Here is a 115,343-nt window from a genome sequence, read left to right on the forward strand (position 1 = left end):
TGCCTCGTCATCACGCCTCAGTGTTAAAGTGAACCGGATTTACCTGGAACACACACCTACACGCTTAAACCGGGACAACCGTCGCCCGGCCAACATAGCCTTCTCCGTCCCCCCTTCGCAGTAACACCAAGTACGGGAATATTAACCCGTTTCCCATCGACTACGCCTTTCGGCCTCGCCTTAGGGGTCGACTCACCCTGCCCCGATTAACGTTGGACAGGAACCCTTGGTCTTCCGGCGAGCGGGCTTTTCACCCGCTTTATCGTTACTTATGTCAGCATTCGCACTTCTGATACCTCCAGCAACCCTCACAGGCCACCTTCGCAGGCTTACAGAACGCTCCCCTACCCAACAACACCTGAGTGTCGCTGCCGCAGCTTCGGTGCATGGTTTAGCCCCGTTACATCTTCCGCGCAGGCCGACTCGACCAGTGAGCTATTACGCTTTCTTTAAATGATGGCTGCTTCTAAGCCAACATCCTGGCTGTCTGGGCCTTCCCACATCGTTTCCCACTTAACCATGACTTTGGGACCTTAGCTGGCGGTCTGGGTTGTTTCCCTCTTCACGACGGACGTTAGCACCCGCCGTGTGTCTCCCGTGATAACATTCTCCGGTATTCGCAGTTTGCATCGGGTTGGTAAGCCGGGATGGCCCCCTAGCCGAAACAGTGCTCTACCCCCGGAGATGAATTCACGAGGCGCTACCTAAATAGCTTTCGGGGAGAACCAGCTATCTCCCGGTTTGATTGGCCTTTCACCCCCAGCCACAGGTCATCCGCTAATTTTTCAACATTAGTCGGTTCGGTCCTCCAGTTAGTGTTACCCAACCTTCAACCTGCCCATGGCTAGATCACCGGGTTTCGGGTCTATACCCTGCAACTTAACGCCCGGTTAAGACTCGGTTTCCCTCCGGCTCCCCTATTCGGTTAACCTTGCTACAGAATATAAGTCGCTGACCCATTATACAAAAGGTACGCAGTCACACCCCAAAGGGTGCTCCCACTGCTTGTACGTACACGGTTTCAGGTTCTTTTTCACTCCCCTCGCCGGGGTTCTTTTCGCCTTTCCCTCACGGTACTGGTTCACTATCGGTCAGTCAGGAGTATTTAGCCTTGGAGGATGGTCCCCCCATATTCAGACAGGATACCACGTGTCCCGCCCTACTCATCGAGCTCACAGCACATGCGCTTTTGTGTACGGGGCTGTCACCCTGTATCGCGCGCCTTTCCAGACGCTTCCACTAACACACATGCTGATTCAGGCTCTGGGCTCCTCCCCGTTCGCTCGCCGCTACTGGGGGAATCTCGGTTGATTTCTTTTCCTCGGGGTACTTAGATGTTTCAGTTCCCCCGGTTCGCCTCATTAACCTATGGATTCAGTTAATGATAGTGTGACGAGTCACACTGGGTTTCCCCATTCGGGTATCGCCGGTTATAACGGTTCATATCACCTTACCGGCGCTTATCGCAGATTAGCACGCCCTTCATCGCCTCTGACTGCCAGGGCATCCACCGTGTACGCTTAGTCGCTTAACCTCACAACCCGAAGATGTTTCTTACGATTCATCATCGCGTTGCGAAAATTTGAGAGACTCACGAACAACTTTCGTTGTTCTGTGTTTCAATTTTCAGCTTGATCCAGATTTTTAAAGAGCAAATATCTCAAACGTGACTCGTAAGTCAGTTTTGAGATATTAAGGCAGGTGACTTTCACTCACAAACCAGCAAGTGGCGTCCCCTAGGGGATTCGAACCCCTGTTACCGCCGTGAAAGGGCGGTGTCCTGGGCCTCTAGACGAAGGGGACACTGAAGTCTCAATCGCAAGACGCCTTGCTATTCACTTTTCATCAGACAATCTGTGTGAGCACTGCAAAGTACGCTTCTTTAAGGTAAGGAGGTGATCCAACCGCAGGTTCCCCTACGGTTACCTTGTTACGACTTCACCCCAGTCATGAATCACAAAGTGGTAAGCGCCCTCCCGAAGGTTAAGCTACCTACTTCTTTTGCAACCCACTCCCATGGTGTGACGGGCGGTGTGTACAAGGCCCGGGAACGTATTCACCGTGGCATTCTGATCCACGATTACTAGCGATTCCGACTTCATGGAGTCGAGTTGCAGACTCCAATCCGGACTACGACGCACTTTATGAGGTCCGCTTGCTCTCGCGAGGTCGCTTCTCTTTGTATGCGCCATTGTAGCACGTGTGTAGCCCTGGTCGTAAGGGCCATGATGACTTGACGTCATCCCCACCTTCCTCCAGTTTATCACTGGCAGTCTCCTTTGAGTTCCCGACCTAATCGCTGGCAACAAAGGATAAGGGTTGCGCTCGTTGCGGGACTTAACCCAACATTTCACAACACGAGCTGACGACAGCCATGCAGCACCTGTCTCACAGTTCCCGAAGGCACAAATCCATCTCTGAATTCTTCCGTGGATGTCAAGACCAGGTAAGGTTCTTCGCGTTGCATCGAATTAAACCACATGCTCCACCGCTTGTGCGGGCCCCCGTCAATTCATTTGAGTTTTAACCTTGCGGCCGTACTCCCCAGGCGGTCTACTTAACGCGTTAGCTCCGGAAGCCACGCCTCAAGGGCACAACCTCCAAGTAGACATCGTTTACGGCGTGGACTACCAGGGTATCTAATCCTGTTTGCTCCCCACGCTTTCGCACCTGAGCGTCAGTCTTTGTCCAGGGGGCCGCCTTCGCCACCGGTATTCCTCCAGATCTCTACGCATTTCACCGCTACACCTGGAATTCTACCCCCCTCTACAAGACTCAAGCCTGCCAGTTTCGAATGCAGTTCCCAGGTTGAGCCCGGGGATTTCACATCCGACTTGACAGACCGCCTGCGTGCGCTTTACGCCCAGTAATTCCGATTAACGCTTGCACCCTCCGTATTACCGCGGCTGCTGGCACGGAGTTAGCCGGTGCTTCTTCTGCGGGTAACGTCAATTGCTGCGGTTATTAACCACAACACCTTCCTCCCCGCTGAAAGTACTTTACAACCCGAAGGCCTTCTTCATACACGCGGCATGGCTGCATCAGGCTTGCGCCCATTGTGCAATATTCCCCACTGCTGCCTCCCGTAGGAGTCTGGACCGTGTCTCAGTTCCAGTGTGGCTGGTCATCCTCTCAGACCAGCTAGGGATCGTCGCCTTGGTGAGCCGTTACCTCACCAACAAGCTAATCCCATCTGGGCACATCTGATGGCAAGAGGCCCGAAGGTCCCCCTCTTTGGTCTTGCGACGTTATGCGGTATTAGCCACCGTTTCCAGTAGTTATCCCCCTCCATCAGGCAGTTTCCCAGACATTACTCACCCGTCCGCCACTCGTCAGCGAAGCAGCAAGCTGCTTCCTGTTACCGTTCGACTTGCATGTGTTAGGCCTGCCGCCAGCGTTCAATCTGAGCCATGATCAAACTCTTCAATTTAAAAGTTTGATGCTCAATGAATTAAACTTCGTAATGAATTACGTGTTCACTCTTGAGACTTGGTATTCATTTTTCGTCCGAGGACGTCAAGAATCCGTATCTTCGAGTGCCCACACAGATTGTCTGATAAATTGTTAAAGAGCAGGTGCGACGCGGCTTTCAGCTCACCGTCGCGAGGTGGCGTATATTACGCTTTCCTCTTTCAGAGTCAACCCTGAATTTCAGGATTTTTCTCTTCAACCGACCGGCTGTTTGTGTGAAGTGATTCACATCCGCCGTCTCGATGGAGGCGCATTATAGGGAGTTCTCTGCTGACCGCAATAGAAAAATTGCAGAAAAATGACTGTTTGCTGCATTCCCCAGCAAAACCCCTGGTTATACCCATTTACGCACAGACTTATCCACAAAATGCGCGTTCATTTCCTGGATCTTCTCACTCTGCAAACGATCTTTCAGGGATAAAAGCCGGGCCAGAATTTAAAAAGAAAAATTCGCGAGCGTTGCGCAAACGTTTTCGTTACAATGTCGCCGCAAAATGAGAATGCCCCATAAGGGGCGTTAGCTGAGTTTTTACGCAAAAATTCAGCTAACGCTCTCTGTAATCGTCAAATCCAGGGGATTTACCATGCAACAACGTCGTCCAGTCCGCCGCGCTCTGCTCAGTGTTTCTGACAAGGCCGGTATCATCGAATTCGCCCAGGCTCTTTCCGCACGCGGTGTGGAACTGCTGTCTACGGGGGGCACCGCCCGCCTGTTAGCAGAAAAAGGCCTGCCGGTGACCGAAGTTTCCGATTACACCGGTTTCCCGGAAATGATGGATGGACGCGTAAAGACCCTGCATCCAAAAGTACACGGCGGCATCCTCGGCCGTCGCGGCCAGGACGATGCCATTATGGAACAGCACCACATCGCCCCTATCGATATGGTTGTCGTTAACCTGTATCCGTTCGCCGAAACCGTTGCACGCGTTGGTTGCTCGCTGGAAGATGCAGTAGAGAACATCGATATCGGCGGCCCGACCATGGTGCGCTCCGCCGCGAAGAACCATAAAGACGTGGCCATCGTGGTGAAGAGCAGCGACTACGACGCCATTATTAAAGAGATGGACGCTAACGAAGGTTCTTTGACCCTCGACACCCGTTTCGATCTCGCGATTAAAGCCTTCGAACACACCGCCGCCTACGACAGCATGATCGCTAACTACTTCGGCAGCATGGTTCCGGCCTACCACGGTGAAAGCAAAGAAGCCGCCGGTCGCTTCCCGCGTACGCTGAACCTGAACTTCATTAAGAAGCAGGATATGCGCTACGGCGAGAACAGCCACCAGCAAGCTGCCTTCTATATAGAAGAGAATGTGAAAGAAGCGTCCGTTGCCACCGCACAACAGGTGCAGGGCAAAGCGCTCTCTTATAACAACATCGCTGATACCGACGCGGCGCTGGAGTGTGTGAAAGAGTTCAACGAGCCAGCCTGCGTAATCGTCAAGCACGCTAACCCGTGCGGCGTGGCGGTAAGTACCTCTATTCTCGACGCTTACGATCGCGCCTATAAAACCGACCCGACCTCCGCGTTCGGCGGCATTATCGCCTTTAACCGTGAGCTGGATGCGGAAACCGCACAGGCCATCATTTCTCGTCAGTTTGTCGAAGTGATCATCGCCCCATCCGCAAGCGAAGAAGCGCTGAAAATCACCGCTGCCAAGCAGAACGTCCGTGTTCTGACCTGCGGCCAATGGGCAAGCCGCGTTCCGGGCCTGGATTTCAAACGCGTTAACGGTGGCCTGCTGGTTCAGGACAGGGATCTGGGTATGGTGAGTGAAGCTGAACTGCGCGTGGTGTCCAAACGCCAGCCGACCGAGCAGGAGCTGCGTGACGCGCTGTTCTGCTGGAAGGTAGCCAAGTTCGTGAAATCCAACGCTATTGTGTATGCCAAAGAGAACATGACCATCGGTATAGGCGCAGGCCAGATGAGCCGCGTGTACTCCGCCAAAATCGCCGGGATTAAAGCCGCTGATGAAGGTCTGGAAGTGAAAGGCTCAGCCATGGCTTCCGACGCGTTCTTCCCGTTCCGCGATGGTATTGATGCCGCTGCCGCTGTCGGCGTGAGCTGCGTTATCCAGCCAGGCGGTTCTATCCGTGATGATGAAGTCATTGCCGCTGCCGATGAACACGGTATTGCGATGATCTTCACCGACATGCGCCACTTCCGCCATTAATTCAGGGAGCAGACGATGAAAGTTTTAGTCATTGGTCACGGCGGTCGCGAACACGCGCTGGCCTGGAAAGCCGCACAGTCGCCGCTGGTTGATACCGTTTTTGTCGCACCGGGTAACGCCGGTACCGCGCTGGAGCCCGCGTTGCAGAACGTGGCTATCGGCGTCACAGATATTCCGGCGCTGTTGAGCTTTGCCCAGAACGAGAAGATTGATCTGACCATCGTCGGCCCGGAAGCGCCGCTGGTGATCGGCGTGGTCGATGCGTTCCGCGCGGCGGGTCTGAAGATCTTTGGCCCAACCGAAGGGGCCGCCCAACTGGAAGGCTCCAAAGCGTTCACCAAAGATTTCCTCGCCCGTCACCAGATCCCGACGGCGGAATACCAGAATTTCACCGAAATTGAGCCTGCCCTGGCGTATCTGCGCGAGAAAGGCGCGCCGATCGTCATCAAGGCCGATGGTCTGGCTGCGGGTAAAGGCGTTATCGTGGCGATGACGCTCGAAGAAGCCGAAGCCGCCGTGCAGGACATGCTGGCAGGTAACGCCTTTGGCGATGCAGGCCACCGCATCGTGATTGAAGAGTTCCTCGACGGCGAAGAAGCGAGCTTTATCGTGATGGTCGACGGCGAACACGTGCTGCCGATGGCTACCAGTCAGGACCACAAACGCGTAGGCAACGGCGATACCGGCCCGAACACCGGCGGTATGGGGGCCTACTCACCGGCGCCGGTGGTAACTGATGAAGTGCATCAGCGCACCATGGAACGCATCATCTGGCCAACCGTGAAAGGCATGGCGGCGGAAGGTAACACGTACACCGGCTTCCTGTATGCGGGTCTGATGATCGACAAGCAGGGCAACCCGAAAGTTATCGAGTTCAACTGCCGCTTCGGCGATCCGGAAACCCAGCCGATCATGCTGCGCATGAAGTCGGATCTGGTGGATCTTTGCCTCGCCGCCTGTGACGGCAAGCTGGATGAGAAAACTTCCGAGTGGGACGAGCGCGCTTCATTAGGCGTGGTGATCGCTGCGGGCGGTTATCCGGGCAGCTACAACACCGGCGACGAGATCCACGGTCTGCCGCTGGAAGAAGTGGCTGACGGTAAGGTTTTCCACGCGGGCACCAAACTCGCCGATGACGACCGCGTGTTGACCAGCGGCGGACGCGTCCTGTGCGCCACCGCGCTGGGTCACACCGTGGCTGAGGCGCAGAAACGCGCTTACGCCCTGATGACCGACATCCGCTGGGACGGCAGCTTCAGCCGTAACGACATCGGCTGGCGCGCCATCGAGCGTGAGCAAAACTAACGGCTGAGTTTAGCCAGCAGCGTTTTGCGCGTAATGCCCAATTGGCGGGCGGCTTCCGTTTTGTTGCCGCCCGTTTTTTCCAGCGCCGCCAGAATGATCTCTTTTTCCACATCGACCAACGGTTGGATCTCACCACTGTATTCCGTTTTTATCGGCGTCGCGGCAATAGCGAGAGGCAATTCGCGTTCAGAAATGTATTCTCCCGTTAGCAACACCACCGCCCGCTCGATAGCGTTTTCCAGCTCACGGATATTGCCCGGCCAGTCGTAGTGGATCAGCAGATCCATCGCCTGCGGCGTAAACCCCTTCACCGCTTTGCGGTTACGTTCGGCAAAACGCCGCAGAAAATGGTCTGCCAGTAGCGGAATATCTTCCCGACGCTGGCGCAAAGAAGGCATTTCAATCGCCACCACATTCAGGCGGTAATAGAGATCCTGGCGAAAGCGACCGGCACTCACCTCTTCCGCCAGATCGCGGTGGGTAGCGGCAATTAACCGAACATCCACAGATATCGTCTGGTTACTTCCCACGCGTTGCACTTCGCGCTCCTGAATCGCCCGCAGCAAACGTACCTGCATTAACGGCGAGATATCGCCGATTTCATCAAGAAACAATGTCCCGCCGTCAGCTTCGACAAAGCGTCCCTCCCGACGTTTATCCGCGCCGGTAAACGCGCCTTTTTCGTGTCCGAACAGCTCAGACTCCAGCAGCGATTCATTAAGCGCGGCGCAGTTGAGCGTGACCAGCGGTCTATCGCTCCTGGCGCTACAGGCGTGTAGCGCCCGCGCCACCAGCTCTTTACCCGTGCCGGAGTCTCCGTGAATCAATACCGTGGCGTCTGATGGTGCGACCATCGCGATTTCATTCAGTAAATGTTGCATCGCCGGACTGCTGCCAATCATGCCAAACTGCGCAGCCGACGCCGATGGCAATTCAGCGCCCGTTTCCCGCGTATGCGCCAACGCCTTTTCCAGCGTCTCCTGCAGACGGTCAAAATCCAGCGGTTTAATTAAATAGTCGAGCGCGCCGGCTTTCAACGCCTCTACCGCCGTTTCCACGCTGGAGAATGCCGTCATAATCAAAATCGGAATGGCGGGGTTGAGCGCTTTAATCTCCTTCAGCGTGGCGATACCGTCCATCTCCGCCATACGCACATCGCACAGTACCAGATCAAAGACTTTCTCACGCACCTGAGCCAACGCATCATGCCCACTGTAGGCCAGAGCGACGTTATAGCCCCAACCCCGAAGCAGAGCCTGTAAAATCGTGCAGTGGCTTACATCATCATCCACAACCAGAATATCGATTTTTCCGCGTATCACCCTTGTTAATCCTGTTGTCTCGCTATCACTGGCAACCAGATAGTAAAGACCGCGCCTTTACCCTCAATACTTTTCACCTTAATCGCGCCGCCATGCTGTTCGATGATATTTTGCACCACCGCCAGCCCCAGGCCTGTCCCGTCAGCTTTGGTCGTAAAATAAGGTGTAAAAATCGCCTCCAACTGATCCGGGGCGATCCCTTTCCCGCTATCGGTAACAGTGATGATAACGCGGTCGGTCCCACTGTCTTTTGCCTCTACGGTAATCGTTCCCTGGCGGCCAATCGCATGAATAGCGTTCAGGTACAAATTCAACAGCACCTGAGTCAGCCTGTCCGGGTCAGCCTGAATACGCTTAAGCGTCTCATTCGCCGTGAATCTCAACTGAATCTCTCTGCTTTGGGCATCCTGGCTGACCAGATTCAGGGAGTGAGTAATAATATCATTGAGGTTAACCGTCTGGAGCGTCAGATGCGCGGGCTTTACCAGTTCGAGCAATTCGCTTACCACCCGGTTCAAACGGTCGGCCTCTTTGGCCATCACCTGCGCCAGTTCATGCGACTCGCCGCCGGCTGGCGTGCGCTCGGCAAAGTATTTCGCCAGCCCTTTGATGGACGAGAGCGGGTTACGAATTTCGTGCGCGACGCCCGCCGCCAGATGCCCCATCGCCACCAGCTTTTCTTTACGCTTCATTGCATCAAGCAGTTCTCTGTGCGAGCGCTGATAACGCTGATGCCAAAAAAACGCCAGTAACGTTGCCAACAGCACCGCCGCTAACGCAGACAAAACAATCAGCGTATTACGCCACTCCCTTGCCTGTGTCGCGGCCAGCTCGCTGGCGTCAAAGGCAATAAAAATAGTTTGTTTCGCTGGTTCGTCATCATTGGCGCTACGCGCCATGCCGTGCCCCCTCATACCGTGACCTCTCATACCGAAAAGCGGCTGGAACTGACGGTAAATTTCCAGCGCAGGCACCGTCTCGCCGTTAGCAGCAACGTCGACACGCCGCCAACGCTCCTGCGGCCCGGGGTTTAGTTGATGCATTTCAGATGGGGAATAGAGCGATTTGCCCACCATGCCAGGGTTGCTATGAGTGATGATTACCCCCTGCGCATCCGTTACGGCGAACCACAACACGCCTGGCTGACCCGCCATCTCTTCCAGCAATGTCTGCTGCTGCGCGTGATGCATCCGCATTCCCATACCTACTCGCGTGCCGGACTCCAGAGCGCGAATGAGTACATTTCCCTTTTCCAGCAGCGTCTGCCTGGCGGCAGCGCTCTCACGGCCATAGTCGCGAATGACCATAATGGAAAATAGCCCCACCAGAATGAAGATCGCCGCAGGTAACAGCCGACTCAACCACGTTGCAGCGGCATCTTTATGTAATCGTATAAAACTCACAGGCTTCCCCGGCTCGTTTTTATTTTCCTTACTTAAGCAGAGATCATGCCATTCTGCGCTCCGCATAACCGCGCGTTGTCGCACACCCTTTCGGATACGGGTGGGTAAAAATGACTCGCCAGGCGGGTCATGCGAGTCATTTTTACTCGCTTTTTGCCGCCTGAAGCGGGTTAACTCGCTGCCCGACAAGGAATAGTTACCTGGCACGGAAGATGCAAGAGAGAGGATAAGATGAGCAACAGGAGAACGCAAAATGAAACGGAACAATAAATCAGCTATCGCGCTAATCGCCCTCTCTCTTTTGGCCCTGAGCTCCGGCGCCGCCTTCGCCGGACATCACTGGGGCAACAATGACGGTATGTGGCAACAGGGAGGTAGCCCGTTGACCACGGAACAGCAGGCGACGGCGCAGAAGATTTATGATGATTACTATACGCAGACCAGCGCGCTGCGCCAGCAACTGATATCCAAACGTTATGAATATAACGCGCTACTGACCGCCAGTTCGCCGGATACTGCGAAAATTAATGCGGTTGCCAAAGAGATGGAGTCATTAGGCCAGAAGTTAGATGAGCAACGCGTGAAACGGGATGTCGCGATGGCGCAGGCTGGCATACCACGCGGCGCAGGAATGGGCTATGGCGGTTGCGGCGGCTATGGCGGCGGTTATCATCGCGGCGGCGGTCATATGGGTATGGGAAACTGGTAAAGCATGTTTGCCGAATGGCGGCTTCGCCATTCGGTATTCCATCAAAAGGTTTTCGCTTGCGGCTGCCAGTGACAGAAATCTGAATTCGCCACCAGCAAAAGTTGCGATCCTTCCGGCGCCTCCAGCCATGCTACGCTCACCTCTACCGATGAGCGGTTCTGGCGGCGCTCAATGTGGCTTATTGCCCAGGAATCCAGATCCGGTTTCAGCGTTTCACCTTCACAGGTGGTTACCGTATGGTCGGCGTGCCAGCGTCCCTGGCGTAGTATGACCCGCCCCAGGCGCAAGGCGTCGCTGGTCTGACGGATTTGTTCGGCGCGATAGCGATACAAGGCAATCTGATCGTTGGAAAGCTGCTGCTTCTGCCCCCCAACTTCACGCTGCATAAAACTGAGTTCGCCATGAGCGTCGAAACGCGCGCGAATATGTTCTGGCGGTTTGCTGTAAATATTGAGTTCAATAAGCGAAAGCGTATCACCCTGCCAACGATATTCGCTGGTCGTCGTGCTGCCGCTATGCCACGGGCTAAAAACAGAAAGCAGATGGACTTCATCGTTCGTATCTTTACGCCAGATACGCACCGCGCCGTGATCGCCGGCAAAGCCGCTGGCAGTAAACGGAGGCGGTGAAGCGTTATGACTGCAGGCAGTCAGCAACAGCGCGCCAGAAAACAGAAACGCGCGACGCCAGATAGACAAAAGGGGCTGACGAGCCCCTTCGATAAAACTGTTCACAGCTACGCGTCTTACTTAACTGCGTCTTTCAGCGCTTTACCAGAAACAAACGCCGGTACGTTAGCGGCGGCGATTTTGATTTCTTTACCGGTCTGTGGGTTACGGCCAGTGCGCTCAGCACGGTGGTTCACTTTGAAGGTACCGAAACCAACCAGTTGTACAGCATCGCCTTCTTTCAGAGACTCAGTAATAGCAGCCAGAGTGGATTCCAGAGCAGCTTTAGCCTGGGTTTTGGACAGTTCTGCTTTGTCTGCAATTACATCAATCAGTTGAGTCTTGTTCATAAGTTATCCTTACAATGTGTTTATCGCTTGCTAAGCATCGAGTGCGACGGAAATGCCAGAAAAGCACTCTCCTGCATACACGCACCGATAGCCACTTTTTTTCGCCTCCCAAATGTAGACCAGACGGGGGGCATAAGGGAAGCCTTATGGCACGACAAATCAGACGTTAAATCACGTTTTCTGGTGTCATTGCTGAAAATTTATACCGATATTGCTCTCACCAGCCTCGCGCAGGTCTGCCCTGAGCCCTTTTATCAGTTCAATATCGCGTTCTTCGCAGTCGGCTAAAAGTCGGAATATTTCCCACTGAATATCCCATTCCTGTTCAACGGCAGGGTTCGTTTTGAGCTCCTCATCGGTCATTTCCCGACCAGCCTGAGTCATTTCCAACATCGCCACCGTAGTAATAGAAGTCTTACTAACCTCAATAGCGTGTTCCAGCGTTTCGCCGCTAAGACGAGAATGCATTAATTCGCTTAATGCGACGCAGGCGTCAATCGCCGGGTAAACGCCGTACAGATCATAGTCGTCAGCTGCCGGAATTGCCTCTTCAAACTTCTCCAGTTGGCTATCGAAATTGACCTTTGCATCTTTCACCGTCAGGGTTTCCCAGATCAGATCCAGAATGCGACGGTAGATCTGTCCGTCGCCGAATTCCGTCTGCTTGCAAAACATGGCGTAGTTCGGGTACATGCGCTCGCACAAGCAGGCCATAAAGGTAACGTGCTGCCAGCTTTCCAGCCGCTCCAGACGCAAATGAATCGGGTTTTGTAACATGATAGAATCTCGAATCGGAAATTAGCGGCAGTTTACCTGAATCAGCGCTGAATTTCTTGCCAACGAACAAACGCCGGACGCCCGGAAGCGACGGCATCCGCCCAGCGTGTCGGCTCCGGCAGGCGATACCCTTTCATACAGCGCTGTACCCACGCCAGCGCGCTGTCAGTACTGACCCGGTGCCCTGTCGCGATAAACAGCGGATTACAGCGCGCCTTGCTGCGCCATACCCACGCCAGTTGCTCGCCTTTATCCATTAAGGGGCTAAGTGCGCCAGGTTCGGCGGAAAGTGGTTCAAATTTACCGCATAGCCGTTTTTTCGCTACGCCGATGGTCGGCACGTCCACCAACAGTCCAAAATGACTGGCGACGCCAAGCCGACGCGGATGCGAAATACCGTGACCGTCCACAAACAGCAAATTGGGCTTTTGCGAGAGCTGTTCCCACGCCGCCAGCAGCGCAGGATATTCACGAAAAGAGAGAAAGCCGGGGATATACGGCATAGTGGTGGCAATACGCGCCACCTTGTACTCTACCAGTTCAAGCGACGGATATTTCAGCAATACCATCGCCGCCCGCGTCACCTCGCCCCCCTGCTCAAAACCGACGTCCGCCCCGCCGATAAACGCTGGCGGATCTTTGTCCAACCGATCTTCGCGGCAAACCGATGAAGCAAGTTCTATCTGTTGAGCGCGTAACGACGCGAGATCCATACTAACTCCTTAGCTGTGATACTGCGCAGAAAGTCGGTGCACTGCCTCCACAAATGCGCCAGCATGTTCTGGCGGCACATCCTGATGGATGCCATGTCCAAGGTTAAAGACGTGCCCTTCTCCCTGACCGAAACCAGCAAGTATAGTCGCTACCTCGTCTTCGATCCGTGCCGGCGGCGCATACAGCATCGAGGGGTCCATATTGCCCTGCAGCGCCACTTTATGGCCAACGCGACGGCGCGCATCGGCGATATCTGTCGTCCAGTCGAGACCCAGCGCGTCGCAGCCGGTTTCCGCCATCGCCTCCAGCCACTGACCGCCACCTTTAGTGAACAGCGTTACCGGCACGCGGCGACCGTCGTTTTCACGCAGCAGGCCATCGACGATTTTATGCATGTAGTAGAGGGAGAACTGCTGGTAATCGCGGCCAGTCAGCACGCCGCCCCAAGTGTCGAAAATCATCACCGACTGCGCGCCCGCTTTGATTTGCGCGTTGAGGTACAGCGTGACGCTTTTCGCCAACTTATCCAGCAGCAGATGCAACGCCTGCGGGTCGGCGTACATCATCTTTTTAATCACCGTGAAGGCTTTGCTACTGCCGCCTTCCACCATGTAAGTCGCCAGCGTCCACGGGCTGCCGGAGAAGCCGATCAGAGGAACCTCGCCTTTTAGTTCGCGGCGAATCGTACGCACTGCATTCATCACATAACCCAGTTCATCTTCCGGATCGGGAATGGGCAGCTTATCGACATCGGCTTTGCAGGTGACAGGAGCCGTAAAGCGCGGGCCTTCCCCGGCTTCAAAATAGAGCCCCAGGCCCATCGCGTCCGGAATCGTCAGGATATCCGAGAAAAGGATCGCCGCATCAAGCGGATAACGGCGCAGCGGCTGTAAAGTGACCTCGCAGGCCAGTTCGGCATTTTTGCACAGCGACATAAAATCGCCCGCCTGAGCGCGAGTGGCTTTGTACTCCGGTAGATAACGGCCCGCCTGGCGCATCATCCACACTGGCGTAACATCAACGGGCTGGCGCAGCAGCGCACGTAGATAACGATCGTTTTTGAGTTCGGTCATTTTTACATTCCTTTAGCGTTGATGCGCCCAGTGTAACATGTCAATCATATTCAGCCCGACACATTGCCACCGTATCTTCGATCAAACGGCGCGCGACGGTGCCCGGCGGCGGCAGTAGCGGCAGATCGTCATAGCGATACCAGTTAGCGTTAAGCAGCTCTTTCGGGTCGATGACAATCTCGCCGCTGTCATACTCCGCCATAAAAGCGGTCATCAACGACTGCGGGAAAGGCCACGGCTGGGAAGTCACATAGCGCAGATTTTTCACCTTAATGCCGCTCTCCTCCATTACCTCTCGCGCGACCGCCTGTTCTAAGGTTTCGCCGACTTCAACAAACCCGGCCAGTACCGTATGCACGCCGTTGCGGTGGCGAACGTGCCGGGCAAGTAGAATAGAATCCTCACGGCGGATCGCAACAATAATGCAGGGGGCGATTTGCGGGTAGTAACGCTCGCGGCAATGGCTGCACAGCATCGCCCATTCGGTTTTACTCGGGTGCATAGGGTGCCCGCAATAGCCGCAAAATTTATGCGACCGATAAAACTCCGCCAACTGTACGCCACGTCCCGCCAGTTGGAACAACCCGGCATCCTGATCGATAACCTGGCGAACCGATCCCATATCATGGCGTCGATGCTGTAACACCAGCCAGACGGGCTCGCCTTGCCATTCACCTATCCGGAGTGCGCGCTGCCCCACAAGATCGAAATTTGCCGCCAGCCCGTGTGGTAATTCCCCATACGGCAACCATAATTTTTGTTCATGGCTGACGATCCACCAGCCACTCTCTAATTTTTCAATTATACGATCCATAGCTCTTGCACTACCTTTGCTTCACTGGCATGTTGTTAACATTATTTTTACATTCATGGCGAGCAGCCTTTATCTAACTTGCGGAGACAATCATGCTAAACCAGCTGGAAAACCTGACGGAGCGCGTTGGCGGAAGCAACAAACTGGTCGATCGCTGGCTGGATGTACGTAAGCACCTGCTCGTGGCTTACTACAATCTGGTTGGCATTAAGCCTGGCAAAGAATCGTACATGCGGCTGAATGAAAAAGCGCTGGATGATTTTTGTCAGAGCCTGGTCGATTACCTTTCCGCCGGGCACTTCAGTATTTATGAACGTATTCTCCATAAATTGGAAGGAAACGGTCAGCTTTTACATGCGGCAAAAATCTGGCCGCTGCTGGAAGATAATACGCAGCGCATTATGGATTATTACGACACCAGCCTGGAAACTGCCATCGATCACGATAATTGTCTCGAATTTCAACAAGCTCTGTCAGATATCGGCGAAGCGCTGGAAGCCCGCTTTGTGCTGGAAGACAAGCTGATTATGCTGGTGTTTGACGCGATGCACGACGGCGCCAGAGTCAAACGTCCCGCTTGAGTTCTGCGCGAGTAACGGGTAGTTTACTTCAGCCCCCTCTTCGGAGGGGCGGTTATCTTGTCGGAGTGCTAATTTTCCACAAAAGCGTTCGTGATGCGTCAAGGCGGCAAGTCGGTGAATCTCCAGGAGCTTACATAAGTAAGTGACTGGAGTGAGCGGACGAAGCCAACGAAGAGGCAGCGCGAAGGATGAAGTGGAAAAGGCTGAGACCGTTAATTCGGGATCCGCGGAACCTGATCAGGTTAATACCTGCGAAGGGAACAAGAGTAATTCTGCTTTATGCTGCTGCCTTTACGGGCGGCGCACATCCATTACTCCATCCGTCGTCTGACAAGCCACGTCCTTAATTTTTTGGAATGAGCTATGTCTACAACAACGTTAACCCGCCGCGAGCAGCGCGCTAAAGCCCAGCATTTTATCGATACGCTGGAAGGGACTGCCTTTCCCAACTCGAAACGCATCTACGTGACCGGTTCGCAGCATAATATTCGCGTACCGATGCGCGAAATTCAACTTAGCCCAACGCTCATCGGCGGCAGCAAAGACAACCCGCAGTTTGAAGAGAACGAAGCCGTGCCGGTGTACGACACCTCCGGCCCCTATGGCGATCCTGAGGTGGCGATTAACGTCCAGCAGGGTCTGGCGAAACTGCGCCAGCCATGGATTGACGCACGTAACGATAGCGAAGAATTAGACGACCGTAGCTCGGCTTATACCAGAGAACGTCTGGCCGACGATGGCCTGGACGATCTGCGTTTTACCGGCCTGCTGACGCCAAAACGCGCTAAAGCGGGCAAGCGCGTCACCCAGTTACACTACGCCCGCAACGGGATCGTCACTCCCGAAATGGAGTTCATCGCCATCCGTGAAAATATGGGCCGCGAGCGCATTCGCAGTGAAGTACTGCGCCACCAGCATCCGGGGATGAGCTTTGGCGCACGCCTGCCGGAAAACATCACCCCGGAATTCGTGCGTGATGAAGTCGCCGCCGGACGCGCCATCATCCCCGCCAACATCAACCACCCGGAATCGGAGCCGATGATTATTGGCCGCAACTTCCTGGTGAAGGTCAACGCCAATATCGGCAACTCGGCGGTGACCTCCTCTATCGAAGAAGAGGTGGAAAAACTGGTGTGGGCGACGCGCTGGGGGGCGGATACGGTAATGGACCTTTCCACCGGGCGCTATATTCACGAAACCCGTGAGTGGATCCTGCGTAATAGCCCAGTACCAATCGGCACGGTGCCGATCTACCAGGCGCTGGAAAAGGTCAACGGGATCGCCGAGGATCTTACCTGGGAAGCCTTCCGCGACACGCTGCTGGAGCAGGCCGAACAGGGCGTCGACTACTTCACCATTCACGCGGGCGTGCTGCTGCGTTACGTGCCGATGACCGCCAAGCGCCTGACCGGCATTGTCTCGCGCGGCGGTTCGATCATGGCGAAGTGGTGTCTCTCCCATCACAAAGAGAACTTCCTGTTCGAACATTTCCGCGAGATTTGCGAAATCTGCGCCGCCTACGACGTTTCCCTGTCGCTGGGCGACGGCCTGCGACCGGGATCGATTCAGGACGCGAACGACGAAGCGCAGTTCTCCGAGCTGCATACGCTGGGCGAGCTGACCAAAATCGCCTGGGAATACGACGTGCAGGTGATGATTGAAGGCCCGGGCCACGTGCCGATGCATATGATTCAGCGCAACATGACCGAAGAGCTGGAGCACTGCCATGAAGCGCCGTTCTACACCTTAGGGCCGCTGACTACCGATATCGCGCCGGGCTATGACCACTTCACCTCCGGCATTGGCGCGGCGATGATCGGCTGGTTCGGCTGTGCGATGCTGTGTTACGTGACGCCGAAAGAGCATCTCGGCCTGCCGAACAAAGAAGATGTGAAGCAGGGGCTGATCACCTACAAGATCGCCGCCCACGCCGCTGACTTAGCCAAAGGGCATCCGGGCGCGCAGATTCGCGATAACGCGATGTCGAAAGCGCGCTTTGAATTCCGCTGGGAAGACCAGTTTAACCTCGCGCTCGACCCGTTCACCGCCCGCGCCTGGCACGATGAAACCCTGCCGCAAGAGTCCGGCAAAGTGGCGCACTTTTGCTCGATGTGCGGGCCGAAATTCTGCTCAATGAAAATCAGCCAGGAAGTTCGTGATTACGCCGCCGCACAAGCCATTGAAGTCGGCATGGCGGATATGTCGGAAAACTTCCGCGCCAAAGGCGGCGAAATTTATCTCAAGCGGGAGGAGGCCTGATGTACCAGCCTGATTTCCCGACCGTGCCGTTCCGTCTCGGACTTTACCCGGTGGTGGACAGCGTGGCATGGATTGAGCGTCTACTGGAGGCGGGCGTGCGCACGATCCAGTTGCGTATCAAAGATAAACGCGATGAAGAGGTGGAAGCGGACATTATCGCCGCCATCGCACTGGGGCGTCGTTATGACGCCCGGCTGTTCATCAACGATTACTGGCGTCTGGCAATTAAGCACCGCGCTTACGGCGTGCATCTGGGCCAGGAAGACCTTGAAACCACCGACCTGGAGGCGATTCAGGCGGCGGGGCTACGCCTGGGCGTATCCACTCACGATGATATGGAGATAGACATCGCGCTCGCCGCTAAGCCTTCTTATATCGCACTCGGCCACGTCTTCCCGACGCAAACCAAGCAGATGCCTTCCGCCCCGCAGGGGCTGGCGCAGTTGGCGCGGCATATTGAACGTCTGGCGGATTACCCCACCGTGGCGATTGGCGGCATCAGCCTTGAACGCGCTCCGGCGGTGCTGGCGACCGGCGTCGGCAGTATTGCCGTGGTCAGCGCCATCACCCAGGCCGCCGACTGGCGCGCCGCTACGCAACAGTTACTTGCAATCGCAGGAGTCGGCGATGAATGACCGTGACTTTATGCGCTACAGCCGGCAAATCCTGCTCGGCGATATCGCCATTGAAGGCCAGCAAAAGTTGCTCGCGAGTCATGTCCTGATCGTGGGTTTAGGCGGGTTGGGTTCACCCGCCGCGCTGTATCTGACGGGAGCAGGCATCGGCAAACTGACGCTGGTAGACGATGACGACATTCATCTGAGCAATTTGCAGCGCCAGATTCTATTTACCACCGATGATATCGCAGGTTCAAAATCTCAGGTTGCCCGGCAGCGCCTGACACGGCTCAACCCGGATATCGAACTGGTGTCGCTCCAACAGCGGCTGCAAGGCGAGGCGCTCCGACATGCGGTCGCGCGTGCCGACGTAGTGCTCGACTGTACCGACAACATGGCCACGCGCCAGGAAATTAACGCCGCCTGCGTGGCGCTCAACACTCCGTTAATTTCCGCCAGCGCCGTCGGCTTTGGCGGCCAGCTAATGGTCCTCACACCACCGTGGGAACAAGGCTGTTACCGCTGCCTGTGGCCGGACGATGTCGAGCCTGAACGCAACTGCCGTACCGCCGGTATCGTCGGACCGGTTGTTGGCGTGATGGGCACTTTGCAGGCGCTGGAGGCAATCAAATTACTCAGCGGGATGGAAACGCCGAGTGGCGAGCTACGCCTGTTTGACGGTAAAACCAGCCAGTGGCGCAGCCTGGCGCTGCGTCGTGCCAGCGGCTGTCCGGTCTGCGGAGGGCAACATGCAGATTCAGTTCAATGATGAACCGATGCAGTGCGCCGAAGGGCAAACCGTCAGTGAGCTGCTTGCTGCGCTTAATCAGCTTAAACCGGGCGTGGCGCTGGCGCTCAATCAGCAGATCCTGCCACGCGAGCAATGGCGGCAACATATCGTGCAGGAAGGCGACCAGATCCTGCTTTTTCACGTTATAGCAGGAGGTTGAGATGTTACGTATTGCCGACAAAACGTTTAATTCACATCTGTTCACCGGCACCGGAAAATTTGCTTCGTCGCAGCTGATGGTCGAGGCGATTCGCGCCTCCGGCAGCCAGTTGGTGACGCTGGCGATGAAGCGCGTGGATTTACGTCAGCACAACGACGCTATCCTCATGCCGCTCATTGAAGCGGGCGTCACGCTGCTGCCCAATACTTCAGGGGCGAAAACTGCCGAAGAGGCGATTTTCGCCGCCCAACTGGCGCGTGAAGCGCTGGGTACCCACTGGCTGAAATTAGAAATCCACCCGGACGCCCGCTGGCTATTGCCGGACCCGATTGAAACGCTAAAAGCCGCCGAGGCGCTGGTGAAGCAGGGTTTTGTGGTGCTGCCCTACTGCGGCGCGGATCCGGTGTTGTGCAAGCGGCTGGAAGAGGTCGGCTGCGCGGCGGTGATGCCGCTTGGCGCGCCCATCGGTTCGAATCAGGGGCTGGAAACCAAAGCGATGCTGGAGATTATTATCCAGCAGGCCACCGTGCCGGTGGTGGTCGACGCCGGGATCGGCGTCCCCAGCCACGCGACGCAAGCGCTGGAAATGGGCGCTGATGCGGTGCTGGTTAACACCGCGATTGCCGTGGCGGATGACCCGGTGATGATGGCAACCGCTTTCCGCCTGGCTGTAGAAGCGGGAGTACTGGCGCGCCAGGCTGTGCCAGGAAGCAAAAGTTCGCAGGCCAGCGCCACCAGCCCGCTCACCGGGTTTCTGGAGGCGTTAGCATGAAAACCTTCACCGACCGATGGCGGCAACTGGAGTGGGACGATATTCGCCTGCGTATCAACGGTAAAACCGCCGCCGACGTGGAGCGCGCGCTGAACGCAGCGCATCTTAGCCGGGACGATTTGATGGCGCTGCTCTCCCCCGCCGCCGCCGATTATCTGGAACCGATGGCGCAGCGCGCGCAAAAACTTACCCGCCAGCGCTTTGGCAACACCGTCAGTTTCTATGTGCCGCTTTATCTCTCGAACCTGTGCGCCAACGACTGTACCTACTGCGGTTTCTCGATGAGCAACCGCATTAAGCGTAAAACGCTGGATGAGGTGGATATTCAAAGGGAGTGCGATGCTATCCGTAAACTGGGCTTTGAGCATCTGTTGCTGGTGACTGGCGAACATCAGGCCAAAGTAGGAATGGACTATTTTCGCCGTCATTTACCGGCTATCCGCCGTCAATTTTCATCATTACAGATGGAAGTCCAGCCCTTGTCGCAAGAAAACTATGCGGAGCTCAAAACGCTGGGGATCGATGGCGTGATGGTTTATCAGGAAACTTACCATGAGGCAATCTATGCACAGCATCACCTGAAGGGAAAGAAACAGGACTTTTTCTGGCGGCTGGAAACGCCGGATCGGTTAGGCCGGGCAGGTATCGACAAAATCGGTCTTGGCGCGCTGATTGGGCTTTCTGACAGTTGGCGGGTGGACTGCTATATGGTGGCGGAACATCTGTTGTGGATGCAGAAACACTACTGGCAGAGTCGCTATTCTGTTTCCTTCCCGCGTCTGCGTCCGTGTACTGGCGGTGTGGAACCCGCATCTGTGATGGATGAAAAGCAACTGGTGCAAACGATTTGCGCTTTCCGGTTATTGGCGCCGGAAATTGAATTATCACTCTCCACCCGCGAATCGCCGTGGTTTCGCGATAACGTGATCCCGCTGGCGATCAACAACGTTAGCGCCTTCTCGAAAACCCAGCCCGGTGGCTACGCTGACGATCATCCGGAACTGGAGCAGTTTTCTCCCCACGATGCCCGTCGGCCTGAAGCCGTAGCAAGCGCGTTAAGCGCGCAAGGGTTACAGCCCGTCTGGAAAGACTGGGACAGTTGGCTGGGGCGCACTTCGCAAATGCGGTGAACCCGTATGTAAACGCATTAGTATTTCACAAGCGAGTACGTAATGTGAAAACGGGAGATTGTTATCGACCTCCCGTTTTTTTATTTTGTCATCGTCAGCAACAGAAGCTGACCAGGGCAAAGTATCCCTTCCTCATTTTTGCCCAGCCTTCTCCCCTTCATCAGTAATTGACGACCGAGGGCTGGCCACTGGATTATCGAAATAGCGGTGAACTTGAAGTTTTTGGGCAGCGTTCCTGACTGTAATTTCGCTGGCGCCCCCCTCTTCCAACCGTGTCTGCTGATCGTTTTTGTCCATAAAATGATGCCCCAGAACAACGGGAATCAGGGGCGAACCCATCAGGGAAAAATGTGTTGCGGCCGGACGCCGATGGGAACGTTACTTGATGGAAAACGCATCTGGGCTGAGGAAAATTTAAGCCAGATGTAATCTGACAGATATCTGTATAAATAAAATTGTTATTTAATAACCAATTAAATTATTTAAGCTCTTCTTACTCCCATATTTCACAAGGAATGCCGTATATCTCCGTTCTGAACAGCACTGCGATTTTAAAGTGGCGTTGTAGTAGAGAAAACTGAGCATCAAATATTTTTTCGCCGAAACTTGATAGTTTATGTCAATATTTTATGTATTCAATAGCATGATTATTGCCATTTCCGCTACTGCACATGCCTCGCCCATGAACTTTGCGTAAACTGACTGGTATTCATTATAATGTTATCATGCTTAAACTCAATAAAATCGCAAAAAGAATTATAATCTTCATTTAAAGAATAATTAAAATGTTTTCTAATTCCATTACATACACCATCAGAATAGGGATCAGCATCAAATTTAGTATGCATTATTTCCAATCCAGCAAGTAAAGCCGGGTGGTTATTGCGATCAACAGCTATTATCCCGTTCTCCATAGAAGCACGGCCATCTATCCTTTCTACATGAACAGCGATTCCATCCGGAATATATATCCCCCCCAATTTTTCCGTGATAATCATATCAGCATCGAGATATATACACCCATTATTTGTTGATAAATCATAACACCCAACCTTATCCGCCTCTAAAAATAACTGACCAGCCTTTAACATAGCCATATTCCTGTAAAAATCAAACCATCCATGGCCTTTATCCAGCAAGTAAGATTTAATTAATGAATCATTACCCTCTTGAATATCACTCAATTCTTTTTTCAATAGCTGCAGTAAATGACAATCCCTTTTTTCTTCTGGCATGGATTCTTGCTTAGAAATATTTTCCATATAAATTTCTGATAATTTTTTATCGTATATGCTAAAGTCAATATCATTTCTATATATGACTTTTATGTTTTCATAGTCATACTCAAGTTTTGAAAAAGCATCCTTTTGTCCCGGGAAAAAATCACCATCTACAAAAATACCTATAAGACGTTCTTTTTCAATTGTTGCTGCTTTAATGATATTGTTAAGGTAGGGGTTTTTCTCTGTGTTAATTATAGGTATATCATTTTTCCCAAAGCGAGCAGGATTCCGCTCAAACCACTGGAAAAGAAGAGGGGTTTTCTCATCTAAAAAGCACAAGGGATAATCTTTTCCATTAAAACTTGTAAACTGAATGTCCCTGGCGGTAACAGTTTTAACCAATTCATTTTTTGAAAGCGCGGGAACATATCTATTTAATGGTGGGATCATAACAATTAAATGCTCCATACTTACTTCATTACATATTTTACATGATGATTATTAGCACATGTTTTTTAGCGTTGCAATCGCTGTCAGCTAAAAGATGTTAAACTAAGCATTAACCGATGGATACATAAATATCCTACTAGTGAGCAATTAAATAAATAATTTATTAACTTTATTTTTATTCCACAAATGGCATCATATTTATAATTCCTGTAATAAGAGCAAACAAAGACCTTAATGGAATTAAATACTCCATTTAATGATTTAAAATTTCCCGCGTAAACAACCAATAAAACAGGTTTATCATTTAATGTATGAACAGCAGGCATTTTATAATGGCGGGCTAATAGACTTTAATAAGTTAGATTTATGGGATAAATTTAAAGTCACATTTGGATTCAATGTTACAGAAAAAACCAAACCCAATGGTAAAAAATTTCAATTTTGAGTATTGTGGATTCTCTACTTTTATTACGCCGGTTGATGGCGTTGACGGGATTTTAGCAAAGTGGTTCTCAAACAAACATAATGTGATTGTCCCAACGCCTTATACATTCGGTCAAGACCCCATTCCTGGCGTCAATCTTTATCGTAATACAAAAGCAAAATTTGTTATGGCTAACGGCGGTAATAGTCTTCCCTGTGCGATGGCAAAATATAATGCAAAAACTGGACAATTTATTCATATAACCAGTGACAATGAGTTTTCACAAATAATGCGAGAAACAAGAGTCATGAAAAAATAATTCATTTATTCATTAAATTTATAATTACAGATAAAATCAAGAGCCAGCATGGCATTGAAAAATAAAATACGGCTTTTTTATCCGCGCTGATTTTGACTCGAAGAAGAATAACGGTGGCGACAATAATAATAAGACAATAAATAAATATAAGTAATGATTTATGGTGAAGTATATATAACGATAGAAACAATAAAAAAGCGGACAGAACGTTTGAAATGGTTATCTTTTTTGTAAATACCAAAAGACTAAACATTAAATAGGTTAATGAAATAATCGCTGGCATTTTCTTTCCTTGTAGGCAAGCGACCCGGAATTCGGCATCCAGCATGAAGCTGGTGGAGGGACAAATACCCCTCCACCATTTAACGATTACTCGTTATCAGAACCGCCCAGACCTGCGTTCAGCAGTTCTGCCAGGCTGGCAGATGCATCTTCCGCAGTGACCTGCGGTGCTGCTGGCTGCTCGCCTGCGGCGCGACGGCGCATACGATCCTGGTGGTACGCATAACCGGTACCGGCCGGAATCAGACGACCCACGATAACGTTCTCTTTCAGGCCGCGCAGTTCGTCGCGTTTGCCCGCAACGGCTGCTTCGGTCAGGACACGCGTGGTCTCCTGGAACGATGCGGCAGAGATGAACGATTCGGTTGCCAGAGACGCTTTGGTGATACCCAACAGATCGCGGGAGAAGGTAGCCCCCACTTTGCCGTTCGCTTCCAGCTCGCGATTAGCGATCTTGACGCGAGAGTATTCAACCTGTTCGCCTTCCAGGAAGTCGGAACTACCGGCGCTTTCGATGGTCGCTTTACGCAGCATCTGACGAACGATAACTTCGATGTGTTTATCGTTAATCTTAACGCCCTGCAGACGGTATACATCCTGGACTTCGTTAACGATGTAACGCGTCACAGCATGAACGCCACGCAGACGCAGAATGTCGTGCGGCGCTTCCGGACCATCGGAAATCACATCACCACGTTCTACACGTTCCCCTTCGAACACGTTGAGCTGACGCCATTTCGGAATCATCTCTTCGTACGGGTCACTACCATCAACCGGCGTAATCACCAGACGACGTTTGCCTTTGGTTTCTTTACCGAAGGAAACGATACCTGCGATTTCAGCAAGGATTGCCGGCTCTTTCGGACGACGCGCTTCGAACAGGTCCGCAACGCGCGGCAGACCACCGGTGATATCCTTGGTACCGCCGGATTCCTGCGGAATACGCGCCAGGGTGTCACCAGAACTGATCTGTACGCCATCTTCCAGCTGTACAATCGCTTTACCCGGCAGGAAGTACTGCGCAGGCATATCGGTACCCGGGATCAGAACGTCATTACCCTGAGCATCAACGATTTTCAGCGCCGGACGCAGATCCTTACCACCAGTAGTACGTTCAGCCGAATCCAGAACCACCAGCGAAGACAAACCGGTCAGCTCGTCGGTCTGACGCGTAATGGTCTGACCGTCGATCATGTCAGTGAAGCGGATGAAACCACTCACTTCGGTGATAACCGGCATGGTGTGCGGGTCCCAGTTTGCCACGGTTTCGCCGCCGGCAACCTGCTCGCCATCACCTTTCGCCATGACAGCGCCATAAGGCACTTTATAGCTCTCTTTGGTACGACCGAATTCGTCGATCAGCTTCAGTTCGGTGTTACGGGAAGTGATAACCAGTTTACCGCTGGAGTTCACAACCGACTTCACGTTGCTGAGCTTGATGCTACCTTTGTTTTTCACCTGAATGCTGGATTCAGCAGCCGCACGCGATGCCGCACCACCGATGTGGAACGTACGCATCGTCAGCTGTGTACCCGGTTCACCGATGGACTGTGCCGCGATAACGCCGATAGCTTCACCTTTGTTGATGATGTGGCCACGCGCCAGGTCACGACCATAGCAGTGCGCACATACACCAAAGTCGGTGTCGCAGGATACAACGGAACGCACTTTAACGGCGTCAACGGAGTTTGCTTCCAGCAGGTCACACCACTGTTCGTGCAGCAACGTGTTGCGTGGAACCAGAATGTCCGCGGTACCCGGTTTCAGCACATCTTCCGCCGTCACACGACCCAGAACGCGGTCACGCAGCGGCTCTTTCACGTCGCCACCCTCGATAACCGGGGTCATCAGGATACCTTCGTGCGTACCACAGTCATCTTCGGTCACCACCAGATCCTGCGCGACGTCAACCAGACGACGGGTCAGATAACCGGAGTTCGCTGTTTTCAGTGCGGTATCCGCCAGACCTTTACGCGCACCGTGCGTGGAGATGAAGTACTGGAGTACGTTCAGACCTTCACGGAAGTTCGCGGTGATTGGCGTTTCGATGATGGAGCCATCTGGCTTCGCCATCAGACCACGCATACCGGCCAGCTGACGAATCTGTGCCGCAGAACCACGCGCACCGGAGTCGGCCATCATGTAGATGCTGTTGAAGGAAACCTGCTGCTCTTCCTGGCCGTCACGGTTAATCACGGTTTCGGTTTGCAGGTTATCCATCATCGCTTTGGATACACGATCGTTCGCCGCAGCCCAGATATCGATAACTTTGTTATAGCGTTCGCCAGCGGTTACCAGACCGGACTGGAACTGCTCCTGGATCTCAGCAACTTCAGCTTCCGCCTCAGAGATGATCTCGTGTTTTTTCTCCGGGATGACCATGTCATCAATACCAACGGACGCACCTGAACGCGCTGCATAAGCAAAGCCGGTGTACATCGTCTGGTCCGCAAAAATAACGGTCGGTTTCAGACCCAGAATACGGTAGCAAGTGTTCAGCATTTTGGAGATCGCTTTCTTGCCCAGCGCCTGGTTGACGATGGAGAAAGGCAGACCTTTCGGTACGATCATCCACAGAATGGCGCGACCAACGGTCGTGTCTTTCAGGCTGGTGTGCGCAACGAATTCGCCGTTTTCATCTTTTTCATATTCAGTGATACGCACTTTAACGCGCGCATGCAGAGAGGCCAGACCTGCGCGATAGATACGCTCAGCTTCTTTCGGGCCAGTCAGCACCATGCCTTCGCCTTTGGCGTTAACACAGTCACGGGTCATGTAGTACAGACCCAGTACCACGTCCTGAGACGGAACGATGATAGGTTCGCCGTTCGCCGGAGACAGGATGTTGTTGGTGGACATCATCAGCGCACGCGCTTCCAGCTGGGCTTCCAGCGTCAGCGGTACGTGAACAGCCATCTGGTCACCATCGAAGTCGGCGTTATAGGCCGCACAGACCAGCGGGTGCAGCTGGATAGCTTTACCTTCGATCAGTACCGGTTCGAATGCCTGGATACCCAAACGGTGCAGAGTCGGCGCACGGTTCAGCAGTACCGGGTGTTCGCGGATCACTTCGTCCAGGATATCCCAAACGACAGCTTCTTCGCGCTCAACCATTTTCTTCGCGGCTTTGATGGTGGTGGCAAGGCCACGCAATTCCAGTTTGCCGTAGATGAACGGTTTGAACAGCTCCAGCGCCATTTTCTTCGGCAGACCGCACTGGTGCAGACGCAGGTATGGACCTACGGTGATAACAGAACGACCGGAGTAGTCAACACGCTTACCGAGCAGGTTCTGACGGAAACGACCCTGTTTACCTTTGATCATGTCGGCCAAAGATTTCAGAGGACGCTTGTTAGAACCGGTGATCGCACGACCGCGACGACCGTTATCCAGCAGGGCGTCAACCGCTTCCTGCAGCATACGTTTTTCGTTGCGTACGATGATGTCCGGCGCAGCCAGATCCAGCAGACGCTTCAGACGGTTGTTACGGTTAATGACGCGACGATACAGATCGTTCAGATCTGACGTGGCGAAACGACCACCATCCAGCGGAACCAGCGGACGCAGATCTGGCGGCAGAACCGGCAGAACGGTCAGGATCATCCACTCTGGCTTGTTGCCAGACTGTACGAAGGCTTCCAGCAGTTTGATACGCTTGGTCAGCTTCTTACGCTTGGTTTCGGAGTTGGTTTCGTTCAGCTCTTCGCGCAGAGTTTCACACTCTTGCTCCAGATCCATGCTCTTCAGCAGGGCCTGGATAGCTTCCGCACCCATCTTCGCGTCGAATTCGTCACCGAACTCTTCCAGCGCGTCCAGATACTGCTCTTCAGTCAGGATCTGTTGACGTTCCAGGTTGGTCATACCGCCTTCGATAACCACATAAGATTCGAAGTACAGTACGCGTTCGATATCGCGCAGCGGCATATCGAGCAGCAGACCGATACGGGACGGCAGCGATTTCAGGAACCAGATGTGAGCAGTCGGAGACGCCAGCTCAATGTGGCCCATACGCTCACGGCGTACTTTGGTCTGGGTCACTTCAACGCCGCACTTCTCACAAATAACACCACGGTGTTTCAGGCGCTTGTACTTACCGCACAGGCACTCGTAGTCTTTTACCGGCCCAAAGATACGGGCGCAGAAAAGGCCGTCACGCTCAGGTTTGAACGTACGGTAGTTGATGGTTTCCGGCTTTTTAACTTCACCGAAAGACCATGAACGGATCATGTCTGGCGAAGCCAGAGCAATTTTGATCGCATCAAACTCTTCGGTTTTAGTCTGCGCTTTCAGAAACTTTAATAAATCTTTCACGGATTTGCTCCCGTCGGAGTTAGCACAATCTGGTGTCGGGTTTTACCCCGACACCAGTGACCTGTTTGAGCGAGAATTACTCGTCTTCCAGTTCGATGTTGATGCCCAGCGAGCGGATCTCTTTCAACAGAACGTTGAAGGATTCCGGCATACCCGGTTCCATCTGATGGTTGCCGTCCACGATGTTCTTATACATCTTGGTACGGCCGTTCACGTCATCAGACTTAACGGTGAGCATTTCCTGTAGGGTGTAGGCGGCGCCGTAAGCTTCCAGCGCCCACACTTCCATCTCCCCGAAGCGCTGACCACCGAACTGCGCCTTACCACCCAGCGGCTGCTGAGTAACCAGGCTGTAAGAACCGGTAGAACGCGCATGCATCTTGTCATCAACCAGGTGGTTCAGTTTCAGCATGTACATGTAACCGACGGTTACCGGACGTTCGAACTGTTCACCCGTACGACCATCGAACAGGGTGATCTGACCGGAGGTCGGCAGGTCGCCCAGTTTCAGCAGCTCTTTGATTTCCGCTTCTTTCGCACCGTCGAACACTGGTGTGGCAATCGGCATACCTTTACGCAGGTTTTCTGCCAGACGCAGCACTTCATCATCGCTGAAGGTGCTCAGGTCGACTTTCTGACGAACGTCGGCGCCCAGATCGTAGGCACGCTGGATGAATTCGCGCAGTTTCGCGACTTCCTGCTGCTGTTTCAGCATGGCGTTGATCTTATCGCCGATACCTTTCGCAGCCATACCCAGGTGGGTTTCCAGAATCTGACCGATGTTCATACGAGACGGTACGCCCAGCGGGTTCAGTACGATGTCTACCGGCGTGCCGTTTTCATCGTAAGGCATGTCTTCGATCGGGTTGATCTTAGAGATAACACCCTTGTTACCGTGACGACCTGCCATCTTATCACCCGGCTGGATACGGCGTTTAACGGCCAGATAGACCTTCACGATCTTCAGCACGCCCGGCGCCAGATCGTCGCCCTGGGTGATTTTACGGCGCTTCGCTTCAAGTTTTTTCTCGAACTCGTGTTTCAGTTCGTCATACTGCTCAGCCAGTTGTTCCAGCTGATTTTGTTTCTCTTCGTCGGTCAGACCGAGTTCCAGCCAGCGGTCGCGCGGCAGTTTGTCGAGCTTCTCAGCTTCAACGCCGCCGGACACCAGCACCGCACGGATACGGCTAAACAGGCCCGCTTCGAGGATTTGCAGTTCTTCAGACAGGTCTTTTTTCGCCTGCTTGAGCTGCATCTCTTCGATTTCCAGAGCACGTTTGTCTTTTTCTACGCCATCGCGAGTAAAGACCTGAACGTCGATAACCGTACCGGAGACACCGTTAGGTACGCGCAGAGAAGAGTCTTTAACGTCAGACGCTTTCTCACCGAAGATCGCACGCAGCAGTTTCTCTTCCGGCGTCAGCTGGGTTTCACCTTTCGGCGTCACCTTACCGACCAGAATGTCACCGCCGGTCACTTCCGCGCCGATGTAAACGATACCGGATTCATCCAGTTTGGAGAGCGCAGCTTCACCCACGTTCGGGATATCAGCGGTGATCTCTTCCGGCCCCAGCTTGGTGTCACGGGACACGCACGCCAGTTCCTGAATGTGGATGGTGGTGAAACGGTCTTCCTGGACAACACGCTCGGATACGAGGATGGAGTCTTCGAAGTTGTAGCCGTTCCACGGCATGAACGCCACGCGCATGTTCTGACCGAGCGCCAGTTCACCGAGGTCGGTGGACGGACCGTCTGCCAGCACGTCGCCGCGTTCAACCGGCTCGCCCAGAGACACACATGGCATCTGGTTGATACAGGTGTTCTGGTTAGAGCGGGTGTATTTGGTCAGGTTATAGATGTCGATACCCGCTTCGCCCGGGTACATCTCGTCTTCGTTAACTTTGATAACGATACGGGATGCATCCACGTACTGAACAGTACCGCCACGTTTAGCTACTGCAGTAACACCGGAGTCGACGGCGACAGCACGTTCCATACCGGTACCCACCAGCGGCTTATCAGCACGCAGAGTCGGAACCGCCTGACGTTGCATGTTCGCACCCATCAATGCACGGTTGGCGTCATCGTGTTCCAGGAACGGGATCAGGGACGCACCGACGGAGACCACCTGCTGGGTGGATACGTCCATGTAGTCAACCTGGTCACGGCTGAACAAGCTGGATTCGCCTTTGCTACGGCAGGTAACCAGATCTTCTACAAAGTGGCCTTCGTCATCCAGGTTGGAGTTCGCCTGAGCGATAACGTAGTTGCCTTCTTCGATAGCAGACAGGTAATGAATTTCGTCAGTGACCACGCCATCAACCACACGACGGTACGGCGTCTCAAGGAAGCCATATTCGTTAGTCTGTGCGTACACGGACAGGGAGTTGATCAGACCGATGTTCGGACCTTCCGGCGTTTCGATTGGACATACGCGACCGTAGTGCGTCGGGTGTACGTCTCGAACTTCGAAGCCTGCGCGTTCGCGGGTCAGACCGCCTGGGCCGAGTGCGGAGATACGACGTTTGTGCGTAATCTCAGACAGCGGGTTGTTCTGGTCCATAAACTGAGACAGCTGGCTGGAACCAAAGAACTCTTTCACTGCCGCGGAAATCGGCTTGGCGTTGATCATATCCTGAGGCATCAGGGTATCCAGATCGCCCAGAGACAGACGCTCTTTCACCGCACGCTCTACACGCACCAGGCCAACGCGGAACTGGTTTTCCGCCATTTCGCCGACGGAACGGATACGACGGTTGCCGAGGTGGTCGATATCATCCACTTCGCCTTTACCGTTACGGATATCGATGAGCTTCTTCATGACATCAATGATGTCGTCTTTGCTCAGGATACCGGAACCTTCGATTTCGTCGCGCAGCAGAGAACGGTTGAACTTCATACGACCCACCGCAGACAGGTCATAGCGGTCTTCGGAGAAGAACAGGTTCTCGAACAGGCTTTCAGCCGCTTCACGAGTCGGCGGCTCACCAGGGCGCATCATGCGGTAGATTTCTACCAGCGCGCTCAGACGATCGTTAGTTGGGTCGACGCGTACCGTTTCAGAAATGTACGGGCCGTGGTCCAGATCGTTGGTAAACAGCGTTTCGATACGCTTGTGGCCGGACTGGCTCAGTTTAGCCAGCAGATCCAGGCTCAGCTCCATGTTCGCCGCGCAGATCAGCTCGCCAGTGGATTCGTCAACGTAGTCTTTAGAGACGACTTTGCCTGCGATGTACTCAACCGGAACTTCGATATGCTTGATATCGTCTTTTTCCAGCTGACGGATGTGACGCGCGGTAATGCGACGACCTTTTTCAACGTACACTTTGCCGTTAGCTTCGATATCGAACGACGCAGTTTCGCCGCGCAGACGTTCTGGAATCAGCTCCATCTGCAGCTTGTTGTCGCGAATTTCGAAGACGACTTTCTCAAAGAACAGGTCAAGGATCTGCTCAGTGGTGTAGTTCAGCGCACGCAGGATGATGGTCGCAGGCAGTTTACGGCGACGGTCGATACGCACGAACAGGTTGTCCTTCGGATCGAATTCGAAGTCCAGCCAGGAACCACGGTAAGGAATGATGCGCGCGTTATACAGCACTTTACCCGAAGAGTGGGTTTTACCTTTGTCGGAGTCAAAGAAGACGCCCGGACTACGGTGCAGCTGAGAAACAATAACACGCTCAGTACCGTTGATAACAAAGGTACCGTTGTCGGTCATGAGCGGAATTTCGCCCATGTAGACTTCTTGTTCTTTAATGTCTTTAACGGTGCCTTCCGGCGCTTCGCGCTCGTAGATCACCAGACGCAGTTTTACGCGCAGCGGTGCGGAATAGGTCACGCCACGGATCTGACATTCCTGAACGTCAAACACCGGTTCGCCAAGGCGGTAGCTGACGTACTGCAGCTCGGAATTACCGCTGTAGCTCTGAATCGGGAACACGGAACGGAAGGCTGCTTCCAGGCCGTACTGCCCTTCAGGATCTTGCTCGATAAACTTCTGAAACGAGTCAAGCTGGATAGAAAGGAGATAAGGTACATCCAGAACTTGTGGACGTTTACCAAAATCCTTACGAATACGTTTTTTCTCGGTATAGGAGTAAACCATAGGGTTCCTCAGCTCGCTGACAAGTCGACCCATCTGTCCTGCGGGGGACAGTTTGTGCAACACTATTTTGTTGACCGGAAAATGGATACTTTCCGCAATGCCTGTTGCTATCACGCTTAAACCATTTCATTGCGATTTACACAGAACGTACGCTCTGTCGCAGTATATTAAGTCGTCGATAGAAACAAGCATTGAAAGGCACAGCAGTAGTCAAACAGTGTGAAACGCTACTGGCGCCTTACAGCGCAAAAAGGCTGGTGACTAAAAAGTCACCAGCCATCAGCCTGATTTCTCAGGCTGCAACCGGAAGGGTTGGCTTATTTAACTTCAACTTCAGCGCCAGCTTCTTCCAGAGATTTTTTCAGTGCTTCAGCGTCATCTTTGCTCACGCCTTCTTTCAGAGCGGCCGGAGCAGATTCTACCAGGTCTTTAGCTTCTTTCAGACCCAGGCCAGTTGCGCCACGTACTGCTTTGATAACAGCAACTTTGTTAGCGCCAGCAGCTTTCAGAATTACGTCGAATTCAGTTTTTTCTTCAGCAGCTTCAGCCGGGCCAGCAGCTACAGCTACAGCAGCAGCAGCGGAAACACCGAATTTTTCTTCCATTGCAGAAATCAGTTCTACAACGTCCATTACGGACATAGCGGATACTGCTTCAATGATTTGATCTTTAGTGATAGACATTTAAATTGTTCCTGAATATCAGAATAAGTTTATACGTAAGCAAATGCTTGATAAAGACAACTGCGATTACGCAGCTTCTTTTGCATCGCGTACAGCAGCCAGTGTGCGAACCAGTTTGCCAGCCGAAGCTTCTTTCATGGTTGCCATCAGGCGTGCAATTGCTTCTTCGTAGGTCGGCAGAGTTGCCAGGCGGTCGATCTGAGACGCCGGGATCAGCTCACCTTCAAAGGCTGCAGCTTTGACCTCAAATTTTGCATTCGCTTTCGCGAACTCTTTGAACAGACGAGCAGCAGCGCCCGGGTGTTCCATAGAGTATGCAATCAGGGTCGGACCAACAAACGTGTCTTTCAGGCACTCGAACTGAGTACCTTCAACGACGCGACGCAGCAGGGTGTTACGAACAACACGCATGTATACGCCAGCTTCACGACCTGCTTTACGCAGTTCAGTCATTTTATCTACAGTTACGCCACGGGAATCCGCAACTACTGCAGACAGCGCGCCTTTGGCTACTTCGCTGACTTCAGCAACAATCGCTTGTTTGTCTTGAAGATTTAAAGCCATTAGCTTTGCTCCTGGATGTTTGCCGGAACTCATGTTCCGGAACTCACTTCACTCATCTCAACGAGAAGAGCGTCTTAATACGGTGAGCAGAAACAAGCCAGAGTATCAAAAATAATCTTAGCGTTCTGTCACCGTCTACGCAGGGGATTAAGCCTCTTGCGAGACGCCTGCGGTCTTCGACGGAGGCCTGGATAGGCCAGGCTCCAACGAACAAATCTTGTCTATCCGTCGCTATTCAGCTTGTGTCGGCGTTGGCTTCCTTCGTTCGCACCAGTCACATAGTTAGCTATGCTCCTGGCGACTCACTCAGTTGCCGCCTTACCACAACCCGAATATCTCGGATATACGTCTGCAACTAGCAGAATACGTGGGGGTAAGATTGTAGACAAAATCACCGCCCACGTAAAGACTAATCTTAGTTCGCAGATGCGCTCAGACCAGCCTGATCAACGGCAACGCCAGCACCCATGGTGGTGGAGATGCTAACTTTCTTGATGTACACGCCTTTCGCCTGGCTCGGTTTTGCTTTTTTCAGCGCAACCAGCAGAGCTTCCAGGTTTTCTTTCAGTTTGTCAGCGTCAAAGTCCACTTTACCGATGGTGGTGTGGATGATGCCGTTTTTGTCGTTACGGTAACGAACCTGACCTGCTTTAGCGTTCTTAACCGCTTCAGCAACGTTCGGCGTTACGGTACCGACTTTCGGGTTTGGCATCAGGCCGCGCGGACCCAGAACCTGGCCCAGTTGGCCAACAACGCGCATTGCATCCGGGGATGCGATAACAACGTCGAAGTTCATTTCGCCTTTCTTGATCTGGTCAGCCAGATCTTCCATACCTACCAGCTCAGCGCCAGCAGCTTTAGCTGCTTCAGCGTTCGGGCCCTGGGTAAATACGGCAACGCGAACAGAACGGCCAGTACCGTGCGGCAGTACAGTCGCGCCACGAACGTTCTGGTCAGATTTACGAGCATCGATGCCGAGGTTAACGGCAACGTCAACGCTTTCGTTGAATTTAGCAGTGGCCAGCTCTTTCAGCAGGGCAATAGCTTCGTTGATGTCGTACTGTTTGGTCGCATCAACTTTTTCACGGATCACGCGCATACGCTTGGTCAGTTTAGCCATTTCTTAGTCCTCCACTACCAGGCCCATGGAACGTGCAGTACCTTCGATGGAGCGAGTCATCGCTTCAATGTCGGCACCAGTCATGTCGGCAGCTTTGGTCTGCGCGATTTCCTGCAGCTGAGCGCGGGAAATTTTACCTACTTTGTCTTTGTTCGGCTTGCCGGAACCAGACTTGATACCAGCCGCTTTTTTCAGCAGAACAGCTGCCGGAGGCGTTTTGGTAACGAAGGTGAAAGAACGGTCAGCGTAAACGGTAATAACAACCGGAATCGGCAGACCTTTTTCGATGGAATCCGTTTTTGCGTTGAACGCTTTGCAGAATTCCATGATGTTCACACCCTGCTGACCCAGTGCTGGACCAACCGGCGGACTCGGGTTCGCCATACCAGCTGCAACCTGCAGCTTGACGTAGGCTTGTACTTTCTTAGCCATTCTAAATTCCTCGAATTGGGTAGTATCGCTTCAAAGAAGCTCCCCCGTGATAAATATCGCTTCATGGGCATAAGGCCCATAAAAACAAAAGGCGCGAAATTGTATGTCAATTTCGCGCCCTATGCAACGATTAGATCGCTGCTTTTTTGATCGCAGCCTTACGCTTTCTCAACCTGGCTGAAGTCCAGCTCTACCGGGGTCGCACGACCGAAGATAGAAACAGACACTTTCAGGCGAGACTTCTCATAATCGACTTCTTCGACAACGCCGTTAAAGTCTGCGAACGGACCGTCGTTAACACGAACCATTTCACCCGGTTCAAACAGAGTTTTCGGCCGCGGCTTATCGCCAACCTGCTGCAGGCGGTTCATGATCGCATCGACTTCTTTGTCGCTGATCGGCGCCGGACGGTCAGACGTACCGCCGATAAAGCCCATCACACGCGGCACGCTGCGCACCAGGTGCCAGCTTGCGTCGTTCATGACCATCTGGACCAGAACGTAACCCGGGAAGAATTTGCGTTCGCTTTTGCGACGCTGGCCGCCACGGATCTCAACGACTTCTTCAGTCGGCACCATGACTTCGCCAAACAGCTCTTCCATATTGTGTAATTTGATATGCTCGCGCAGCGATGTGGCTACGCGGCCTTCAAAACCGGAAAACGCCTGAACGACGTACCAGCGCTTTTTAGGTGCTTCAGACATCTCAGAACCTCAGGCCAGTGATAAAGGATACCAGGCGAACCAGAATACCATCCAGTCCCCACAGGATCAGTGACATAACTGCGGTAACCGCAGCGACGATCAGCGTGGTGTGCAGCGTTTCCTGGCGAGTCGGCCAAATGACCTTACGGACTTCGGTTCTCGCTTCACGGGCAAAAGCAACGGTTGCTTTACCTTTTGTCGTCAACAGCGCGACACCACCCGCTGCAGCAATCAGAATTACTACGGCCAGCGCACGCAGCGGCAGCATCATGTCGCGATAGAGGTAGTTGCCGACGATTGCGACGATCAGCAATATGGCAACAACTATCCACTTCATCGCTTCCAGGCCGCGCCCGCTCCCTTGAGCTTCGGTATTCGCACTCATAAACCAACCTGTCAGAAGTATTCTACAAACATTTTCACCCCGCAATCGCGAGGCAATCCAAATCGAAACGCTTATTCGCCTTTCGAATTATACGCCCTCTACAGAGCCTGTCTCAGCAATGATTATGACAAATAAAATCACTGATGAGCCAGGTTCTGGTGTGAAAGCGTGCAAAAAGGGCATCAAATGATGCCCTTTTATTGCGCATTGCGTCAAATGTTATCAGCGATTAGCCGAGAACTTTAGCAACAACGCCCGCGCCAACGGTACGGCCGCCTTCACGGATTGCGAAACGCAGACCGTCGTCCATTGCGATCGGGTGGATCAGGGTAACAACCATTTTGATGTTGTCGCCCGGCATTACCATCTCTACGCCTTCCGGCAGTTCGATGGTGCCAGTCACGTCAGTAGTACGGAAGTAGAACTGCGGACGGTAGCCTTTGAAGAATGGAGTATGACGGCCGCCTTCATCTTTGGACAGAATGTACACTTCAGATTCGAACTTGGTGTGCGGCTTGATGGTGCCCGGCTTAGCCAGTACCTGACCACGTTCGATTTCTTCACGTTTGATACCACGCAGCAGAACACCTACGTTCTCACCGGCACGGCCTTCGTCCAGCAGTTTGCGGAACATTTCAACGCCAGTACAGGTAGACTTCTGAGTCTCTTTGATACCAACGATTTCAACTTCTTCGCCCACTTTGATGATACCGCGTTCTACACGACCGGTAACAACGGTACCACGACCGGAGATAGAGAATACGTCTTCGATCGGCAGCAGGAACGGCTTGTCAATCGCACGCTCTGGTTCCGGAATGTAAGAATCCAGGAAGCCAGCCAGTTCGATGATTTTCGCTTCCCACTCTGCGTCGCCTTCCAGCGCTTTCAGAGCAGAACCACGAACGATCGGCGTGTCGTCGCCCGGGAAGTCGTACTGAGACAGAAGTTCACGAACTTCCATTTCAACCAGTTCCAGCAGCTCTTCGTCATCAACCATGTCGCATTTGTTCAGGAACACGATGATGTACGGAACGCCTACCTGACGACCCAGCAGGATGTGCTCACGGGTCTGCGGCATCGGGCCGTCAGTCGCAGCAACAACCAGGATCGCGCCGTCCATCTGAGCAGCACCGGTGATCATGTTTTTAACATAGTCGGCGTGCCCCGGGCAGTCTACGTGTGCGTAGTGGCGGGTCGGGGTATCGTATTCAACGTGAGAAGTGTTGATGGTGATACCACGCGCTTTTTCTTCCGGCGCGTTATCGATCTGGTCGAATGCGCGGGCGGCACCGCCATAGGTTTTAGCCAGTACGGTAGTAATGGCAGCGGTCAGCGTTGTTTTACCATGGTCAACGTGGCCGATAGTACCGACGTTAACGTGCGGTTTTGTACGTTCAAACTTTTCTTTAGACATCGATTGTCCCTCTAAGACACGGATAAATCGGTGATATCACCACATCAACCAGGCAACACGCCCGACTTGTTGAATGCTAATAAACAGAAGAGAAAAACAGGAAGGAGAAAAGAAGTGGTGCTGATAGGCAGATTCGAACTGCCGACCTCACCCTTACCAAGGGTGCGCTCTACCAACTGAGCTATATCAGCACATCTTGGAGCGGGCAGCGGGAATCGAACCCGCATCATCAGCTTGGAAGGCTGAGGTAATAGCCATTATACGATGCCCGCATCCTGGAACTCGGCTACCTGATTTTCATTCTGCACTGAATATCGAGAGAAACTCTCTTTATTCGAGCCGGTAAGCGAACTTATCGTCTCGGGCTGCGCCATCGCGCGGCCGAAAATGGTGGTGGGGGAAGGATTCGAACCTTCGAAGTCTGTGACGGCAGATTTACAGTCTGCTCCCTTTGGCCGCTCGGGAACCCCACCGGACTTGATGGTGCCGACTACCGGAATCGAACTGGTGACCTACTGATTACAAGTCAGTTGCTCTACCTACTGAGCTAAGTCGGCATCAAGTAGCGCGCATTCTATGGAGACCTGCGTGCTCATGCAACTAAAAAATTGCATAAAATGTTCTATCGCTCACATTTTGCGCTATAAGAGACAAAAATGCTCTAATTTCAAACAAGAGAGCATAAATTTTCGGCATTTTACTGACCGTCAGACCAGGATACGATGCGGCATTTCAACGTTCCGTCGATAGAAAGCAATCTTCTGTATCTGGTATATTCGTCACATTGCTTCTCAGGGATAGCTTTCATAGCGAGATTTTTTCTTATTATTCCTCCCCATCTGGTGTTACCCTCCTGCCCATTGTCCAAATTAACTTAAATGTGACGTGCCGTTGCATGTCAGGGATGGCCCTCGTTCATCGCTGAACTGATGTAGCAATAGCAGCCAGAAACATGCTTATGAGTATAAAAGAGCAATCGTTAATGACGCCTTACCTACAGTTTGATCGCAGCCAGTGGGCTGCGCTTCGCGATTCTGTGCCGATGACCCTGACCGAGGATGAGATCGCGCAGTTAAAAGGCATTAATGAAGATTTATCGCTGGAAGAAGTTGCAGAAATATATTTACCTCTCTCCCGTTTGCTAAATTTCTATATCAGTTCAAATCTGCGTCGTCAGGCTGTCCTGGAACAGTTTCTGGGCACTAATGGCCAGCGAATCCCTTATATCATCAGTATCGCGGGCAGCGTCGCAGTGGGTAAAAGCACGACAGCACGTGTTCTGCAAGCGTTGCTGAGTCGCTGGCCGGAACACCGCCGTGTTGAATTGATTACCACAGACGGCTTCCTCCACCCAAACCAGGTGTTGAAAGAACGCGGGTTAATGAAGAAAAAGGGGTTCCCCGAATCGTATGATATGCACCGACTGGTGAAATTCGTTTCTGACCTCAAGTCGGGCGTACCAAACGTGACGGCGCCAGTCTATTCTCATTTGATTTACGATGTTATTCCTGAAGGGGATAAAACCGTCGCTCAGCCTGATATATTGATTCTTGAAGGTTTGAATGTTTTACAAAGCGGTATGGATTATCCTCACGATCCGCACCATGTATTTGTCTCTGATTTCGTTGATTTCTCTATTTACGTTGATGCGCCAGAAGAACTTCTTCAGACATGGTATATCAACCGCTTCCTGAAATTCCGCGAAGGGGCGTTTACCGATCCTGACTCTTATTTCCACAATTATGCGAAATTATCTAAAGAAGAAGCTGTTAATACAGCAGCTTCGCTTTGGAAAGAAATTAACTGGTTGAATTTAAAACAAAATATTTTACCCACGCGAGAACGTGCCAGCCTTATTATGACCAAGAGCGCTAACCATGCGGTGGAACAGGTAAGATTGCGGAAATAACAGAAAAAAGGGGAGTACCGACTCCCCTTTTTTACTATTCGGCGCTTCGCAGCGATATTTCCCCACCCATCCAGGGTTTAATTACGCCATCCTGTTCAAGCAATAATGCGCCCTGAGTATCAATGCCGCGAGAAATACCAAATATTTCTTTGTCGCCAATAATTAGTTTTACCGGGCGATCAATAAAATTATCCAGTTTTTTCCAGCGCGAAAGATAAGGAGAAAGACCTTCTTGCTCAAAAAGCTCAAGCGCAGCACGTAGCTTATAAATCAGCTTTGCGGCCAGCATATTGCGGTCGAGCGTAATTCCGGCCTCCTGCAACGTGATCCATCCCTGATTTATCACGTCCTCTTCTACACGACGCATTGCCATGTTAATACCAGCGCCAATCACTATTTGTGCGGCATCGCCCGTTTTACCGGTTAACTCGACCAGAATACCCGCCAGTTTGCGATCCAGCAGGTAAAGGTCGTTAGGCCACTTCACACGAACTTTATCTGCGCCCAGTTCACGCAGCACTTCCGCCATCACAATTCCAATGACCAGACTCAAGCCTATTGCCGCCGCTGGCCCCTGCTCCAGACGCCAGTACATTGAAAGATATAGATTCGCACCAAACGGTGAGAACCATTTACGCCCGCGACGACCACGCCCCGCCTGTTGGTATTCTGCTACACAGGCATCGCCTGAACGCAGCTCGCCAATTCGATCAAGTAAATACTGATTGGTTGAATCGATAACGGGCAATACCGCCACGTTTCCGCTATCCAGTTGGCTATGTATACGGTCAGCATCCAGTAACTGGATGGGTTCCGGTAAGCTATATCCTTTCCCGGGAACGGTAAATACATCTACTCCCCAGTCGCGTAATGTCTGGATATGTTTATTAATAGCCGCGCGGCTCATTCCCAGCCGTTCACCCAACTGCTCGCCTGAGTGAAACTCTCCGTCGGCAAGTAGTGAGATCAGCGTCAGGGGAACGGTAGTATCTTTCATGCAATGCTCTCCACTGCGTTCACCTCTCCGAACTGACCAATAAAGCGAACCTCAGGCTCCAGCCAGACATTAAATTTTTCACCCACTTTTTGCCGGACATGATGCGCCAGCGCCACCACATCTTTACTTGTCGCATCATTCGCATTAATCAATACCAGCGCCTGTTGGCGATGCACCGCAGCGCCGCCAATGGTGACGCCTTTCAACTGACATTGATCTATCAGCCAGCCTGCCGCCAGCTTCACTGAGCCGTCTGCCTGAGGGTAGTGCGGCGCGTTGGGGAATCGTTCCAGTAGTTCCATGGCGATATCGGCTGCGACAACGGGATTTTTAAAAAAGCTGCCCGCATTGCCATTCACTTTAGGGTCCGGCAATTTTGTGGTGCGCATATGGCATACAGCATCAAACACCTGTTGCGCGGTGACCGTTTTCGGGTCCAGACAAGTAAGATCGCCATAGGTCAACACCGGCTGCCATTGCTTTGACAAACGCAGACCCACCGCGACGATCGCAACGCGATCCTGATATTCATTTTTGAAGATACTGTCACGATAGCCGAAACGGCATTCCGCCGCAGACAAACGCAGACGTTTTCCCGTTTCCAGTTCAACGCAGTCAACGTAGTCGCAGACGCGCTGTAGTTCTACGCCATACGCGCCAATATTCTGTATAGGCGAGGAACCAACGCAGCCAGGGATGAGCGCCAGATTCTCCAGGCCGGGCATGTTGTTATCCAGCGCGTAGCGAACCAGCTGATGCCAGTTTTCGCCTGCGCCGACGTGTAGGTGCCAGGCGTCCGCGGTTTCATTGACCTCAATGCCTTTCAGGCGGTTAAGGATCACGGTGCCGGCGTAATTTTCCAGAAACAGGACATTGCTTCCTTCACCCAGGATCATAACCGGCAGTCCCTCACGAGTTGCTTGCTGCCAGGCGCTCAGTAGTTGTTGTTCGTTTTCAGCGCATACGATGTGCTTTGCACAATGATCAATGCCGAAGGTATTCCAGGGTTTTAGGGAGTGATTCATAGACGCTTTCCTGATGCAAAATCAGGCTTAGTTTACCGCATCTATGTAGGGAAGGCTTGCGGTTATGTCGACGGAATAAGGCGGTATACACAGGCATTATGTCGATGCCGTAGGCCGGATAAGGCGAAGCTGCCATCCGGCGGTGCCGGTTGCCTGATGGCGCTGCGCTTATCAGGCCTGCATTTTTAAATGTTACCACACACGCAAAAAAGCCCGTCCGTCTGGATGGGCTTCTTCACGAAATTGATGCCTGGCAGTTTATGGCGGGCGTCCTGCCCGCCACCCTCCGGGCCGTTGCTGCGCAACGTTCAAATCCGCTCCCGGCGGATTTGTCCTCCTCAGGAGAGTGCTCACCGACAGACTACAGATAAAACAAAAGGCCCTGTCTTCCGACAGGGCCCTTCGTTTTATTTGATGCCTGGCAGTTCCCTACTCTCGCATGGGGAGACCCCACACTACCATCGGCGCTACGGCGTTTCACTTCTGAGTTCGGCATGGGGTCAGGTGGGACCACCGCGCTAGTGCCGCCAGGCAAATTCTTTGTGCTCTGTCCTGTGTCTTTTACGCTGATACGGCGTTGGCTGTTCTTGCGAACGTCAGTCACATACTTCTGTATGCTCCTTCCGTCGCCGCGTTTGCCGCCTTGTCTCAGCGCAAAATCCTTCGGACTCTGAATCTGAGCTGAAAATTGTTGTCTTCTCAACCGCCAAAACATCTTCGGCGTTGTAAGGTTAAGCCTCACGGTTCATTAGTACCGGTTAGCTCAACGCATCGCTGCGCTTACACACCCGGCCTATCAACGTCGTCGTCTTCAACGTTCCTTCAGGAGACTCTAAGTCTCAGGGAGAACTCATCTCGGGGCAAGTTTCGTGCTTAGATGCTTTCAGCACTTATCTCTTCCGCATTTAGCTACCGGGCAGTGCCATTGGCATGACAACCCGAACACCAGTGATGCGTCCACTCCGGTCCTCTCGTACTAGGAGCAGCCCCCCTCAGTTCTCCAGCGCCCACGGCAGATAGGGACCGAACTGTCTCACGACGTTCTAAACCCAGCTCGCGTACCACTTTAAATGGCGAACAGCCATACCCTTGGGACCTACTTCAGCCCCAGGATGTGATGAGCCGACATCGAGGTGCCAAACACCGCCGTCGATATGAACTCTTGGGCGGTATCAGCCTGTTATCCCCGGAGTACCTTTTATCCGTTGAGCGATGGCCCTTCCATTCAGAACCACCGGATCACTATGACCTGCTTTCGCACCTGCTCGCGCCGTCACGCTCGCAGTCAAGCTGGCTTATGCCATTGCACTAACCTCCTGATGTCCGACCAGGATTAGCCAACCTTCGTGCTCCTCCGTTACTCTTTAGGAGGAGACCGCCCCAGTCAAACTACCCACCAGACACTGTCCGCAACCCGGATCACGGGTCCACGTTAGAACATCAAACATTAAAGGGTGGTATTTCAAGGCCGGCTCCATGCAGACTGGCGTCCACACTTCAAAGCCTCCCACCTATCCTACACATCAAGGCTCAATGTTCAGTGTCAAGCTATAGTAAAGGTTCACGGGGTCTTTCCGTCTTGCCGCGGGTACACTGCATCTTCACAGCGAGTTCAATTTCACTGAGTCTCGGGTGGAGACAGCCTGGCCATCATTACGCCATTCGTGCAGGTCGGAACTTACCCGACAAGGAATTTCGCTACCTTAGGACCGTTATAGTTACGGCCGCCGTTTACCGGGGCTTCGATCAGGAGCTTCGCTTGCGCTGACCCCATCAATTAACCTTCCGGCACCGGGCAGGCGTCACACCGTATACGTCCACTTTCGTGTTTGCACAGTGCTGTGTTTTTAATAAACAGTTGCAGCCAGCTGGTATCTTCGACTGACTTCAGCTCCATGAGTAAATCACTTCACCTACGTGTCAGCGTGCCTTCTCCCGAAGTTACGGCACCATTTTGCCTAGTTCCTTCACCCGAGTTCTCTCAAGCGCCTTGGTATTCTCTACCTGACCACCTGTGTCGGTTTGGGGTACGATTTGATGTTACCTGATGCTTAGAGGCTTTTCCTGGAAGCAGGGCATTTGTTGCTTCAGCACCGTAGTGCCTCGTCATCACGCCTCAGTGTTAAAGTGAACCGGATTTACCTGGAACACACACCTACACGCTTAAACCGGGACAACCGTCGCCCGGCCAACATAGCCTTCTCCGTCCCCCCTTCGCAGTAACACCAAGTACGGGAATATTAACCCGTTTCCCATCGACTACGCCTTTCGGCCTCGCCTTAGGGGTCGACTCACCCTGCCCCGATTAACGTTGGACAGGAACCCTTGGTCTTCCGGCGAGCGGGCTTTTCACCCGCTTTATCGTTACTTATGTCAGCATTCGCACTTCTGATACCTCCAGCAACCCTCACAGGCCACCTTCACAGGCTTACAGAACGCTCCCCTACCCAACAACACCTGAGTGTCGCTGCCGCAGCTTCGGTGCATGGTTTAGCCCCGTTACATCTTCCGCGCAGGCCGACTCGACCAGTGAGCTATTACGCTTTCTTTAAATGATGGCTGCTTCTAAGCCAACATCCTGGCTGTCTGGGCCTTCCCACATCGTTTCCCACTTAACCATGACTTTGGGACCTTAGCTGGCGGTCTGGGTTGTTTCCCTCTTCACGACGGACGTTAGCACCCGCCGTGTGTCTCCCGTGATAACATTCTCCGGTATTCGCAGTTTGCATCGGGTTGGTAAGCCGGGATGGCCCCCTAGCCGAAACAGTGCTCTACCCCCGGAGATGAATTCACGAGGCGCTACCTAAATAGCTTTCGGGGAGAACCAGCTATCTCCCGGTTTGATTGGCCTTTCACCCCCAGCCACAGGTCATCCGCTAATTTTTCAACATTAGTCGGTTCGGTCCTCCAGTTAGTGTTACCCAACCTTCAACCTGCCCATGGCTAGATCACCGGGTTTCGGGTCTATACCCTGCAACTTAACGCCCAATTAAGACTCGGTTTCCCTCCGGCTCCCCTATACGGTTAACCTTGCTACAGAATATAAGTCGCTGACCCATTATACAAAAGGTACGCAGTCACACCCCAAAGGGTGCTCCCACTGCTTGTACGTACACGGTTTCAGGTTCTTTTTCACTCCCCTCGCCGGGGTTCTTTTCGCCTTTCCCTCACGGTACTGGTTCACTATCGGTCAGTCAGGAGTATTTAGCCTTGGAGGATGGTCCCCCCATATTCAGACAGGATACCACGTGTCCCGCCCTACTCATCGAGCTCACAGCACATGCGCTTTTGTGTACGGGGCTGTCACCCTGTATCGCGCGCCTTTCCAGACGCTTCCACTAACACACATGCTGATTCAGGCTCTGGGCTCCTCCCCGTTCGCTCGCCGCTACTGGGGGAATCTCGGTTGATTTCTTTTCCTCGGGGTACTTAGATGTTTCAGTTCCCCCGGTTCGCCTCATTAACCTATGGATTCAGTTAATGATAGTGTGACGAGTCACACTGGGTTTCCCCATTCGGGTATCGCCGGTTATAACGGTTCATATCACCTTACCGGCGCTTATCGCAGATTAGCACGCCCTTCATCGCCTCTGACTGCCAGGGCATCCACCGTGTACGCTTAGTCGCTTAACCTCACAACCCGAAGATGTTTCTTGTGATTCATCATCGTGTTGCGAAAATTTGAGAGACTCACGAACAACTTTCGTTGTTCTGTGTTTCAATTTTCAGCTTGATCCAGATTTTTAAAGAGCAAAACTTCGCAGTGAACCCTTTCAGGTACACTCTGAAGTATTTTTTCGTAAACACTCACGAGATGGTGGAGCTATGCGGGATCGAACCGCAGACCTCCTGCGTGCAAAGCAGGCGCTCTCCCAGCTGAGCTATAGCCCCATCGTGTAGTCAGAACCTCTTACCTTTGATTCGTTTCCGGGCGCGGCGTGGTGAAGCGAAGCATACTGAAGTATGCGAGCTTTGCCACAACAAAGCACGGGAGCGAATCTGGTAGGCCTGAGTGGACTTGAACCACCGACCTCACCCTTATCAGGGGTGCGCTCTAACCACCTGAGCTACAAGCCTGTAGAGGTTTTACTGCTCGTTTTTCATCAGACAATCTGTGTGAGCACTGCAAAGAACGCTTCTTTCAGGTAAGGAGGTGATCCAACCGCAGGTTCCCCTACGGTTACCTTGTTACGACTTCACCCCAGTCATGAATCACAAAGTGGTAAGCGCCCTCCCGAAGGTTAAGCTACCTACTTCTTTTGCAACCCACTCCCATGGTGTGACGGGCGGTGTGTACAAGGCCCGGGAACGTATTCACCGTGGCATTCTGATCCACGATTACTAGCGATTCCGACTTCATGGAGTCGAGTTGCAGACTCCAATCCGGACTACGACGCACTTTATGAGGTCCGCTTGCTCTCGCGAGGTCGCTTCTCTTTGTATGCGCCATTGTAGCACGTGTGTAGCCCTGGTCGTAAGGGCCATGATGACTTGACGTCATCCCCACCTTCCTCCAGTTTATCACTGGCAGTCTCCTTTGAGTTCCCGGCCGGACCGCTGGCAACAAAGGATAAGGGTTGCGCTCGTTGCGGGACTTAACCCAACATTTCACAACACGAGCTGACGACAGCCATGCAGCACCTGTCTCACAGTTCCCGAAGGCACCAATCCATCTCTGGAAAGTTCTGTGGATGTCAAGACCAGGTAAGGTTCTTCGCGTTGCATCGAATTAAACCACATGCTCCACCGCTTGTGCGGGCCCCCGTCAATTCATTTGAGTTTTAACCTTGCGGCCGTACTCCCCAGGCGGTCTACTTAACGCGTTAGCTCCGGAAGCCACGCCTCAAGGGCACAACCTCCAAGTAGACATCGTTTACGGCGTGGACTACCAGGGTATCTAATCCTGTTTGCTCCCCACGCTTTCGCACCTGAGCGTCAGTCTTTGTCCAGGGGGCCGCCTTCGCCACCGGTATTCCTCCAGATCTCTACGCATTTCACCGCTACACCTGGAATTCTACCCCCCTCTACAAGACTCAAGCCTGCCAGTTTCGAATGCAGTTCCCAGGTTGAGCCCGGGGATTTCACATCCGACTTGACAGACCGCCTGCGTGCGCTTTACGCCCAGTAATTCCGATTAACGCTTGCACCCTCCGTATTACCGCGGCTGCTGGCACGGAGTTAGCCGGTGCTTCTTCTGCGGGTAACGTCAATTGCTGCGGTTATTAACCACAACACCTTCCTCCCCGCTGAAAGTACTTTACAACCCGAAGGCCTTCTTCATACACGCGGCATGGCTGCATCAGGCTTGCGCCCATTGTGCAATATTCCCCACTGCTGCCTCCCGTAGGAGTCTGGACCGTGTCTCAGTTCCAGTGTGGCTGGTCATCCTCTCAGACCAGCTAGGGATCGTCGCCTTGGTGAGCCGTTACCTCACCAACAAGCTAATCCCATCTGGGCACATCTGATGGCAAGAGGCCCGAAGGTCCCCCTCTTTGGTCTTGCGACGTTATGCGGTATTAGCCACCGTTTCCAGTAGTTATCCCCCTCCATCAGGCAGTTTCCCAGACATTACTCACCCGTCCGCCACTCGTCAGCAAAGCAGCAAGCTGCTTCCTGTTACCGTTCGACTTGCATGTGTTAGGCCTGCCGCCAGCGTTCAATCTGAGCCATGATCAAACTCTTCAATTTAAAAGTTTGATGCTCAAAGAATTAAACTTCGTAATGAATTACGTGTTCACTCTTGAGACTTGGTATTCATTTTTCGTCCGAGGACGTTAAGAATCCGTATCTTCGAGTGCCCACACAGATTGTCTGATAAATTGTTAAAGAGCAGTGCCGCTTCGCTTTTTCTCAGCGGCGCGGGGTGTGCATATTACGCTTTCCCGCTTCAGAGTCAAGCGTTTATTTTCGCTTTTCTCCGTGAGGTTCTGGTCTGAACCCCGCTGACCCGGCGGCCTGTATGCCGTTGTTCCGTGTCAGTGGTGGCGCATTATAGGGAGTTATTTCTGCCTGACAAGAGGAAATTTAAAATAATTTCTCAAGTGCCTGGTATTTACCCAAAACGCCATTAAACCGCCAGTTTTTCGAGCGTTTCAAAGCCATAACGCTGTAAAACGGGTAATAATTGTTCAGCTCCTGGCGTCATTGCCATGCAATAAGCAATATTGGCATCGGTTGATTTCGCATCCGGCGCTTCATGTTCCAACAGCCAGGCTGTACGACGCGCTATCGCCGCGCCGGAATCCACTAACCGCGTCCCTTCGGGCAGGACTTGCAAAAGCTCGTCCCGTAATAGAGGGAAATGCGTACACCCCAGAACGACCGTGTCAGGCGGCTCCGGCATTCGTAGCCATGGGCGTAATATGCGGCGCAGCTCTTCCAGCGATACCGAATCGCCATGTAATTTAGCTTCCGCCAGTTCCACCAGTTCTGCCGACCCCAACATCGCTATCTGACATTCATTGGCGAAGCGCGCAATCAGCTCGTGAGTATAAGGACGTTTGACCGTCGCTCTCGTCGCCAGTAGCCCGACGACGCCATTGGCGGTCAGCCGCGCCGCTGGTTTAATCGCAGGCACAACGCCCACCACCGGGAAGGCAAACTTTTCACGTAATGCGGGAAGTGAGACCGTACTGGCGGTATTGCAGGCAATCACCGCCAGTGAAAGGGGATAGCGCTGCTGTACCGCAGTCACAATCTCGACAACGCGCTCGACGATAAACGTTTCGCTCTTTTCCCCGTAGGGGAAAGCCACGTTATCGAAAGCATATATATAGTGGAGATCCGGCAGGAGCCGCCGAATCTCATCATAGACCGACAATCCACCGACGCCGGAATCAAATACCAGCACGGTGGGACGTGGTTCAGAAGGTGTAGCTGCCAGACAAGGTGTATTCTCGTCCTGCAGTTTGGTAGCCATAAACTGTCTCGTAATCTTTGTCGAACAGGTTGGCTATTTTACCACGAACTGTAAGGTGTGAGGTGACCGGATATGCAACCGTAAGATCCCATAAACTGACGCCGCCCATTTTTACCGTCCGGTATGGGTAAGCGGAGTAGTCCGAATCATAGCGGGAACCAAGGTATTGATATGTCACCCCCCAGTCAAAATCGTAAACGTCCCAGTCAAGTTGATATTTTGCCATCTGTTTGGAACGCCGGGGTAATGGCGTATCAGTAATCGCATTACGCGCATCAACGTAATCATAACTGACCGTATGCGTTAACGGTCCGGTATCGAAATTCGCCGTCGCCTCAATACCTTTAATGCGCGCCTTGCCTTCGTTGTAATATTTTTGCAGATGATCGTCATAATCGATCATGTCATTAATATCGTTACGATAACCTGAAATACGCCAGCTGACGCCAGCGGTTAGCCCTTCAAATGCGCCTTCCCACTGTTTACTCTTTTCAGGATTCAGGTTCGGATTACCATAATAACCATACAGTTGGCCCAAATTAGGCGCTTTGTAGGAGGTTCCGTAGGAGGCAATAAAGCGATAACCTTCTATAAACTCCCATCCCGCGCTGGTTTGCCATGTACCATGACGACCAAACTGGGAGTTGTCATCACTGCGCGCCGCCGCTTCCAGAGTGAAGTCACCCAATTGTTGTAATCCTGTCAGGTAAACCCCAGTATTACGCTGGTCATATCCCTCGGGCACATAGCCGGTACCTGGCGTGGTAGTCTGTTTCTGCCAGTCTACGCCCGCCCCAACATTACCGTGCCCCACGACCACACTGTTGGTCCATTGAACATTGTACTGTTTCATCTCATCCAGCGTGGCGGAGGTATCATACCGGCCATAGTGCGGATCATAGTTGTAATCTTTACTGTGGCTATAGCTTGAAACCAGCTGAGACTGAATACGTTCGCCATTAAAGCGCAGCCCGGCGTCCCAGCTTTGGCTATAAAGTTTGCGTGTATCAATCAGCGGCGAGCCCGGCGAGTAATAGGCGTCGTAATCGGTACGGTTATCGTAGCCATAACCACGCACGAATCCGCTCCAGCGATCAGAAAAGGTATGTTCTAACGCGCCATAAAACGTTTTACTCAAAAAGCCGTCCCGGTCAGGCTGCGCCTGCATCCCGGTACCGCCTTTCGCTACCACGTCAAACCCTTTGGTGTATTCGTAATCGCCGATCAACGTCGCCCGCGTGTTTTCGCCAAGTTGCTGTTGCGTCGAGAGGTCGTAATTCTGGTAGCTATTGCTTCCCCACCCAGCGGTTAATTCTGTGCCTGGGTTATCGCGCGTCGTAATGATATTCACTACGCCGCCGATAGCATCAGAACCATAAATAGCGGAGCGCGGACCGCGAATATATTCAATGCGCTGTACCAGCGACACCGGGAACTGGCTGAGATCGGCGGACCCGCTCACGCCTGCTAAATTCAGACGCACGCCGTCAATCAATACCAGTACATGGCTGGAGTTGGTGCCGCGAATGAAAATGGAGGAGTTTTGTCCGGCGCCGCCGCTCTGCGCAATATCGACGCCAGGCAAACGGCGCAGAACATCATTTACGGAGGTCGATTGCCAGCGTTCAATATCCTGACGCGTCACGATGGTAACGGGCGCCAAAACCGCGCTGCGCGGCTGCTGAAAACGGTTGGCGGTGACAACCAGGGTATCCGGGCTAGTGTCCTGCGCCCAAGCGGAAAAGGCCGTGACGGAGAACGCCGTCAGCAGCGTAGCTTTTTTAATCATTGTAAAGCATCCACAATATAAGAAGGATGCCGCAGGCTTCATCGATAGTACGCGATGATGAAAAACCAGATGCGACGTTAGCCGGCAGGTCTTCGGGCTTGGAGGGTTATCCGTTGGCTGGATAGCAGAAATGATGACTTCCCGCCGGAGGCAGTGTCTGCTTACGCTCTCATCTCACCTTTCCTTACCGCTGCGCGTCAGCTCCAGATTTTCACTGGATTCCCTATTAACTCACAGGACCGGCCCACGGATGCTACCGTCTGTCACAACACCCTGTCCAGACCGCGCATCACAAATCAGAAATCATCAATAGCTGGACATCCACTGAGCAATCCCTACAATCCCCGCGTACTTTTATTATTCAGGATGCGATATGACCCCCGAACATCTTCCGACAGAACAGTATGAGGCGCAGCTGGCCGAAAAAGTGGCGCGCTTGCAGAGTATGATGGCGCCGTTTTCTGGCCTGGTTCCGGAAGTATTTCGCTCGCCGGTCAGTCACTATCGTATGCGTGCGGAATTTCGCCTGTGGCATGACGGCGATGACCTGTACCACATTATGTTTGATCAGCAGACCAAAAGCCGGATTCGCGTTGACACCTTCCCGGCGGCCAGCCAACTGATTAATACCTTAATGAAGGCGATGATTGCCGGCGTGCGCGATAATCATGCACTGCGGCATAAGCTGTTCCAGATCGATTATCTCACGACCTTGAGCAACCAGGCGGTAGTGTCGTTGCTGTACCATAAGAAGCTGGACGAAGAGTGGCGTGAAGCCGCCACTGCGTTACGCGATGCTTTACGCGCGCAAGGTCTGAACGTACACCTGATTGGCCGGGCTACTAAAACCAAGATCGAATTGGATCAGGATTATATTGATGAGCGTCTGCCTGTGGCAGGTAAAGAGATGATCTACCGCCAGGTCGAAAACAGCTTTACGCAGCCAAACGCCGCCATGAATATTCAGATGTTAGAGTGGGCGCTGGAGGTGACGAAAGACTCAAAAGGCGATCTGCTTGAGTTGTATTGCGGCAACGGCAATTTTTCTTTAGCGCTGGCGCGCAATTTTGACCGCGTGCTGGCAACCGAAATCGCCAAACCGTCCGTCGCTGCCGCACAGTACAATATTGCCGCTAATCATATTGATAATGTACAAATTATTCGCATGGCGGCGGAAGAGTTTACCCAGGCGATGAATGGCGTTCGTGAGTTTAACCGCCTGCAGGGGATCGACCTGAAGCGCTATCAGTGCGAAACCATTTTTGTCGATCCGCCGCGCAGCGGTCTGGACAGCGAAACGGAAAAAATGGTGCAGGCTTATCCACGTATTCTGTACATTTCCTGCAATCCGGAAACGTTGTGCAAAAACCTGGAAACGTTAAGCCAGACGCACACGGTGTCTCGCCTGGCGCTATTCGATCAGTTCCCGTATACGCATCATATGGAATGCGGGGTATTACTCACCGCAAGGTAAAATGTACGTCGGATGGCCGGTTATACCGCCATCCGGCATTCGCACACTATTCCGCGGTGTCCTGCTTGCGGTTACGCAGTTTAAAGCCAATCCAGAATACCAGAATCACCGACAGCACCGCCGGGAAGAAATTAGAGCCAATATCCGGATATTCTGCACGCACGACGGTGCTATACAGTAAAACGCCAAGAATGAAACAAGCGGCGGCCAACCCCGGCAAACCTACCGGCATAGTACGATTTTGGTAGCGCTGATGCAGGCAATATACCGTCAGCACCAGCGAGATAACCGGGAATACGGAGAACGGCACAATAGCGCTAAACAGCGCCGCGAATGTGCCGTTAATCGATAAGCCAGCGATGAGCGCCAGCAACAGCGTACCTTTATCTTGACCTGACTGTTTCATTACTCGTCCTTCACGTTATTCGGAATGATGTGCTATTTTCTCTTGCTCACGGCGATACCAGTAATACGCCCCTTTCGCAATCATGCGCAGTTGCAATACCAGCCGCTCTTCTAATTGCCGACGCTGTTCAGCGCCGATGTCCAACGCCTCTGCGCCCGCGCTAAAAACAATAGTCACCATCGCTTCGGCCTGGGCTTCAGTAAACGCGCGCGGCATATGGTTTTCGAGTTCCAGATAGTCGGCAAGTTCCGCAATAAAATGCTGAATCTCCCGCGCGACGGCGGCACGAAACGCCGCTGAAGTGCCGGAACGCTCGCGCAACAACAGACGGAAGGCGTTGGGGTTGTTGCCGATAAACTCCATAAATGTGGAGACCGACGTGCGAATGACGCTGCCGCCTTTCGCGATGCGCTGTCGCGCCTGACGCATCAACTGACGCAGCATCAGACCGCTTTCATCCACCATCGTCAGACCGAGTTCATCGACATCGCGAAAATGACGGTAAAACGACGTTGGCGCAATGCCCGCTTCACGCGCCACCTCACGCAAACTCAGGCTGGCGAAACTCCGCTCAGCGCTCAGTTGGCTGAATGCGGCTTCCACCAGCGAACGCCGGGTTTTTTCTTTTTGTTGCGCTCTAACACCCATCACAATGTCTGAATCCTTCCATATGCCTTATTCGGCACTATACCAGAGAATAAAAGTAACGGGTTCACACTGGATTGTGAATGATTGTTTACAGACAGTTTGTGCTCCGGCTTCGCAAAAAAGCACAACGATAATTGGGTTAAAGCTGGGCAAATGTTATCATCGTGTTTATTTTATGTATAAAAACAGGTGAGTAATACCATGCCACATTCCTGGGATTATGATGCAGTCGTCATAGGGTCAGGCCCCGGCGGTGAAGGCGCTGCAATGGGTCTGGTTAAGCAAGGAGCACGCGTCGCGGTGATTGAGCGTTATCATAACGTTGGCGGCGGATGTACCCACTGGGGCACCATTCCATCCAAAGCCCTTCGCCACGCCGTCAGCCGCATTATTGAATTTAATCAAAACCCGCTCTATAGCGACCACTCCCGTCTTCTTCGTTCTTCATTCGCCGATATCCTTAATCATGCCGATAACGTGATTAATCAACAAACGCGTATGCGTCAGGGGTTTTATGAGCGTAACCACTGTGAAATCTTGCAGGGCAACGCCCATTTTATTGACGAACATACCCTGGCGCTGGAATGCCATGACGGCACGGTTGAAACCCTGACGGCAGAAAAATTTGTTATTGCCTGTGGTTCGCGTCCTTACCATCCCAATGATGTGGATTTCTCGCATCCGCGCATTTATGACAGCGACTCAATCCTGAGTCTCCACCATGAACCGCGCCACGTTATTATTTACGGCGCCGGCGTTATCGGCTGCGAATATGCGTCCATCTTCCGCGGTATGGATGTGAAAGTGGATCTGATCAACACCCGCGATCGCCTGCTGGCCTTTCTCGATCAGGAGATGTCCGACTCTCTCTCTTACCATTTCTGGAATAGCGGCGTGGTTATTCGCCACAATGAAGAGTATGAGAAAATCGAAGGCTGCGATGATGGCGTCATCATGCACCTGAAATCCGGTAAAAAACTGAAGGCTGACTGCCTGCTCTATGCTAATGGCCGTACCGGTAACACCGATTCGCTGGCGCTGGAGAATATTGGTCTGGAAACAGACAGCCGTGGACAGCTCAAAGTCAACAGTATGTACCAGACCGCCCTGCCGCACGTCTATGCGGTGGGCGACGTGATTGGCTATCCCAGTCTGGCCTCCGCCGCCTACGATCAGGGGCGTATTGCAGCGCAGGCGCTGGTGAAAGGCGAAGCGACCGCGCATCTTATCGAAGATATCCCCACCGGGATTTATACCATTCCGGAAATCAGTTCTGTCGGCAAAACCGAGCAGCAGTTAACGGCAATGAAAGTGCCTTACGAAGTGGGCCGCGCGCAGTTTAAGCATCTGGCGCGAGCGCAAATCGTCGGCATGAACGTCGGCACGCTAAAAATTCTCTTCCACCGCGAAACCAAAGAAATTCTGGGGATTCACTGCTTTGGCGAACGCGCCGCCGAAATTATTCATATCGGCCAGGCGATCATGGAGCAGAAAGGTGGCGGTAACACCATCGAATACTTCGTTAACACCACCTTTAACTACCCAACCATGGCGGAAGCTTATCGGGTTGCGGCGTTGAACGGCTTAAACCGCCTGTTTTAACGCCTTGTCGAAATGGCCATCCATTGCGCCACGGATGGCCTCAGCCAGTTGCTCATAACGGCTACGCAGCGGCGATCCCGGGCGATAAACCAGCCCCACGGTACGACGCGGCTCCGGCTTAATGCATGGCAGATAAACCACGCCGTCGCGCTTACGCTCCTGTGGTACGGCCAGCGCGGGGAGTAGTGTAATACCACTGCCCGCCGCCACCATGTTGCGCAGCGTTTCCAGACTGGTCGCCCGGAAATGGGTATCTTCATCCGCTCCCGCTTCAAAACAGAACCCCATCGCCTGATCGCGCAGACAGTGGCCATCTTCCAGCATTAGCAATTTCTCGCCCGCCAGGTCGGACATCGGCACGCGATCGCGATTCGCCCACGGATGATCCTCATAAATAGCCAGCATCATGGGCTCATCAAACAGCGGCACTTCGATGAACGCCTCGCTCTCTTTCACCAGCGCCAGAATAGCGCAGTCAAGCTTGCCGCTATCGAGTTGCGCTAACAACTGATGCGTTTGCGCCTCATGCAGATACATTTCCAGCTTCGGGAAAGTCTGGTGCAACATTGGAATGATAAGCGGCAGCAAATAGGGACCAATTGTTGGGATTAAACCAATATGCAGCGGGCCGGACATCGTCTCGCCTTGTTGGCTTGCCATCTCCTTGAGCACCTTGACCTCACGCAGTACGGTACGCGCCTGATCCACCAGCAGTAAGCCCGCCTGGGTAAACAGCACCTTACGGCTCGTACGCTCCAGCAGCATAACGCCCAGCTCATCTTCCAGCTTACGTATTTGCCCGCTAAGGGTTGGCTGGCTGACGTGACAGGAGTCCGCCGCTCGCCGGAAATGGCGATGTTCGGCTAACGCCACCAGATATTCAAGATCACGAATATTCATTATTCATCCTCCGTCGCCACGATAGTTCATGGCGATAGGTAGCATAGCAACGAACGATTATCCCTATCAACCTTTCTGATTAATAATACATCACAGAACGGAGCGGTTTCTCGTTTAACCCTTGAAGACACCGCCCGTTCAGAGGGTATCTCTCGAACCCGAAATAACTAAAGCCAACGTGAACTTTTGCGGACCTCTGGTCCGCTTTTTTTTGCGTAAAAAAGCCCGGCGTCGCTGATGCTCAGCCGGGCAGTATTGCCTGATGGCGCTACGCTTATAAGGCTTATAACGCGAGGCGCGCCCTGGCATCGTCGATGGCCTGCGCCACCTGCTGCGGAGAAACACCGCCTTTTGCCGCCCGTTTATCCAGACACGACTGCAAAGACAATATCGGATACACATCGTCGCCAATCACGCGGCTGAATTTCTGTAAATCGGCCAGCGGCAACGCTTCCAGCGGCTTACCCTGGCGAATAGCTTCTACCACCGCTTCGCCGACAATATGGTGCGCTTCGCGGAACGGCACGCCTTTCGCGACCAGGTAATCCGCCAGCTCCGTGGCGTTGGCATACCCCTGTTGCGCCGCGTCCTGACAACGTAGGCGTTTCACCTGAATACCGTCCAGCACCAACGCCGCCATATGCAGGCAGTCAAGCCAAGTATCGAGCGCATCGAACAGCCCTTCTTTGTCTTCCTGCATATCTTTGTTATACGCCAGCGGCAGACCTTTTAAGGTCATCATCATGCCGGTTAGTGCCCCTTGTACGCGACCGCACTTACCGCGAATCAGCTCCAGCGCGTCCGGGTTTTTCTTCTGCGGCATTAACGATGAACCGGAAGTCACGCGGTCAGAAAGCTCTACAAAACCCGCTTCACCAGAATTAAAGAAAATCAGATCTTCCGCGAAGCGTGACAGATGCACCATGCCGATAGCCGCATCAGAAAGCAGTTCCAGTACGTGGTCACGATCGGACACGCTGTCCAGGCTGTTGCGGGTCGCAGACGCAAAGCCCAGCCAGCCTGCCAATTGTTCACGGTCAATTTCATAGGCCGTTCCCGCCAACGCGCCGCAACCTAGCGGACTCACGTCCAGACGTTTAAGCGTGTCCTGCAGGCGGCTTTCATCGCGCGCCAGCATTTCGACATACGCGAGACACCAGTGGGCGAAAGTCACCGGCTGCGCGCGTTGCAGATGGGTATATCCCGGCATTACCGCGTCCTGGTTCGCCTGCGCGGTTTCCACCAGCGCGCTCTGTAGCTGGCGGTTAGCGGTAAGCAGTTCCCTCACCGTCTCTTTGCACCACAGTTTCAGGTCCGTCGCCACCTGATCGTTACGGCTGCGTCCGGTGTGCAGCTTTTTACCCAACTGACCCACTTTGTCGATGAGCTTACCTTCCACCCAGCTATGGATATCTTCCGCATCGCTTTGCAGGATTTGCTGCGGATTCACGCGAACCTCTTCCAGCAGCACGTTCAGCGCTTCTTCCAACTGTCGTTGCTCATCGGCAGTCAGTACGCCTACCGTGACCAATGCTTTGGACCAGGCCACAGAACCGACAATATCCTGCTCCGCCAGACGGTAATCGAAGCGCAACGAATCATTGAATTGTTTAAACCGCTGGTCTGCCGCCTGTGTAAAACGCCCACCCCAAAGTGCCATAATAGACTTCCTTAAATTCTTCGAATTTCACTGCCGGATGGCGCTACGCTTATCCGGCCTATAATTTCTGTTCACGTAGGCCCGATAAGGCGCAGCCGCCATCGGGCGAACAAATAGTTAAGCCAGAATACGCGTGCCAATCGGCGTGCCGTTAAACAGCGCCGGCAGTTGCTCCGCATGACGCCAGGAAGCGATATCCACAGGGCGACCCAGCGCCCGCGCAGCATCGAGGGCCGCATTCACTTTCACAATCATCCCGTCGGTAATAATGCCCTGGTCGATAAGCTGCTCGGCTTTGGACGCCGTCATTTCGGCGATACGCTGGCCTTTGCCGTCCAGAATACCACTCACGTCAGAAAGCAGGATCAGATCGGCCCCCAGCGTCGCCGCCAGCGCGGTTGCCGCCTGATCGGCGTTGACGTTCATCAGTTGGCCGTCGTCTGTTACGCCAATGGAGCTGACCACCGGCAGAAAGCCGTTTTCCAGCAGCATGTTAATCAGCTTCGGCGACCCCGGCTGCGCCAGCCCGACGTGGCCTAACGCTTCATCGAGTTGGGTCACTTTTACGCTGTCGCCATCGCCCAGAAACAGACCAACAGAGGCGATATGGTGTTTCTTCGCCCAGGCCAGCAGAGTTTTGTTAGCGGTTCCCGCCAGCGCGCCGGTAATGATGCCAATCTGATCGGCAGGCGTCACGCGCAGGCCGTCTTTCTTTTTCACTGGCAAATTAAGCCCTTTCATCAGCTCATCCACCACGCAACCGCCGCCGTGAACAATCACCAGCGGACGCTGATGGGACTCACGATAGTTGACCAGCGCGGTAAAAAGACGTTCCAGAGCCTCTTCGCTATCCAGTAATACGCCACCCAGCTTGATAATTAATGGATTCATCATTTCACCCTTAAATAAGAGACTGCGTTTCAGCGAAGCCAAAACGAATATTAGCGCACTGCACCGCCTGCGCCGCTGCGCCTTTCAACAAGTTGTCTTCGGTTGCCACCACAATCAGATGTTCGCCCTGGACGGCAAAACCAATATCGCAGAACGGCAGCCCGACGACGTTCTTTAACGCCGGAACGCCTTTGTCATACAGGCGCACCAGCGGTTTGTCGCCATAGGCTTTTTGCAACACGTCGGCGACCTGCGCATGGGTTACTCCCGCTTTCAGGCGGCAGGTAATGGTTTCCAGAATCCCGCGCGGAAAATTCCCCAGATGCGGGGTGAAGATGACCTCCGCGCCCAGATGGACGGCGATTTCCGGCTGATGACGATGCGTAAACACACCATACGGTTGCAAACTCACTTCACAGAAACTGTTCGATATTGCCGCTTTGCGCCCCGCGCCGCTCACCCCGCTGGTGGCATTAATTACCGGCCACTGCGTCAGATCCAGAAGCCCGCCGTCAATCAGCGGTTTTAGCGACAACTGCGCTGCGGTTGGATAGCAACCAGGAACCGCAATCAGATTCGCCGTGTTCAGTTTATCGGCATTCCACTCCGCCAGACCGTACACCGCCTGCTCCAACAGCTCAGGATACTGATGAGTAAATCCGTAGTACTTTTCATAGAAGGCGCGATCGTTTACCCGAAACGCGCCGGAAAGATCGAATACGACGCATCCGGCCTGTAAAAATTGCGGCGCCAGATCGTGGCTCACTTCATGCGCTGTCGCCAGGAACACCACATCAACATCTGCACTAAAATCACGTACATCCGACATCGGTTGCAATGGCAGGTCGACAATCCCTTTTAACTGCGGATGTAAATCAGAAATTAACTTTCCTGCATCATTGCTTTGCGCTGAGACGGTCAAAGCGGTTATGGTCATATGTGGGTGGCGATTTACGTAGCTTACAAGCTCTGCGCCCGCATAACCGCTAGCGCCTACAATCAGCGTATTCAACATCGGGTTCCTTTATGCTCAACGTTAATGTATTTTTATTCATAATTAATGCATGAATATTGATACTATCATGACCTGAGGTGTGTCAACAATGAAAAACGTTTTACCGCCATTTATCGAGATTTACCGCGCTCTGATTGCCACACCGTCGATAAGCGCAACCGAAGAATCCCTCGATCAAAGTAATGCGTCTTTAATCACTTTGCTTGCAGGCTGGTTCAGCGATCTTGGTTTCAACGTAGAGGTTCAACCGGTTCCAGGAACGCGAAACAAATTTAATATGCTCGCCAGCACCGGACATGGCGCGGGCGGTTTGCTGCTGACCGGCCATACCGACACGGTTCCCTTTGATGACGGACGCTGGACGCGCGACCCGTTCACGCTGACCGAGCACGACAATAAGCTCTATGGTCTGGGCACTGCGGATATGAAAGGCTTCTTCGCTTTTATTCTGGACGCGCTACGTGACGTTGACGTCACAAAGTTGAAAAAGCCGCTCTACATTCTGGCGACCGCCGATGAAGAGACCAGCATGGCGGGGGCGCGTTATTTTTCCGAAACCACGGCATTACGTCCGGACTGCGCGATCATTGGCGAACCGACGTCGTTGCAACCGATACGCGCGCACAAAGGGCATATCTCTAATGTCGTTCGCGTCCTGGGGCAGTCCGGTCATTCCAGCGACCCGGCGCGTGGGGTTAACGCCATTGAACTGATGCACGATGCGATTGGCCATATCATGCAACTGCGTGACTCGCTGAAAGCGCGGTATCACTACGAGGCGTTTACCGTTCCGTATCCAACGCTGAATCTGGGCCATATCCACGGCGGCGATGCCTCAAACCGTATCTGCGCCTGCTGCGAATTGCATATGGATATTCGTCCACTGCCGGGCATGACGTTAAACGACCTTAATGGACTGCTTAACGACGCGCTGGCCCCGGTAAGCGAACGCTGGCCGGGCCGCCTGACGGTGGCGGAATTACATCCGCCGATTCCAGGTTACGAGTGTCCACCGGACCACCAACTGGTTGAAGTAGTAGAAAAACTGTTGGGAACAAAAACCGACGTGGTGAACTACTGTACTGAAGCGCCGTTTATGCAGACATTATGCCCAACGCTGGTGCTTGGTCCGGGCTCAATTAATCAGGCGCATCAGCCGGATGAATATCTCGAAACGCGTTTTATTAAGCCAACCCGGGAATTGATTACCCAGGTAGTACATCATTTTTGCTGGCATTAATGCATATTGCCCGGTGACACGATGTTTACCGGGCCTCCCCCGTCTTGTAGGCCGGATAAGCGCAGCGCCATCCGGCGTCTCTACGCCACATGTTCATAAGCATTTCTTATTTGGCACGATGCGAATTAACTTTAATAAATTACCGCCATTTTTTCGTTTGCTGAACCGATTTCGCAGTAATTGACGCCACGGGTTTTACGTGGCTTTATAAAGATGAGAAGTGATGTGAAAAAGCTTGGTCCGAAAGATTTCGCGTTGCGGCAAGACGGCAAACGAGCACATCCCAGGGAGCTTACATAAGTAAGTGACCTGGGTGGGAGAGCGCAGCCAACGCCGCCGCAGCGTGAAAGATGCAGGACAATTACAACAGAGATGGGGTGTCTGGGATCATATGAACGAACAATATTCCGCGTTGCGTAGTAATGTCAGTATGCTCGGCAAGGTGCTGGGAGAAACCATCAAGGATGCGCTGGGAGAACACATTCTTGATCGCGTAGAAACAATCCGTAAGCTATCCAAATCTTCACGCGCCGGCAATGAAGCTAATCGCCAGGAGCTGCTCACCACGCTACAAAATTTGTCTAATGACGAGCTGCTGCCAGTTGCGCGCGCGTTTAGTCAGTTCCTGAACCTGGCCAATACTGCCGAGCAATACCACAGCATTTCGCCAAAAGGCGAAGCCGCCAGCAACCCGGAAGTGATTGCCCGCACTCTGCGCAAACTGAAAAACCAACCGGACCTCAACGACGCAACCATCAAAAAAGCGGTAGAGTCGCTGTCTTTGGAGTTGGTGCTAACCGCCCACCCGACAGAAATTACCCGCCGTACGCTTATTCACAAGATGGGTGAAATCAATAACTGTCTGAAACAGCTTGATAATACCGATATCGCCGACTACGAACGCCACCAGGTGATGCGTCGCCTGCGCCAGTTGATTGCCCAATCCTGGCATACGGATGAGATCCGCAAGCAGCGCCCAAGCCCGGTGGATGAAGCCAAATGGGGCTTCGCCGTGGTTGAGAACAGCCTGTGGCAGGGCGTACCTAACTATCTGCGTGAACTGAACGAACAGCTGGAAGAAAATCTCGGCTACAAATTGCCGGTGGATTTTGTGCCGGTACGTTTTACCTCCTGGATGGGCGGCGACCGTGACGGCAACCCGAACGTGACGGCGGATATCACCCGCCACGTACTCTTGTTAAGCCGCTGGAAAGCCACCGATCTGTTCCTGAAAGACATTCATGTTCTGGTATCAGAACTGTCGATGGTCGACGCCACGCCGGAGCTGCTGGCGTTAGTGGGCGAAGAAGGCGCGTCTGAACCGTATCGCTACCTGATGAAAAAATTGCGCGCCCGTCTGATGGCGACCCAGTCCTGGCTGGAAGCGCGTCTGAAAGGCGAGAAACTGCCCAAACCGGATGGCCTGCTGACGCAAAACGAGCAGCTCTGGGAACCTCTGTACGCCTGCTACCAGTCGTTACAGGCCTGCGGCATGGGCATTATCGCCAACGGCGAGTTACTCGACACGCTCCGCCGCGTGAAGTGTTTCGGCGTACCGCTGGTGCGTATTGATATCCGTCAGGAGAGCACCCGCCATACCGAAGCGCTGGGCGAAATTACCCGCTACCTTGGTATTGGCGACTACGAAAGCTGGTCGGAAGCCGACAAGCAGGCCTTCCTGATCCGCGAGCTGAACTCCAAACGTCCGCTGCTGCCGCGTAACTGGGAGCCGAGCAACGATACCCGCGAAGTGCTTGAAACCTGCAAGGTTATTGCCGAAGCGCCAAAAGGGTCGATCGCCGCCTACGTGATTTCAATGGCGAAAACGCCGTCTGATGTGCTGGCTGTGCATCTGCTGCTGAAAGAGGCAGGTATCGGCTTTGCCATGCCGGTCGCGCCGCTGTTTGAAACCCTCGACGACCTGAACAACGCCGACGACGTGATGACCCAGTTGTTGAATATCGACTGGTATCGCGGGCTGATTCAGGGTAAGCAGATGGTCATGATCGGCTACTCCGACTCGGCGAAAGACGCCGGCGTTATGGCCGCGTCATGGGCGCAGTATCAGGCGCAGGACGCCCTGATCAAAACTTGTGAAAAAGCCGGCATCGAGCTCACCCTCTTCCACGGCCGCGGCGGCTCTATTGGCCGTGGCGGCGCGCCAGCCCACGCGGCGCTGCTTTCGCAACCGCCAGGCAGTCTGAAAGGCGGTCTGCGCGTGACCGAGCAGGGCGAGATGATCCGCTTCAAATACGGCCTGCCGGAAGTCACCGTCAGCAGCCTCTCGCTTTACACCAGCGCAATTCTGGAAGCAAACCTGCTGCCGCCGCCGGAACCGAAAGACAGCTGGCGTCATATTATGGATGAGCTTTCCGTGATCTCCTGTGAAACCTACCGCGGCTACGTGCGCGAAAATAAAGACTTTGTACCGTACTTCCGCTCCGCGACGCCGGAGCAAGAGCTGGGCAAATTGCCGCTCGGCTCACGTCCGGCGAAACGTCGTCCAACTGGCGGCGTCGAATCGCTGCGCGCGATTCCGTGGATCTTCGCCTGGACGCAAAACCGCCTGATGCTGCCAGCCTGGCTGGGCGCGGGTACTGCGCTGCAAAAAGTGGTGGAAGACGGTAAACAAAGCGAACTGGAAGCCATGTGCCGCGACTGGCCGTTCTTCTCCACGCGTCTTGGAATGCTGGAAATGGTATTCTCGAAAGCCGACCTGTGGCTGGCCGACTATTACGATCAGCGTCTGGTTGCGAAAACGCTTTGGCCGCTGGGCAAAGAGCTACGAGACCTGCTGGAAGAAGACATTAAAGTGGTGCTGGCGATTGCCAACGATTCGCACCTGATGGCCGACTTACCGTGGATTGCGGAGTCCATTCAGTTAAGAAACGTTTATACCGATCCATTAAACGTGTTGCAGGCCGAATTGCTGTATCGTTCCCGTCTGACTGAAGAGCAGGGCAAATCGCCCGATCCTCGCGTCGAACAGGCGTTGATGGTCACGATTGCGGGCGTCGCCGCCGGTATGCGCAACACCGGCTAACGCCAAAAGAAAGCCGCCCTCACGCAGTTATGTGGGGGCGGCATGAAATACTGCTGTCATCCTCGTCATTTTTTCAATATATTCCTGTCTGCATTTTATGCATTTGTAAATCTTTCTTAGCAAAACGTGCGGCATAAAGCAGGTTTGCTTCAGATTCTTTTAAGGTTCAGGCGTTACGTTTGGCGCTACGATTAAAGACAGGCTCTCATTATGCAATCCACATTACTCCAGACTAAACCCGCGTTTAGCTGGAAAGCCCTGGGCTGGGCACTGCTCTACTTTTGGTTCTTTTCCACCCTCCTGCAGGCCATTATTTATCTCACCGGATACAGTGGGACAAACGGTCTGCGGGATTCGCTACTGTACAGCTCACTGTGGCTGATCCCGGTCTTTCTGTTTCCAGGCCGCATCCGGGTTATTGCTGCCGTTATTGGCGTCGTACTTTGGGCCGCCTCGCTGGCGGCGCTGAGCTATTACGTAATCTACGGGCAGGAGTTCTCGCAAAGCGTGCTGTTTGTGATGTTTGAAACCAACGCCAATGAAGCCAGCGAATATTTAAGCCAATATTTCAGTCTGAAAATTGTTCTTGTCGCGCTGGCTTATACGGTGGCGGCGATTTTGCTGTGGACACGTCTGCGCCCGGTTTATATTCCATCGCCCTGGCGTTATCTGGTGTCGTTTGCCCTGCTGTACGGGCTGATCCTCCATCCCATCGCAATGAATACCTTTATCAAGCATAAGTCGATGGAGAAAACGCTGGATAGCCTGGCGTCACGAATGGAGCCCGCCGCGCCGTGGCAATTTATTACTGGCTACTATCAGTACCGTTTACAGCTCGCCTCGCTGAATAAACTGCTGAATGAAAACGATGCCCTGCCGCCGCTGGCTAACTTCCAGGACCACTCCGGCGATGCGCCACGCACGCTAGTACTGGTGATTGGCGAATCGACCCAGCGTGGCCGTATGAGCCTGTACGGTTATCCGCGTGAAACCACGCCGGAACTGGACGCGCTGCATAAAACCGACCCCGGGCTGACCGTGTTTAATAACGTGGTAACTTCGCGACCGTACACCATTGAGATTCTGCAACAGGCGCTAACGTTCGCGGACGAAAAGAACCCGGACTGGTATCTGACGAAGCCATCGTTGATGAATATGATGAAACAGGCCGGGTATAAAACCTTCTGGATCACTAACCAGCAGACGATGACGGCGCGTAATACCATGCTGACCGTGTTCTCTAAGCAGACTGATAAGCAGTTCTATATGAACCAGCAGCGCACTCAAAGCGCACGCGAATATGACAGCAACGTGCTGGCGCCGTTTAAAGCGGTGTTAGCCGACCCGGCGCCGAAAAAATTCATTATTGTGCATCTGCTGGGAACGCACATTAAATACAAGTTCCGCTATCCAGAAAACCAAGGCAAGTTTGATGGTAAAACCGACCATGTTCCGCCGGGATTAAGCAGCGACGAACTGGAGTCGTATAACGATTACGACAACGCGAATCTGTATAACGACTATGTTGTCGCCAGCCTGATTAAGGACTATAAAGCGACCGATCCGAACGGTTTCCTGCTCTACTTCTCCGATCACGGTGAAGAAGTGTATGACACGCCGCCGCATAAGACGCAGGGACGAAACGAAGATTCGCCAACCCGTCATATGTATACGGTGCCGTTCCTGCTGTGGACCTCAGAGAAATGGCAGGCAGCGCATCCGCGCGACTTCTCACAGGATGTCGATCGTAAGTACAGCAGTTCCGAGCTTATCCATACCTGGTCGGACTTAGCGGGCCTGACCTATGATGGTTACGACCCGACGCGTTCCATCACCAACCCGCAGTTCAAAGAGACCACGCGCTGGATTGGCAACCCGTATAAGAAAAACGCGCTGATTGATTATGATACGTTGCCGTATGGCGATCAGGTCGGTAATCAATAGCCTGTATGCTGCCCGATAACGCTAACGCTTATCGGGCCTGGCGTGCTTCTCTCCCGTAGTCCGGATAAGGCGCAAAGCGCCGCTATCCGGCAATAATCGCTTGAGGACATCGGTTTTCGACGTTACTGTTTCCTCTGTTTGCGATCGGCAGGGGATTATCATGTATCACGACGTCAGCCACCTTCTCTCCCGTCTCATCAACGGTCCGCTGCCGCTGCGCCAGATTTATTTTGCCAGCGCCAGCGGCCCAGCGCCGGAACTAGCGTACCAGGTGGATTTTCCGCGGCTGGAGATTGTGCTGGAGGGCGAGCTTACTGACATGAGCATTACCGCCCCGCTCATTCCTTGCGATGTTCTCTACGTTCCGGCTGGCGGCTGGAACATCCCGCAGTGGCAAACGCCCGTCACCACCCTGAGCATTCTGTTTGGCAAACAGCAGTTAGGTTTCAGCGTAGTCCACTGGGATGGTCAGCAGCATCAAAACCTCACGAAACAGCACGTTGCGCGCCGCGGCCCGCGTATAGGCTCGTTCCTGTTACAAACGCTTAATGAGATGCAGATGCAGCCGCAAGAGCAGCAAACGGCCAGATTGATTGTCGCCAGCCTACTAAGCCATTGCCGCGATCTGCTCGGCAGCCAAATCCAGACCGCCTCCCGCAGCCGCGCGCTTTTTGAAGCCATTCGGGAGTATATTGATGAACGCTACGCCGCGCCGTTGACGCGCGAATCGGTAGCACAGGCGTTTTATATCTCGCCAAATTACCTCTCGCACCTGTTCCAGAAAACGGGGGCCATCGGCTTTAACGAATACCTGAACCATACGCGACTGGAACACGCCAAAACGTTGCTGAAGGGTTATGACCTGAAAGTGAAAGAGGTGGCGCACCGCTGCGGCTTTGTCGACAGTAACTATTTCTGCCGCCTGTTTCGCAAAAATACGGAACGCTCGCCGTCGGAGTATCGCCGCCAGTATCACAGCCAGCTAACGGAGAAATAATCCACACGCCAATAAAGAGAATACAGTAGATAAAACGCGCATTTACTGGATTATTGTAATATCAATGCAAAAACCTCACTCCCCCACATGGCATACAACAGCACGTTATACGTTAATCATCACCAACTCGTGAAGTAAATCACACTTTGCCAAGCACATCACATTTGTCCAGTTTTTGGCAGATTTGTCACATAGCGCATCCGGGTCACGCTCCTTTATCCTGTCCATAACGAAAACTCACGAAGAGAAAGACTATGGAACTCTATCTGGATACCGCTAACGTGGCGGAAGTTGAACGTCTGGCGCGCATTTTCCCGATTGCCGGCGTCACCACCAATCCAAGCATTGTGGCAGCCAGCAAAGAACCTATCTGGGATGTGCTGCCCAGGCTGCAAAACGCCATCGGCGAAGAAGGCACTTTATTTGCGCAGACCATGAGCCGCGACGCAAAAGGGATGGTGGAAGAAGCCAAACGGCTGAATAACGCCATCCCCGGCATTGTGGTTAAAATTCCGGTGACCGCCGAAGGTCTTGCAGCGATTAAATTGCTGAAAAAAGAAGGCATCGTGACGCTGGGCACCGCCGTCTACAGCGCATCGCAGGGCCTGCTGGCGGCGCTGGCGGGCGCAAAATATGTCGCTCCCTACGTCAACCGCGTTGATGCGCAGGGCGGCGATGGCATTCGTATGGTTCAGGAGCTGCAAACGCTACTGGAACATCACGCGCCCGACAGCATGGTACTGGCGGCCAGTTTTAAAACGCCGCGGCAGGCGCTGGATTGCTTACTGGCAGGTTGCCAGGCGATTACCCTTCCTTTAGATGTAGCGCAACAAATGCTCAATACGCCTGCGGTAGAGTCAGCAATAGAGAAGTTTGAGCAAGACTGGAAAAACGCTTTTGGTAATCTGAACCTGTAGGGGAGAAATGTATGGATCGCATTATTCAGTCACCAGGTAAGTATATTCAGGGTGCAAACGTCATCGCGCGTCTTGGCGATTATTTAAAACCAATGGCGAACAACTGGCTGGTTGTGGGCGATAAATTCGTGCTGGGATTTGCCGAAGAGACGCTGCGCAAAAGCCTGACGGATGCCGGTTTGTCAGTAGAAATCGCCCCGTTTAGCGGCGAATGTTCGCAAAATGAGATCGACAGGCTGCGCGCCGTCGCCGAAAAAAGTCAGTGTGGCGCCGTACTGGGTATCGGCGGCGGTAAAACGCTGGATACCGCCAAAGCGCTGGCGCACTTTATGAACGTCCCGGTCGCTATCGCGCCGACCATCGCCTCTACCGACGCACCGTGCAGCGCGCTCTCGGTTATTTATACGGATGCCGGTGAGTTTGACCGTTATCTGCTGCTGCCGCATAACCCGAATATGGTCATTGTCGATACGCAGATAGTGGCGGGCGCGCCGGCGCGTCTGCTGGCAGCCGGTATCGGCGATGCGCTGGCGACCTGGTTTGAAGCGCGCGCCTGCTCACGCAGCGGCGCCACCACAATGGCGGGCGGTAAGTGTACACAGGCCGCGCTGGCGCTGGCGGAGTTATGCTATAACACGCTGATCGAAGAAGGCGAAAAAGCCATGTTGGCCGCCGAACAGCACGTCGTCACGCCAGCGCTGGAACGCGTCATCGAAGCCAACACCTACCTGAGCGGGGTCGGTTTTGAAAGCGGCGGTCTGGCCGCAGCACACGCGATTCATAACGGTTTAACGGCGATTCCGGATGCGCACCACTATTATCACGGTGAGAAGGTCGCTTTCGGTACGCTGACGCAACTGGTGCTGGAAAACGCGCCGGTCGAAGAAATCGAAACCGTTGCGGCGCTGTGCCATTCCGTTGGCCTGCCGATTACGCTGGCGCAACTGGATATTAAACAGGATATTCCGGCAAAAATGCGCACCGTCGCGGAAGCCTCCTGCGCAGAAGGTGAAACTATTCATAACATGCCTGGCGGCGCAACGCCGGATGAAGTGTACGCCGCGCTGCTGGTCGCCGACCAGTACGGTCAACGCTTCTTGCAGGAATGGGAATAAGGTCGGCTTGCAATGAAAAATCCCCGCAATTGCGCGGGGATTTTTTTGCCCGGTGGGCATATGAGACGGTAGGCCGGATAAGCGTTAGCGTCATCCGGCATAAGATTTACAACAGATCGAAACGGTCCAGGTTCATCACTTTCACCCATGCCGCGACGAAGTCCTTCACAAACTTCTCGTGCGCATCGCTACACGCGTAAACTTCCGCCAGCGCGCGCAGTACAGAGTTGGAACCAAACACCAGATCGGCGCGGGTTGCCGTGTATTTTACCTCGCCAGTCAGACGATCCCGGCCTTCGAACAGCTCATTAGCGTCGTCGGTGGGCTTCCACTCGTAACGCATATCCAGCAGATTAGCGAAGAAGTCTGTGCTGAGCACGCCCGGTCTGTCGGTAAAGACACCGTTCTGGCTGCCGTCAAAGTTGGTTCCCAGCACACGCATCCCGCCAACCAGTACCGTCATTTCCGGCGCGGTCAACGTTAACTGCTGCGCTTTATCAATCAACAGCGATTCGGTCGTCGACACATCCAGACGCGCACGATAGTTACGGAATCCATCGGCAATCGGTTCAAGCAGCGAGAACATCTCGATGTCGGTCTGATCCTGACGCGCATCCACCCGGCCCGGCGCAAAAGGTACGCTGATGCTGACACCCGCAGCAGCGGCCGCCTGCTCGATACCAACCACGCCCGCCAGCACAATAATATCGGCCAGCGAGGCTTTATTCGTCGTTTTCTGGATCTCTTCTAATACCGGCAGAACGCGAGCCGCAACGGCGTTGACCTCCCAGTCGCGCTGAGGCGCTAATGCCAGACGCGCGCCGTTAGCGCCGCCACGCTTATCGCCGCCGCGGAAAGTAGACGCAGATGCCCAGGCAACCGAAACCATCTCGCTAATAGAAAGCCCGGATGCAGCGATCGCCGCTTTCAGGTTGATAATGTCTTCCTGCGTTGGCTGATAGAGCGGTTGCGGCAACGGATCTTGCCAGATCAGATCTTCTTTCGGCACTTCCGGTCCGATGTAACGCGCTTTTGGTCCCATATCTCTGTGCGTCAGTTTGAACCAGGCACGAGCAAAGGCTTCATTAAAGGCCTGCGGATCGTTAAGGAAACGACGGGAAATCTTCTCGAACTCCGGATCAAAACGCAGCGTCAGGTCGGTGACCAGCATGGTTGGCTTACGTTTTTTCGACGGATCGAACGGGTCCGGGATGATATCCGGCGCGTCTACCGCTTCAAACTGGATAGCGCCAGCCGGACTACGGGTTTGTACCCACTCATATTTGAACAGGTTCTCGAAGAAATAGTTGCTCCACTGGGTCGGCGTCTGCGTCCAGACCACTTCCAGACCGGAGGTGATAGCATCCGCGCCAACGCCGCTACCATAGCTGCTGGCCCAACCTAAGCCCTGCGCTTCAATCGGCGCGGCTTCCGGATCGGCCCCTACATGGGATGCCGCTGCCGCGCCGTGGGTTTTACCGAGGGTATGCCCGCCAGCGATCAACGCCACGGTTTCTTCGTCGTTCATCCCCATATTGCCAAAGGTAGCGCGAATAGCGGCGGCGGCAGAAAGTGGTTCGCCGCTGTGATCCGGCCCTTCCGGGTTAACGTAGATAAGGCCCATCTCGGTCGCGCCCAGCGGCGCTTTTGCCAGCGCTTCAGGGTGTCGGTGAGTCAACCAGGCTTTTTCATCGCCCCAGTTCACATCCAGATCCGGTTCCCAGACATCTTCACGCCCGGCGCCAAAACCGAAGGTACGGAAGCCGGAGTTTTCCAGCGCCACGTTACCCGCCAGAATAAACAGGTCGGCCCAGGAAATTTTCTGGCCATATTTCTGCTTAATCGGCCACAACAAACGACGCGCCTTATCCAGGCTGACGTTATCCGGCCAGGAGTTAAGCGGCGCAAAACGCTGTTGACCACGACCCGCGCCACCACGACCATCAATAGAACGGTAGGTGCCAGCGCCATGCCAGGCCATACGAATAAACAAACCGACATAGCTGCCCCAGTCGGCGGGCCACCACGGTTGTGAATCGGTCAGCAGCGCCTTGAGATCCCCTTTCAGGGCGGAGTAGTCTAACTTGCTAAACTCTTTGCGGTAGTCAAAGTCTTCACCCAGCGGGTTAGAACGGTTGGAATGTTGATTCAAAAGATCCACACGAAGCTGGTTCGGCCACCAGTCGCGGCTGGCTGTCCCTGCGCCTGCGCTTCGGTCATGCCCCCCCTGATGGAAAGGACATTTTCCAGTGGATAACGTGTTATGGGTATCGTCGGTCGTGCTCATATCTCAGCTCCCTTTTGAAGTGTTACCGTTACGATATACACCAGGAGCAAATAGATATAGTTGAATTAATCCACAGATTCGATAGCTAATACCTTTTATATTTTTAGTTACAGAGATGTAGATCAATATGAGGTGTAATAAAGCTCCCGGCAGGGAGCTGGAGGTTATAAACCCGGTCTTACGCCAAGTGTGTGGCAAATGGCATAACTCATTTCCGCACGATTCAACGTGTAGAAGTGGAAATCCTTCACTCCTTCGCGACTTAAAATTTTCACCATGTCCATCGCAATGTTAGCGCCCACCAGCTTGCGGGTTTCTGCGTCATCATCCAGCCCCTCAAACATCAGTGACATCCAGGACGGAATGCGGACATTGGTCATATCGGCAAATTTTTTCGCCTGTTTAAAGTTAGACACTGGTAAAATGCCGGGAATAATTTCTACGTCGATACCGGCAGAAACACAGCGGTCGCGAAAACGCAGGTAGCTTTCCACATCGAAGAAAAATTGGGTTATCGCGCGGTTAGCGCCAGCATCCACTTTACGCTTCAGATTAAGCAGATCGGCCTGCGCGCTTTTCGCTTCCGGATGTACCTCCGGATAGGCCGCTACTGAAATATCGAAATCGGCCACCTCTTTGAGCAAACCAACCAGATCGGCGGCGTACATCTCCGGCTTACCGCTGCCCGGCGGCAAATCGCCGCGCAAAGCGACAATGTGGCGGATACCGTTATTCCAGTAGTCGCGGGCGATGGTGCGCAGTTCATCGCGCGTGGCGTCAATACAGGTAAGGTGCGGCGCGGCCTCAAGCCCAGTACGCTCTTTAATGCCTTTAATAACGCTATGGGTGCGGTCACGCTCCCCGGAGTTGGCGCCATACGTTACCGAAACAAACTTCGGTTTCAGACTGCTCAGGCGATCGATGGAGTTCCACAGGGTTTGCTCCATTTCACTGGTGCGCGGCGGGAAAAATTCAAACGAAACGTTAATCTGACCCTGTACTTCCGCCAGGCTCTGATTCAGGGCTTCCCGCTGGTTGGCGTGAAAAAAGCTCATACCTTACCTCATCAATCGCATGTTATTATTTGTTGTGTTGTAAACATCTATCCGTTTAGACGTCCAGATGTAAAAATGACGGAAAAGCAGAAGGACGTCAACTGAAAAATCACGCCAAAGAATGAGGAATATTCAGCAAAGTTGAATTTTCTTCATGTCACGCCGCGACACTGAACGCGCCGCGGCAGGGGAAATTACTTCTTCACATCCGCAACGCGCATCCCTTTGAGCTGCTCATCCGTGATGGTGTTGCCCGCCTTGAAGTAATCGACTATCGCATTCGACACATAGTAGCCGCCGGAGGTATTCCGCGCCTGGCCTTCCGTGAACGCCGCAAAACCATCGCCGCCGTCGGCAAGGAAGCTGTTGGTGGCAATGTGATAAACTGTAGCATCGTCAATCGACTTGCCATTGAGCGTCAGCACGGTAACCCGCTGGCCGAGAGGTTTGCTGCTGTCATACTTCATCTCCAGCCCTTTAGACACCTGCAATACGCCGTTGCTTAATCCGGCGCCATGCTCCATCAGGCTGCGCAATTGTTTACCGGTTAAATCCATCGTGACCAGTTCATTAGGGAACGGGAAGGTACTGATTACCGCCCCCATCGTCACCGCGCCAGCCGGGATTTCGTTGCGGATACCGCCAGAGTTAGTAAGCGCTAACTGGGTGTCTTTCCCCGCCGTAAAAAGCAGCGCATCCGCCGCCAGGTTCCCCAGCGACGACGATTCGCCATACGCGCGGGTCAGCTCAACCGGCGACTGCGCCACCGTCTGCTGCACGACTTTATCGAGCTTTTTGTTCCAGCCGTCGATCACCTGTTTCGTTTGCGGATCGGGCTTCCACGCATCAGCAAAAATGGTCTTCAGCTCGAAGTTCTTCACCGTAAAGTGGTGTGGTTTCTCTTTGTAATCCAGCACCAGTTTACCCACATCAATACCGCCGCTGTCCGTTGAGAGGATCAGCGTATTACCGACTTTAATCGGTTCCGGCGTACCGACATGCGCGTGGCCGGTAATCAAAATATCCAGCCCTTTTACCTGACTTGCGGTCTGAATATCTTTATCCAGCGCGCGTCGCACATCGGTATTCCCCATGCTGGACTGGCGGGCCGGGGTGCCTTCGTGAATCAGCGCGACGGTCAGATCGACTTTACCTTTAAGTTCATCAATGTAACGTTGCAGCCACTTAATTTCATCGCGTGCCTCAATGCCCACGCGCGTCGCGGCGGATACCGTATCATTAAAAGCAAAGACACCGTGTAAGCCGATTACGCCAATCTTGACGCCATCTTTTTCAACAATGGTGTACGGCTTATCCCAGAAGGATTTACTACTGTCCTCATAAAAAATATTGCCCTGCACGATAGGGAATTTTGCCCGGCTCAGTTGCAACAATGTATTGTCCCAGCCATGATCGAACTCATGATTACCGATAGTGGCAGCGTCATACTGCATGGTATTCAATATATCGATAATCGCTTTACCCTTCGTCAGGCTGCTGATATACGGTCCGGTAAAGTAATCTCCGGCATCAAAAAACCACGTCGCCTTATTTTTGGCTTTTTCCTGCTTCACAAGCGTAGTGATATTGGCCCAGCCGCCAATATCGCGTTTACCGTCAGCAATCCACGGCACTTTATAAGGCTCCACATGGGCGTGTAGATCGTTGGTGTAAATAATGGTGACATCTTTAGCGCAGGCCCAGAACGGCAGCGTGAACAAAATACCGGCAGCAAGCAGTTTTACTTTCATAAATAAGTCCCTTTCAGTCATATAAAGATTCGCTACGTTACGTTCTGAAAGGTTTTTTTATGTGAGAGTCCTCACACCCGCGTACCGTTTTATGAAGGCAGAATCAACGACCTGCCAAAATCGTTGGTAAAATGTATGCCGCCTCTGTTCACCATTAATGCCTGCAAAAGCGCTGGTTGTCGCAATCTTGGGCTGCCTGACTCGCCGGATTATGTGTGGCCGGACTATCGCCTGGGTTATCCGGCATTGCATTGTCGAGCCTGCGGCAGTTATCCACCGCTCTTCAACGAGGGGGAATTTCGCCGCTGGGCGTCTGCTTATATCGCGCAATATGCCAAAGAGCATGGTCACTTTTGCCCCGACTGCTATCAAAAAACATGGATTCGTTATGGACGTAATCCCGGCGGAACGCAGCGACTTCAGTGCCAGTACTGTAAGAAGGTCTGGACGCCAAAACAGCACGCGCTGAATGTCGCCGAAACACCGGAACAGATTTGCAGTATTCCGCTGCTCGTACCGTTTCAGGGAGCGAATGCCTTCCAGCAATTGTACTTTTTATTTAGTTTTGACGCTGTTCGCGGCAATGTTCTTCACCTTTCCAGCAATTTCACGTTACTTTCTGCCGGAAAGAGTTTGCATTACCACTGGAAAGGAATTGCGCCGCCCGAGGGTGAGGATGGCGATATTATCCACCGTATCGCCATTAAAGAACGGCAATTTTTACAGCGCAGCCAGTTCGATGAGATTCAGTATGGCCCGGCGGCGCTTAAACGTAACGCGCAAGGAACAATACTTCGCCCGGTCATTACGGCGCATGGTCATTTTCGGGTGCTGAAAAACCGCTTTCCTGATGTCGCGACACACATCATTGCCCATGAGTGTTTTTTGCGCGGCGCGGTCATTACGGCATGGGCGGAGCGGTTTCGCCAGCGTCTCTCCTCGCTGTGGTTCGTTGAGGAAGAGATAAACGATGACGATTGCCGCGCAGAGTGGCAACTGTTAGGCAAAACATGGCAGGGATGGTGGCAAAATCAGTGGCAACTCTGGGGGCAAGGTCACAACCGCAAAATGGTCTGTTCGTTAACTGGTTCCCACTTAGAACAAGGTGTCGCCGTTAATCTGGCGGCCAGTCGCCGCTTTGTTACCTGGCTATGGCAACAACCTGAATTCCAGCAAAGCGCCCACTATTCCGCCAAACGCGTCACGCAAATTCTGTATTTGCTGACGGAAAAATATAACTCACAATGGAATCACATTTAACCCAATGATGTAATGCCACGCATAAAAAATCACAGATTATCATTCAGAAGGCGCTATAGATTTAATCACCTCACATCCTGCTTTTATACGCTGAAAAAGAATAGAACTATTTGATAAAATGGCCCTTCGTTTTAAGTTAAAATCGGCTATAAACGTTATTCACATAATCAATATTTATTATCAATTTAAATAGTTCTATACATTCTTATTTTCTATGGAAAACAAGGGATAAATATGGAAATTACTTTACCGTCAATGTCAGATAAAAAATGGACCTGCGCCGATCTCCTGAGTAGCTATCGATTCTGGGGGATCACTTTTTTCTTTTTGGTGCTCTCTTTTATCAGTTCGCTGGGATCGTCGTATGGTGTTTATTTTTGGAGTAAATCACTGTCTATTCCAGCCGATCGTATTGGTGTTATTCTCGTTTGCGGCCAACTGGGATACCTCCTGGGTATGGTTGCCAGCTGGTTTGTCTGCCGTATAAAAAATTGTTACCCCTTCTACTTTGTTGCGCTCCTGTTAATCATTAGCGTGGTCTGTTCCTTCTGCGTAAATGGCCCGTCTGACGTAGTCAGGCTTATCATAGCGCAGTTTTTAATTAGTCTGGGTGTGGGGATCGTAACGCTGTTAGTCCCCATGCTGCTTTTCAGCGCTATCGGCAGTACACAGACATTTGTTATTTTATTTAGCCTCTGCTTACTGTTCAAATTTATCATCGCTAGCTGTCTGTCTATATTTATATACTCAATTCCTTATATAGGAATAATCGCGATTACTTTAGCGGTTATCGCATTTTTGCTACTATTACCGCTCAAAAAAGAACTTTTCTATATTGCTCCACCCAAAAGGTTCTCATCAACCCAGCGACCTGAGTGCGCAGAACCCGTTGTCGTCGCATTATTGGCCTTTTTCATTCCATTTTATATTATTTATTGGTTCTTCAGAATTCACCGGGAAATGCAATTTGTGGCGCCTTCGCCCCGACTCATGACCGCATGTGGCGCGGGATGGCTGTCAGCCATTATGCCGTTTGGCACAGCCATATTGTGTCTGACGCTTAGCGACGAAATCCGCGCTCTGCTGGCGAATAAAAACGAAGATGGCGGAATACGAACCGGCTGGACACTATTCTGGGCGTTACTGCTGCCACCCGTCGGCGCGGCGATTATCCAGGCAAAAATGAACCGTTTTATTACCGCTAATACCGCGGATACTGCTGACAGAGGATAAACATGGAAGGTTTTGAGTTATTTCCAAAAATTAAAGGCGCGATCAAATGGATGGCCGAGCACAGTGACTCGGTAATTCATTTTGGCTGGAATGTTGTTGCCGCCATCATTCTACTTTTCATCGGTAAGTTAATAGCTCGCTTACTATCGAGGGGGCTGGAAAAATTACTTCTCAGGCGGCAAGTGGATGCCACTATTGTCCACTTTTTCTCCGCGCTGGTTCGCTACATCACGATAGCTTTCACGGCAGTAGCCGCTCTTGGCCGTATCGGTATAGAAACCTCCTCAATTATTGCCGTTATCGGCGCGGCGGGTTTAGCCATTGGCCTGGCGTTGCAAGGGTCACTTTCCAACTTTGCCGCAGGCGTACTGCTTGTCTCCCTGCGCCCTTTCCGCGCCGGGGAAATTGTACAAATTGGCCTGGTTATCGGCACAGTAGAAAAGGTCCATATTTTCTCCACCACTCTGCTCACTGCGGATAGCAAAGAAGTTGTCATCCCGAATGGTAAAATTATTGCTGATAATATCATCAACTATTCACGACACCCCTATCGACGTATTGATCTGATTATTGGCGTGGATTACCAAAGCCGTATTGCTGACGTAAAAAACGTGATACATCGTATTATTGAGCAAGATCATCGCATTGATAAAACCCGCGATATTACGGTCCGCCTGGGCGAACTTGCGCCCTCTAGCCTGAATTTCTATGTTCGCGTATGAGTGCCCAACGCTCAGTACTGGAGTACTTACTACGATCTTCTGGAAAATATCAAGGAAGCAATGGATGAAAACGGCATCAATATTCCTTACCCCCGGATGGATGTCCGGGTTGAGAATGTAAAAAGCATCACGCCATAATGTTTCGTCAGCAATCGGATGGCGCTTCGTATATCAGTATCTACAGAATGACTGCATAACGTATTGAAACGTATTGATGAGGGAGCGAAGCGCAACCCGGCGCTTCGCTCACGAACTTGCCTTTATTACAATAGCTGCGCCAGGCGGTTGATGTCAGACTGAATCGCCCCGGCGGTCACATCGCGACCCGCGCCCGGCCCACGGATCACCAGCGGGTTATCGCGATACCAGCGGCTTTCAATAGCAAAGACATTATCGCACGGCAGCAGCGCCGCCAGCGGATGCTCCGGACGCACCGCTTCAACGCCGACGCGCGCTTTGCCATTGGCGTCGAAACGCGCCACGTAACGCAACACCAGCCCCAGTTCGCGGGCTGCCTCCAGACGCTGCACCATCTGTTCATTCAGCGCGTCGCCGTTTTCGAAAAAGTGATCGATAGACCCTTCTTCACAGTGCGCCGGCACCAACGATTCTACACGCACCTGATCCGGCTCGATGTCGTATCCCGCCTCGCGCGCCAGAATCACCAGCTTACGCATGACATCTTTTCCGGAAAGATCGACGCGCGGATCGGGTTCCGTCAACCCCTGCTGCCAGGCCTGATCCACCAGATCGGTGAACGGCACCGTACCGTCAAATTGCAGGAACAGCCAGGATAGCGTCCCGGAGAAGATCCCGCTGATCGAGAGAATCGTATCGCCGCTGTCAATCAGATCCCGCACCGTGTGGTTGATCGGCAATCCCGCGCCCACGGTGGCGTTATACAGCCAGTAACGCCCGGTTTTTTCAAACGCGTCATGAATCTGGCGATACTTATCGCTGGCGCTTGCGCCCGCCAGTTTATTGGCGCTAATCACATGAAAACCGTGGCTGGCGAAATCCAGATACTGATCGGCCAGTTGCTCGCTTGCTGTCACATCCAGCACCACTAAATCATCATACGGATGCGCACGCATCCACAGGAATAGCGACTCTTCGTCCTGCTCAACGGCTTCATCATCAAAGAATGCCAGCGCGCGGCTGGCGTCCAGCCCTTCATAATTCAGCAGGCTACGGCGGCTATCCACCACGCCCGCCAGCACAAATTCAAAACCAGTACGCGCGGAAAGCGTGCTTTGTTCACGGGCAAACAGTTCCAGCCAACGGGAGCCGATGTTCCCCTTACCGAACAGCATCAGGCCAATGCGTTTTTCGGCGCGGAAAACCGACTGATGCAGCCCCTGAATCAGGCTCTCAGTCGGGCCGGTACGCAGGACCGCCACCAGACTGATGCCCTCCTCCGACTGCCAGGTAAATTCCACTGGCTGACCTTTCAACTGCTGCCAGAAGCGATGGCAGTGTAGCGGATTGCGAGTGACGCCCGCACCGACCATCGCCACCAGCGCCAGCCCCTGCCGCAGGCGCAATTCGCCCGGCAGCCCGACATCGTCGAGGAGTTTCAGTACGCTATCCGCTACCTCGGCGGTATAGCAGAACTGCAATAGCTGGCGATCGCGATGCACGCCCACCGCCAACGGACGCGCCTGCGCCCGTTTTAAAATTTGGTCGAGCTCTTTATGCGCCAGCCTGAAATCCTGGCTGGCGGGCACCTGAAACTCAATCAGACAGATATCATCGTGACTGGTCACGATACGCGCGCCCGTCCCGGAAGCCAGCACCCGTTCAATTCGGGTTGAACCTTGATCCGGCGTGTAGCTACAGCGCAACTGCAAATCGATATCGCTGCCGGACACTGGCTGTAGCGTGCGGGCGTGCAGAACAGGCGCCGCCAGACGCGCCAGCTCGCTGGCTTCGTCCAAACGCAGCAACGGCAGCAGGCAGGCATCTTTCACTTTGCGCGGGTCGGCACTATAAACGCCCGCGACATCGCTCCAGATGGTCACGCGGGAAACGCCCGCCAGCGCGCCGATTTGCGTGGCGGAATAGTCGGAACCGTTCCGGCCTAACAGGACCGTTTCGCCGTCATGATTGCGGCTGATAAAGCCGGTCACGACCAGACGTTTGCCAGGATGCTGCGCCAGTAGCTGTTGCAATAAAGGATAAGATAGCCCTTCATCAACCTGCGGCTGTGCGGCGCGTTCGGCGCGTAAAAATGCGCGCGCGTCCAGCCAGGCGGCATCCAGCCCCTGCTGATTCAGGACGGCGGACATCAATCTCGCCGACCAAATTTCGCCGTGTCCGACAATCTCGGCATAGACGGCATCCGTTACACCGCCGTCGAGCAAGGCGGCAAGACGTTCCAGATCGCTAATAAAAGCGCTGGTTAAATCATCTGCCGCGTAGGCGGGAAGCAGACCGCTAATCAGATCGCACTGGTAGCGGCGTAACGTCTGTAATACCTGATGCGCAGAAAGGCGATCGGTCTGGCTTAACTTGAGCCAGCTAATCAACTGGTTGGTGGTACTGCCTGCGGCGGACACTACCATCATATCGTCAGGCTGCGAATACTCCGCCATAATGCCTGCGACACGCAGGTAACACTTCACATCCGCCAGACTACTGCCGCCAAATTTATGCAGTTGACGACCTTTCGCCCCTGCCTGCGCAATCACACTCATGTTTACCCCTTGTTTGCAGCCCGGAAGCCATTTTCCAGGTCGGCAATTAAATCTTCGCCATCTTCAATACCGGTGGAGATACGCAGTAGCGTTTCGGAGATCCCGGCGGCGGCACGCGCCTGCGGCGACATACCGGCATGCGTCATGGTGGCGGCGTGAGAGATCAAACTTTCCACTCCCCCTAAAGATTCCGCCAGCGTAAACAGCGACAGCCCGCCCAGAAAACGACGCAGCGTCTCCTCATCCCCATCCAGTTCAAAACTCAACATTGCGCCAAAGCCTTTTTGCTGACGCGCGGCAATCTCATGCCCCTGATTTTCCGGCAGCGACGGATGATACAGTTTTTTCACCAACGGCTGGGTTTGCAGGTAATCCACAATCGCCTGCGCGTTGCGCTGCGCCAGCTCCATACGCGGCACCAGAGTTCGCAAACCACGCAGCAGCAGATAACTATCAAACGCCCCGCCCGTCACGCCAATATTATTCGCCCACCACGCCAGTTCAGTGACCGTTTCCGGATCTTTAGCAATCACCACGCCGGCCACGACATCCGAATGACCGTTGAGATATTTCGTGCATGAATGCAACACCAGATCGGCACCCAACGCCAGCGGATTTTGCAGCGCCGGGCTTAAAAACGTGTTATCAACGACGCTCACTGCGCCCGCCTCGCGCGCCAGCCGACAGATTTTCGCAATATCCACCACGCGTAACAATGGATTACTTGGACTTTCTACCAGTACCAGCTTCGGTTTTTCTTCCAGCGCCGCCTGTAAGGCGCGTTCATCGCCCTGATCGACAAATCGCACACGATAACAGCCGCGTGTCGCCAGACTGTCAAACAGACGATAACTGCCGCCGTAGCAATCATGCGGCGCGACCAGCAGATCGCCCGGCTTGAGGAAAACGGTGGTGACCAGATGAATCGCCGACATGCCGGTATTCGTCAATACCGCGCCCGCGCCGCCTTCCAGTTCCGCTAATGCGCGCTGAACAACATCACGCGTGGGATTACCGCGGCGGGAATAATCATGCGCGCGCGGCTCATTGAAACCGGTAAAGTTATAGGTACTGGAGAGATGGATTGGCGGCACAACGCAGCCGTATTGCTCGTCGTCGTTTAATCCGCTACGCACTGCGATAGTGGCCTGTTTACGCGTCATATGAAGATATTCCTGGCTGAGTCGGTGAAAGTCAGGCCACAGATTAACCACTACCACAATAGACGTCAATACATCTGGACATCTAAACTTCTTTGCGTATAGATTGAGCAAACCGCAAATAGCCGTTAAAATTATATGCATTAGCGCACATCTGCGACCGCTAACTTCGTGTCAGGGCCGCGCCACTACGGTAAACTACGCGCGATTATGGTCCGGGCTCAGGTTCAGACCTCAATATTAATGACGAAGAGGATTAAGTATCTCATGGCTGAATGGAGCGGCGAATATATCAGCCCATACGCTGAGCACGGTAAGAAGAGTGAGCAAGTCAAAAAAATTACGGTTTCCATTCCTCTGAAGGTGTTAAAAATCCTCACCGATGAACGTACGCGTCGTCAGGTGAACAACCTGCGCCACGCCACCAACAGCGAGCTGTTGTGTGAAGCATTTCTGCACGCCTTTACCGGGCAACCCTTGCCGGATGATGCCGATCTGCGAAAAGAGCGCAGCGATGAAATCCCGGAAGCGGCAAAAGAGATCATGCGTGAGATGGGGATTGACCCGGAAACGTGGGAATACTGATAGCAAAGCATGCGGTCAGAACGCCTCTGGCCGCGCTTTTTTAACGATTCCCGCCGTACACGGCTATCTCCGACATTTTTCTAAATGTTCATCTTCCCGAATAGCCCTCGGTGGATAAATTTGTCAGACATGATAAGTTTCTCTTCGTTATTTTCCTGAAAAAAATTCCCGGCATGCCATAACCGATATAATTTTATTATATTTAAACTTCCAATCTTTATTTAAAGTTTCACGTAGCAAAGCGCACATGAATAATAATACACCACCATATATTTACTGAACAAATAGTATAACGATGAGTATTGTTAAAAAGACCATGGACACCTCATATTTGTGACCAACATCATTATTCCCCTCCGCGGATTGTTTTACTTTTTTAAATGTTTTTTCATCTCCGATAAATAAGAAGGTTAATATACATTCATTTTATCGATAATATCGAATGGGGAAATAAATATGTTATTTACAAGGAAAGTCTTATCTGTATTATGCTGCCTGTGTTTGAGCGGCAGCGTTTTGGCCTCAGGCGTTTTAGACCCAAACAGGCCAATGGTCGCATCAGCAGATGTCATTCCAGTACATGAAGGGCCATTAGGTATGGTCGATGTCGCTCCCTACGGCGGCGTTTTCCCATTAACAGCAATCATTAATAAAGCCAATCATAATGTACAGGACGTGAAGGTTACCGTTTTAGGGAAAGGGGAAAAAGGCATCCCGATCAGTTATGATGTCGGCCCGCAGGCTATAAATACCCATGACGGCATACCTGTATTTGGCTTGTATCCAGATTATGTCAATAAAGTTAAAGTTGACTGGACTGAAGAAGGTAAAAAACAAACTTATACGTGGTCCATTTACGCCGCACCGGTATCATTACCCTCTACTACCGGGCAAACTGCCGTTCTTCCTACGGTAGAACCGGTTAAAGTCGATAGCTCGCTTAAAAATCGCTTATATCTTTTTAACCATATAACAGGGATGCCAAGAGCCGGCCACATTATGCATGTCGCAGGCGGCGCGGCAAACTGGGATTATACCGGTATCAACTGGATTAGCGATACGAATGGCGATGTTCGCGGCTATATGAATATTGATAAATTCCGTAACCAGGATGATATAACGCGCTTTGGTTCCATGATGAGCTTCCATCAGGTTAACGATGGCAATCTTATTTTTGGCCAGGGTCAACGTTACTTTAAATATGATTTCTTAGGCCGCGTTATTTCCGATAAACGACTGCCAAAAGGATTTATTGATTTTTCGCACGCCATTACCGAAACGCCGAAAGGCACCTACCTGCTGCGTGTCGCAAAAGAAAATTATCCATTAAATGGTAAATACACCATCAATACTGTGCGTGATCATATTCTTGAAGTTAACCAGAACGGCGATACCGTCGATTACTGGGATCTGCCAAAAATCCTCGACCCCTATCGTGACGACGTTATTCTGGCGATGGATCAGGGAGCGGTATGTTTGAGCGTCGATGCCGAACATTCCGGTCAGGTAATGACCAAAGAGCAGCTTGCAAAACAACCCTTCGGCGATATCGCGGGTTCCGGCCCGGGCCGCAACTGGGCGCATGTCAACTCCGTCAGCTACGATCCTCGCGACGACAGCATTATCATTAGCTCGCGCCACCAGTCTGCCATCATCAAAATTGGTCGCGATAAAAAAGTGAAATGGATACTTTCCGATCCATCCGGCTGGAAAGGCGAACTGGCGAAAAAAGTGCTGAAACCCGTAGACAGCAACGGTAAACCGCTGACCTGCGAAGCGCACCACTGCGACGGTGGATTTGACTGGACATGGACACAACATACCGGTTGGTTAGTGCCATCCAAAAGCACCGGAGGTAAAACCGTCGTGACCGCCTTTGATAACGGCGATGCGCGCGGCATGGAACAACCGGCCATGCCGTCAATGAAATATTCCCGCGGCGTGGAATATCAGATTGACGAAAAAAATATGACGGTTTCCCAAATGTGGGAATATGGTAAAGAGCGCGGTTTTGACTGGTACAGCGCCATTACTTCCGTCACGGAATATCGCCCGGAAACCAAAACGATGTTCATGTACTCGGCTACAGCGGGAATGAGCGGTACAAAACCGATCGTTTCCGTTCTGGATGAAGTCAAAGACGGTACTCAGGATGTGATGCTGGAGCTAAAAGTACACAGTAACCGTGCCGGTATGCTGGGTTATCGGGCGCTGATTATCGATCCAGAGCAGATGTTTAAAAAATAAAGCGAGATAGTAAAAGTAAAACAGGCGGAAGCTAACTTCCGCCTGAATGGTTAAAACGTATTGTAGTTATGACATTCGCCTTATTGCCCTCGAAGAGGAATGCAAAAATATCAATGAATTACCAATCCGGCACCGACCCGATAAACGCAGCGTCATTAGACAAACGCCACAACATACCGCGCCTTTGCTGGTGATATGTCATGAAAAATCTCTTTATCGCCTGGTTAAGTTTACTGCTATATGGCTGCACAACCTTTCCACAAGCCGTAAAACCTACGACAGGCGGACATCCCTCCCCGACGGAAATCTATATCGTCAGTCATGGCTGGCACACGGGAATTATTGCGCCGGCCCATGATGTTAATACCGTTCTGCCACAGCTTAAAAAACGGTTCGCTCAGGAGACGCAGTGGTATGAAATCGGCTGGGGCGATAAGGGCTTTTATCAGTCACAAGAAATAACCACCGCGCTTACGCTCCAGGCCATGTTCTGGTCATCCGGCGCGGTTATGCACATCGTCGCCTTTTCCGGTAAACCAGAACGCTATTTCGCCGGTAGCGAGATAAAATCACTGCTCCTGCACACAAACCAGCGTAACAGTCTGATGCGTTATCTGGGCCGCAGCTTTGCGCGTGACGCAGAGGGTAATCTGATTCCGTTAAAACAAGGAATTTACGGCGATAGCCAGTTTTACGCCGCGAATGGCCGCTACGGCATACTCAATACCTGCAATAAATGGACAGCGAAGGGGCTGGAAAGCGCGGGACTGACTATAAATCCTTCGTTAAAACTCACGGCAGGAAGCGTAATGAAAGCGATTACGGATCACAGAATGTGTCTGAACAAATACTGTTATCCCTAGAAAACAAAAAAAGCGCCCTGCGGCGCTTTTTTTCTGGCGGTAACTTATTTGCTGCCAGGGATGCTGAAGCGCTTGTTGAAGCGCTCAACACGACCACCGGTATCAACAACACGCTGCTTACCAGTGAAGAACGGGTGGCATTTGCCGCACACGTCCAGGTTCAGGTCGTGACCCACGGTAGAGTGGGTTTTGATAACATTACCGCAAGAACAGGTTGCAGTAATTTCTACGTAATTCGGGTGAATACCTTTTTTCATGGGGAACCTCAGTGTAAGGCCGCGTCGCTCTTCCAGCCCTAACGCCAGACACCACGCGAAGTTAATAGTAAAGGGTTTGATGCTCACAACACGCACCAAAGGCGGCGAATCATACAGAATTTGACCACCGTATGCAAACTGATCCGCGCTCCCTTATCGTAATGTGTATACTACCCGACGAAATTTCAAGTCAGGAAGATGCTATGTCCGTCGCGCACGTTGCCTTGCCCGTTCCGCTTCCCCGAACCTTTGATTACCTGCTGCCGGAAGGCGGGGTCGCCAAAGCCGGGTGCCGCGTGCGCGTGCCGTTCGGCAAGCAGCAAGAGCGCGTGGGCATTGTCGTCTCGATTAGCGACCACAGCGAATTGCCGCTCGATGAATTAAAATCGGTCATTGAAATCCTGGATAACGAGCCAATCTTTTCTCCCTCCATCTGGCGCTTACTCCTCTGGGCGGCGGATTACTACCACCATCCCCTCGGCGACGTTCTGTTTCACGCTCTGCCGGTTTTACTGCGTCAGGGAAAACCAGCCAGCAACGCGCCCCTATGGTATTGGTTCGCCACCGAAGAGGGGCAAGCCGTCGACATCAACAGCCTGAAACGCTCCGCCAAACAACAACAGGCGTTGTCGGCGCTGCGGCAAGGAAAGATCTGGCGCTATCAGGTAGCCGAGCTTGATTTTACTGACGCCACGCTGCAAACGCTGCGGCGTAAGGGGCTTTGTGAGCTTGCCAGTGAAACGCCCGCGTTTACCGACTGGCGGGAGCATTATGCCGTCACAGGAGAGCGCCTGCGGCTGAATACCGAACAGGCGACAGCAGTCGGCGCGATTCACAGCGCGTCGGACGGTTTCTCCGCCTGGTTGCTGGCAGGCGTAACCGGTTCCGGCAAGACCGAAGTGTATCTGAGCGTACTGGAAAACGTCCTCGCCCAGGGCAAACAGGCGCTGGTGATGGTGCCGGAAATCGGCCTGACGCCGCAAACGATCGCCCGTTTTCGCGAACGTTTTAACGCGCCGGTGGAAGTGCTGCATTCCGGGCTAAACGACAGCGAGCGTCTTTCGGCATGGCTGAAAGCGAAAAACGGCGAAGCGGCGATTGTCATCGGCACGCGCTCCTCGCTGTTTACGCCGTTTAAAAATCTTGGCGTGATTGTCATCGACGAAGAGCACGACAGCTCTTATAAACAGCAGGAAGGGTGGCGCTACCATGCCCGCGATTTGGCTGTGTATCGCGCCCATAGCGAACAGATCCCGATTATTCTCGGCTCCGCCACCCCAGCCCTGGAAACGCTATGCAACGTGCGGCAGAAAAAATACCGGATGCTGCGTCTGACGCGGCGCGCAGGCAACGCCCGCCCAGCCCTGCAGCATGTACTGGATTTAAAAGGCCAGCGTCTTCAGGCGGGACTGGCGCCCGCCCTTATCGCCCGTATGCGCCAACATCTCCAGGCCGACAATCAGGTAATTTTATTTCTTAACCGCCGGGGATTCGCGCCCGCGCTGCTTTGCCACGACTGCGGCTGGATTGCGGAGTGCCCGCGTTGCGATCACTACTACACGCTGCACCAGGCGCAGCATCATTTACGCTGTCATCACTGCGACAGCCAGCGTCCGGTACCGCGTCAGTGCCCCTCCTGCGGCTCCACACATATGCTACCGGTTGGGTTAGGGACGGAACAACTGGAGCAGGTGCTGGCGCCCTTCTTCCCCGGCGTGCCGATCTCACGAATCGACCGTGATACCACCAGTCGTAAAGGCGCGTTGGAGCAGCATCTGGCGGAAGTTCACCGCGGCGGAGCGCGCATTCTGATAGGCACACAAATGCTGGCGAAAGGCCATCACTTTCCGGACGTCACGCTGGTGGCGTTGCTGGACGTCGATGGCGCGCTTTTTTCCGCAGATTTTCGTTCGGCGGAACGCTTCGCCCAGCTCTACACTCAGGTTTCCGGCCGCGCCGGGCGCGCGGGTAAACAGGGCGAAGTGGTGCTCCAAACGCACCATCCTGAGCATCCCCTGCTGCAAACGTTACTGTATAAAGGCTATGATGCGTTTGCGGAGCAGGCGCTGGCGGAACGGCAAACGCTCCAGCTTCCGCCGTGGACCAGCCACGTCATTATTCGCGCAGAGGATCACAACAATCAGCAGGCGCCCGTCTTTCTCCAGCAGTTGCGTAATCTGATTCAGGCCAGCCCGCTATCAGACGATAAGCTGTGGATCTTAGGTCCGGTTCCGGCCCTCGCGCCAAAACGCGGCGGCCGCTATCGCTGGCAAATTTTACTTCAGCATCCTTCACGGATTCGCCTGCAACACATCATCAGCGGCACGCTGGCGTTGATCAATACGCTCCCTGAAGCGCGGAAAGTTAAATGGGTTCTGGACGTCGATCCGATTGAAGGATAGTCCTCACGATGCGAGGCGGATCGTAAAATTAAAGATCCATCACACTTTTTATGAAAATTCTGTAACCGCTTCCACGCACTATCTGATAAAAATGTTTTCGATGAGTGTTACCAGGGATAGATCTGCGCCAGCAGTTCCCAGGCGAGGAGAAAGAGTGAAATCGAACAAGCAGGTTACTGCCGCTACGATGAAGGATGTTGCGTTGAAGGCGAAAGTCTCTACGGCAACCGTATCCCGCGCGTTAATGAACCCCGATAAAGTCTCCCAGTCGACCCGTAGCCGGGTTGAACAGGCCGCGCTTGAAGTGGGTTATTTCCCGCAGTCGATGGGGCGAAATGTAAAACGCAATGAATCCCGTACGATTCTGGTGATTGTCCCGGATATTTGCGATCCCTTCTTCAGTGAAATTATCCGCGGTATCGAAGTGACCGCGGCAGAACAGGGGTATCTGGTGCTGATTGGCGATTGCGCCCATCAAAACCAGAAAGAAAAAACCTTTCTTAATCTCATCATCACCAAACAGATCGACGGCATGGTACTTCTCAGTTCCCGACTGCCCTTTGACGCCAGCGTTGAGGAGCAGCGCAATTTGCCTCCGATGGTGATGTCGAATGAGTTTGCGCCGGAGCTTGAACTGCCGACGGTACATATCGATAACCTCACCGCCGCGTTCAATGCCATGAACTACCTGTTGGATTTGGGCCACAAGCGGATTGGTTGTATTGCGGGGCCGGAAGATATGCCGCTCTGTCACTATCGCTTACAAGGTTACGTACAGGCATTAAGACGCAGTGGCATTGTGGTCGATCCGCATTACATCGCCCGTGGCGACTTTACCTTTGAAGCCGGGGCAAACGCATTAAAGCAGTTGCTTGAGCAACCGTTGCCGCCTACCGCCGTCTTTTGTCATAGCGACGTAATGGCGCTGGGCGCCCTCTCCTGGGCCAAGCGCCAGGGTCTGAAAGTGCCTGACGATCTGTCGATTATCGGCTTTGACAATATCGCGCTGGCCGAGTTTTGCGACCCTCCGTTGACAACCGTGGCGCAGCCGCGTTTTGACATTGGTCGCGAGGCGATGCTGCTGTTGCTCGATCAGATGCAGGGGCAAAATGTGAGCAGCGGCTCGCGTTTAATGGATTGCGAGCTGATTATTCGCGGTTCTACGCGCGCTTTACCCTAAAGTAAATAGCTTTAAGACTCACCTGTCTGGTCAAAGGCCCGCCGCTTCAGTAACATGACGGGCTGACGAACGAATAAATACAGCGAAACGATAGTGGCACAACGAGATTATGTACGTCGCGGCCAACCGGCTCCTTCGCGGCGCAAAAAGAGCACCTCACGGAACTCACGGAAGAAGCAAAGCAACATGCCTGCCGTCTCGCCGGCAATGGTCGCGATTGCGGCAGCCGTCCTTGTGACCTTTATCGGCGGTCTGTACTTCATTACTCACCATAAGAAAGAAGAGTCCGAAACGCTACAAAACCAGAAAGTCACCGGCAATGGGCTTCCGCCAAAACCGGAAGAGCGCTGGCGTTACATCAAAGAGCTGGAAAGTCGCCAGCCGGGCGTGCGTACGCCAACGGAACCGTCCGCCGGCGGCGAAGTCATGAATCCGAATCAGCTCACCAGCGAACAGCGTCAACTCCTGGAGCAGATGCAGGCGGATATGCGTCAGCAGCCAACGCAACTTAACGAAGTGCCGTGGAACGAGCAGACGCCAGAACAACGCCAACAAACGCTACAGCGCCAGCGTCAGGCGCAGCAGCAGCAGCAGCAGTGGGCTCAAACGCAGCCTGTTCAGCAACCACGCACGCAGCCGCGGGTAAACGAGCAGCCGCAAACGCGCACGGTACAGTCCGCCCCGGCGCAACCTGCGCGCCAAAGTCAGCCGCCGAAGCAGACGGCTTCGCAGCAACCTTATCAGGATTTGCTGCAAACGCCGGCGCATACCAGCGCGGCAGCGCCGAAAGCCGCGCCAATTACACGCGCGCCTGAAGCGCCGAAGGCGACAGCAGAGAAAAAAGATGAACGTCGCTGGATGGTGCAATGCGGCTCATTCAAAGGCGCTGAGCAGGCAGAAAGCGTCCGCGCTCAGCTGGCGTTTGAAGGCTTTGACTCCAAAATTACCACCAATAACGGCTGGAATCGCGTGGTTATCGGGCCGGTGAAAGGTAAAGAAAATGCCGACAGCACCATTAACCGTCTGAAGATGGCGGGCCATACAAACTGCATTCGACTCGCCACCGGGGGTTGAAACCCTCAAAATCTCCCCCATCTATACTTGCATTATGCCCCGTACGCCGTACGGGGCCGCAATTCAGCATTAGTAACCAAGGGGTCTGCTCGTGACAACAATAGTAAGCGTACGCCGTAACGGCCACGTGGTAATCGCCGGTGATGGTCAGGCCACACTGGGTAACACAGTAATGAAAGGCAACGTGAAGAAAGTCCGCCGCCTCTACAACGACAAGGTCATTGCGGGCTTTGCGGGCGGTACTGCGGATGCATTCACGCTGTTCGAGCTGTTTGAACGTAAACTGGAAATGCATCAGGGGCACCTGGTCAAAGCCGCCGTTGAACTGGCGAAAGACTGGCGTACCGACCGTATGCTACGCAAACTGGAAGCGTTGCTGGCCGTCGCGGATGAAACCGCCTCGCTCATCATCACGGGTAACGGCGATGTCGTGCAACCTGAAAACGATTTAATTGCTATCGGCTCCGGCGGTCCTTATGCCCAGGCTGCCGCTCGCGCTCTGTTGGAAAATACCGAGCTCGGCGCGCGCGAAATTGCTGAAAAGGCGTTGGATATTGCAGGCGATATCTGCATTTACACCAACCATTTCCACACCATTGAAGAATTGACCGCCAAAGCGTAAGGACCTCTCATGTCTGAAATGACCCCACGCGAAATTGTCAGCGAACTGAACAAACACATTATCGGCCAGGATAACGCAAAGCGTTCCGTGGCGATTGCATTGCGTAACCGCTGGCGTCGTATGCAGCTTGATGAAGAGCTGCGCCACGAAGTAACGCCGAAAAATATTCTGATGATTGGCCCGACCGGCGTCGGTAAAACCGAAATCGCCCGTCGTCTGGCAAAACTCGCCAACGCGCCGTTCATTAAAGTCGAAGCCACCAAATTCACCGAAGTGGGCTACGTCGGGAAAGAAGTGGACTCTATCATCCGCGATCTGACCGATGCCGCTGTGAAAATGGTTCGCGTACAGGCTATCGAGAAAAACCGCTATCGTGCGGAGGAGTTGGCGGAAGAGCGTATTCTCGACGTACTGATCCCACCCGCAAAAAATAACTGGGGCCAGGCCGAACAGCAGCAGGAGCCTTCTGCCGCCCGTCAAACGTTCCGCAAAAAACTGCGCGAAGGCCAGCTCGACGATAAAGAGATCGAGATTAACCTCGCCGCCGCGCCGATGGGCGTAGAGATTATGGCGCCTCCGGGCATGGAAGAGATGACCAGCCAGTTGCAGTCTATGTTCCAGAACCTGGGCGGTCAGAAACAGAAACCGCGTAAGCTGAAAATTAAAGACGCGATGAAACTGTTGGTTGAAGAAGAAGCTGCTAAGCTGGTCAACCCGGAAGAGCTGAAACAGGACGCTATCGACGCGGTTGAACAGCACGGCATCGTGTTTATCGATGAAATTGACAAAATTTGTAAGCGTGGCGAAACCTCCGGCCCGGATGTTTCACGCGAAGGCGTACAGCGCGACTTACTGCCGCTGGTAGAAGGCTGCACGGTTTCGACCAAACACGGCATGGTCAAAACGGATCATATTCTGTTTATCGCCTCTGGCGCGTTCCAGGTGGCGAAGCCGTCTGATCTGATCCCGGAACTGCAGGGCCGTCTGCCGATTCGCGTTGAACTTCAGGCGCTGACCACCAGCGATTTCGAACGCATTTTGACCGAGCCAAACGCCTCCGTCACCGTGCAGTATAAAGCGCTGATGGCAACTGAAGGCGTCAATATCGAGTTCACCGATTCCGGTATTAAACGTATTGCCGAAGCCGCCTGGCAGGTTAACGAAACCACCGAAAACATCGGCGCGCGCCGTCTGCATACCGTACTGGAGCGTCTGATGGAAGAGATTTCCTATAACGCCAGCGATCTGCACGGCCAAAACATCACAATTGATGCGGAATATGTGAGCAAACATCTGGATGCGCTGGTCGCAGATGAAGATCTAAGCCGTTTTATCTTATAATCGCGTCCAATGCATTTTCATCACTGTTGATGGGGCTGAAAAGCCCCATTTTTATTGGCGCTAAATATGACTGAACAACAACAAATTAGCCGCACCCAGGCCTGGCTGGAAAGCTTACGACCCAAAACCTTACCCCTCGCCTTTGCGGCGATTATCGTCGGTACGGCCCTGGCATGGTGGCAAGGCTATTTCGATCCTCTGGTCGCACTGCTAGCCCTTATCACCGCCGGGCTGCTGCAAATTTTATCCAACCTCGCCAACGATTACGGCGACGCTGTCAAAGGCAGTGATAAACCGGATCGCATCGGGCCGCTGCGGGGAATGCAAAAAGGCGTCATCACCCGGCAGGAGATGAAGCGGGCGTTAATCATTACCGTCGTGCTGATCTGTATCTCCGGACTGGCGCTGGTGGCGGTCGCGTGCCATACGTTAACCGATTTTGTCGGCTTCCTGATTTTGGGCGGGCTGTCGATTATCGCCGCCATCACCTACACCGTGGGTAATCGGCCCTACGGTTATATCGGGCTGGGTGATATCTCTGTCCTGGTATTCTTTGGCTGGCTAAGTGTCATGGGGAGCTGGTACCTCCAGGCGCATACGTTGATTCCGGCGCTAATTCTCCCGGCCACCGCCTGCGGTTTACTGGCGACGGCGGTGCTGAATATTAATAACCTGCGCGATATTAATAGCGACAGAGAGAACGGCAAAAACACCCTTGTGGTACGACTCGGCGATGTCAACGCGCGTCGTTATCACGCCTGCCTGTTGCTAGGCGCGCTGCTCTGTCTGGCGCTGTTTAATCTGCTCTCGCTACACAGTCCGTGGGGATGGTTGTTTATTCTGGCCGCGCCATTGCTCATTAAACAAGCGCGCTACGTAATGCGCGAAAGGGAGCCTGCGGCAATGCGCCCAATGCTTGAACGTACCGTTAAAGGCGCGTTGTTAACCAACCTGTTATTTGTGATTGGGATACTCTTAAGTCAGTGGGCCGTTTAACTGACAAATATCAATTAACAATTGATGATTTTGCCAACAGTATACTTAGCGCGATATACTAAAAATTCTCGCAGCAACTGAACGTTAAGCCTATGAAATACGATACTTCCGAGCTTTGTGACATCTATCAGGAAGATGTCAACGTCGTGGAACCGCTGTTCTCCAATTTTGGAGGACGGTCGTCGTTTGGCGGACAAATCATCACGGTAAAATGTTTCGAGGACAACGGGTTGCTGTACGATCTGCTCGAACAAAATGGCCGTGGTCGGGTTCTGCTGGTCGATGGCGGCGGTTCTGTCCGTCGTGCATTAGTCGATGCGGAGCTGGCGCGTCTGGCTACGCAAAATGAATGGGAAGGGCTGGTTATCTATGGCGCGGTGCGTCAGGTGGACGATCTGGAAGAGCTGGATATCGGCATTCAGGCGATCGCCGCCATTCCGGTTGGCGCCGCAGGTGAAGGCATTGGGGAAAGCGATGTGCGCGTCAATTTCGGCGGCGTGACGTTCTTCTCCGGCGATCATCTCTATGCCGACAACACCGGGATTATCCTTTCCGAAGACCCGCTTGATATCGAGTGATCAAAAAAGGCGCCGTAAGGCGCCTTTTTTATGCGTTGTCGCTGATTGCCGGATGGCAGCTTACGCCTTATCCGACCCACCGGTATCCGCATTCTAAATCCTCTATAGATTTCGCGTCAGGGCAAGGCGGCAAGTAAGTGAATCCCCAGGAGCATAGGCCACTATGTGACTGGGGTGAACGCACGCAGCCAACGCCGCCATAACGTGAAATATGACGAGGATTAGACTTCTTCCATACGACCAAGCAGCGCCTGCAAACGTTCCTGCCAGCCGCTCTGCTGTTCCTTCAGAGAATTATTTTCACGCTCGAGTTCTTCACGCTGATGCTGTGCAGACTGCACTTCCTGCGTCAGGCTGTTGTTCTTTTCTTTCAGCTCTTCAATTTCCATCTGTAACAGGGTGATGGTGTCAATCGCCTGCTGTACTTTTGCTTCCAGTTTCTCAAACACTTCTAAAGACATGATCTTACCTCTCCTGAATTGCAAGGCGACGCTTCACGTAAACGCGCACAATATATAGTGTCGATTGTATGAAGCCCCGCTCTCGCTGTCCAGCGACATACCGCGTAGATCGCGGTTTGCAGCAATTTTCATCCATCTCCTGGTAACATTCATTCAATAACTTAAAAGTGTTAACATATTGGTTAATGAAATGATTCAATTCACTCTCTTCTGCTGTCTCAAAATGCGCCTCATGGCGCGATAACGCTCATTTTATTGACGCAGTACACACATTTTGATTTCGATATTTCTCGTTTTTGCTCGTTAACGATAAATTAACAGTGTGCCTACAGGGCATCGTGGATGTCCATGACCTCCTCGCATACCAATAATCATTACATACTCTTCAGGATCCGATTATGAGTCAAACATCAACCTTAAAAGGCCAGTGCATTGCTGAATTCCTCGGTACCGGGTTGTTGATTTTTTTCGGTGTGGGTTGTGTCGCTGCGCTTAAAGTTGCCGGAGCTACTTTTGGACAGTGGGAAATCAGCGTCATCTGGGGTCTGGGGGTAGCGATGGCTATCTACCTGACGGCAGGTGTTTCTGGCGCACACCTGAACCCGGCAGTGACCATCGCACTCTGGCTATTTGCCTGTTTCGACAAACGTAAAGTTGTTCCTTTTATTATTTCTCAAGTTGCCGGCGCCTTTTGCGCAGCGGCGTTAGTTTACGGGCTTTATTACAATCTTTTTGTGGACTTCGAACAAACCCACCATATCGTCCGTGGCAGCGTTGAAAGTCTCGATCTCGCAGGCATTTTCTCAACTTACCCGAATCCTCATATCAATTTTGTGCAGGCCTTCGCGGTTGAAATGGTGATTACCGCTATTCTGATGGGGCTGATTCTGGCGCTGACCGACGACGGAAACGGCGTACCTCGCGGTCCGCTTGCGCCACTGCTCATTGGTTTACTGATCGCCGTTATCGGTGCCTCTATGGGGCCGTTGACCGGGTTTGCGATGAATCCGGCGCGTGACTTTGGCCCCAAAATGTTCGCCGGGCTTGCCGGCTGGGGTGAAATTGCGTTTACCGGCGGTAGAGACATTCCTTACTTCCTGGTGCCACTGTTTGGCCCCATCGTCGGCGCCATTCTGGGCGCGTTTGCTTATCGCAAATTTATTGGCCGTCATTTGCCGTGCGATACCTGCGTCGTGGAAGAGAAGGACTCCACCGCGACCACACAACAAAATGCTTCGCTGTAATCTGATTACGGGACAAAATTATGACTGAAAAAAAATATATCGTTGCGCTCGACCAGGGTACCACCAGCTCCCGCGCGGTCGTTATGGATCATGACGCGAATATCGTCAGCGTATCACAGCGTGAATTTGAGCAAATTTATCCTAAGCCAGGCTGGGTAGAACACGACCCGATGGAAATTTGGGCGTCCCAAAGCTCAACGCTGGTAGAAGTGCTGGCTAAGGCCGATATCAGTTCCGATCAGATTGCCGCTATCGGTATCACCAACCAACGTGAAACCGCGATCGTCTGGGAACGTGAAACCGGCAAACCGATATACAACGCTATTGTCTGGCAGTGCCGTCGTACCGCCGATATTTGCGAACAGCTTAAACGCGACGGCCTGGAAGATTACATCCGCGACAATACCGGTCTGGTCGTCGACCCGTACTTCTCTGGCACTAAAGTGAAATGGATCCTTGACCATGTGGAAGGTTCGCGCGAACGCGCGAAGCGTGGCGAGCTGCTGTTCGGTACGGTGGATACCTGGCTTATCTGGAAGATGACGCAGGGCCGCGTCCACGTTACGGATTACACCAACGCCTCACGAACCATGCTGTTCAACATCCATGATTTGGACTGGGACGATAAGATGCTGGACGTGCTGGATATCCCACGCGCGATGCTGCCCCAGGTACGTAAGTCCTCCGAAGTCTACGGCCAGACCAATATTGGCGGTAAAGGCGGTACACGTATTCCTATCGCCGGGATTGCCGGGGATCAGCAGGCCGCGCTATTCGGCCAACTGTGCGTAAAGGAAGGAATGGCAAAGAATACCTACGGCACTGGCTGCTTTATGCTGATGAACACCGGCGAGAAAGCGGTAAAATCGGAAAACGGCCTGCTGACCACCATCGCCTGCGGCCCAAGCGGCGAAGTCAACTATGCGCTGGAAGGCGCGGTGTTTATGGCGGGAGCGTCCATTCAATGGCTGCGTGATGAAATGAAGCTCATCAGCGACGCGTTCGACTCCGAATATTTCGCCACGAAAGTGAAAGATACCAACGGTGTCTACGTGGTTCCGGCCTTCACCGGTCTGGGCGCGCCGTACTGGGATCCGTATGCCCGCGGCGCCATTTTTGGCCTGACCCGCGGCGTGAACTCTAATCACATTATCCGCGCGACGCTCGAATCCATCGCTTACCAGACCCGCGACGTACTGGAAGCGATGCAGGCCGACTCCGGTATCCGCCTGCACGCTCTGCGTGTGGACGGCGGCGCAGTGGCCAACAACTTCCTGATGCAGTTCCAGTCAGATATTCTCGGCACGCGGGTGGAACGCCCGGAAGTGCGCGAAGTGACCGCGCTGGGCGCCGCCTATCTGGCTGGTCTGGCCGTCGGTTACTGGCAGAACCTGGACGAGTTGCAGGAAAAAGCCGTCATTGAACGAGAATTCCGCCCCGGCATTGAAACCACCGAGCGTAACTACCGTTACAGCGGCTGGAAGAAAGCGGTTAAACGCGCAATGGCGTGGGAAGAGCACGACAAGTAAGGTCGCCATCCGGCAAAATCTTTGTGCGGGGGCAACTCCGCACACACATCAATTATTCCCTCCTTCCCCTGTGCTACACTGCGCGCCACTCCTTTTTGCTACGAGTTTGTTATGAGACGAGAACTTGCCATCGAATTTTCCCGTGTGACCGAAGCGGCGGCGCTGGCTGGCTACAAATGGCTGGGACGCGGCGATAAAAATACCGCGGACGGCGCGGCGGTTAACGCCATGCGTATCATGCTCAACCAGGTCAACATTGACGGCACCATCGTGATTGGCGAAGGCGAAATCGACGAGGCCCCGATGCTCTATATCGGCGAGAAAGTCGGTACCGGCCACGGCGATGCGGTAGATATCGCCGTCGATCCGATTGAGGGCACGCGCATGACGGCGATGGGCCAGGCGAACGCGCTGGCGGTGCTGGCGGTCGGCGATAAAGGCTGTTTCCTGAATGCACCTGATATGTATATGGAAAAACTGATTGTCGGTCCGGGCGCCAAAGGGGCAATTGATCTCAATCTGCCGCTGGCGGATAACCTGCGCAACATCGCGGATGCGCTGGGTAAACCGCTTGGCGATCTGACCGTGACCATTCTGGCAAAACCGCGTCATGACGAGGTCATCGCAGAGATGGCTAAACTGGGCGTACGCGTGTTTGCCATTCCTGACGGCGACGTCGCGGCCTCAATTCTGACCTGTATGCCGGATAGCGAAGTCGACGTGCTGTACGGGATTGGCGGCGCACCAGAAGGCGTGGTATCCGCAGCGGTGATCCGCGCGCTGGACGGCGATATGCAGGGGCGTCTGCTGGCGCGCCATGACGTGAAAGGCGACAGCGAAGAAAACCGCCGCATTGGCGAACAGGAACTGGCGCGCTGCAAAGCAATGGGCATTGAAGCGGGCAAGGCGTTATGCCTGGGCGATATGGCGCGTAGCGATAACGTTATTTTCTCCGCGACCGGCATCACGAAAGGCGATCTGCTGGAAGGAATTAGCCGGAAAGGCCATATTGCCACGACGGAAACGCTGCTGATCCGCGGCAAATCACGCACCATCCGCCGCATTCAGTCTATCCACTATCTTGATCGTAAAGATCCGGATGTACAGGCGCATATCCTCTAGCGCATTTGTTAGTTAGAGCCTTCCAGCCTCGCGGGGCTGGAAATCTTTCTCCTGACGAACGAAGATAAGGTTAGCGATTCAGAACAGGAGAAAACCATGGCCGATTGGGTAACAGGTAAAGTCACTAAGGTGCAAAACTGGACTGACGCACTGTTCAGCCTGACCGTTCACGCCCCCATTAATCCTTTTACTGCAGGCCAATTTACCAAACTCGGACTGGAGATCGATGGCGAGCGCGTTCAGCGCGCGTATTCCTATGTGAATGCGCCTGACAATCCGAATTTAGAGTTTTATCTGGTGACGGTGCCGCAAGGAAAGCTCAGCCCGCGGCTGGCGGCGCTAAAACCTGGCGATGAGGTGCAAGTGGTCAGCGACGCGTCGGGTTTCTTTGTACTGGATGAAGTGCCTGACTGCGAGACGCTATGGATGCTGGCAACCGGAACCGCTATTGGCCCGTATTTGTCTATTCTGCAATATGGCCAGGATGTCGCGCGCTTTAAAAATCTGGTCTTGGTCCACGCCGCACGCTTCGCCGCCGATTTAAGCTATCTGCCGCTAATGCTGGAACTGCAACAGCGTTATGAAGGCAAGCTGCGCATCCAAACGGTGGTCAGCCGGGAGAGCGTGCCAGGCTCGCTTACCGGACGCGTGCCAGCGCTCATTGAAAACGGCGAGCTGGAAAAAGCCGTTGGATTACCGATGGATAAAGAGACCAGCCACGTCATGCTGTGCGGGAACCCGCAGATGGTGCGCGATACGCAGCAACTGCTGAAAGAGACCCGACAGATGACTAAACATCTGCGCCGCCGACCGGGGCATATGACGGCTGAACATTACTGGTGATGTTTTACCGAATGGCGGCTGGGGCTTATCCGGCCTCCTGCAAATCATCACCAATCTGTGGGCCCGGTAAGCGTCAGCGCCACCGGGCAAATTACGGTTTACCGCCCGTTCACGGTTCTGCCTTAAACTTCACGTCCTGTGTCGCTTTCCCAAACTTATTTTCCCCCTGAACACCGACAAACGCGCCCAGATCGATAAGCATCATCACCAGGATCAGCGTCGGAATAAATCGCCCGACGACCCACTGCCACATCCCCGGCAGCATCACCCAGTTTCCGGCCAGCAGCATCCACGCCAGAATCATTAGCAACGCCCACGCGCCGGAGCGTCCCCGGTCATGCAGACGTTTGACCATGACGGCGGCGGTCGGCCACAGCAGGCACACCAGGCAAAATGCCGCCGTTTGGATATCAAGCAGGTTTTTCCCCGCCAGCGAAAATAGCGCCAGCATCCCGGCAAACCAGAGGCCGATCCAAATCCAGAAATCACGGCGTCCGATACGCCCTTTAAATGAGAATAACCATTGCTGTATGGTCATGTAAGTTCCTTATATTTTGCCTTCCGCTACAGTTTACCCTTTTGACAAGCCCGACAGTTATCGTTTTAATCGTGAGCAGTCCTAACGAAAGGTAAGATTGATGAAGCCAGGATGTACTCTGTTTTTACTGTTGTTTTCTGCTCTCACCGCCAGCATAACGGCGCACGCGCAGCTCTCTTCATCGACCACGACAGCGCCCTATCTGCTGGCGGGCTCGCCAACCTTTGATCTTTCTATTAGCCAGTTTCGTGAGAACTTTAACCGCCAGAATCCCGATCTGCCGCTCAATGAATTTCGCGCCATTGAGAATAGCCGCGATAAGGCGAATCTGACCCGCGCCGCCAGTAAGATTAACGAAAATCTGTATGCCTCCACGGCGCTGGAGCGCGGTACGCTCAAAGTGAAAAGTATGCAGATTACCTGGCTGCCCATTCAGGGGCCGGAACAGAAAGCGGCGAAAGCGAAAGCGCTGGAATATATGGCCGCCATTATTCGCACTGTCGCCCCGTTGCTGACAAAAGAGCAAAGCCAGAAAAAACTGCAAAAGATGCTTATCGCCGGTAAAGGTAAACACTATTACGCCGAGACCGAAGGCGCGGTACGTTATGTTGTCGCAGATAACGGCGAAAAGGGGCTGACCTTCGCGGTTGAACCGATTAAGCTGGCGTTATCTGAAAATCTGGAAGGGGCGAATTGATGACAAAAAGCAAAGCCTTTCCGGGGATGAATCTCTATACTGTTTCACAGACCATGCTGCTCTGACGAGCGGCCATCTTCCTTAATTCGCTGACTAAGCGTGGAGAAATGAAATGCGACATCCTTTAGTGATGGGTAACTGGAAACTGAACGGCAGCCGCCACATGGTAAACGAACTGGTGGCTAACCTGCGTAAAGAACTGACGGGCGTAGCAGGCTGCGACGTGGCAATCGCTCCGCCGGAAATGTATATCGATCTGGCGAAACGCGCTGCTGCCGGTAGCCACATTATGCTGGGCGCGCAGAACGTTGATCTGAATCTGTCTGGCGCATTCACCGGTGAAACTTCGGCTGAAATGCTGAAGGATATCGGCGCGCAGTACATTATTATCGGCCACTCCGAGCGTCGTACTTATCACAAAGAATCTGACGAGCTGATCGCCAAAAAATTCGCCGTACTGAAAGAGCAAGGTCTGACGCCGGTACTGTGCATCGGTGAAACCGAAGCGGAAAACGAAGCGGGCAAAACAGAAGAAGTGTGCGCACGCCAAATCGACGCGGTACTGAAAACGCAGGGCGCGGCAGCCTTTGAAGGCGCGGTTATCGCTTACGAACCCGTATGGGCGATCGGTACCGGTAAATCTGCAACTCCTGCGCAGGCGCAGGCAGTGCACAAATTCATCCGTGACCACATTGCTAAAGCTGACGCGAAAATCGCTGAACAGGTTATTATCCAGTACGGCGGTTCTGTTAATGCCTCCAACGCAGCCGAACTGTTCGCGCAGCCGGACATCGACGGCGCACTGGTAGGCGGCGCTTCTCTGAAAGCTGACGCCTTCGCGGTGATCGTGAAAGCAGCAGAAGCTGCTAAACAGGCTTAATTGCCAATCAATGTCTGATGGCGCTGCGCTTATCAGGCCTACCAGCCGAGTGCTTATGTAGGCCTGATAAGGTAAAGCCGCCATCCGGCATTTATGCTGTGGAGGGTAAGAAAGTAGTATCCCCGGCAACCTTAAACATCGCCCTCCAGCTCCGCGTATTCTCAACCAGCCGATCATCACGAAATAACGCACTACCAGAAACAACACGATCGATGCCCTGTGCAATCAGCGAAGGCAATTGATCCTGCGTTAACGACCCATCAATAACGATAATTTTACCTTCGCGTTTATCACCAAGTAGACAGAGAAGCTGCGCCACGCGCTCGTGCAAATCACTGGAGCGCATTTTACTGCCGTATCCAGGGTTCACTGCCAGTAGTTGAATAACCTCGATGTCGCTCAGAATGGGGATAATGACATCCAGAGGCGTTGCCGGGCATAAACTAATCCCCCGGATCACCGGCATTTCACCGCCGATAACGGGCACGGTCTGCTGACCAAGCCAGCTTAGCGTATGATGCAGATGAATATCGCCTTCAGCCTGAAGCGTGATGCAGTGTGCGCCCGCCTTCACGCAGGCTTGCGCCGCCGTCCATTGATCCGCTACCATCAAATGAACATCTTTGATAAAGGTTTGCGGCAGTTGCCCAACTGCCCATGGCCCAACGGTAAACTGCGGGCAAAATTGACCATCCATCAAATCCAAATGCAACAGCGGCTGGTTTAACGCTTCCAACTGTTGCAGATAGCGATGCAACGCAATCCACTGCCCTGCCAGAATACCCACACTAAGCGGATATGACGCTAACAATGCCACACATGCTTCGCGCGTTAATCCGGCAAACTGGCTGTTCATGAGCGCTCCTTAAGGCATCAAACCCATAAAAACTTTTTTTGTCCGCGGACCGGTCATCAACGGTTCAAGCTGCTCCACGCAAGTTTTATAGTGTGGCGTTGTCTTATGAAAAGCGACGGCCTGTTCATCAACGTAGGCTTCATAAATATAAAATCGCGTAGGCACCTGCGGATCCTGCAGAACATCAAAACGCAAGTTACCCGGCTCTTTAATTGAGCCCAGATGATTTTGCCGAAAAACATCGATAAATTGTTCAACCTTGTCATCATGAACGTTAATTTCAACCAGCGTAACGTGCATCATTAACCCCCTGATTATTCCAAATAAAATAACAGTCATCCCCATCTCCTCGCATCGGTAAAAGATGGGGAAGCGATCTCATTTAACCTTTCTCACTCAAAAACAGCTCATAAGCACGCTCTGCTGTTTCGTTATGATGAACGACAGCATGTACCGCTTTAATCATGGCTACCGGATCTTCTGACTGGAATATATTACGCCCCATATCTACGCCAGAAGCCCCCTGGTCAATCGCCTGATAGCACATTTCCAATGCTTCACGTTCAGGCAGTTTTTTACCGCCGGCGATGACAATCGGCACTGGACAACCTGCCGCAATACGCTCAAAACCTTTATCGACATAATACGTTTTGATAATTTGCGCCCCCATTTCCGCAGCGATACGCGTTGCCAGTGAAAAATAACGCTGGTCGCGAGCCATATCTTTACCCACCCCGGTTACTGCCATTATTGGCATCCCGACGCGTAACCCGGCATCAATCAGTTGAATAATATTTTTAATCGACTGATGTTCATGCTCACTACCAATATAAACCTGTGCGGCAGCAGCACAGCTATTCAACCGCACAGCGTCATCCATCGCCACCGCAACCGCCTCATTGCTTAATTCAGTGAGAATAGAATTCGCCCCGGACGCGCGTAAAACGACTGGTTTATTGATTGCCGGAGGTACCACACTGCGTAATATGCCGCGAGTACACATTAAGACATCAGCATATTCAAAGAGCGGCGCAATATTGATATCAATACGCTCAAGTCCGGTTGTCGGCCCCTGGAAATATCCATGGTCAAAGGCCAGCATGACCGTTTTTCTGGTCTTGGGATTAAAAATCCTCGCCAGTCTGGACTGCATTCCCCAATCCAGCGCGCCACAGCCTTTTAATGCGAACAAAGTGTTAGTTTGTGGTTTATCGGTGTGAAAATCTTTGCCATCTTTAATATCATCTAAATCAGCCATTCTTTACTCCGTCGATACATAACAGTTATCAGAAATCATATTTGTCGATATTGTCTTTGTTGAAAATGACACGCTCCGGCAATAACACAATGCCGTTACCTTTTGCCTCATAGTGATATCCCTGCTCACTATTAGGTGAAACGGTGACTTTGCCGATGCCGGGAATATCCAGTGAATCACCGACATTCATTGGCATATTTTTCAGCAACGCGTTGGCGACATATACGGAAATTTTTCCCTGTTGGACGACATCCCACAGGCCAAACTCTTTAACAGTGCCGCGCTGAACATAAGGGCGCATTACATTCGGCGTACTAAAACCAACAATCGCGAGATTATTGCGTTTAAGGTTCTCCGCCGCCTGTGCCGCAGCAGGTAAAGCGTTAGCGTCAGGCGCGATGATGGCATCCAGATCGGGATACGCTTTGATGATACCTTCCGCCGTCTGGAGCGATTTCGTGGCATCGTTATAGCCAAACTGGGTAGTGACTATCTCCCACCCCGGATGTTCCTGGCTAATTTTGGCTTTAGCTTCTTTTACCCACTGGTTCTGGTCGGTCACCGTTGGGCTGGAATAGAAGAAAGCGACTTTCGCTTTCTCTTTGTCCACCTGATGAGCGGCCATCTCTACCAACATGCTGCCGAGCTGTTTTGGCGTCCCTTGATTGATATAGTAAGAACGGCACTCCGGCTTGGTATCGGAATCCCAGGTTAATATTTTCACGCCTCTTTGCATTGCCCGCTTCAACGCCGGGCACAGGCCATCAGGCGAAACGGCAGAAACGATAATGGCGTCATACCCCTGATTGACAAAGTTATTCACCAGTTGAACCTGGCCTGAGACGCTGGGCTCTGTAGGGCCATCGTAAGTTACGTCAATACCCAGCGCTTTTCCCGCTTCCTGCGCGCCATTGCCGCCGCTGGTAAAAAAGCCCACGCCAACCAGTTTGGGAATAAAAGCAATCCGCTCTGCCGCCTGAACGGTCATTACCGCAGATGCCAGACCAAACGCAGTGAGTAAGGCGATCATTTTAATGCTGTGTCTTGCCATTTTTTTCTCCATAAATTTCAAAAGGAAATCATGCCTGATGCGCATTGCGACGGCGTGAGTACCATTCAAGGATTTGGTGACGATGCAAACTGACGGAACGACCAACGACAACAACAATGAGAAGCGCACCGGACAATGCGCTGGAAATTTGATTCGGCACTCCGGCCATCTGTAGCCCCTGCTGTAAAAATCCCACCAGCAGCGCCGCCAACGCGGACCCCATAATCGACCCGGAGCCGCCATAAATATTGGCGCCTCCCAGCACAACCGCCGTAATAGCCGGCATCAGGAAAGAGGCGCCCAGATCCGAACGTGCGGAGCCAAAGTAAGAAACCAGTAATACGGCGGCGATCGCGGAGGCGCATCCGGTCATGGCATACACGGTATACAACGTGCGATTCACCGGGATCGCGCTGTACTGCGCAACACGGGCGCTCTGGCCAATCAGGAAAACGTTGCGTCCCATATGCGTACGATGCATGAGCAGCCAGAAAAACAGACAGCACACAAGAAAAAAAATAAGCGGCATGGGAATACCAAGAAATGAAATATTGGCAAAGTCAGTGAACGCTGTGGGAAATCCACCAATACCTTCATAACCCGTGGCGCCAGCCATACCAGATAACAATAATGCGCTACCACCAAATAAATACATGGTTCCCAGGGTAATCACCAACGGGTTTACACCGGTATAAATAATAAGTCCGGCATTTATCAGTCCACATATTGCGCCGAGTAGTAGGGTAATAATAATCGCTAAAGGTAGCGGCATACCAAGCTGAAACAGCACACCCAGGGTAATCGCGCATAGCCCGATTGTAGAACCAAATGAAATATCCATGCCACCGCTGACAATAACCATTGTTAGCGGCAAAGCGACAATACCGATACAAATAAAATCGCTAGTGCTAAAAAGTAAGACATTAATATCTAATAAACGTGGATTAATCAGACCGAAAGCCAGAATTTCAAAGATCAATAAGGCTGCCAGCGCAATTTCCCAGCTATAGCGTCGCCATGGATTCATCATGCCACCTCTTTGTTTTTATTCTGTTGTGCGTGCGTTTTTGCTTCCGCCTGTAGTGGAGTGGGTGGTGATATAAAACGGGCATATTTCTGGCGGCGCAGATTGCGTTGTAATGCGCAACGCAGCCGCCCATCGAATACCAGTACGCCCAACAATACCAGGCCAGCAATAAAATCGTTCCACCAGGCGGGGATACGCAGCAGCACTAACACACTATCGATTTGCGTAAGAAAATAAGCGCCGAGAATAGCGCCGATGACCGTGCCTGACCCGCCTAACAGGCTAATTCCCCCCAATACGCAGGCCGCGATGGCTTTCATTTCCAGCCCCGTGCCGGTTTGATTGGGAATGAAGCCAATCTGCGAGGCAAACACGATTCCAGCCAATGCCGCCATACCGCCATTAAGTGAAAATGCCATGATGCGTACCATCTCGGTACGGACACCCAATTGCCGGGCGCCCTGCAGGTTATCGCCGGTGGCGTAAAAATTGCGGCCAAAGGCGGTTTTCGCCAGGAGCCAGGCCATAAGCAGCGCTAACACCAGGGTAAACCAGCCGATTGCGGAAATTCCCAGAAACACCGGAGCAGAGAGTTGCTTTAAGCCTGCGGGTAATCCTTCAATCCATTTCCCCCCTGTCCATAGCAGCATGATCCCACGATACAAGCCCAGCGTTCCCAGCGTGGCGACAATGGCGGGTATCTTCAACCAGGCAACCAGTACGCCATTAAAAAATCCGGCGACAATTCCTAATATTAGTGTGGCCAGGCAGGCGACCGGCAGGCTATAGCCGGCGTTTAACATCACTCCCAGCAATACCGCGCACATTCCTGTCGTCGAGCCCACCGATACATCAATATTGCGGGTGAGCATTACCATCGTCGCGCCAATCGCCAACAGCATCAAAATTTGCGCGCTACTGAAAACCATTGTCAGCGTTTGCACGCTCAAATACTGGCTATCCAGCGCGCCAGGAAACACGAATAAACAGACTATTGCCAGCAGCGCCGTCGCTTCCCGGTTATTTTGGATGAATTTCAACATGTTGCCTCCGACGCACCATGTTCGCCAAACGCAACGTGCATGATGGTATCAACGTTAATTTCCTCGCCGCATAACGCAGGCCCCCCCAGTTCCCCCTGGTGCATGACATATACGCGATCGGCCATCTGCTCTATCTCTTCCAGATCGGAGGAAATAAACAGCACCGCGACATTTTGTTGCGCGATACTGCGCAACAGCTGATAAATATCGCTGCGGGCGGAGACATCGACACCGCGGGTCGGTTCATCGACAATCAGTAATTGCGGAGAGGCCTCCAGGCATTTGGCAATCAATACTTTTTGCTGGTTACCGCCGGATAAAGTACGCGCCGCCTGTTCGGCATTATTGAGTTTGATATTTAACGCGCGGTGGTAACGTTCAAGGGTGGCGTTATCCCGCTGGGGCTTTATCCAAAATCCTTTTTGGTTGTGGGTCAGCGAACAGACATTCCATGCCAGGGATGCGTCAAGATACAGCCCGGATGACTGCCGATCTTCCGGCAAATAGACCAGGCCGAGCTGCAACCGCTGTTGGGTTGTCAGGGCGTTAATTTCTTCACCATTGAACAGCATCCGCCCCGCATTGACCGGTCTAATACCGTACAGCGTTTCAGCCAGTTCTGTGCGTCCCGCGCCGACCAACCCGGCCAGACCAAGTATTTCGCCTGCCCGCACCTCAAGGTTGATATTCATAAAACCTTCGCCCGTCAGCGACTCCAGCGCTAATACCGTCGCGCCGCGTTCGTTCTGCGGGCGGCTGCCAGGCAATTCCAGCCACAACTTTTGATTCGCGGAAAGACTGACGCCCTGCGTTGCCGGGGTGATAGCTTGAATAATCTCGTCGGTAGAAAGGTCATGCGTTTTTCCGAATAATGCGATTTTACCGTCACGCATCACGCTAACGCAGTGAGCTAACTGTCTAATTTCTGGTAGCTTATGAGAAATAAATACAATTCCGACACCCTTTTTCAGCAACTCTTGCAGACGCGTAAATAACCGGTCAGTTTCGGCTGGCGTTAACGACGCCGTGGGCTCATCAAGAATTAAGATTCGCGAGTCGCGCATCAAGCCGCGCATAATTTCAACGATCTGGCGGTCTGCAACATCAAGCGTACCCGCAGCGCTCGCCGGATCGAGTTGGCATCCCATCGCCTTTAATAGCTGCTGCATTTTTTCCGTGGAGGCCTGGCGTCCCTGCAAGCCAAACAAGATATTTTCCCGCACAGATAAACTCGGAAATAACAGAGGCTCCTGGGGAACCAGGTAAATGCCATACTGGTGCGCCTTCAGAGGCGTTAAATGACTGCAACGCACACCAGCAATATCGATAGTCCCTCCATCTGGCGGGACTATACCGGCAATAATCTTCATTAATGTTGATTTACCCGCACCATTGCCGCCAAGCAATGCGTGCACCTCTCCCGCATGCAGAGTAAAGTCAATTCCCTTTAGTACTTCGACGCCGGAATAACTTTTATAAATGTTCTGCACACAAATCAGAGGGGATGCAGTATTGTGACTGATTTGCATGTTGCCTCCGCTCCCTCAATGTTGACTGACGGGACTGAACAAATGTTTTTTGAAAAAGAAATTGTTCAAAACGGTAGTAGTTATTTGGTCAAAAAACTCTCATCCAGATCACGTTTTCTGAATAAATGAATTTTTAGATGATAAATGTTCAGATTTGACGCGTTTTTGTGGCGTTAATCACGGTTATTTCGGAGTGATAACTGAACAATTGTGTTAATGATTTAGAAATGTTCAAAGTAAAGCCAGGTTATGACAATGAGCGATAATACGTTGGTATCTGATTATGGAATGTGCGAAGAAGAGCAGGTGGCGCGTATTGCCTGGTTCTACTATCACGATGGATTGACGCAGAGTGAAATCAGCGAGCGTCTGGGGCTAACCCGGCTGAAGGTTTCTCGTCTGCTGGAGAAAGGGCATCAGTCCGGTATTATTCGCGTACAAATCAACTCCCGCTTCGAAGGGTGTCTTGAGTATGAAAATGCCTTGCGCAACCACTTCGCATTGCAGAATATCCGCGTGCTGCCGGCATTACCCGATGCCGATATTGGTCTGCGCTTAGGAATCGGCGCCGCCCATATGTTGATGGAGTCTCTGCGGCCACAGCAACTGCTGGCCGTCGGCTTTGGCGAAGCCACGATGACCACATTAAAACGCCTCAGCGGATTTATCTCGGCGCAACAAATCCGACTGGTCACGTTATCCGGCGGCGTGGGGCCGTATATGACCGGAATAGGCCAGCTTGATGCCGCTTGTAGCGTAAGTATTATGCCCGCGCCGCTGCGCGCATCATCGCAGGAAATTGCCTGCACGCTGCGCAATGAAAATAGCGTGCGGGATGTGATGCTCACAGCGCAAGCTGCCGATGCCGCCATCGTGGGGATTGGGGCAATTAACCAGAAAGATCAAGCCAGTATCTTAAAATCCGGCTATATCACTCAGGGTGAACAACTCATGATTGGCCGCAAAGGCGCAGTAGGCGATATTCTGGGCTATTTTTTTGATGCTCATGGCGAAATTATTCCAGACATCAAAATCCATAACGAATTAATTGGCCTGAAGTTAAATTCACTTTCCACGATCCCAACCGTGATTGGCGTCGCCGGCGGCGAACAAAAAGCAGAAGCTATTATTGCCGCTATGCGCGGTAACTATATCAATGCGCTGGTTACCGATCAGAAAACCGCAGGGAAAATAATTCAACTTATTGAAAAATAAAAAAATAAAACAACACTTACCTCAATTCAATAAACAATAACTGACAGGATTTTATGTAACGATGTAAAAATAGCCGAGGATAAAAAAATGGCTCGACTCTGTACCCATACTGAATCAGGACATTACCTGATGGCTCTTGACGCCGGTACCGGTAGCGTCAGAGCAGTAATTTTTGATCTACAAGGAAAGCAAATATCTGTCGGTCAAGCGGAATGGCAGCATCTGGCCGTGCCGGATGTGCCTGGTTCGATGGAGTTTGATCTTGCCAAAAACTGGCAACTGGCTTGCCAGTGTATCCGTCAGGCACTACAGAAAGCCGCCATCCCTGCAACGGCTATCGCTGCCGTATCGGCCTGTTCGATGCGTGAAGGCATTGTTATTTATGACAGTAACGGCGAACCAATTTGGGCCTGCGCTAATGTTGACGCCCGCGCGGCGCACGAAGTCAGTGAATTAAAAGAGCTGCACGATAACACCTTTGAGGAGGAAGTTTATCGTTGCTCCGGGCAAACGCTGGCGCTCAGCGCTATTCCGCGTCTGCTCTGGCTTGCCCACCATCGTCCGGATATTTATCATCGCGCGTCAACCGTCACTATGATCAGCGACTGGATGGCCTTTATGCTCAGCGGCGAACTGGCGGTCGATCCCTCCAACGCAGGCACGACGGGGTTATTGGATCTGGTGACCCGCAACTGGAAACGTAGCCTGTTACAGATGGCGGGCCTGCGTTCTGACATTCTCTCGCCGGTAAAAGAAACCGGGACGCTGCTCGGTCACATTTCACAGAAAGCGGCTGAACAGTGCGACTTGCAAGCGGGTACGCCGGTCATCGTTGGCGGCGGCGATGTGCAGTTAGGCTGTCTGGGGCTGGGCGTCGTACGCCCGGCGCAAACGGCCGTGCTGGGAGGAACCTTCTGGCAACAGGTCGTCAATCTTCCCGCGCCGGTCACCGACCCAAACATGAACGTTCGCATCAATCCTCATGTGATCCCCGGTATGGTACAAACCGAGTCTATTAGCTTTTTTACTGGGTTAACGATGCGTTGGTTCCGCGACGCCTTTTGCGCTGAGGAAAAACTAATCGCTGAAAGGTTAGGTATTGATGCGTATTCCCTGCTGGAAGATATGGCCAGCCGGGTGCCTCCCGGCGCGCACGGTGTGATGCCCATCTTCTCTGACGTTATGCGTTTTAAACGCTGGTACCACGCCGCGCCGTCGTTTATCAATCTGTCTATCGATCCTGAAAAGTGTAATAAAGCGACCCTATTTCGCGCGCTGGAAGAGAATGCCGCCATTGTTTCCGCCTGCAATTTACAGCAAATTGCCGCGTTTTCCGGCGTACAGGCCGATTCGCTGGTTTTTGCCGGCGGAGGATCTAAAGGCAAATTATGGAGCCAAATCCTTGCCGACGTTACGGGACTCACCGTTCACGTACCTCTCGTCAAAGAAGCTACCGCGCTAGGGTGCGCTATTGCCGCAGGCGTTGGCGTGGGTATCTGGCCATCGCTGGCGGAAACGGGAGAAAAGCTAGTGCGCTGGGATCGGGAGCATAAACCTAATCCTGAAAATTTCGCTGTCTACCAGCAGGCCAGAGAAAAATGGCAGGCCGTTTATCAGGATCAACGCGCGCTGGTCGATGGTGGCTTAACGACATCCCTCTGGAAAGCGCCAGGCCTGTAACAGGAGAATAAGCATGCAAAAAACGAATGAGAAGAATCATGAATACCGCTTTGGCGATAATGGCCCTAAATACTTAATCCGTGGGCCGGGCTGCGATATGGGCGTCGTTATACTACAACCAGGGCAGTCATTCCCTAACCATCGCCATAATACCGCTTGTGAGATTTTTTATACCCTAAGCGGTGAAGTGTGCCTGTATCTGGAAGGAACACCTCATATCCTGCAAACTGGAGATGTTTTACAGTGCGAACCTGGGGAGGCGCATTATCTCATTAATAACGGCGATAAACCCTGGAAAGGCGTGTTTATTAAATCGCCGCATCTGGAAAATGACAGCCACCCCGCGGATCCACCGGCCTGGTAACGCCCGCGCCATCGCCAGATTTTGCCGGATAGCGCCACGAGAGCCTTGTCCGGCCTCCAAACGGCATTCGTTAATGCAATATCAAGCTGTCATTTGATGACCTGTTGGTTCAAGATATCACACTGATGATCCTGAATTTCCTCGGCAGAAGCGCGATTGAAGATCAGTAAATTACGCTCGGTCGCCAGCAAGACAAAAGAGCCATCGCTTTGGCGTACCCCCGCCAGCGCGATACATCACAGCATCCCCGCCCGCGCAGGAACTTTCCCTGGTCCCATCGCCACAGCAAAAAATAGCAGTACGGTCATAAACTCCGGCAGTAGCGAAGTCGCCCACAGAAGGATAGTAACGCCAACGATGATGAAAGGGAGGAACAGAGGATGGGACAACCAGAGCGACATACCTGTCTCCTGACGATTTTTTCAGCAAGAATACGACGGACAGTCAGGCAGGTAAACGCCAGATATAGTGAGGTTATCGCAGGATTAAGCGGACAAATCAGTGATAATGAATTTCACCAAAGTATTCAGACAGCACATAATAGCGGCAATACTCAAAAGGGCTGTCCTTCCCGGCCTGAAACGTCTGTCTGGCGACAGATAACAGCGGTTTATTGGCGGCGATTTGCAATTTTTCGCACAGGTCAGCGGAAGGTAAAATCGCCTCAACTTTTTCTATCGCCGAGTCGCTTGTGACGTTTAATAACGAATAAAGCGACGTATGCTCCAGCGCCTGCGGTGTGAGTTGCAGATCGGGAAAGAAGCTAAGATCGAGATAAATTTTCTCATGGTTAAATGGACGGTTATTCAGGCAACGAATACGCGAAATATAGAGATAGTGATGCTGTGCGGGCAGGCTCAAGCCGTCTGCCTGAGCGTCGCGCGCGCGGCGCGGCGCGATTTCCAGAATACGGTTCTCAATCGCCACGCTGGCGTCCTGGAGATCGCGGGTAATACCGCGAAACGTGTGCCCGTAGCTCACGCCTTCCGGCACCGAGCACACCACCGAACCACTCCCGCGCTGCGACGAAATAATGCCCGCATTGATTAATTCGCTCCAGGCCTGTTTAACCACAATCAGCGAGACGTTGTAGGCTCTGGCGATCTCTTTTTGCGTCGGTAGTTGGCTACCCAAAGGCAAAGACCCGTTCTGGATCTGCTGACAGATGATAAAAAATAGTTGCTTATAAAGCGGAGTAAAGCTCGTTTTATCAACCTGCAAGATGCGCACCTCACGTCTTCGCCAGCAGGGGACGTTTTACCGTCCCCGGCAGGGTGAAGTCGCTACCCTGCGATTTGCCTGGCCAGTTCTGCCAAATCGAAATGATTCATACGATCCAAAGTCGTTAAATAATCGGCGGGAAAAGCCTCCACGCCATGGAATGCGCCGGAAATCGCCCCAACCATGGTGGCGACAGTATCAGTATCATTGCCGATATTAACGCCGGAGATAATAGCATCTACGGCAGAATTCGGACAACACGCGAACAGGCCAAAGGCCGCCGGCACCGCTTCACTCACGTGCAGTCCGGAGCCAATAATATCAGCAAGTTCCACCACCGCCGTTTCCCAATGGCGATGACGTTTACCGATATCCACGGCCAGCTCAATGCGTCGGGCAACGGAAGGACCTGCCACCATCATCGCACCTTGCTCCTGCGCCAGCAGATAGCCTCTTTGCGCACCGTAAATACCGGCGGCAATAATGCTGTCTGCGTTGGTCTGCGCTCTTAACGCCTCGCTGGTTGCCGCCGCCATCGCCGCTGCGCCGGACATCGCCAGCACGTTATTATGGGTAAAGCGGCAAATCTGCAGCGCGCAGTCAATCGCCGCGTCAATATCACCCGGATGCAGCACCGCCGCTGGCCAAATCTTCATGGCGGCGCCGTTCGTTGCCTCCGCGTTACCCTTATTAATAATCTGTACCGACTGTTTCTCGCCTTCCAGCTCACCCTGTAAAGAGGCACGGTTATCATTGAATATTGCCTTCATTGCCGCACGCGTCGTCGGGCCGGTAAAGTTGGCGTAGTACGGGTAATCCAGCCACTGCTGAAAAGCCTCGCGCATCGCCTCGTCGCTGACCTGGCGTTGATGGCGCAGCAGCGCGTCCATAATGTACTTCGCCTGAATAAAATCATCCGTGCACATCCCTGCTTCGTTGCAGCGGCCAAACGTGTCCGCAGGCGGTTTTTGAAAGGTCGTCACCCAGCCGCCAAAATAGTCTTTTATTTGCTGCTGGGTGCGTACTTCCGTCGCGGCTCCCATCGCGTCCGCGGCGGCGGCACCCACCAGGCATCCCAGTATTTTGTTTTGATCAACGTGCATGATGACTCCTTATTTCACGGTCATGGCTTGTGCCAGCGAATGGCTGGACAGAAAAGTGTTTAGCTGGTCGGGAAACGGTAAAGCGGTCATTGCGCCCTTTGCCGTTACCGCCATGGCGCCGCAGGCATTGGCATTGCTGATGGCCTCCGCCAGCAGGGCATGGTTCCAGCAATTTGCGCGGGAAAGGGTGAACAGCAGGCCGCCGACAAAAGCATCGCCTGCCCCGGTGGTATCGACGACATCGACGCGCGGTGCGGGAAAATGGAACTCCCCCTCGGCGGTAATCAACAGCGCGCCATCGGCCCCCAGCGAAATGATGGTGGTGTCGCAGCCCAGATCGCGTAGGTAATAACGCGCATCCTGCCAGTGGCTGGCCCCGCTGAGCTGGCACAGCTCATCTGCCGAGACTTTGCAGATAGAAGCCAGCGCGGCGGAGCGGGCGATCAGTTCAGGGATTTCATCAGTATTCCCCCACATTTTGCTGCGCAGATTGACGTCAAACAGTACGTAACCACCCGCTTCACGCATTCTTCTCGCTCCCTCAAGGCACGCCTCGCGAGCGGGCCTGTCGGTGAGGCCAATTGAACTGAAGTAAAACCATTCGTGCTGCCTGAACGGCGGCAGGTCCTGCGGCGAAACGTAGGTATCAGCCCCCGGATGCACCAGATAGGTAAAGCTGCGCTCCCCATCAGCCGTCAGGTTGACGATCAGCACCGCGCTGGTCAGGGCCGGATCCATGCGTAGAAAAGAGACATCCACACCGTTATCCTGAAAAACCTGGCGCAGGAAACGGCCGGCGTCATCGTCGCCAAGACAGCCAATAAAACCGCACTCTCCGCCCAGCCTGGCAACGCATACCCCCACATTCGCCGACGCTCCGCCGGGGCATTTCAGATAGCTGTTCTGTTTTTCCGGCACCAGATCAACGGAAGCATCGCCGATAACCCAAACCTTATTCATGGCCTTCATTTGCGCCTCCTTATGCCTGTTTCTGCGCCAGGGCAAGCTGAATATCACGATAATATTCGTTGTTAATCAGATACTTTTTCATAAGCAGTCCAACCGCAAGGTGGAACAGAGCAGGAATGAGCGTCATCATCAGCGCAATACCGGTGAGCGAACGTGCGGTCTGTTCAACATCGGCCTGATAGCCAAAGTGGCTCAGCAGGAATCCGAGTATCCCGCCCGCGATCCCCATCCCAAACTTCTGGAAGAAGAGGATGCCGCCAAACGCCAACCCGGAAACGCGCAGGCCGGTTTTCTTTTCTCCGTAATCCACCGCTTCGGCGATAGAGGACCAGAACACCGGCATTTGCATATCGCAGAAGAAATTAATAAGAAAATAGAACGCAAACGCCAGGACAAGATTTTCACGCCCGACGGAGAAATACATCAGCGCGCTCAGGACAAAGGTAATAATCTGGGTGTAGCGGAACATCTTAATTTTGTCCCAGAACTTGGTTATCCAGGTGGTGGCGATCATCGCTAAAATTGAAGCGATGACGCCGGTAGTCAGGAAGGGTGAAATCAGGCTATCTCCGCCGTTCAGATAATACTTAGCGTAATAAGCGGCAACGGAACCGCGAATAACATAACCGCACATCAGCAGCAGAATAACAACGCCGAGAATAATCCACTGATCGTTACGTAACAGATATTTAAACTGTTTCCCCACCGATAGCGAGGTAATTTCCGGCTCGCTGCGTTCACGCGTGGTAAGAAAACAGAAGATAAACAGCAGGGCGCCCATCGCCCCCATCAGCCCCATCGAAAACTGGTAACCCAGCGCCTTGTTGCCCTGCCCCAGCCAGACGGCAAGCATCGGTACGACGATAGTCACCAGGAAAGCGGCAATCTTGGTCATCACAAAACGATAACCGTTGGCGCTTAACCGTTCGACGGGGTCGCTGGTAATCACGCCAATCATCGAAATATAGGGAATGGTGATCGCGGTATAGACCAGGGTCATAAGAATATAGGTGCCATAGGCCCATGCCAGTTTGGCCATATAAGCCATATCAGGCGTAATAAACATCAAATAAACGGCGAAGCCAAAAGGAATGGCAAACCACAGCAGCCACGGGCGGTAACGCCCCCAGCGCGTGTTCAGTTTATCGGTCAGAACCCCCATGGCCGGATCGATAATGGCATCAATCATCCGCACAACCACAAACAGTACGCCAACATCAGCGGCGCTCAGGCCGTAGATATCGGTATAGAAATAGGCGAGGAGCAGCTGCATGGCGATAATCACAACGTTTATCGCCATATCTCCCGCGCCGAAGCCGATTTTTTCCACGATAGAAAGTTTCATGTTGATATTCCTTTACGCTTAACAGCGCAAATCTGGTGAACAATTAATGATGTCACTACATGAAATAAAAACGTTTTTATATAAGCCATCCACCAGACAATCCATGGAGGCTATGAAGAGAGTGTAACTAACCACAAAAAGATATAAAGGCATACCTTTATATCTTTTGATCGGTTTCACATATTTTTATAGACACGATCTTACCCCAGTTTTAAACCGGGATAAGAATCAATAAGATAATGAGCAGGGGGTGGAACGAAAATCAGCGGGAAGACAAAATGGCGCAACTATGGTCCTGAATCTCTTCCGCCGATGCGCGGTTGAAGGTCAGTAAATTACGCTCGGTCGCCAGCAGGACAAAAGAGCCATCGCTTTGGCGTACCACCGCCAGCCCATAGCGTCCCATATGATCGCGCGCTTCCGGCACCTCTTCCGCCAGCATCATAAACGGACTACGCTGCGCCAGTTCGCTCTCGGTTACCCGGCGCGCCAGGTATTCATGCCCCATCAGGCCGCCCGGCAGCGGAAGCCAGCGAGTGCTGATACGCGTGAGATCGTTATCCAGTTGTTCCCGAACGTCAGGACGGATGCAAGAAATATGGATATGCAAATGGTCCTGTGAACGACCAAGCCGCGAATTAATCGCCAGCGAGACCGCGCTATCCGGAATATCATGCCCGTATTTTTTACTCATATAGCCGCGAGCCTGCCAGGCCAGCCAGAAAAAGTTGGGCGTAGCGGGTTCCAGCAATAGCGGGCTTTCTGTACCGTTGATACGGTAGGTGGGCATCAATAAATATTGCAATGGACCGTGACGATCTTTAAAGACGACATAGCCGGCGCGAGGTTTGACTTCCGCGCAAGGCGCTGGATTTTGATGCTGTAACTGATCGGGCAGGCATTGTTCAAGCACGATTTCCCGTAATGCATCAGGATTGCCGGAAAATTTCCAGTAACCGACGCCCGCCGCGGCAACAATCACTATCACCGCCAGTAAAAAGTAACCTGTTTTTTTCATGTTATGCGTTCCCTGTGACCCATAGACGGGGAAGAGTAACGCAAA

Annotated in this window: 91 protein-coding genes, 7 tRNA genes, 5 rRNA genes, 5 pseudogenes and 1 riboswitch (1 of these 109 running past the window's edge); of the genes and pseudogenes, 44 read left to right on the plus strand and 64 right to left on the minus strand. The window is 52.9% G+C overall.

From position 1 onward, the window contains the following. The 3 genes from OLG56_RS20485 to OLG56_RS20495 form a co-directional block, all read right to left on the minus strand. Positions 1–1,534, minus strand: a 23S ribosomal RNA gene (locus OLG56_RS20485) (it extends 1,372 nt beyond the left edge of the window). 193 nt (positions 1,535–1,727) lie between these two features. Further along, a tRNA-Glu gene (locus OLG56_RS20490) sits at positions 1,728–1,803 on the minus strand. Between the two features lie 85 nt (positions 1,804–1,888). Next, positions 1,889–3,430: ribosomal RNA gene (locus OLG56_RS20495) — 16S ribosomal RNA — on the minus strand. Together the 16S and 23S rRNA genes with 1 tRNA gene alongside form the textbook arrangement of a ribosomal RNA operon. A gap of 625 nt (positions 3,431–4,055) precedes the next feature. Between OLG56_RS20495 and purH the strand changes: the two genes are divergently transcribed. Together purH and purD are read left to right on the plus strand one after the other, a co-directional pair. After that, positions 4,056–5,645 carry a bifunctional phosphoribosylaminoimidazolecarboxamide formyltransferase/IMP cyclohydrolase gene (gene purH / locus OLG56_RS20500; protein ID WP_001187520.1) on the plus strand — a complete coding sequence of 530 codons (1,590 nt, stop codon included), beginning with the start codon at positions 4,056–4,058 and terminating at the stop codon, positions 5,643–5,645. 15 nt (positions 5,646–5,660) lie between these two features. Next, positions 5,661–6,950: a phosphoribosylamine--glycine ligase gene (gene purD, locus OLG56_RS20505; protein ID WP_061377637.1), complete on the plus strand. Its 1,290-nt coding sequence runs from the start codon at positions 5,661–5,663 to the stop codon at positions 6,948–6,950. Here the strand turns inward: purD and zraR are convergent. Together zraR and zraS are read right to left on the minus strand one after the other, a co-directional pair. Continuing rightward, positions 6,947–8,272, minus strand: a complete 1,326-nt coding sequence (zraR, locus tag OLG56_RS20510) for a sigma-54-dependent response regulator transcription factor ZraR (protein WP_000617940.1) — start codon at positions 8,270–8,272, stop codon at positions 6,947–6,949. The two genes, purD and zraR, sit on opposite strands and share 4 nt — an antisense overlap. A gap of 5 nt (positions 8,273–8,277) precedes the next feature. Beyond that, positions 8,278–9,675 carry a two-component system sensor histidine kinase ZraS gene (gene zraS, locus OLG56_RS20515; protein WP_001550243.1) on the minus strand — a complete coding sequence of 466 codons (1,398 nt, stop codon included), beginning with the start codon at positions 9,673–9,675 and terminating at the stop codon, positions 8,278–8,280. A gap of 253 nt (positions 9,676–9,928) precedes the next feature. On the opposite strand from zraS, the gene zraP reads away from it, so the two are divergent. Beyond that, positions 9,929–10,384, plus strand: coding sequence for a zinc resistance sensor/chaperone ZraP (gene zraP, locus OLG56_RS20520; protein ID WP_000828129.1), 456 nt, complete (start codon positions 9,929–9,931; stop codon positions 10,382–10,384). A 41-nt stretch (positions 10,385–10,425) separates the two neighbouring features. Here the strand turns inward: zraP and OLG56_RS20525 are convergent, their stop codons facing one another. The 6 genes from OLG56_RS20525 to nudC all read right to left on the minus strand — a co-directional run bounded on the left by OLG56_RS20525 (position 10,426) and on the right by nudC (position 14,780). Then, positions 10,426–11,118 carry a DUF1481 domain-containing protein gene (locus OLG56_RS20525; protein ID WP_061377636.1) on the minus strand — a complete coding sequence of 231 codons (693 nt, stop codon included), beginning with the start codon at positions 11,116–11,118 and terminating at the stop codon, positions 10,426–10,428. Between the two features lie 11 nt (positions 11,119–11,129). Further along, positions 11,130–11,402: a nucleoid-associated protein HU-alpha gene (gene hupA, locus OLG56_RS20530; RefSeq protein WP_001044509.1), complete on the minus strand. Its 273-nt coding sequence runs from the start codon at positions 11,400–11,402 to the stop codon at positions 11,130–11,132. A 186-nt stretch (positions 11,403–11,588) separates the two neighbouring features. After that, entirely contained in the window at positions 11,589–12,179 is a 591-nt protein-coding gene (locus tag OLG56_RS20535) for a YjaG family protein (protein ID WP_000940092.1), read from the minus strand. A 41-nt stretch (positions 12,180–12,220) separates the two neighbouring features. Further along, a complete protein-coding gene (gene nfi, locus OLG56_RS20540) occupies positions 12,221–12,892 on the minus strand; it encodes a deoxyribonuclease V (RefSeq protein ID WP_023136955.1) in 672 nt (223 codons plus the stop codon). A gap of 9 nt (positions 12,893–12,901) precedes the next feature. Further along, the gene (gene hemE / locus OLG56_RS20545) at positions 12,902–13,966 is read right to left on the minus strand and encodes a uroporphyrinogen decarboxylase (RefSeq protein WP_000137620.1); all 1,065 of its coding nucleotides are present in this window, start codon (positions 13,964–13,966) and stop codon (positions 12,902–12,904) included. 40 nt (positions 13,967–14,006) lie between these two features. After that, the gene (gene nudC / locus OLG56_RS20550; protein ID WP_000373961.1) at positions 14,007–14,780 is read right to left on the minus strand and encodes an NAD(+) diphosphatase; all 774 of its coding nucleotides are present in this window, start codon (positions 14,778–14,780) and stop codon (positions 14,007–14,009) included. Between the two features lie 92 nt (positions 14,781–14,872). Between nudC and rsd the strand changes: the two genes are divergently transcribed. The 7 genes from rsd to thiH all read left to right on the plus strand — a co-directional run bounded on the left by rsd (position 14,873) and on the right by thiH (position 21,089). Next, positions 14,873–15,361, plus strand: coding sequence for a sigma D regulator (gene rsd / locus OLG56_RS20555; protein WP_000934315.1), 489 nt, complete (start codon positions 14,873–14,875; stop codon positions 15,359–15,361). 363 nt (positions 15,362–15,724) lie between these two features. Further along, the gene (gene thiC / locus OLG56_RS20560) at positions 15,725–17,620 is read left to right on the plus strand and encodes a phosphomethylpyrimidine synthase ThiC (RefSeq protein ID WP_061377635.1); all 1,896 of its coding nucleotides are present in this window, start codon (positions 15,725–15,727) and stop codon (positions 17,618–17,620) included. Continuing rightward, positions 17,620–18,255: a thiamine phosphate synthase gene (thiE, locus tag OLG56_RS20565; RefSeq protein ID WP_000284625.1), complete on the plus strand. Its 636-nt coding sequence runs from the start codon at positions 17,620–17,622 to the stop codon at positions 18,253–18,255. Before thiC ends, thiE begins: the two co-directional genes overlap by 1 nt. Next, the gene (locus OLG56_RS20570) at positions 18,248–19,006 is read left to right on the plus strand and encodes a HesA/MoeB/ThiF family protein (protein WP_000999766.1); all 759 of its coding nucleotides are present in this window, start codon (positions 18,248–18,250) and stop codon (positions 19,004–19,006) included. The genes thiE and OLG56_RS20570 overlap by 8 nt, the downstream gene beginning before the upstream one ends. Continuing rightward, positions 18,987–19,187, plus strand: a complete 201-nt coding sequence (gene thiS, locus OLG56_RS20575) for a sulfur carrier protein ThiS (RefSeq protein ID WP_001529312.1) — start codon at positions 18,987–18,989, stop codon at positions 19,185–19,187. The genes OLG56_RS20570 and thiS overlap by 20 nt, the downstream gene beginning before the upstream one ends. A gap of 1 nt (position 19,188) precedes the next feature. Continuing rightward, positions 19,189–19,959 carry a thiazole synthase gene (gene thiG / locus OLG56_RS20580; RefSeq protein WP_061377634.1) on the plus strand — a complete coding sequence of 257 codons (771 nt, stop codon included), beginning with the start codon at positions 19,189–19,191 and terminating at the stop codon, positions 19,957–19,959. Then, positions 19,956–21,089, plus strand: coding sequence for a 2-iminoacetate synthase ThiH (gene thiH, locus OLG56_RS20585; protein WP_061377633.1), 1,134 nt, complete (start codon positions 19,956–19,958; stop codon positions 21,087–21,089). Before thiG ends, thiH begins: the two co-directional genes overlap by 4 nt. 152 nt (positions 21,090–21,241) lie before the next feature. On the opposite strand, the pseudogene OLG56_RS20590 reads toward thiH, so the two are convergent. Continuing rightward, a pseudogene (locus OLG56_RS20590) lies at positions 21,242–21,428 on the minus strand (hypothetical protein); the annotation flags it as partial. Here OLG56_RS20590 and OLG56_RS22420 point away from each other — a divergent pair. Beyond that, positions 21,411–21,518, plus strand: a pseudogene (locus tag OLG56_RS22420) (IS481 family transposase); the annotation flags it as partial. The pseudogenes OLG56_RS20590 and OLG56_RS22420 sit on opposite strands and share 18 nt — an antisense overlap. 233 nt (positions 21,519–21,751) lie before the next feature. Here the strand turns inward: OLG56_RS22420 and OLG56_RS20595 are convergent. Continuing rightward, entirely contained in the window at positions 21,752–22,780 is a 1,029-nt protein-coding gene (locus OLG56_RS20595; RefSeq protein ID WP_058111747.1) for a type III secretion system effector arginine glycosyltransferase SseK1, read from the minus strand. Positions 22,781–23,160: 380 nt separating this feature from the next. Here OLG56_RS20595 and OLG56_RS20600 point away from each other — a divergent pair, with 380 nt between their 5' ends. After that, on the plus strand, positions 23,161–23,505 hold the full coding sequence (locus OLG56_RS20600) for a hypothetical protein (RefSeq protein ID WP_058111746.1): 345 nt from the start codon (positions 23,161–23,163) through the stop codon (positions 23,503–23,505). 1 nt (position 23,506) lies between these two features. Here OLG56_RS20600 and OLG56_RS20605 read toward each other — a convergent pair whose 3' ends face one another. The 14 genes from OLG56_RS20605 to OLG56_RS20670 all read right to left on the minus strand — a co-directional run bounded on the left by OLG56_RS20605 (position 23,507) and on the right by OLG56_RS20670 (position 38,062). Further along, positions 23,507–23,833 (minus strand): hypothetical protein, encoded by a 327-nt coding sequence (locus OLG56_RS20605; RefSeq protein ID WP_077946058.1) that lies wholly within the window; start codon positions 23,831–23,833, stop codon positions 23,507–23,509. A gap of 41 nt (positions 23,834–23,874) precedes the next feature. After that, positions 23,875–28,098: a DNA-directed RNA polymerase subunit beta' gene (gene rpoC / locus OLG56_RS20610; RefSeq protein WP_000653963.1), complete on the minus strand. Its 4,224-nt coding sequence runs from the start codon at positions 28,096–28,098 to the stop codon at positions 23,875–23,877. Positions 28,099–28,174: 76 nt separating this feature from the next. Then, positions 28,175–32,203, minus strand: a complete 4,029-nt coding sequence (gene rpoB, locus OLG56_RS20615) for a DNA-directed RNA polymerase subunit beta (RefSeq protein ID WP_000263105.1) — start codon at positions 32,201–32,203, stop codon at positions 28,175–28,177. Positions 32,204–32,520: 317 nt separating this feature from the next. Further along, positions 32,521–32,886 carry a 50S ribosomal protein L7/L12 gene (rplL, locus tag OLG56_RS20620; RefSeq protein ID WP_000028882.1) on the minus strand — a complete coding sequence of 122 codons (366 nt, stop codon included), beginning with the start codon at positions 32,884–32,886 and terminating at the stop codon, positions 32,521–32,523. A 66-nt stretch (positions 32,887–32,952) separates the two neighbouring features. Next, complete coding sequence (gene rplJ / locus OLG56_RS20625) at positions 32,953–33,450, minus strand: 50S ribosomal protein L10 (RefSeq protein WP_001207203.1); 498 nt, start codon at positions 33,448–33,450, stop codon at positions 32,953–32,955. Between the two features lie 415 nt (positions 33,451–33,865). Then, positions 33,866–34,570, minus strand: coding sequence for a 50S ribosomal protein L1 (gene rplA, locus OLG56_RS20630; protein ID WP_001096676.1), 705 nt, complete (start codon positions 34,568–34,570; stop codon positions 33,866–33,868). A gap of 3 nt (positions 34,571–34,573) precedes the next feature. Continuing rightward, positions 34,574–35,002, minus strand: a complete 429-nt coding sequence (gene rplK, locus OLG56_RS20635; RefSeq protein ID WP_001085926.1) for a 50S ribosomal protein L11 — start codon at positions 35,000–35,002, stop codon at positions 34,574–34,576. 158 nt (positions 35,003–35,160) lie between these two features. Beyond that, positions 35,161–35,706, minus strand: a complete 546-nt coding sequence (nusG, locus tag OLG56_RS20640) for a transcription termination/antitermination protein NusG (RefSeq protein ID WP_001287521.1) — start codon at positions 35,704–35,706, stop codon at positions 35,161–35,163. A 1-nt stretch (position 35,707) separates the two neighbouring features. After that, positions 35,708–36,091, minus strand: a complete 384-nt coding sequence (gene secE / locus OLG56_RS20645; RefSeq protein ID WP_001275691.1) for a preprotein translocase subunit SecE — start codon at positions 36,089–36,091, stop codon at positions 35,708–35,710. A gap of 229 nt (positions 36,092–36,320) precedes the next feature. Next, positions 36,321–37,505: an elongation factor Tu gene (tuf, locus tag OLG56_RS20650; RefSeq protein WP_000031748.1), complete on the minus strand. Its 1,185-nt coding sequence runs from the start codon at positions 37,503–37,505 to the stop codon at positions 36,321–36,323. A 115-nt stretch (positions 37,506–37,620) separates the two neighbouring features. Continuing rightward, a tRNA-Thr gene (locus tag OLG56_RS20655) sits at positions 37,621–37,696 on the minus strand. A gap of 6 nt (positions 37,697–37,702) precedes the next feature. After that, positions 37,703–37,777, minus strand: a tRNA-Gly gene (locus OLG56_RS20660). A 116-nt stretch (positions 37,778–37,893) separates the two neighbouring features. Then, positions 37,894–37,978, minus strand: a tRNA-Tyr gene (locus OLG56_RS20665). A gap of 8 nt (positions 37,979–37,986) precedes the next feature. Further along, positions 37,987–38,062, minus strand: a tRNA-Thr gene (locus tag OLG56_RS20670). Positions 38,063–38,081: 19 nt separating this feature from the next. Between OLG56_RS20670 and OLG56_RS20675 the strand changes: the two genes are divergently transcribed. Both OLG56_RS20675 and coaA read left to right on the plus strand, forming a co-directional pair. After that, positions 38,082–38,255, plus strand: coding sequence for a hypothetical protein (locus OLG56_RS20675; protein WP_031602275.1), 174 nt, complete (start codon positions 38,082–38,084; stop codon positions 38,253–38,255). A 208-nt stretch (positions 38,256–38,463) separates the two neighbouring features. Continuing rightward, positions 38,464–39,414, plus strand: coding sequence for a type I pantothenate kinase (gene coaA / locus OLG56_RS20680; RefSeq protein WP_000023068.1), 951 nt, complete (start codon positions 38,464–38,466; stop codon positions 39,412–39,414). A 34-nt stretch (positions 39,415–39,448) separates the two neighbouring features. Here the strand turns inward: coaA and birA are convergent, their stop codons facing one another. The 9 genes from birA to btuB all read right to left on the minus strand — a co-directional run bounded on the left by birA (position 39,449) and on the right by btuB (position 50,144). Next, on the minus strand, positions 39,449–40,411 hold the full coding sequence (gene birA, locus OLG56_RS20685; RefSeq protein ID WP_000655746.1) for a bifunctional biotin--[acetyl-CoA-carboxylase] ligase/biotin operon repressor BirA: 963 nt from the start codon (positions 40,409–40,411) through the stop codon (positions 39,449–39,451). Further along, positions 40,408–41,436 (minus strand): UDP-N-acetylmuramate dehydrogenase, encoded by a 1,029-nt coding sequence (murB, locus tag OLG56_RS20690; protein WP_061377080.1) that lies wholly within the window; start codon positions 41,434–41,436, stop codon positions 40,408–40,410. The genes birA and murB overlap by 4 nt, the downstream gene beginning before the upstream one ends. A gap of 416 nt (positions 41,437–41,852) precedes the next feature. Further along, a 5S ribosomal RNA gene (gene rrf, locus OLG56_RS20695) occupies positions 41,853–41,968 on the minus strand. A 195-nt stretch (positions 41,969–42,163) separates the two neighbouring features. Further along, a 23S ribosomal RNA gene (locus OLG56_RS20700) occupies positions 42,164–45,069 on the minus strand. Between the two features lie 182 nt (positions 45,070–45,251). Next, positions 45,252–45,327 (minus strand) — tRNA-Ala (locus tag OLG56_RS20705). A 109-nt stretch (positions 45,328–45,436) separates the two neighbouring features. Next, positions 45,437–45,513 (minus strand) — tRNA-Ile (locus tag OLG56_RS20710). 69 nt (positions 45,514–45,582) lie between these two features. Continuing rightward, positions 45,583–47,124: ribosomal RNA gene (locus OLG56_RS20715) — 16S ribosomal RNA — on the minus strand. A gap of 379 nt (positions 47,125–47,503) precedes the next feature. After that, a complete protein-coding gene (gene murI / locus OLG56_RS20720) occupies positions 47,504–48,355 on the minus strand; it encodes a glutamate racemase (RefSeq protein ID WP_000201804.1) in 852 nt (283 codons plus the stop codon). Then, a complete protein-coding gene (btuB, locus tag OLG56_RS20725; RefSeq protein ID WP_207011593.1) occupies positions 48,300–50,144 on the minus strand; it encodes a TonB-dependent vitamin B12 receptor BtuB in 1,845 nt (614 codons plus the stop codon). Before btuB ends, murI begins: the two co-directional genes overlap by 56 nt. Positions 50,145–50,210: 66 nt before the next feature. Beyond that, a riboswitch (cobalamin riboswitch) is annotated at positions 50,211–50,403 on the minus strand. A 114-nt stretch (positions 50,404–50,517) separates the two neighbouring features. On the opposite strand from btuB, the gene trmA reads away from it, so the two are divergent. Then, the gene (gene trmA / locus OLG56_RS20730) at positions 50,518–51,618 is read left to right on the plus strand and encodes a tRNA (uridine(54)-C5)-methyltransferase TrmA (RefSeq protein ID WP_000186979.1); all 1,101 of its coding nucleotides are present in this window, start codon (positions 50,518–50,520) and stop codon (positions 51,616–51,618) included. A gap of 46 nt (positions 51,619–51,664) precedes the next feature. On the opposite strand, the gene OLG56_RS20735 is transcribed toward trmA, so the two are convergent. Together OLG56_RS20735 and fabR are read right to left on the minus strand one after the other, a co-directional pair. Then, a complete protein-coding gene (locus tag OLG56_RS20735; protein ID WP_000813838.1) occupies positions 51,665–52,024 on the minus strand; it encodes a YijD family membrane protein in 360 nt (119 codons plus the stop codon). Positions 52,025–52,039: 15 nt separating this feature from the next. Beyond that, positions 52,040–52,675 carry an HTH-type transcriptional repressor FabR gene (gene fabR, locus OLG56_RS20740; protein WP_000971958.1) on the minus strand — a complete coding sequence of 212 codons (636 nt, stop codon included), beginning with the start codon at positions 52,673–52,675 and terminating at the stop codon, positions 52,040–52,042. A 198-nt stretch (positions 52,676–52,873) separates the two neighbouring features. On the opposite strand from fabR, the gene sthA reads away from it, so the two are divergent. After that, positions 52,874–54,274 (plus strand): Si-specific NAD(P)(+) transhydrogenase, encoded by a 1,401-nt coding sequence (gene sthA / locus OLG56_RS20745; RefSeq protein ID WP_001120789.1) that lies wholly within the window; start codon positions 52,874–52,876, stop codon positions 54,272–54,274. On the opposite strand, the gene oxyR is transcribed toward sthA, so the two are convergent. The 4 genes from oxyR to argC form a co-directional block, all read right to left on the minus strand. Continuing rightward, complete coding sequence (oxyR, locus tag OLG56_RS20750) at positions 54,257–55,174, minus strand: DNA-binding transcriptional regulator OxyR (RefSeq protein ID WP_001025919.1); 918 nt, start codon at positions 55,172–55,174, stop codon at positions 54,257–54,259. The genes sthA and oxyR overlap by 18 nt on opposite strands. A gap of 283 nt (positions 55,175–55,457) precedes the next feature. After that, positions 55,458–56,834 carry an argininosuccinate lyase gene (gene argH / locus OLG56_RS20755; protein WP_061377444.1) on the minus strand — a complete coding sequence of 459 codons (1,377 nt, stop codon included), beginning with the start codon at positions 56,832–56,834 and terminating at the stop codon, positions 55,458–55,460. A gap of 117 nt (positions 56,835–56,951) precedes the next feature. Continuing rightward, on the minus strand, positions 56,952–57,728 hold the full coding sequence (gene argB / locus OLG56_RS20760) for an acetylglutamate kinase (protein WP_086776771.1): 777 nt from the start codon (positions 57,726–57,728) through the stop codon (positions 56,952–56,954). A gap of 7 nt (positions 57,729–57,735) precedes the next feature. Further along, positions 57,736–58,740: an N-acetyl-gamma-glutamyl-phosphate reductase gene (gene argC, locus OLG56_RS20765; RefSeq protein WP_000935336.1), complete on the minus strand. Its 1,005-nt coding sequence runs from the start codon at positions 58,738–58,740 to the stop codon at positions 57,736–57,738. Positions 58,741–58,828: 88 nt separating this feature from the next. Here argC and argE point away from each other — a divergent pair, with 88 nt between their 5' ends. The 6 genes from argE (at position 58,829) to gldA (ending at position 67,996) form a co-directional block, all read left to right on the plus strand. Further along, positions 58,829–59,980 (plus strand): acetylornithine deacetylase, encoded by a 1,152-nt coding sequence (gene argE, locus OLG56_RS20770; RefSeq protein WP_000800208.1) that lies wholly within the window; start codon positions 58,829–58,831, stop codon positions 59,978–59,980. A 391-nt stretch (positions 59,981–60,371) separates the two neighbouring features. Beyond that, positions 60,372–63,023, plus strand: a complete 2,652-nt coding sequence (ppc, locus tag OLG56_RS20775) for a phosphoenolpyruvate carboxylase (protein WP_001005549.1) — start codon at positions 60,372–60,374, stop codon at positions 63,021–63,023. 210 nt (positions 63,024–63,233) lie between these two features. Beyond that, a complete protein-coding gene (locus OLG56_RS20780; protein WP_001192092.1) occupies positions 63,234–64,967 on the plus strand; it encodes a phosphoethanolamine transferase CptA in 1,734 nt (577 codons plus the stop codon). 160 nt (positions 64,968–65,127) lie between these two features. Beyond that, positions 65,128–65,964: a helix-turn-helix transcriptional regulator gene (locus OLG56_RS20785; protein WP_000274595.1), complete on the plus strand. Its 837-nt coding sequence runs from the start codon at positions 65,128–65,130 to the stop codon at positions 65,962–65,964. A 254-nt stretch (positions 65,965–66,218) separates the two neighbouring features. Then, on the plus strand, positions 66,219–66,881 hold the full coding sequence (fsa, locus tag OLG56_RS20790; protein WP_000424861.1) for a fructose-6-phosphate aldolase: 663 nt from the start codon (positions 66,219–66,221) through the stop codon (positions 66,879–66,881). An 11-nt stretch (positions 66,882–66,892) separates the two neighbouring features. Then, complete coding sequence (gene gldA, locus OLG56_RS20795) at positions 66,893–67,996, plus strand: bifunctional L-1,2-propanediol dehydrogenase/glycerol dehydrogenase (protein ID WP_000374038.1); 1,104 nt, start codon at positions 66,893–66,895, stop codon at positions 67,994–67,996. A gap of 106 nt (positions 67,997–68,102) precedes the next feature. On the opposite strand, the gene katG is transcribed toward gldA, so the two are convergent. The 3 genes from katG to OLG56_RS20810 all read right to left on the minus strand — a co-directional run bounded on the left by katG (position 68,103) and on the right by OLG56_RS20810 (position 73,089). After that, entirely contained in the window at positions 68,103–70,283 is a 2,181-nt protein-coding gene (katG, locus tag OLG56_RS20800; RefSeq protein WP_000108114.1) for a catalase/peroxidase HPI, read from the minus strand. Positions 70,284–70,447: 164 nt separating this feature from the next. After that, entirely contained in the window at positions 70,448–71,338 is an 891-nt protein-coding gene (gene metF, locus OLG56_RS20805; protein ID WP_000007507.1) for a methylenetetrahydrofolate reductase, read from the minus strand. Positions 71,339–71,532: 194 nt separating this feature from the next. Next, positions 71,533–73,089 carry a bifunctional metallophosphatase/5'-nucleotidase gene (locus OLG56_RS20810; RefSeq protein WP_207011594.1) on the minus strand — a complete coding sequence of 519 codons (1,557 nt, stop codon included), beginning with the start codon at positions 73,087–73,089 and terminating at the stop codon, positions 71,533–71,535. 135 nt (positions 73,090–73,224) lie between these two features. Between OLG56_RS20810 and OLG56_RS20815 the strand changes: the two genes are divergently transcribed. The 3 genes and pseudogenes from OLG56_RS20815 (at position 73,225) to mscS (ending at position 76,442) form a co-directional block, all read left to right on the plus strand. Next, positions 73,225–74,349: a hypothetical protein gene (locus OLG56_RS20815; protein ID WP_001583921.1), complete on the plus strand. Its 1,125-nt coding sequence runs from the start codon at positions 73,225–73,227 to the stop codon at positions 74,347–74,349. Between the two features lie 234 nt (positions 74,350–74,583). Next, positions 74,584–75,582 carry an MFS transporter gene (locus OLG56_RS20820; protein WP_061377445.1) on the plus strand — a complete coding sequence of 333 codons (999 nt, stop codon included), beginning with the start codon at positions 74,584–74,586 and terminating at the stop codon, positions 75,580–75,582. Between the two features lie 2 nt (positions 75,583–75,584). Next, a pseudogene (gene mscS / locus OLG56_RS20825) lies at positions 75,585–76,442 on the plus strand (small-conductance mechanosensitive channel MscS). Between the two features lie 125 nt (positions 76,443–76,567). Here the strand turns inward: mscS and metL are convergent. Beyond that, on the minus strand, positions 76,568–79,000 hold the full coding sequence (gene metL, locus OLG56_RS20830) for a bifunctional aspartate kinase/homoserine dehydrogenase II (protein ID WP_061377447.1): 2,433 nt from the start codon (positions 78,998–79,000) through the stop codon (positions 76,568–76,570). A gap of 2 nt (positions 79,001–79,002) precedes the next feature. Beyond that, positions 79,003–80,163, minus strand: coding sequence for a cystathionine gamma-synthase (metB, locus tag OLG56_RS20835; protein ID WP_001609395.1), 1,161 nt, complete (start codon positions 80,161–80,163; stop codon positions 79,003–79,005). Between the two features lie 264 nt (positions 80,164–80,427). Here metB and metJ point away from each other — a divergent pair, with 264 nt between their 5' ends. The 3 genes from metJ to OLG56_RS20850 all read left to right on the plus strand — a co-directional run bounded on the left by metJ (position 80,428) and on the right by OLG56_RS20850 (position 83,855). Further along, entirely contained in the window at positions 80,428–80,745 is a 318-nt protein-coding gene (gene metJ / locus OLG56_RS20840; protein WP_000852811.1) for a met regulon transcriptional regulator MetJ, read from the plus strand. 456 nt (positions 80,746–81,201) lie between these two features. After that, on the plus strand, positions 81,202–82,992 hold the full coding sequence (locus OLG56_RS20845; protein ID WP_061377448.1) for an aryl-sulfate sulfotransferase: 1,791 nt from the start codon (positions 81,202–81,204) through the stop codon (positions 82,990–82,992). A gap of 200 nt (positions 82,993–83,192) precedes the next feature. After that, positions 83,193–83,855: a TIGR02117 family protein gene (locus OLG56_RS20850; RefSeq protein ID WP_000792791.1), complete on the plus strand. Its 663-nt coding sequence runs from the start codon at positions 83,193–83,195 to the stop codon at positions 83,853–83,855. Between the two features lie 44 nt (positions 83,856–83,899). On the opposite strand, the gene rpmE is transcribed toward OLG56_RS20850, so the two are convergent. Continuing rightward, positions 83,900–84,112 carry a 50S ribosomal protein L31 gene (rpmE, locus tag OLG56_RS20855; RefSeq protein ID WP_000715284.1) on the minus strand — a complete coding sequence of 71 codons (213 nt, stop codon included), beginning with the start codon at positions 84,110–84,112 and terminating at the stop codon, positions 83,900–83,902. 203 nt (positions 84,113–84,315) lie between these two features. Between rpmE and priA the strand changes: the two genes are divergently transcribed. The 7 genes from priA (at position 84,316) to rraA (ending at position 92,305) form a co-directional block, all read left to right on the plus strand. Further along, a complete protein-coding gene (gene priA, locus OLG56_RS20860) occupies positions 84,316–86,514 on the plus strand; it encodes a primosomal protein N' (protein ID WP_061377449.1) in 2,199 nt (732 codons plus the stop codon). A gap of 154 nt (positions 86,515–86,668) precedes the next feature. Beyond that, positions 86,669–87,694, plus strand: coding sequence for a DNA-binding transcriptional regulator CytR (gene cytR, locus OLG56_RS20865; protein ID WP_000841337.1), 1,026 nt, complete (start codon positions 86,669–86,671; stop codon positions 87,692–87,694). Positions 87,695–87,787: 93 nt separating this feature from the next. Then, the gene (gene ftsN, locus OLG56_RS20870; protein WP_000068807.1) at positions 87,788–88,768 is read left to right on the plus strand and encodes a cell division protein FtsN; all 981 of its coding nucleotides are present in this window, start codon (positions 87,788–87,790) and stop codon (positions 88,766–88,768) included. 91 nt (positions 88,769–88,859) lie between these two features. Next, the gene (gene hslV, locus OLG56_RS20875; protein ID WP_000208240.1) at positions 88,860–89,390 is read left to right on the plus strand and encodes an ATP-dependent protease subunit HslV; all 531 of its coding nucleotides are present in this window, start codon (positions 88,860–88,862) and stop codon (positions 89,388–89,390) included. Between the two features lie 9 nt (positions 89,391–89,399). After that, the gene (gene hslU / locus OLG56_RS20880; protein WP_001293360.1) at positions 89,400–90,731 is read left to right on the plus strand and encodes an ATP-dependent protease ATPase subunit HslU; all 1,332 of its coding nucleotides are present in this window, start codon (positions 89,400–89,402) and stop codon (positions 90,729–90,731) included. 66 nt (positions 90,732–90,797) lie between these two features. Continuing rightward, positions 90,798–91,727 carry a 1,4-dihydroxy-2-naphthoate polyprenyltransferase gene (gene menA / locus OLG56_RS20885; RefSeq protein ID WP_000139639.1) on the plus strand — a complete coding sequence of 310 codons (930 nt, stop codon included), beginning with the start codon at positions 90,798–90,800 and terminating at the stop codon, positions 91,725–91,727. A 92-nt stretch (positions 91,728–91,819) separates the two neighbouring features. Further along, on the plus strand, positions 91,820–92,305 hold the full coding sequence (rraA, locus tag OLG56_RS20890; protein WP_000872918.1) for a ribonuclease E activity regulator RraA: 486 nt from the start codon (positions 91,820–91,822) through the stop codon (positions 92,303–92,305). A gap of 221 nt (positions 92,306–92,526) precedes the next feature. Here the strand turns inward: rraA and zapB are convergent, their stop codons facing one another. Then, entirely contained in the window at positions 92,527–92,766 is a 240-nt protein-coding gene (zapB, locus tag OLG56_RS20895) for a septal ring assembly protein ZapB (protein ID WP_000051370.1), read from the minus strand. 398 nt (positions 92,767–93,164) lie between these two features. On the opposite strand from zapB, the gene OLG56_RS20900 reads away from it, so the two are divergent. The 4 genes from OLG56_RS20900 (at position 93,165) to fpr (ending at position 97,504) form a co-directional block, all read left to right on the plus strand. Beyond that, positions 93,165–94,010, plus strand: a complete 846-nt coding sequence (locus OLG56_RS20900) for an MIP/aquaporin family protein (RefSeq protein ID WP_000084285.1) — start codon at positions 93,165–93,167, stop codon at positions 94,008–94,010. A 20-nt stretch (positions 94,011–94,030) separates the two neighbouring features. Further along, entirely contained in the window at positions 94,031–95,539 is a 1,509-nt protein-coding gene (glpK, locus tag OLG56_RS20905; protein WP_000136809.1) for a glycerol kinase GlpK, read from the plus strand. A gap of 111 nt (positions 95,540–95,650) precedes the next feature. Continuing rightward, entirely contained in the window at positions 95,651–96,661 is a 1,011-nt protein-coding gene (gene glpX, locus OLG56_RS20910) for a class II fructose-bisphosphatase (protein WP_001250624.1), read from the plus strand. Positions 96,662–96,757: 96 nt separating this feature from the next. After that, on the plus strand, positions 96,758–97,504 hold the full coding sequence (gene fpr / locus OLG56_RS20915; RefSeq protein ID WP_000796303.1) for a ferredoxin--NADP(+) reductase: 747 nt from the start codon (positions 96,758–96,760) through the stop codon (positions 97,502–97,504). Between the two features lie 109 nt (positions 97,505–97,613). Here the strand turns inward: fpr and OLG56_RS20920 are convergent, their stop codons facing one another. Continuing rightward, positions 97,614–98,042 (minus strand): DUF805 domain-containing protein, encoded by a 429-nt coding sequence (locus OLG56_RS20920; RefSeq protein WP_000155237.1) that lies wholly within the window; start codon positions 98,040–98,042, stop codon positions 97,614–97,616. A 100-nt stretch (positions 98,043–98,142) separates the two neighbouring features. Here OLG56_RS20920 and OLG56_RS20925 point away from each other — a divergent pair, with 100 nt between their 5' ends. Next, a complete protein-coding gene (locus tag OLG56_RS20925; RefSeq protein ID WP_000802241.1) occupies positions 98,143–98,739 on the plus strand; it encodes a YiiQ family protein in 597 nt (198 codons plus the stop codon). A gap of 112 nt (positions 98,740–98,851) precedes the next feature. After that, positions 98,852–99,619, plus strand: a complete 768-nt coding sequence (gene tpiA / locus OLG56_RS20930; protein WP_001216339.1) for a triose-phosphate isomerase — start codon at positions 98,852–98,854, stop codon at positions 99,617–99,619. Positions 99,620–99,710: 91 nt separating this feature from the next. Here tpiA and OLG56_RS20935 read toward each other — a convergent pair whose 3' ends face one another. From OLG56_RS20935 to lsrA, 7 genes are all read right to left on the minus strand, one after another. Beyond that, a complete protein-coding gene (locus OLG56_RS20935; protein ID WP_023137067.1) occupies positions 99,711–100,475 on the minus strand; it encodes a beta/alpha barrel domain-containing protein in 765 nt (254 codons plus the stop codon). Positions 100,476–100,484: 9 nt separating this feature from the next. Beyond that, positions 100,485–100,775: a (4S)-4-hydroxy-5-phosphonooxypentane-2,3-dione isomerase gene (gene lsrG, locus OLG56_RS20940; protein WP_001543603.1), complete on the minus strand. Its 291-nt coding sequence runs from the start codon at positions 100,773–100,775 to the stop codon at positions 100,485–100,487. Between the two features lie 82 nt (positions 100,776–100,857). Beyond that, positions 100,858–101,733, minus strand: a complete 876-nt coding sequence (gene lsrF / locus OLG56_RS20945; RefSeq protein ID WP_000774146.1) for a 3-hydroxy-5-phosphonooxypentane-2,4-dione thiolase LsrF — start codon at positions 101,731–101,733, stop codon at positions 100,858–100,860. A gap of 28 nt (positions 101,734–101,761) precedes the next feature. Further along, positions 101,762–102,784, minus strand: a complete 1,023-nt coding sequence (gene lsrB / locus OLG56_RS20950) for an autoinducer 2 ABC transporter substrate-binding protein LsrB (RefSeq protein ID WP_000090739.1) — start codon at positions 102,782–102,784, stop codon at positions 101,762–101,764. A gap of 28 nt (positions 102,785–102,812) precedes the next feature. Next, positions 102,813–103,814, minus strand: a complete 1,002-nt coding sequence (gene lsrD / locus OLG56_RS20955; RefSeq protein WP_000981826.1) for an autoinducer 2 ABC transporter permease LsrD — start codon at positions 103,812–103,814, stop codon at positions 102,813–102,815. Further along, the gene (gene lsrC, locus OLG56_RS20960) at positions 103,811–104,854 is read right to left on the minus strand and encodes an autoinducer 2 ABC transporter permease LsrC (RefSeq protein WP_000911133.1); all 1,044 of its coding nucleotides are present in this window, start codon (positions 104,852–104,854) and stop codon (positions 103,811–103,813) included. Before lsrC ends, lsrD begins: the two co-directional genes overlap by 4 nt. Then, positions 104,848–106,383, minus strand: coding sequence for an autoinducer 2 ABC transporter ATP-binding protein LsrA (gene lsrA, locus OLG56_RS20965; protein WP_001167248.1), 1,536 nt, complete (start codon positions 106,381–106,383; stop codon positions 104,848–104,850). The genes lsrC and lsrA overlap by 7 nt, the downstream gene beginning before the upstream one ends. Positions 106,384–106,638: 255 nt before the next feature. On the opposite strand from lsrA, the gene lsrR reads away from it, so the two are divergent. The 3 genes from lsrR to OLG56_RS20980 all read left to right on the plus strand — a co-directional run bounded on the left by lsrR (position 106,639) and on the right by OLG56_RS20980 (position 109,642). Beyond that, positions 106,639–107,598: a transcriptional regulator LsrR gene (gene lsrR / locus OLG56_RS20970; RefSeq protein ID WP_001283049.1), complete on the plus strand. Its 960-nt coding sequence runs from the start codon at positions 106,639–106,641 to the stop codon at positions 107,596–107,598. A gap of 87 nt (positions 107,599–107,685) precedes the next feature. Next, complete coding sequence (lsrK, locus tag OLG56_RS20975) at positions 107,686–109,278, plus strand: autoinducer-2 kinase (RefSeq protein WP_061377450.1); 1,593 nt, start codon at positions 107,686–107,688, stop codon at positions 109,276–109,278. Positions 109,279–109,291: 13 nt separating this feature from the next. Then, entirely contained in the window at positions 109,292–109,642 is a 351-nt protein-coding gene (locus OLG56_RS20980; protein WP_001173080.1) for a cupin domain-containing protein, read from the plus strand. An 89-nt stretch (positions 109,643–109,731) separates the two neighbouring features. On the opposite strand, the pseudogene OLG56_RS20985 reads toward OLG56_RS20980, so the two are convergent. The 7 genes and pseudogenes from OLG56_RS20985 to OLG56_RS21015 form a co-directional block, all read right to left on the minus strand. Then, positions 109,732–109,872 (minus strand): annotated as a pseudogene (locus tag OLG56_RS20985) (CDP-diacylglycerol diphosphatase); the annotation flags it as partial. Between the two features lie 45 nt (positions 109,873–109,917). After that, a pseudogene (locus tag OLG56_RS20990) lies at positions 109,918–110,043 on the minus strand (hypothetical protein); the annotation flags it as partial. Positions 110,044–110,140: 97 nt separating this feature from the next. Further along, positions 110,141–110,863 carry a GntR family transcriptional regulator gene (locus tag OLG56_RS20995; RefSeq protein ID WP_001535809.1) on the minus strand — a complete coding sequence of 241 codons (723 nt, stop codon included), beginning with the start codon at positions 110,861–110,863 and terminating at the stop codon, positions 110,141–110,143. A gap of 62 nt (positions 110,864–110,925) precedes the next feature. Then, entirely contained in the window at positions 110,926–111,966 is a 1,041-nt protein-coding gene (locus tag OLG56_RS21000) for an ADP-ribosylglycohydrolase family protein (protein WP_000557882.1), read from the minus strand. Positions 111,967–111,975: 9 nt separating this feature from the next. Beyond that, positions 111,976–112,935 carry an aminoimidazole riboside kinase gene (locus OLG56_RS21005; RefSeq protein WP_023217248.1) on the minus strand — a complete coding sequence of 320 codons (960 nt, stop codon included), beginning with the start codon at positions 112,933–112,935 and terminating at the stop codon, positions 111,976–111,978. 10 nt (positions 112,936–112,945) lie between these two features. Next, a complete protein-coding gene (locus OLG56_RS21010) occupies positions 112,946–114,280 on the minus strand; it encodes an MFS transporter (protein ID WP_001636335.1) in 1,335 nt (444 codons plus the stop codon). A gap of 262 nt (positions 114,281–114,542) precedes the next feature. After that, positions 114,543–115,298, minus strand: a complete 756-nt coding sequence (locus tag OLG56_RS21015; RefSeq protein ID WP_023217249.1) for a CDP-diacylglycerol diphosphatase — start codon at positions 115,296–115,298, stop codon at positions 114,543–114,545. Between the last annotated feature and the right edge of the window lie 45 nt (positions 115,299–115,343).

The organism is Salmonella sp. 2018103 (assembly GCF_026247685.1).
Lineage (GTDB): Bacteria > Pseudomonadota > Gammaproteobacteria > Enterobacterales > Enterobacteriaceae > Salmonella > Salmonella enterica.

Coding starts and splice junctions, on each gene's coding strand:
- purH (WP_001187520.1), top strand. CDS start 4,056: ATGCAACAACGTCGTCCAGTCCGCCGCGCTCTGCTCAGTGTTTCTGAC.
- purD (WP_061377637.1), top strand. CDS start 5,661: ATGAAAGTTTTAGTCATTGGTCACGGCGGTCGCGAACACGCGCTGGCC.
- zraP (WP_000828129.1), top strand. CDS start 9,929: ATGAAACGGAACAATAAATCAGCTATCGCGCTAATCGCCCTCTCTCTT.
- hupA (WP_001044509.1), bottom strand. CDS start 11,402: ATGAACAAGACTCAACTGATTGATGTAATTGCAGACAAAGCAGAACTG.
- OLG56_RS20535 (WP_000940092.1), bottom strand. CDS start 12,179: ATGTTACAAAACCCGATTCATTTGCGTCTGGAGCGGCTGGAAAGCTGG.
- nfi (WP_023136955.1), bottom strand. CDS start 12,892: ATGGATCTCGCGTCGTTACGCGCTCAACAGATAGAACTTGCTTCATCG.
- hemE (WP_000137620.1), bottom strand. CDS start 13,966: ATGACCGAACTCAAAAACGATCGTTATCTACGTGCGCTGCTGCGCCAG.
- nudC (WP_000373961.1), bottom strand. CDS start 14,780: ATGGATCGTATAATTGAAAAATTAGAGAGTGGCTGGTGGATCGTCAGC.
- rsd (WP_000934315.1), top strand. CDS start 14,873: ATGCTAAACCAGCTGGAAAACCTGACGGAGCGCGTTGGCGGAAGCAAC.
- thiC (WP_061377635.1), top strand. CDS start 15,725: ATGTCTACAACAACGTTAACCCGCCGCGAGCAGCGCGCTAAAGCCCAG.
- thiE (WP_000284625.1), top strand. CDS start 17,620: ATGTACCAGCCTGATTTCCCGACCGTGCCGTTCCGTCTCGGACTTTAC.
- OLG56_RS20570 (WP_000999766.1), top strand. CDS start 18,248: ATGAATGACCGTGACTTTATGCGCTACAGCCGGCAAATCCTGCTCGGC.
- thiS (WP_001529312.1), top strand. CDS start 18,987: ATGCAGATTCAGTTCAATGATGAACCGATGCAGTGCGCCGAAGGGCAA.
- thiG (WP_061377634.1), top strand. CDS start 19,189: ATGTTACGTATTGCCGACAAAACGTTTAATTCACATCTGTTCACCGGC.
- thiH (WP_061377633.1), top strand. CDS start 19,956: ATGAAAACCTTCACCGACCGATGGCGGCAACTGGAGTGGGACGATATT.
- OLG56_RS20595 (WP_058111747.1), bottom strand. CDS start 22,780: ATGGAGCATTTAATTGTTATGATCCCACCATTAAATAGATATGTTCCC.
- OLG56_RS20600 (WP_058111746.1), top strand. CDS start 23,161: ATGTTACAGAAAAAACCAAACCCAATGGTAAAAAATTTCAATTTTGAG.
- OLG56_RS20605 (WP_077946058.1), bottom strand. CDS start 23,833: ATGCTGGATGCCGAATTCCGGGTCGCTTGCCTACAAGGAAAGAAAATG.
- rpoB (WP_000263105.1), bottom strand. CDS start 32,203: ATGGTTTACTCCTATACCGAGAAAAAACGTATTCGTAAGGATTTTGGT.
- rplL (WP_000028882.1), bottom strand. CDS start 32,886: ATGTCTATCACTAAAGATCAAATCATTGAAGCAGTATCCGCTATGTCC.
- rplJ (WP_001207203.1), bottom strand. CDS start 33,450: ATGGCTTTAAATCTTCAAGACAAACAAGCGATTGTTGCTGAAGTCAGC.
- rplA (WP_001096676.1), bottom strand. CDS start 34,570: ATGGCTAAACTGACCAAGCGTATGCGCGTGATCCGTGAAAAAGTTGAT.
- rplK (WP_001085926.1), bottom strand. CDS start 35,002: ATGGCTAAGAAAGTACAAGCCTACGTCAAGCTGCAGGTTGCAGCTGGT.
- nusG (WP_001287521.1), bottom strand. CDS start 35,706: ATGTCTGAAGCACCTAAAAAGCGCTGGTACGTCGTTCAGGCGTTTTCC.
- secE (WP_001275691.1), bottom strand. CDS start 36,091: ATGAGTGCGAATACCGAAGCTCAAGGGAGCGGGCGCGGCCTGGAAGCG.
- tuf (WP_000031748.1), bottom strand. CDS start 37,505: ATGTCTAAAGAAAAGTTTGAACGTACAAAACCGCACGTTAACGTCGGT.
- OLG56_RS20675 (WP_031602275.1), top strand. CDS start 38,082: ATGGAGACCTGCGTGCTCATGCAACTAAAAAATTGCATAAAATGTTCT.
- coaA (WP_000023068.1), top strand. CDS start 38,464: ATGAGTATAAAAGAGCAATCGTTAATGACGCCTTACCTACAGTTTGAT.
- birA (WP_000655746.1), bottom strand. CDS start 40,411: ATGAAAGATACTACCGTTCCCCTGACGCTGATCTCACTACTTGCCGAC.
- murB (WP_061377080.1), bottom strand. CDS start 41,436: ATGAATCACTCCCTAAAACCCTGGAATACCTTCGGCATTGATCATTGT.
- murI (WP_000201804.1), bottom strand. CDS start 48,355: ATGGCTACCAAACTGCAGGACGAGAATACACCTTGTCTGGCAGCTACA.
- btuB (WP_207011593.1), bottom strand. CDS start 50,144: ATGATTAAAAAAGCTACGCTGCTGACGGCGTTCTCCGTCACGGCCTTT.
- trmA (WP_000186979.1), top strand. CDS start 50,518: ATGACCCCCGAACATCTTCCGACAGAACAGTATGAGGCGCAGCTGGCC.
- OLG56_RS20735 (WP_000813838.1), bottom strand. CDS start 52,024: ATGAAACAGTCAGGTCAAGATAAAGGTACGCTGTTGCTGGCGCTCATC.
- sthA (WP_001120789.1), top strand. CDS start 52,874: ATGCCACATTCCTGGGATTATGATGCAGTCGTCATAGGGTCAGGCCCC.
- oxyR (WP_001025919.1), bottom strand. CDS start 55,174: ATGAATATTCGTGATCTTGAATATCTGGTGGCGTTAGCCGAACATCGC.
- argH (WP_061377444.1), bottom strand. CDS start 56,834: ATGGCACTTTGGGGTGGGCGTTTTACACAGGCGGCAGACCAGCGGTTT.
- argB (WP_086776771.1), bottom strand. CDS start 57,728: ATGATGAATCCATTAATTATCAAGCTGGGTGGCGTATTACTGGATAGC.
- argC (WP_000935336.1), bottom strand. CDS start 58,740: ATGTTGAATACGCTGATTGTAGGCGCTAGCGGTTATGCGGGCGCAGAG.
- argE (WP_000800208.1), top strand. CDS start 58,829: ATGAAAAACGTTTTACCGCCATTTATCGAGATTTACCGCGCTCTGATT.
- ppc (WP_001005549.1), top strand. CDS start 60,372: ATGAACGAACAATATTCCGCGTTGCGTAGTAATGTCAGTATGCTCGGC.
- OLG56_RS20780 (WP_001192092.1), top strand. CDS start 63,234: ATGCAATCCACATTACTCCAGACTAAACCCGCGTTTAGCTGGAAAGCC.
- OLG56_RS20785 (WP_000274595.1), top strand. CDS start 65,128: ATGTATCACGACGTCAGCCACCTTCTCTCCCGTCTCATCAACGGTCCG.
- fsa (WP_000424861.1), top strand. CDS start 66,219: ATGGAACTCTATCTGGATACCGCTAACGTGGCGGAAGTTGAACGTCTG.
- gldA (WP_000374038.1), top strand. CDS start 66,893: ATGGATCGCATTATTCAGTCACCAGGTAAGTATATTCAGGGTGCAAAC.
- katG (WP_000108114.1), bottom strand. CDS start 70,283: ATGAGCACGACCGACGATACCCATAACACGTTATCCACTGGAAAATGT.
- metF (WP_000007507.1), bottom strand. CDS start 71,338: ATGAGCTTTTTTCACGCCAACCAGCGGGAAGCCCTGAATCAGAGCCTG.
- OLG56_RS20810 (WP_207011594.1), bottom strand. CDS start 73,089: ATGAAAGTAAAACTGCTTGCTGCCGGTATTTTGTTCACGCTGCCGTTC.
- OLG56_RS20815 (WP_001583921.1), top strand. CDS start 73,225: ATGCCGCCTCTGTTCACCATTAATGCCTGCAAAAGCGCTGGTTGTCGC.
- OLG56_RS20820 (WP_061377445.1), top strand. CDS start 74,584: ATGGAAATTACTTTACCGTCAATGTCAGATAAAAAATGGACCTGCGCC.
- metL (WP_061377447.1), bottom strand. CDS start 79,000: ATGAGTGTGATTGCGCAGGCAGGGGCGAAAGGTCGTCAACTGCATAAA.
- metB (WP_001609395.1), bottom strand. CDS start 80,163: ATGACGCGTAAACAGGCCACTATCGCAGTGCGTAGCGGATTAAACGAC.
- metJ (WP_000852811.1), top strand. CDS start 80,428: ATGGCTGAATGGAGCGGCGAATATATCAGCCCATACGCTGAGCACGGT.
- OLG56_RS20845 (WP_061377448.1), top strand. CDS start 81,202: ATGTTATTTACAAGGAAAGTCTTATCTGTATTATGCTGCCTGTGTTTG.
- OLG56_RS20850 (WP_000792791.1), top strand. CDS start 83,193: ATGAAAAATCTCTTTATCGCCTGGTTAAGTTTACTGCTATATGGCTGC.
- rpmE (WP_000715284.1), bottom strand. CDS start 84,112: ATGAAAAAAGGTATTCACCCGAATTACGTAGAAATTACTGCAACCTGT.
- priA (WP_061377449.1), top strand. CDS start 84,316: ATGTCCGTCGCGCACGTTGCCTTGCCCGTTCCGCTTCCCCGAACCTTT.
- hslU (WP_001293360.1), top strand. CDS start 89,400: ATGTCTGAAATGACCCCACGCGAAATTGTCAGCGAACTGAACAAACAC.
- menA (WP_000139639.1), top strand. CDS start 90,798: ATGACTGAACAACAACAAATTAGCCGCACCCAGGCCTGGCTGGAAAGC.
- rraA (WP_000872918.1), top strand. CDS start 91,820: ATGAAATACGATACTTCCGAGCTTTGTGACATCTATCAGGAAGATGTC.
- zapB (WP_000051370.1), bottom strand. CDS start 92,766: ATGTCTTTAGAAGTGTTTGAGAAACTGGAAGCAAAAGTACAGCAGGCG.
- OLG56_RS20900 (WP_000084285.1), top strand. CDS start 93,165: ATGAGTCAAACATCAACCTTAAAAGGCCAGTGCATTGCTGAATTCCTC.
- glpK (WP_000136809.1), top strand. CDS start 94,031: ATGACTGAAAAAAAATATATCGTTGCGCTCGACCAGGGTACCACCAGC.
- glpX (WP_001250624.1), top strand. CDS start 95,651: ATGAGACGAGAACTTGCCATCGAATTTTCCCGTGTGACCGAAGCGGCG.
- fpr (WP_000796303.1), top strand. CDS start 96,758: ATGGCCGATTGGGTAACAGGTAAAGTCACTAAGGTGCAAAACTGGACT.
- OLG56_RS20920 (WP_000155237.1), bottom strand. CDS start 98,042: ATGACCATACAGCAATGGTTATTCTCATTTAAAGGGCGTATCGGACGC.
- OLG56_RS20925 (WP_000802241.1), top strand. CDS start 98,143: ATGAAGCCAGGATGTACTCTGTTTTTACTGTTGTTTTCTGCTCTCACC.
- tpiA (WP_001216339.1), top strand. CDS start 98,852: ATGCGACATCCTTTAGTGATGGGTAACTGGAAACTGAACGGCAGCCGC.
- OLG56_RS20935 (WP_023137067.1), bottom strand. CDS start 100,475: ATGAACAGCCAGTTTGCCGGATTAACGCGCGAAGCATGTGTGGCATTG.
- lsrG (WP_001543603.1), bottom strand. CDS start 100,775: ATGCACGTTACGCTGGTTGAAATTAACGTTCATGATGACAAGGTTGAA.
- lsrF (WP_000774146.1), bottom strand. CDS start 101,733: ATGGCTGATTTAGATGATATTAAAGATGGCAAAGATTTTCACACCGAT.
- lsrB (WP_000090739.1), bottom strand. CDS start 102,784: ATGGCAAGACACAGCATTAAAATGATCGCCTTACTCACTGCGTTTGGT.
- lsrD (WP_000981826.1), bottom strand. CDS start 103,814: ATGATGAATCCATGGCGACGCTATAGCTGGGAAATTGCGCTGGCAGCC.
- lsrC (WP_000911133.1), bottom strand. CDS start 104,854: ATGTTGAAATTCATCCAAAATAACCGGGAAGCGACGGCGCTGCTGGCA.
- lsrA (WP_001167248.1), bottom strand. CDS start 106,383: ATGCAAATCAGTCACAATACTGCATCCCCTCTGATTTGTGTGCAGAAC.
- lsrR (WP_001283049.1), top strand. CDS start 106,639: ATGAGCGATAATACGTTGGTATCTGATTATGGAATGTGCGAAGAAGAG.
- lsrK (WP_061377450.1), top strand. CDS start 107,686: ATGGCTCGACTCTGTACCCATACTGAATCAGGACATTACCTGATGGCT.
- OLG56_RS20980 (WP_001173080.1), top strand. CDS start 109,292: ATGCAAAAAACGAATGAGAAGAATCATGAATACCGCTTTGGCGATAAT.
- OLG56_RS21000 (WP_000557882.1), bottom strand. CDS start 111,966: ATGCACGTTGATCAAAACAAAATACTGGGATGCCTGGTGGGTGCCGCC.
- OLG56_RS21005 (WP_023217248.1), bottom strand. CDS start 112,935: ATGAAGGCCATGAATAAGGTTTGGGTTATCGGCGATGCTTCCGTTGAT.
- OLG56_RS21010 (WP_001636335.1), bottom strand. CDS start 114,280: ATGAAACTTTCTATCGTGGAAAAAATCGGCTTCGGCGCGGGAGATATG.
- OLG56_RS21015 (WP_023217249.1), bottom strand. CDS start 115,298: ATGAAAAAAACAGGTTACTTTTTACTGGCGGTGATAGTGATTGTTGCC.